The 115343-nt window shown below is 54.5% G+C and carries 99 protein-coding genes, 2 pseudogenes and 1 other annotated feature (2 of these 102 cut by a window edge); of the genes and pseudogenes, 47 read left to right on the top strand and 54 right to left on the bottom strand.

Annotated features, from left to right (window positions below; genetic code table 11):
- A protein-coding gene (gene tonB, locus E5C26_RS13685; RefSeq protein WP_135316808.1) for a TonB system transport protein TonB crosses the window boundary here: on the top strand, nucleotides 1-475 show its 3' portion. The gene continues 266 nt to the left of window position 1, outside the view; the window shows 475 of its 741 coding nt (coding positions 267-741); its start codon lies beyond the left edge, outside the window; it ends in the stop codon at nucleotides 473-475.
- Between the two features lie 69 nt (nucleotides 476-544).
- Here tonB and yciA read toward each other — a convergent pair whose 3' ends face one another.
- Both yciA and E5C26_RS13675 read right to left on the bottom strand, forming a co-directional pair.
- Complete coding sequence (gene yciA, locus E5C26_RS13680) at nucleotides 545-973, bottom strand: acyl-CoA thioester hydrolase YciA (protein ID WP_012145405.1); 429 nt, start codon at nucleotides 971-973, stop codon at nucleotides 545-547.
- Nucleotides 974-1048: 75 nt separating this feature from the next.
- Nucleotides 1049-1588 (bottom strand): septation protein A, encoded by a 540-nt coding sequence (locus E5C26_RS13675; protein ID WP_135316807.1) that lies wholly within the window; start codon nucleotides 1586-1588, stop codon nucleotides 1049-1051.
- 234 nt (nucleotides 1589-1822) lie between these two features.
- Here E5C26_RS13675 and E5C26_RS13670 point away from each other — a divergent pair, with 234 nt between their 5' ends.
- Entirely contained in the window at nucleotides 1823-3526 is a 1704-nt protein-coding gene (locus tag E5C26_RS13670) for a SulP family inorganic anion transporter (RefSeq protein WP_135316806.1), read from the top strand.
- A gap of 46 nt (nucleotides 3527-3572) precedes the next feature.
- Here E5C26_RS13670 and E5C26_RS13665 read toward each other — a convergent pair whose 3' ends face one another.
- The gene (locus tag E5C26_RS13665; protein WP_012145402.1) at nucleotides 3573-4325 is read right to left on the bottom strand and encodes a YciC family protein; all 753 of its coding nucleotides are present in this window, start codon (nucleotides 4323-4325) and stop codon (nucleotides 3573-3575) included.
- A gap of 355 nt (nucleotides 4326-4680) precedes the next feature.
- Between E5C26_RS13665 and ompW the strand changes: the two genes are divergently transcribed.
- A complete protein-coding gene (gene ompW / locus E5C26_RS13660; RefSeq protein ID WP_135316805.1) occupies nucleotides 4681-5325 on the top strand; it encodes an outer membrane protein OmpW in 645 nt (214 codons plus the stop codon).
- Nucleotides 5326-5372: 47 nt separating this feature from the next.
- Here ompW and E5C26_RS13655 read toward each other — a convergent pair whose 3' ends face one another.
- The 6 genes and pseudogenes from E5C26_RS13655 to E5C26_RS13625 all read right to left on the bottom strand — a co-directional run bounded on the left by E5C26_RS13655 (nucleotide 5373) and on the right by E5C26_RS13625 (nucleotide 12457).
- Complete coding sequence (locus E5C26_RS13655; RefSeq protein ID WP_012145400.1) at nucleotides 5373-5687, bottom strand: BON domain-containing protein; 315 nt, start codon at nucleotides 5685-5687, stop codon at nucleotides 5373-5375.
- 220 nt (nucleotides 5688-5907) lie between these two features.
- Nucleotides 5908-6714, bottom strand: a complete 807-nt coding sequence (gene trpA, locus E5C26_RS13650) for a tryptophan synthase subunit alpha (protein ID WP_135316804.1) — start codon at nucleotides 6712-6714, stop codon at nucleotides 5908-5910.
- Entirely contained in the window at nucleotides 6714-7907 is a 1194-nt protein-coding gene (trpB, locus tag E5C26_RS13645) for a tryptophan synthase subunit beta (RefSeq protein ID WP_172491194.1), read from the bottom strand. Before trpB ends, trpA begins: the two co-directional genes overlap by 1 nt.
- A gap of 28 nt (nucleotides 7908-7935) precedes the next feature.
- Nucleotides 7936-9297 carry a bifunctional indole-3-glycerol-phosphate synthase TrpC/phosphoribosylanthranilate isomerase TrpF gene (trpCF, locus tag E5C26_RS13640; RefSeq protein WP_206194277.1) on the bottom strand — a complete coding sequence of 454 codons (1362 nt, stop codon included), beginning with the start codon at nucleotides 9295-9297 and terminating at the stop codon, nucleotides 7936-7938.
- Nucleotides 9298-9300: 3 nt separating this feature from the next.
- Nucleotides 9301-10895: pseudogene (gene trpD / locus E5C26_RS24805) on the bottom strand (bifunctional anthranilate synthase glutamate amidotransferase component TrpG/anthranilate phosphoribosyltransferase TrpD).
- Nucleotides 10895-12457: an anthranilate synthase component 1 gene (locus E5C26_RS13625; RefSeq protein ID WP_135316800.1), complete on the bottom strand. Its 1563-nt coding sequence runs from the start codon at nucleotides 12455-12457 to the stop codon at nucleotides 10895-10897. Before E5C26_RS13625 ends, trpD begins: the two are co-directional and overlap by 1 nt.
- 25 nt (nucleotides 12458-12482) lie before the next feature.
- Nucleotides 12483-12586: a sequence feature (Trp leader region), on the bottom strand.
- A 243-nt stretch (nucleotides 12587-12829) separates the two neighbouring features.
- On the opposite strand from E5C26_RS13625, the gene rnm reads away from it, so the two are divergent.
- The 4 genes from rnm to rluB all read left to right on the top strand — a co-directional run bounded on the left by rnm (nucleotide 12830) and on the right by rluB (nucleotide 15896).
- Nucleotides 12830-13717 (top strand): RNase RNM, encoded by an 888-nt coding sequence (rnm, locus tag E5C26_RS13620; RefSeq protein ID WP_135316799.1) that lies wholly within the window; start codon nucleotides 12830-12832, stop codon nucleotides 13715-13717.
- 48 nt (nucleotides 13718-13765) lie between these two features.
- Nucleotides 13766-14386 (top strand): L-threonylcarbamoyladenylate synthase, encoded by a 621-nt coding sequence (locus E5C26_RS13615; RefSeq protein WP_012145392.1) that lies wholly within the window; start codon nucleotides 13766-13768, stop codon nucleotides 14384-14386.
- 115 nt (nucleotides 14387-14501) lie between these two features.
- On the top strand, nucleotides 14502-14861 hold the full coding sequence (locus E5C26_RS13610; RefSeq protein WP_135316798.1) for a Rap1a/Tai family immunity protein: 360 nt from the start codon (nucleotides 14502-14504) through the stop codon (nucleotides 14859-14861).
- A gap of 138 nt (nucleotides 14862-14999) precedes the next feature.
- Nucleotides 15000-15896, top strand: a complete 897-nt coding sequence (gene rluB, locus E5C26_RS13605) for a 23S rRNA pseudouridine(2605) synthase RluB (protein WP_135316797.1) — start codon at nucleotides 15000-15002, stop codon at nucleotides 15894-15896.
- A gap of 44 nt (nucleotides 15897-15940) precedes the next feature.
- On the opposite strand, the gene cobO is transcribed toward rluB, so the two are convergent.
- Together cobO and E5C26_RS13595 are read right to left on the bottom strand one after the other, a co-directional pair.
- Complete coding sequence (gene cobO, locus E5C26_RS13600) at nucleotides 15941-16531, bottom strand: cob(I)yrinic acid a,c-diamide adenosyltransferase (RefSeq protein ID WP_135316796.1); 591 nt, start codon at nucleotides 16529-16531, stop codon at nucleotides 15941-15943.
- A 13-nt stretch (nucleotides 16532-16544) separates the two neighbouring features.
- Nucleotides 16545-17306 carry a YciK family oxidoreductase gene (locus tag E5C26_RS13595; RefSeq protein WP_135316795.1) on the bottom strand — a complete coding sequence of 254 codons (762 nt, stop codon included), beginning with the start codon at nucleotides 17304-17306 and terminating at the stop codon, nucleotides 16545-16547.
- Between the two features lie 359 nt (nucleotides 17307-17665).
- On the opposite strand from E5C26_RS13595, the gene sohB reads away from it, so the two are divergent.
- A complete protein-coding gene (sohB, locus tag E5C26_RS13590; RefSeq protein ID WP_012145386.1) occupies nucleotides 17666-18712 on the top strand; it encodes a protease SohB in 1047 nt (348 codons plus the stop codon).
- 46 nt (nucleotides 18713-18758) lie between these two features.
- Here the strand turns inward: sohB and E5C26_RS13585 are convergent, their stop codons facing one another.
- Nucleotides 18759-19010, bottom strand: coding sequence for a YciN family protein (locus E5C26_RS13585; RefSeq protein WP_135316794.1), 252 nt, complete (start codon nucleotides 19008-19010; stop codon nucleotides 18759-18761).
- A gap of 426 nt (nucleotides 19011-19436) precedes the next feature.
- On the opposite strand from E5C26_RS13585, the gene topA reads away from it, so the two are divergent.
- The 4 genes from topA to E5C26_RS13560 all read left to right on the top strand — a co-directional run bounded on the left by topA (nucleotide 19437) and on the right by E5C26_RS13560 (nucleotide 24249).
- On the top strand, nucleotides 19437-22034 hold the full coding sequence (gene topA, locus E5C26_RS13575; protein WP_135316793.1) for a type I DNA topoisomerase: 2598 nt from the start codon (nucleotides 19437-19439) through the stop codon (nucleotides 22032-22034).
- A 359-nt stretch (nucleotides 22035-22393) separates the two neighbouring features.
- Nucleotides 22394-23368 (top strand): HTH-type transcriptional regulator CysB, encoded by a 975-nt coding sequence (gene cysB, locus E5C26_RS13570; RefSeq protein WP_012145383.1) that lies wholly within the window; start codon nucleotides 22394-22396, stop codon nucleotides 23366-23368.
- Between the two features lie 114 nt (nucleotides 23369-23482).
- A complete protein-coding gene (locus E5C26_RS13565) occupies nucleotides 23483-24019 on the top strand; it encodes a DUF2778 domain-containing protein (RefSeq protein WP_135316792.1) in 537 nt (178 codons plus the stop codon).
- A complete protein-coding gene (locus E5C26_RS13560) occupies nucleotides 24016-24249 on the top strand; it encodes a hypothetical protein (protein ID WP_135316791.1) in 234 nt (77 codons plus the stop codon). Before E5C26_RS13565 ends, E5C26_RS13560 begins: the two co-directional genes overlap by 4 nt.
- 50 nt (nucleotides 24250-24299) lie before the next feature.
- Here the strand turns inward: E5C26_RS13560 and E5C26_RS13555 are convergent, their stop codons facing one another.
- The gene (locus tag E5C26_RS13555) at nucleotides 24300-24908 is read right to left on the bottom strand and encodes a hypothetical protein (RefSeq protein ID WP_135316790.1); all 609 of its coding nucleotides are present in this window, start codon (nucleotides 24906-24908) and stop codon (nucleotides 24300-24302) included.
- 299 nt (nucleotides 24909-25207) lie between these two features.
- A complete protein-coding gene (locus tag E5C26_RS13550) occupies nucleotides 25208-26923 on the bottom strand; it encodes a hypothetical protein (RefSeq protein ID WP_135316789.1) in 1716 nt (571 codons plus the stop codon).
- Nucleotides 26924-27233: 310 nt separating this feature from the next.
- Here E5C26_RS13550 and acnA point away from each other — a divergent pair, with 310 nt between their 5' ends.
- Nucleotides 27234-29906, top strand: coding sequence for an aconitate hydratase AcnA (acnA, locus tag E5C26_RS13545; protein ID WP_135316788.1), 2673 nt, complete (start codon nucleotides 27234-27236; stop codon nucleotides 29904-29906).
- A 51-nt stretch (nucleotides 29907-29957) separates the two neighbouring features.
- On the opposite strand, the gene ribA is transcribed toward acnA, so the two are convergent.
- Nucleotides 29958-30551: a GTP cyclohydrolase II gene (ribA, locus tag E5C26_RS13540; RefSeq protein WP_012145380.1), complete on the bottom strand. Its 594-nt coding sequence runs from the start codon at nucleotides 30549-30551 to the stop codon at nucleotides 29958-29960.
- A 277-nt stretch (nucleotides 30552-30828) separates the two neighbouring features.
- Between ribA and pgpB the strand changes: the two genes are divergently transcribed.
- From pgpB to lapB, 3 genes are all read left to right on the top strand, one after another.
- Nucleotides 30829-31599: a phosphatidylglycerophosphatase B gene (gene pgpB, locus E5C26_RS13535; RefSeq protein WP_135316787.1), complete on the top strand. Its 771-nt coding sequence runs from the start codon at nucleotides 30829-30831 to the stop codon at nucleotides 31597-31599.
- Nucleotides 31600-32011: 412 nt separating this feature from the next.
- Complete coding sequence (locus E5C26_RS13530) at nucleotides 32012-32314, top strand: LapA family protein (protein WP_017893019.1); 303 nt, start codon at nucleotides 32012-32014, stop codon at nucleotides 32312-32314.
- Nucleotides 32315-32320: 6 nt separating this feature from the next.
- Nucleotides 32321-33490 carry a lipopolysaccharide assembly protein LapB gene (lapB, locus tag E5C26_RS13525; RefSeq protein ID WP_012145377.1) on the top strand — a complete coding sequence of 390 codons (1170 nt, stop codon included), beginning with the start codon at nucleotides 32321-32323 and terminating at the stop codon, nucleotides 33488-33490.
- 52 nt (nucleotides 33491-33542) lie between these two features.
- Here the strand turns inward: lapB and E5C26_RS13520 are convergent, their stop codons facing one another.
- Nucleotides 33543-33830: an Arc family DNA-binding protein gene (locus E5C26_RS13520; protein WP_135316786.1), complete on the bottom strand. Its 288-nt coding sequence runs from the start codon at nucleotides 33828-33830 to the stop codon at nucleotides 33543-33545.
- A 170-nt stretch (nucleotides 33831-34000) separates the two neighbouring features.
- Nucleotides 34001-34261: a multiple stress resistance protein BhsA gene (bhsA, locus tag E5C26_RS13515; protein WP_135316785.1), complete on the bottom strand. Its 261-nt coding sequence runs from the start codon at nucleotides 34259-34261 to the stop codon at nucleotides 34001-34003.
- Between the two features lie 328 nt (nucleotides 34262-34589).
- Between bhsA and pyrF the strand changes: the two genes are divergently transcribed.
- Together pyrF and yciH are read left to right on the top strand one after the other, a co-directional pair.
- The gene (gene pyrF, locus E5C26_RS13510; RefSeq protein ID WP_135316784.1) at nucleotides 34590-35318 is read left to right on the top strand and encodes an orotidine-5'-phosphate decarboxylase; all 729 of its coding nucleotides are present in this window, start codon (nucleotides 34590-34592) and stop codon (nucleotides 35316-35318) included.
- A gap of 11 nt (nucleotides 35319-35329) precedes the next feature.
- Nucleotides 35330-35656 (top strand): stress response translation initiation inhibitor YciH, encoded by a 327-nt coding sequence (yciH, locus tag E5C26_RS13505; protein ID WP_135316783.1) that lies wholly within the window; start codon nucleotides 35330-35332, stop codon nucleotides 35654-35656.
- A 190-nt stretch (nucleotides 35657-35846) separates the two neighbouring features.
- On the opposite strand, the gene osmB is transcribed toward yciH, so the two are convergent.
- On the bottom strand, nucleotides 35847-36065 hold the full coding sequence (gene osmB / locus E5C26_RS13500; protein WP_004945176.1) for an osmotically-inducible lipoprotein OsmB: 219 nt from the start codon (nucleotides 36063-36065) through the stop codon (nucleotides 35847-35849).
- 363 nt (nucleotides 36066-36428) lie between these two features.
- On the opposite strand from osmB, the gene araD reads away from it, so the two are divergent.
- A complete protein-coding gene (araD, locus tag E5C26_RS13495) occupies nucleotides 36429-37124 on the top strand; it encodes an L-ribulose-5-phosphate 4-epimerase (protein ID WP_135316782.1) in 696 nt (231 codons plus the stop codon).
- A gap of 48 nt (nucleotides 37125-37172) precedes the next feature.
- On the opposite strand, the gene E5C26_RS13490 is transcribed toward araD, so the two are convergent.
- From E5C26_RS13490 to E5C26_RS13480, 3 genes are read right to left on the bottom strand one after another with little or no spacing between them, the layout of a single operon-like run.
- On the bottom strand, nucleotides 37173-37919 hold the full coding sequence (locus tag E5C26_RS13490) for a DeoR/GlpR family DNA-binding transcription regulator (protein WP_135316781.1): 747 nt from the start codon (nucleotides 37917-37919) through the stop codon (nucleotides 37173-37175).
- Nucleotides 37920-37967: 48 nt separating this feature from the next.
- A complete protein-coding gene (locus E5C26_RS13485; RefSeq protein WP_135316780.1) occupies nucleotides 37968-40400 on the bottom strand; it encodes a formate C-acetyltransferase/glycerol dehydratase family glycyl radical enzyme in 2433 nt (810 codons plus the stop codon).
- A gap of 4 nt (nucleotides 40401-40404) precedes the next feature.
- Nucleotides 40405-41304: a glycyl-radical enzyme activating protein gene (locus tag E5C26_RS13480; RefSeq protein WP_135316779.1), complete on the bottom strand. Its 900-nt coding sequence runs from the start codon at nucleotides 41302-41304 to the stop codon at nucleotides 40405-40407.
- A 146-nt stretch (nucleotides 41305-41450) separates the two neighbouring features.
- Between E5C26_RS13480 and fsa the strand changes: the two genes are divergently transcribed.
- Entirely contained in the window at nucleotides 41451-42116 is a 666-nt protein-coding gene (gene fsa / locus E5C26_RS13475; protein ID WP_135316778.1) for a fructose-6-phosphate aldolase, read from the top strand.
- An 82-nt stretch (nucleotides 42117-42198) separates the two neighbouring features.
- Here the strand turns inward: fsa and E5C26_RS13470 are convergent, their stop codons facing one another.
- The 3 genes from E5C26_RS13470 to gloA all read right to left on the bottom strand — a co-directional run bounded on the left by E5C26_RS13470 (nucleotide 42199) and on the right by gloA (nucleotide 47177).
- A complete protein-coding gene (locus E5C26_RS13470) occupies nucleotides 42199-44256 on the bottom strand; it encodes a carbon starvation CstA family protein (protein ID WP_135316777.1) in 2058 nt (685 codons plus the stop codon).
- A 273-nt stretch (nucleotides 44257-44529) separates the two neighbouring features.
- Complete coding sequence (locus E5C26_RS13465; RefSeq protein ID WP_135316776.1) at nucleotides 44530-46464, bottom strand: exoribonuclease II; 1935 nt, start codon at nucleotides 46462-46464, stop codon at nucleotides 44530-44532.
- Between the two features lie 185 nt (nucleotides 46465-46649).
- Nucleotides 46650-47177 carry a lactoylglutathione lyase gene (gloA, locus tag E5C26_RS13460; RefSeq protein ID WP_135316775.1) on the bottom strand — a complete coding sequence of 176 codons (528 nt, stop codon included), beginning with the start codon at nucleotides 47175-47177 and terminating at the stop codon, nucleotides 46650-46652.
- 75 nt (nucleotides 47178-47252) lie between these two features.
- Here gloA and E5C26_RS13455 point away from each other — a divergent pair, with 75 nt between their 5' ends.
- Nucleotides 47253-48131: a LysR family transcriptional regulator gene (locus tag E5C26_RS13455; RefSeq protein WP_312847929.1), complete on the top strand. Its 879-nt coding sequence runs from the start codon at nucleotides 47253-47255 to the stop codon at nucleotides 48129-48131.
- Between the two features lie 15 nt (nucleotides 48132-48146).
- Here the strand turns inward: E5C26_RS13455 and E5C26_RS13450 are convergent, their stop codons facing one another.
- Complete coding sequence (locus E5C26_RS13450; RefSeq protein WP_135316773.1) at nucleotides 48147-50453, bottom strand: FdhF/YdeP family oxidoreductase; 2307 nt, start codon at nucleotides 50451-50453, stop codon at nucleotides 48147-48149.
- Between the two features lie 281 nt (nucleotides 50454-50734).
- Here E5C26_RS13450 and dacD point away from each other — a divergent pair, with 281 nt between their 5' ends.
- Together dacD and E5C26_RS13440 are read left to right on the top strand one after the other, a co-directional pair.
- Nucleotides 50735-51904, top strand: coding sequence for a serine-type D-Ala-D-Ala carboxypeptidase DacD (dacD, locus tag E5C26_RS13445; RefSeq protein WP_135316772.1), 1170 nt, complete (start codon nucleotides 50735-50737; stop codon nucleotides 51902-51904).
- Between the two features lie 80 nt (nucleotides 51905-51984).
- Entirely contained in the window at nucleotides 51985-52881 is an 897-nt protein-coding gene (locus tag E5C26_RS13440) for a LysR family transcriptional regulator (RefSeq protein ID WP_135316771.1), read from the top strand.
- Here the strand turns inward: E5C26_RS13440 and E5C26_RS13435 are convergent, their stop codons facing one another.
- The 6 genes from E5C26_RS13435 to sapA all read right to left on the bottom strand — a co-directional run bounded on the left by E5C26_RS13435 (nucleotide 52882) and on the right by sapA (nucleotide 59843).
- Nucleotides 52882-54072, bottom strand: a complete 1191-nt coding sequence (locus tag E5C26_RS13435) for a CMD domain-containing protein (RefSeq protein WP_135316770.1) — start codon at nucleotides 54070-54072, stop codon at nucleotides 52882-52884.
- A gap of 473 nt (nucleotides 54073-54545) precedes the next feature.
- Complete coding sequence (gene sapF / locus E5C26_RS13425) at nucleotides 54546-55358, bottom strand: putrescine export ABC transporter ATP-binding protein SapF (protein ID WP_135316769.1); 813 nt, start codon at nucleotides 55356-55358, stop codon at nucleotides 54546-54548.
- A 1-nt stretch (nucleotide 55359) separates the two neighbouring features.
- A complete protein-coding gene (sapD, locus tag E5C26_RS13420; RefSeq protein WP_135316768.1) occupies nucleotides 55360-56352 on the bottom strand; it encodes a putrescine export ABC transporter ATP-binding protein SapD in 993 nt (330 codons plus the stop codon).
- Nucleotides 56352-57242 carry a putrescine export ABC transporter permease SapC gene (gene sapC, locus E5C26_RS13415; RefSeq protein WP_012145359.1) on the bottom strand — a complete coding sequence of 297 codons (891 nt, stop codon included), beginning with the start codon at nucleotides 57240-57242 and terminating at the stop codon, nucleotides 56352-56354. Before sapC ends, sapD begins: the two co-directional genes overlap by 1 nt.
- Nucleotides 57229-58194: a putrescine export ABC transporter permease SapB gene (gene sapB / locus E5C26_RS13410; protein WP_135316767.1), complete on the bottom strand. Its 966-nt coding sequence runs from the start codon at nucleotides 58192-58194 to the stop codon at nucleotides 57229-57231. The genes sapC and sapB overlap by 14 nt, the downstream gene beginning before the upstream one ends.
- Nucleotides 58191-59843: an ABC transporter substrate-binding protein SapA gene (gene sapA, locus E5C26_RS13405; protein WP_135316766.1), complete on the bottom strand. Its 1653-nt coding sequence runs from the start codon at nucleotides 59841-59843 to the stop codon at nucleotides 58191-58193. The genes sapB and sapA overlap by 4 nt, the downstream gene beginning before the upstream one ends.
- Nucleotides 59844-60048: 205 nt before the next feature.
- Here sapA and folE2 point away from each other — a divergent pair, with 205 nt between their 5' ends.
- Genes folE2 through zigA form a run of 3 tightly spaced genes read left to right on the top strand, consistent with a single transcriptional unit; the run spans nucleotide 60049 to nucleotide 62728 of the window.
- Nucleotides 60049-60978, top strand: a complete 930-nt coding sequence (gene folE2 / locus E5C26_RS13400) for a GTP cyclohydrolase FolE2 (RefSeq protein WP_135316765.1) — start codon at nucleotides 60049-60051, stop codon at nucleotides 60976-60978.
- Nucleotides 60968-61528 carry a carbonate dehydratase gene (locus E5C26_RS13395; protein WP_135316764.1) on the top strand — a complete coding sequence of 187 codons (561 nt, stop codon included), beginning with the start codon at nucleotides 60968-60970 and terminating at the stop codon, nucleotides 61526-61528. Before folE2 ends, E5C26_RS13395 begins: the two co-directional genes overlap by 11 nt.
- A gap of 12 nt (nucleotides 61529-61540) precedes the next feature.
- Nucleotides 61541-62728, top strand: coding sequence for a zinc metallochaperone GTPase ZigA (gene zigA / locus E5C26_RS13390; RefSeq protein ID WP_135316763.1), 1188 nt, complete (start codon nucleotides 61541-61543; stop codon nucleotides 62726-62728).
- Nucleotides 62729-62921: 193 nt separating this feature from the next.
- On the opposite strand, the gene pspF is transcribed toward zigA, so the two are convergent.
- Complete coding sequence (gene pspF / locus E5C26_RS13380; RefSeq protein ID WP_135316762.1) at nucleotides 62922-63929, bottom strand: phage shock protein operon transcriptional activator; 1008 nt, start codon at nucleotides 63927-63929, stop codon at nucleotides 62922-62924.
- 184 nt (nucleotides 63930-64113) lie between these two features.
- On the opposite strand from pspF, the gene pspA reads away from it, so the two are divergent.
- The 4 genes from pspA to pspD all read left to right on the top strand — a co-directional run bounded on the left by pspA (nucleotide 64114) and on the right by pspD (nucleotide 65782).
- A complete protein-coding gene (gene pspA / locus E5C26_RS13375) occupies nucleotides 64114-64779 on the top strand; it encodes a phage shock protein PspA (RefSeq protein WP_135316761.1) in 666 nt (221 codons plus the stop codon).
- Between the two features lie 57 nt (nucleotides 64780-64836).
- Complete coding sequence (gene pspB / locus E5C26_RS13370) at nucleotides 64837-65064, top strand: envelope stress response membrane protein PspB (RefSeq protein ID WP_012145351.1); 228 nt, start codon at nucleotides 64837-64839, stop codon at nucleotides 65062-65064.
- The gene (gene pspC / locus E5C26_RS13365) at nucleotides 65064-65423 is read left to right on the top strand and encodes an envelope stress response membrane protein PspC (protein WP_012145350.1); all 360 of its coding nucleotides are present in this window, start codon (nucleotides 65064-65066) and stop codon (nucleotides 65421-65423) included. The genes pspB and pspC overlap by 1 nt, the downstream gene beginning before the upstream one ends.
- A gap of 95 nt (nucleotides 65424-65518) precedes the next feature.
- The gene (pspD, locus tag E5C26_RS13360) at nucleotides 65519-65782 is read left to right on the top strand and encodes a phage shock protein PspD (RefSeq protein ID WP_135316760.1); all 264 of its coding nucleotides are present in this window, start codon (nucleotides 65519-65521) and stop codon (nucleotides 65780-65782) included.
- 13 nt (nucleotides 65783-65795) lie between these two features.
- Here pspD and E5C26_RS13355 read toward each other — a convergent pair whose 3' ends face one another.
- The gene (locus E5C26_RS13355) at nucleotides 65796-67643 is read right to left on the bottom strand and encodes a hypothetical protein (protein WP_135316759.1); all 1848 of its coding nucleotides are present in this window, start codon (nucleotides 67641-67643) and stop codon (nucleotides 65796-65798) included.
- A gap of 318 nt (nucleotides 67644-67961) precedes the next feature.
- On the opposite strand from E5C26_RS13355, the gene E5C26_RS13350 reads away from it, so the two are divergent.
- From E5C26_RS13350 to tyrR, 3 genes are all read left to right on the top strand, one after another.
- Nucleotides 67962-69359, top strand: a complete 1398-nt coding sequence (locus E5C26_RS13350) for a YcjX family protein (protein ID WP_017892998.1) — start codon at nucleotides 67962-67964, stop codon at nucleotides 69357-69359.
- Entirely contained in the window at nucleotides 69356-70417 is a 1062-nt protein-coding gene (locus E5C26_RS13345) for a YcjF family protein (protein WP_135316758.1), read from the top strand. Before E5C26_RS13350 ends, E5C26_RS13345 begins: the two co-directional genes overlap by 4 nt.
- 329 nt (nucleotides 70418-70746) lie before the next feature.
- Nucleotides 70747-72318 (top strand): transcriptional regulator TyrR, encoded by a 1572-nt coding sequence (gene tyrR, locus E5C26_RS13340; protein WP_135316757.1) that lies wholly within the window; start codon nucleotides 70747-70749, stop codon nucleotides 72316-72318.
- A gap of 64 nt (nucleotides 72319-72382) precedes the next feature.
- On the opposite strand, the gene tpx is transcribed toward tyrR, so the two are convergent.
- A complete protein-coding gene (gene tpx / locus E5C26_RS13335; protein WP_135316756.1) occupies nucleotides 72383-72886 on the bottom strand; it encodes a thiol peroxidase in 504 nt (167 codons plus the stop codon).
- 223 nt (nucleotides 72887-73109) lie between these two features.
- Between tpx and ycjG the strand changes: the two genes are divergently transcribed.
- Nucleotides 73110-74081 (top strand): L-Ala-D/L-Glu epimerase, encoded by a 972-nt coding sequence (gene ycjG / locus E5C26_RS13330; protein WP_135316755.1) that lies wholly within the window; start codon nucleotides 73110-73112, stop codon nucleotides 74079-74081.
- Between the two features lie 5 nt (nucleotides 74082-74086).
- On the opposite strand, the gene mpaA is transcribed toward ycjG, so the two are convergent.
- Nucleotides 74087-74794 carry a murein tripeptide amidase MpaA gene (gene mpaA, locus E5C26_RS13325; RefSeq protein ID WP_135316754.1) on the bottom strand — a complete coding sequence of 236 codons (708 nt, stop codon included), beginning with the start codon at nucleotides 74792-74794 and terminating at the stop codon, nucleotides 74087-74089.
- Nucleotides 74795-75002: 208 nt separating this feature from the next.
- On the opposite strand from mpaA, the gene E5C26_RS13320 reads away from it, so the two are divergent.
- The 3 genes from E5C26_RS13320 to E5C26_RS13310 all read left to right on the top strand — a co-directional run bounded on the left by E5C26_RS13320 (nucleotide 75003) and on the right by E5C26_RS13310 (nucleotide 78172).
- Nucleotides 75003-75953, top strand: a complete 951-nt coding sequence (locus E5C26_RS13320; RefSeq protein ID WP_135316753.1) for an NADP-dependent oxidoreductase — start codon at nucleotides 75003-75005, stop codon at nucleotides 75951-75953.
- Between the two features lie 73 nt (nucleotides 75954-76026).
- Nucleotides 76027-76377: a hypothetical protein gene (locus E5C26_RS13315; RefSeq protein ID WP_012145340.1), complete on the top strand. Its 351-nt coding sequence runs from the start codon at nucleotides 76027-76029 to the stop codon at nucleotides 76375-76377.
- Between the two features lie 160 nt (nucleotides 76378-76537).
- Nucleotides 76538-78172 carry a peptide ABC transporter substrate-binding protein gene (locus E5C26_RS13310; RefSeq protein ID WP_135316752.1) on the top strand — a complete coding sequence of 545 codons (1635 nt, stop codon included), beginning with the start codon at nucleotides 76538-76540 and terminating at the stop codon, nucleotides 78170-78172.
- Between the two features lie 64 nt (nucleotides 78173-78236).
- Here the strand turns inward: E5C26_RS13310 and E5C26_RS13305 are convergent, their stop codons facing one another.
- Nucleotides 78237-79313: a hypothetical protein gene (locus E5C26_RS13305; protein WP_135316824.1), complete on the bottom strand. Its 1077-nt coding sequence runs from the start codon at nucleotides 79311-79313 to the stop codon at nucleotides 78237-78239.
- 145 nt (nucleotides 79314-79458) lie between these two features.
- Between E5C26_RS13305 and zntB the strand changes: the two genes are divergently transcribed.
- The gene (gene zntB / locus E5C26_RS13300; RefSeq protein WP_135316751.1) at nucleotides 79459-80442 is read left to right on the top strand and encodes a zinc transporter ZntB; all 984 of its coding nucleotides are present in this window, start codon (nucleotides 79459-79461) and stop codon (nucleotides 80440-80442) included.
- A 218-nt stretch (nucleotides 80443-80660) separates the two neighbouring features.
- Here the strand turns inward: zntB and E5C26_RS13295 are convergent, their stop codons facing one another.
- The 7 genes and pseudogenes from E5C26_RS13295 to nifJ all read right to left on the bottom strand — a co-directional run bounded on the left by E5C26_RS13295 (nucleotide 80661) and on the right by nifJ (nucleotide 92145).
- The gene (locus E5C26_RS13295; protein WP_135316750.1) at nucleotides 80661-81059 is read right to left on the bottom strand and encodes a VOC family protein; all 399 of its coding nucleotides are present in this window, start codon (nucleotides 81057-81059) and stop codon (nucleotides 80661-80663) included.
- A 139-nt stretch (nucleotides 81060-81198) separates the two neighbouring features.
- Nucleotides 81199-82131, bottom strand: coding sequence for a tRNA 2-thiocytidine(32) synthetase TtcA (ttcA, locus tag E5C26_RS13290; protein WP_135316749.1), 933 nt, complete (start codon nucleotides 82129-82131; stop codon nucleotides 81199-81201).
- Nucleotides 82132-82179: 48 nt separating this feature from the next.
- Nucleotides 82180-82374 (bottom strand): annotated as a pseudogene (locus E5C26_RS24800) (site-specific integrase); the annotation flags it as partial.
- Between the two features lie 264 nt (nucleotides 82375-82638).
- On the bottom strand, nucleotides 82639-84318 hold the full coding sequence (locus tag E5C26_RS13280) for a bifunctional aspartate transaminase/aspartate 4-decarboxylase (protein ID WP_135316747.1): 1680 nt from the start codon (nucleotides 84316-84318) through the stop codon (nucleotides 82639-82641).
- Nucleotides 84319-84403: 85 nt separating this feature from the next.
- A complete protein-coding gene (gene aspT / locus E5C26_RS13275; protein ID WP_135316746.1) occupies nucleotides 84404-86089 on the bottom strand; it encodes an aspartate-alanine antiporter in 1686 nt (561 codons plus the stop codon).
- A 39-nt stretch (nucleotides 86090-86128) separates the two neighbouring features.
- The gene (gene aspT / locus E5C26_RS13270; protein ID WP_135316745.1) at nucleotides 86129-87829 is read right to left on the bottom strand and encodes an aspartate-alanine antiporter; all 1701 of its coding nucleotides are present in this window, start codon (nucleotides 87827-87829) and stop codon (nucleotides 86129-86131) included.
- A gap of 782 nt (nucleotides 87830-88611) precedes the next feature.
- Entirely contained in the window at nucleotides 88612-92145 is a 3534-nt protein-coding gene (gene nifJ / locus E5C26_RS13265) for a pyruvate:ferredoxin (flavodoxin) oxidoreductase (protein WP_135316744.1), read from the bottom strand.
- 250 nt (nucleotides 92146-92395) lie between these two features.
- Between nifJ and E5C26_RS13260 the strand changes: the two genes are divergently transcribed.
- Nucleotides 92396-92728 carry an SMR family transporter gene (locus E5C26_RS13260; protein ID WP_135316743.1) on the top strand — a complete coding sequence of 111 codons (333 nt, stop codon included), beginning with the start codon at nucleotides 92396-92398 and terminating at the stop codon, nucleotides 92726-92728.
- Nucleotides 92729-93163: 435 nt separating this feature from the next.
- Nucleotides 93164-93424, top strand: coding sequence for a DUF333 domain-containing protein (locus tag E5C26_RS13255; RefSeq protein WP_017892986.1), 261 nt, complete (start codon nucleotides 93164-93166; stop codon nucleotides 93422-93424).
- A gap of 42 nt (nucleotides 93425-93466) precedes the next feature.
- On the opposite strand, the gene hslJ is transcribed toward E5C26_RS13255, so the two are convergent.
- Nucleotides 93467-93895 (bottom strand): heat shock protein HslJ, encoded by a 429-nt coding sequence (gene hslJ / locus E5C26_RS13250; protein WP_135316742.1) that lies wholly within the window; start codon nucleotides 93893-93895, stop codon nucleotides 93467-93469.
- A 21-nt stretch (nucleotides 93896-93916) separates the two neighbouring features.
- On the bottom strand, nucleotides 93917-94909 hold the full coding sequence (locus E5C26_RS13245) for a 2-hydroxyacid dehydrogenase (RefSeq protein WP_135316741.1): 993 nt from the start codon (nucleotides 94907-94909) through the stop codon (nucleotides 93917-93919).
- 545 nt (nucleotides 94910-95454) lie between these two features.
- Between E5C26_RS13245 and E5C26_RS13240 the strand changes: the two genes are divergently transcribed.
- The 3 genes from E5C26_RS13240 to E5C26_RS13230 are packed head-to-tail and all read left to right on the top strand — an operon-like array spanning nucleotide 95455 to nucleotide 98593.
- Complete coding sequence (locus tag E5C26_RS13240) at nucleotides 95455-98067, top strand: YdbH family protein (RefSeq protein WP_135316740.1); 2613 nt, start codon at nucleotides 95455-95457, stop codon at nucleotides 98065-98067.
- A complete protein-coding gene (locus E5C26_RS13235; protein WP_135316739.1) occupies nucleotides 98064-98261 on the top strand; it encodes a YnbE family lipoprotein in 198 nt (65 codons plus the stop codon). Before E5C26_RS13240 ends, E5C26_RS13235 begins: the two co-directional genes overlap by 4 nt.
- 8 nt (nucleotides 98262-98269) lie before the next feature.
- Nucleotides 98270-98593, top strand: a complete 324-nt coding sequence (locus E5C26_RS13230; protein ID WP_135316738.1) for a YdbL family protein — start codon at nucleotides 98270-98272, stop codon at nucleotides 98591-98593.
- A gap of 126 nt (nucleotides 98594-98719) precedes the next feature.
- Here the strand turns inward: E5C26_RS13230 and azoR are convergent, their stop codons facing one another.
- Nucleotides 98720-99325 (bottom strand): FMN-dependent NADH-azoreductase, encoded by a 606-nt coding sequence (azoR, locus tag E5C26_RS13225; protein WP_135316737.1) that lies wholly within the window; start codon nucleotides 99323-99325, stop codon nucleotides 98720-98722.
- 269 nt (nucleotides 99326-99594) lie between these two features.
- On the opposite strand from azoR, the gene hrpA reads away from it, so the two are divergent.
- Nucleotides 99595-103482: an ATP-dependent RNA helicase HrpA gene (hrpA, locus tag E5C26_RS13220; RefSeq protein WP_135316736.1), complete on the top strand. Its 3888-nt coding sequence runs from the start codon at nucleotides 99595-99597 to the stop codon at nucleotides 103480-103482.
- Between the two features lie 60 nt (nucleotides 103483-103542).
- On the opposite strand, the gene E5C26_RS13215 is transcribed toward hrpA, so the two are convergent.
- From E5C26_RS13215 to folM, 6 genes are all read right to left on the bottom strand, one after another.
- Nucleotides 103543-104364, bottom strand: a complete 822-nt coding sequence (locus tag E5C26_RS13215) for a trypsin-like serine peptidase (RefSeq protein ID WP_135316735.1) — start codon at nucleotides 104362-104364, stop codon at nucleotides 103543-103545.
- A gap of 301 nt (nucleotides 104365-104665) precedes the next feature.
- Entirely contained in the window at nucleotides 104666-104959 is a 294-nt protein-coding gene (gene asr, locus E5C26_RS13210; RefSeq protein WP_135316734.1) for an acid resistance repetitive basic protein Asr, read from the bottom strand.
- Between the two features lie 296 nt (nucleotides 104960-105255).
- The gene (locus tag E5C26_RS13205; protein ID WP_135316733.1) at nucleotides 105256-106752 is read right to left on the bottom strand and encodes a carboxypeptidase M32; all 1497 of its coding nucleotides are present in this window, start codon (nucleotides 106750-106752) and stop codon (nucleotides 105256-105258) included.
- Between the two features lie 66 nt (nucleotides 106753-106818).
- Nucleotides 106819-108123, bottom strand: a complete 1305-nt coding sequence (gene rstB, locus E5C26_RS13200; RefSeq protein ID WP_135316732.1) for a two-component system sensor histidine kinase RstB — start codon at nucleotides 108121-108123, stop codon at nucleotides 106819-106821.
- Nucleotides 108120-108845 carry a two-component system response regulator RstA gene (rstA, locus tag E5C26_RS13195; protein WP_135316823.1) on the bottom strand — a complete coding sequence of 242 codons (726 nt, stop codon included), beginning with the start codon at nucleotides 108843-108845 and terminating at the stop codon, nucleotides 108120-108122. Before rstA ends, rstB begins: the two co-directional genes overlap by 4 nt.
- A gap of 74 nt (nucleotides 108846-108919) precedes the next feature.
- Entirely contained in the window at nucleotides 108920-109642 is a 723-nt protein-coding gene (gene folM / locus E5C26_RS13190; RefSeq protein ID WP_135316731.1) for a dihydromonapterin reductase, read from the bottom strand.
- 125 nt (nucleotides 109643-109767) lie between these two features.
- On the opposite strand from folM, the gene E5C26_RS13185 reads away from it, so the two are divergent.
- Nucleotides 109768-110184, top strand: a complete 417-nt coding sequence (locus tag E5C26_RS13185) for a hypothetical protein (protein ID WP_017892978.1) — start codon at nucleotides 109768-109770, stop codon at nucleotides 110182-110184.
- A 29-nt stretch (nucleotides 110185-110213) separates the two neighbouring features.
- Here the strand turns inward: E5C26_RS13185 and E5C26_RS13180 are convergent, their stop codons facing one another.
- Nucleotides 110214-111605 carry an amino acid permease gene (locus tag E5C26_RS13180; protein WP_135316730.1) on the bottom strand — a complete coding sequence of 464 codons (1392 nt, stop codon included), beginning with the start codon at nucleotides 111603-111605 and terminating at the stop codon, nucleotides 110214-110216.
- Between the two features lie 243 nt (nucleotides 111606-111848).
- Complete coding sequence (gene ydgH / locus E5C26_RS13175; protein ID WP_135316729.1) at nucleotides 111849-112799, bottom strand: DUF1471 family protein YdgH; 951 nt, start codon at nucleotides 112797-112799, stop codon at nucleotides 111849-111851.
- Nucleotides 112800-113337: 538 nt separating this feature from the next.
- On the opposite strand from ydgH, the gene pntA reads away from it, so the two are divergent.
- Nucleotides 113338-114867 carry a Re/Si-specific NAD(P)(+) transhydrogenase subunit alpha gene (gene pntA, locus E5C26_RS13170; RefSeq protein ID WP_135316728.1) on the top strand — a complete coding sequence of 510 codons (1530 nt, stop codon included), beginning with the start codon at nucleotides 113338-113340 and terminating at the stop codon, nucleotides 114865-114867.
- Between the two features lie 10 nt (nucleotides 114868-114877).
- Nucleotides 114878-115343 carry the start of a Re/Si-specific NAD(P)(+) transhydrogenase subunit beta gene (pntB, locus tag E5C26_RS13165; RefSeq protein WP_135316727.1) on the top strand. It continues 929 nt past the right edge of the window, so 466 of the gene's 1395 nt are visible here — the first part of the coding sequence; its start codon is at nucleotides 114878-114880; its stop codon lies beyond the right edge, outside the window.

The raw sequence follows: 115343 nt of genomic DNA, 5'->3' as shown, positions 1-115343 counted from the left end.
GCCGAAGGCGATACTGAAGCCGGAGCCGGTAAAACCCAAGCCGAAGCCAAAACCGAAGCCGAAGGTCGAAAAAACGGTTAAGCGTGAGCCACAGAAAACCGAGCCGCGTGAGCCGTCACCGTTTGAAAATAACCAGCCGGCCAAGCCTATCGACAAGGCCCCGGTGAAGCAAGCACCGTCAGCACCGGTTCAAGGCAATTCGCGAGATGTGGGGCCGCGCCCAATTAGCCGTGCCGATCCGATTTATCCGCCGCGCGCCAGAGCATTGCAGATTGAAGGCAATGTGCGGGTACAGTTCGATATTGACAGCGATGGCCGGGTCAGTAATGTGCGTATCCTGTCTGCGGAACCACGCAATATGTTTGAGCGCGAAGTGAAGCAGGCAATGCGTAAGTGGCGTTATGAAGCGAAAGAAGCGAAAGATCGTACCATGAACATTCGCTTCAAAATCAACGGCACTACGGAAATGAACTGATTGAGTTTTGTGCCAATAAAAAAGGGTCGCCGTTTATTCGGCGACCCTTTTTGCTGTTTGCATTCCAGCTTATTCTTCGAAGCCAACGCGGAAGTTCATTTTGCCATCGGGCAGGGCGCGTGAATTACCTTCATCGTCTACTGCCACATAGGTAAACACCGCTTCGGTCGCACGGTAGCGCTGGCCGATAGGGGCGGAAGATACTTTTTTGACCCACACTTCGATATTGATGGTGATCGAACTGCGTCCGGTGCGGATACAGTGCGCGTAGCAACATACCACGTCACCCACCGCGACCGGTTTCAGGAAGGTCATACCATCCACTCGTACGGTGACGACGCGGCCTTCGGCAATTTCTTTCGCCTGAATAGCGCCGCCAATATCCATCTGCGACATCAGCCAGCCGCCAAAAATATCGCCATTGGCGTTGGTATCGGCTGGCATCGCCAGCGTTCGCAGCACCATTTCGCCACTGGGTAAAGGTCGTTGTTGAGTCATAGCTGTCTGCTTATCAAAGAAGGGATTTCACTATACTGCCCGTAGCAAAGGCTACGGGCATTAACAATTTTGTAACTATTTTTTCTGTTCTTCCGGCATGTGCCGATAAATATAAACGCCGCTAAGCAGGGTAAATACCAGCGTCAGCGCGGTCAGACCGAAGACTTTAAAGTTAACCCAAACGCTCTGGGGCAACCAGAAGGCAACGTAGATATTCGCCAGACCACAGGCCAGGAAGAACACGGCCCAGGCCAGGTTGAGGTTATTCCAGACTTTATCCGGCAGCGTCAGCTCTTTGCCCAGCATGCGTTGAACCAACGGCTTTTTCAGCACCAGTTGGCTAATCAGCAGTGCCAGCGCGAACAGGCAGTAAATGATCGTCACTTTCCATTTGATAAACAAATCGTTATGGAACACCAGCGTCAAAGTGCCGAACACCAGTACCATCAGGAAGGTGATCAGCGTCATCTTCTCAATTTTGCGGTATTTGAACCAGGTGAACACCAGCGCCAGGGCGGTAGCAACAATCAGCGCGCCAGAGGCGACGTAGATATCGTAGAGCTTATAAAAAGCGAAAAAGACAATTAACGGGAGGAAATCAAGAAACTGCTTCATAAATCAATCCATCATCTGTTCATCGGCCGACTATACCGGATTTGGCGGGCTCTGTGTACCGCTGGCAACTGCTGATTATCGGCGTTTGGCCGCCGGATTTCCGCCATGAAAGCAGGAATTTGCATAAACTTACGATTGAGGTCGTGAGTTCGCGGTGGGCAGATTGCCAGCTCGGCATTGGCATCGCATGATATGCGCGATAATAGCCGGATAATTTATAACGGAAAACAGTTTATGCAGTGGAAATCTCTCCTGGCGCTTACGCCCGGTTTGACGCATTTATTAGGGTATCAACGCAGTTGGCTCAAACCGGACATTCGCGCCGGGCTTTCCGTTGCCGCCGTGGCATTGCCGGTGGCGATTGCCTACGCCGAATTGGCCGGAGTCAGCCCGATAGTGGGGTTATATTCCTGTATTTTGCCAATGGTAGCCTACGCGTTTTTTGGCTCATCACGCCAATTGATTGTGGGGCCAGATGCGGCGACCTGTGCGGTCATTGCCGCCGTCGTGACCCCGTTGGCGGCGGGCAATATGGAACGCCATTGGCAATTGACCATCATGATGACGGCGATGATGGGCACCTGGTGTCTGTTGGCCAGCCGCTTCAAGCTGGGCGCACTGGCCGATTTACTCTCACGGCCGATCCTCAGTGGTTTGCTGAACGGCGTGGCGATTACCATCATGGTCGATCAGATTGGCAAGGTGTTCGGATTTGGCGTGCACCCGGCGCAGTTGATCGAGCGTATTTATGCGCTGCCAGGCAACCTGATGCACAGCGATTGGCTGACCATGGCGGTCTCGTTACTGGCATTGGTTACGCTGATCGGGTTTAAAAAATGGCGGCCCAACTGGCCGGCACCGTTATTAGCCATTGTCCTGGTCACTTTTGTTACCTGGGCTGGCGGGTTGCAACAGCATGGTGTGGTGACGGTCGGCGGTTTTAGTGATGTGTTGCCGATAGTGCAGTGGCCGGATTTTCAACCGGGTTTGCTGCGTGACATGGTGATCCCGGCGCTGAACCTGGCCGTGGTCAGTTTTGTCAGCATGATGCTGACCGCACGGAGTTTTGCGGCGAAAAACGGCTATGAGGTGAATGCGGATGCCGAATTCCGCGCGCTCGGGTTGGTGAATATTGTCTCGGCACTGTCGCAGGGCTTCGCCATCAGCGGGGCAGATTCGCGCACCGCAGTCAATGACGCCAACGGCGGCAAGAGCCAACTGGTGTCGATCATTGCAGCGGCAGTGATTGCCTTCGTGCTGTTGTTCCTGATGGCACCGCTGCAGTTTATTCCGGTGGCGGGGTTGGGCGTGGTGCTGATGTACGCCGCCTGGTCGCTGCTGGATATCCGTGGCATCTGGATCATGCGGCGTCGCAATGCTCAAGCCTTCCGGTTGGCGATGTTTACTTTCCTTAGCGTACTGCTGGTGGGGGTGATCAGCGGTATTGGCCTGGCGGTATTACTGGGCCTGATGCAGTTCCTGCGTACGGTGTTCCGCCCTACGGAACAACTGCTGGGCGTTAATGGCGAAGGCATGATCCATTCGATGGGCAACAATAACGGCATTAAAGCGGTACCCGGTGTGATGATGTATCGCTTCAACTCGCCACTGACCTATTTCAACGTGGCGTATTTCAAACGGCGGATCCTTAATTTGGTGGACAGCACACCGTTCCAGCCGCGTTGGGTGGTGGTGGACGCCGTTGCCAGCTTTACCCATGCCGATATCAGCGTACTGGCGGCCATCGACGAATTGAAACGTGATTTGTTACAGCGTAACGTAAAGTTGGTACTGGCAGGACGGCGAACCGAGCTGACGCGTTGGTTCCGCATCAATAGGTTGGGGCGAGATCGGGAGTTGATACTGGTACCGGACTTGTATCTGGCGCTGAAGCTGATTCAAAGTAAGGAGCAGGCGGAACCTGCTTTCGCGCAATAAGCAAAAGGCACGCCGAAGCGTGCCTTTCAGATTTCTGACTGTGAGATTAGCTGCGCAGCAGCATATACAGACGGAACAGGTAAATCAGCAACAGGGCCGAAACCAGGTTGCTCAGGGCGGTCAGCACCACGCTGGCGACGTTCGGGGTCAGCACCGAAAGGTGGCTCACCATAAACAGCACCAGCAGCTTGGCTGCCAGCCATAACATCATCGCCGGAACAATCACCCGCGCATTGGCGAACGCCAACTTGCAGCTCAGCTTAATCGAGGCAAATACGCCTTTCTTGTCGGTAGCGGTAATCACCGGAGCCAGCGAGAAGGCGATCGCCATGATCACACCCGGCACCACAAACAGCGTCAGGCCCAGCTGGATCAACAGCGTGCAGATAAACAGCAGCAGCAGTAAACGCGGCAGTTCCGGTGCGGAAGCACCGATAGCGCGCAGTGCGCTGATGCGCTGCCCCTGGGAAACCAGGCGAATCAATGTCAGCATTCCGCCAACCAGCAACACGTTGCCCACTAATGCGGAAAAAGTGGCGGCGGCTGAAACCTTCAATAACACCATCTGTTGTTCAGGCGTCATTTGTTGAATGATTTCCTGGATCCCCATACCGGCGGATGCAGCAAAGTCACCTTCCGTTGCGCTCAGGATCTTTAGCTGTTCGACGTCAGGGCTGAAAGCCTGGTTGAGCAGCACAGAAATGAACGCAGTCAACAGCGCCAGCATCAGGATACTGGTCAGTTGGTTGCGGAAAAAATTAAAACTGTCACGGTACAACGTGTTGGCCGTGATAGGCATGCAGACTCCTTGGCATCGAGAAACAGAGATAAATCAAAATCAGTGGGCGATTGTACCCTGTTCCAGGCCGCTGTGGCACCCCGCGAAGTGCACTGTGACGATTTCTTCTGCAATCTGCTTTATCGCCATCCTCTGCCACCTTTCAAGCTGCACCCTTGCATCGGAACATGTAGATAATTTGCAACAAAAGGCGTTTTTTGATTCAGATCAATCCTTGATTTATTAGCCTCTTAGGTAACCTTGTTTTTAGTAGGAATTAAAACTTTTACACATAAGATGTGATCTCGATGGGATCATAAATACCCGTAAGTAGGTATATTCCCCTTGGATGATAACCACACAAATGGAATGGATAATGAAAAAGACAACTCTGGTGGTATTGGCGGCAATGATGACGCCTATGTTGGCAAGTGCACATCAGGCAGGCGATTTTCTGTTTCGCGCAGGCGCTGCAACCGTGCGGCCAAATGCCGGATCGGATGACGTGTTGGGGCAAGGCTCATTCAGTGCCGACAATAATACCCAGCTTGGTCTGACCTTCGGCTATATGGTGACGGACAATATTGGCGTCGAACTGCTGGCCGCAACGCCGTTTCGTCACAAGGTAGGGCTGAATGGCTCTGCGGTGAATGGGGATATTGCAACGGTACGCGACCTGCCACCGAGCCTGATGGCGCAATACTATTTCGGCGACAAGCAGGACAAACTGCGTCCGTACCTGGGCCTTGGCGTTAACTACACCACCTTCTTCGATGAAAAATTCAACGACAACGGTAAAAGTGCCGGGCTGAGCAACCTGAGTTTGAAAGACTCCTGGGGCGTGGCCGCGCAGGCGGGCCTGGATTACAACCTGGATGAACACTGGATGCTGAACATGTCAGTGTGGTGGATGAACATCGAAACCAAAACTCGCTTTGACGATGCGGACGGTAATCATCACAGCATTGATACGCGTTTGGATCCGTGGGTGTTTATGTTCGGGGCAGGGTATCGCTTCTGACAGGGGTGAAACAGGGAGGCGCATGCAGCGCCTCCGTTTTACTTTGACTACTTGATATTCATTACGTTCTCAACGGATTTCACACCCGCTACGCCACGAGTCACCTGCACCGCACGGTTGGCATCGGCGCTTGAACTGACAAAGCCGCTCAGTTGCACACGACCTTTAAAGGTCTCGACACTGATTTCGGTGGACTTGATGGTTTTATCCGCCAGCAGTGCTGACTTCACCTTGGTCGTCACTACCGTATCGTCAATATAACCGCCAGTCCCTTCAGATTTCGCTGTTGGCGCGCAGGCACTCACTGCGAATGCCACAACGGCTGCCATGCATAAGACTGAAAGGGTTTTAAATAGCTTCATAAATTACTCTCCATGCAATGTTATTGTTGAAACTACATTCGGGTTTTCACCTGAAAACGTAGCGCATTCCCACAAATAAAGAAATGCCCGACGCGCAGGTTTTATTGTGAGACAAGAATTGGGTTTGTTCAAATTAAAGGTGTAAAAAAAATAGCATAACTTTGAAGGGAAACAACATGTTAACCACGGGCACAGAGATTCTGCGCCCGTGGTTGGAAAATCAGGCGCGGGTTGCCGCTTTCATTTCACTGACAAAGGTAGCCAGCCGTGCAAGCATTTCTGCCGGTTGCGCTTGATTTTGCTCAATAATCTTGACGATCGCCGAACCCGATATCGCCCCGGCAGCCCCGGCCTGCAGCGCATCGCGCACCTGAGTGGGCTCAGAGATGCCGAAGCCTTGCAGGGGTGGTGCCGCATGGTATTCACGCAGTTTGTTCACCAAATGATGCAGTGGCAACTGGGCGCGGCTTTCGGTTCCGGTTACGCCCGCACGTGACAGAAGGTAGGTGTAGCCCCGGCCATGTGAGGAGATTTCACGCAATAAATCGTCGTCTGCATTTGGCGGGCAGATAAAGATTGGCGCAATACCATGACGGATAGCGGCGGCACGGAAGGGCGCTGACTCTTCATACGGCACGTCGGCAATCAGCACCGAATCAACCCCCACTTCGGCACAGCGCTGGTAAAACGCATCGATACCTTTATGGAACACCAGGTTAGCGTACATCAGCAGACCGATAGGAATGTTGGGGTGTTTCTGGCGGATGGCAGCCAGCATTTCGAAACACTGAGTTGGCGTGACGCCAGAGGCGAATGCGCGCAGCGCCGCACTTTGAATGGTTGGGCCGTCAGCCAGTGGGTCGGAGAACGGGATACCCAACTCCAGCGCGTCGGCACCGGCTTCAACCAGGGTATCGATGATTTGCAATGACAGTGCCGGGTCAGGATCGCCGAGGGTGACGAACGGGACGAAAGCGCCTTCCTTGTTGCTTGCCAGGCGGTCGAACAGTTGCTGGTAACGTTCCATCAGATTTCTCCCCGTGCTTTCAGAATGTCGTGAACGGTAAATATGTCTTTGTCGCCGCGGCCGGACAGGTTAACCACCAGGATCTGTTCCTTTTGCGGTGTTTCACGGATCATTTTCAGCGCATGTGCCAGAGCATGGGAAGACTCCAGCGCCGGGATAATTCCTTCGCTACGCGACAGCGCTTTAAATGCATCCAGCGCTTCGTCATCGGTAATCGATACGTACTCGGCGCGACCGATACTGTTCAGATAGGCGTGCTGTGGCCCAACGGAAGGGAAGTCCAGCCCGGCGGAAATGGAATAAGACTCTTCAATCTGGCCTTCGGAAGTCTGCATCATCGGCGCTTTCATGCCGAAATAGATACCGACGTGACCGTGTTTCAACGGCGCGCCGTGTTGGCCGGTTTCGATACCCAGACCGGCAGGTTCAACGCCGATCAGCCCTACGCTGGTATCATCGATAAAGTCGGCAAACATGCCGATGGCGTTGGAGCCGCCACCCACGCAGGCCAATACCGCATCCGGCAGGCGACCTTCGCGTTCCAGCATTTGCGCTTTGGTTTCTTCACCGATCATGCGTTGGAATTCACGCACGATAGTCGGATACGGGTGTGGGCCAGCAGCGGTCCCCAACATATAGTGGGCGGTTTCGTAGCTGCCGGACCAGTCACGCAGCGCTTCGTTACAGGCGTCTTTCAGCGTAGAAGAACCGCTGTGTACCGGGATCACTTCCGCACCCATCAGGCGCATGCGGAATACGTTAGGTGACTGGCGTTCAATATCTTTGGCACCCATATAGATGCGGCATTTCAGGCCGAGCAAGGCACAGGCCAGGGCCGAGGCCACGCCATGCTGACCGGCACCGGTTTCGGCGATGATTTCGGTTTTACCCATGCGTTTGGCCAACAACGCCTGACCCAACACCTGGTTGGTTTTGTGCGCGCCGCCGTGCAGCAGGTCTTCACGCTTCAGGTACAGCTTGGTTTTGGTACCGGCAGTGAGGTTTCTGCACAGCGTCAGCGCGGTTGGGCGACCGGCGTAATTTTTCAGCAGGTCGATAAATTCAGCCTGAAACTCTGGATCGCGCTGAGCGCTGACAAAGGCTTCTTCCAGTTGTTTTAAGGCCGGCATCAGAATCTGCGGCACATATTGGCCACCAAATTCGCCGAAGTAGGGGTTAAGCAGCGTCATTATAGTTCCCGTTATTATCCGTTAATAATCTTCAGTAAGCGCGCAGGGTCTGGAACACCGCCGCCAGGCGGGCAGGATCCTTAATGCCGGGCTGGCTCTCAACGCCGGAGTTAAAGTCCAGACCGGCACAGCCGAGTTTGGCCGCGTCAACACAGTTATCCGCACCCAGGCCACCGGCCAGCATCACGTTTTCAAGGTTTTCGCCGTGCAGTACCGACCAGTCAAAACGCTGCCCGGTACCGCCCGCGCCGTTATCCAGCAGGTAGCGGTCAACGTGCTGCAAGTCGCGCTTTGGCAAATGGTCTTTCACGCTCAGCGCCTTCCAAATTTGGCAGTCGGTCGGCAGTTCGGCACGCAAGGCGGTGATATAGGCTTGATCTTCAGCACCGTGCAGTTGCACCGCTTTCAGACCCAGGCGCTCGACGGTCTGTACTACCGTATCAACCTGTGCATCACAGAACACGCCGACATATTTGAGAGGTGCACCGGAAATCACTTCGCGGGCACGATTGATATCAACATAGCGCGGTGAACGCCCGACAAAAATCAACCCGCCGTAGACGGCACCGGCCTGATAAGCCGCCGCAGCATCCTGCGGACGGGTCAATCCGCAAACTTTATTGTCGCCGAGCATCACCCGGCGTACGGCAGCGCGCAGGTCGGCTTCCGACATTAATGCGCTACCAATCAGGAAACCGTTGGCGAAGTGGCTCAATTCGCGGATCTGACCGTAATTGTTGATGCCCGACTCGCTGATCACCGTCACGCCGTGTGGCACACGTGGTGCCAACTGACGGGTGCGATCCAGGTCGATACTCAGGTCGCGCAGGTCACGGTTATTGATGCCCACCACGCGCGCTTTCAGATCAATAGCCCGTTGCAGCTCTTCTTCACTGATCACTTCGGTCAGCACGCCCATGTTCAGGCTATGGGCCACTGCGGCTAGCTGGCGGTATTGATCGTCATTAACCACCGACAGCATCAGCAGGATGGCATCGGCCTGATAGAAGCGCGCCAGGTAAATTTGATACGGGTCGATAATAAAATCTTTGCACAGCACCGGCTGTGTCACCGTTTTGCTGACCAGCGGCAGGAAGTCGAAGCTGCCCTGGAAGTATTTTTCGTCAGTCAGCACCGAAATTGCCGAGGCAAAATCTTTGTAGACCGAAGCTATTTCTACCGGGTCAAAATTTTCACGAATCAAGCCCTTGGAAGGGGATGCTTTTTTACATTCAAGAATAAACGCCGTTCTGGCTCCCTCTAACGCGTGGTAAAAACCGCGTTCACTTGGGACGATTTCATTTTGAAAACTGGCCAGTGGCTGTTGTTGCTGTCGTGCTGCGACCCATTGCGCTTTATCACGAACAATCTTGTTGAGCACGGTTTCCTGCATCATTTATCCTCTTGCTGCCAGTGCGGTGACACGCTCGTAAGCTTGCCCGCTGTGAATCATGTCCAGTGCCTGCTGCGCATTTTGGCGCAGGTCTTCTTGCCCGAATAACTTCAACAACAGCGCCACATTAGCGGCTACCGCAGCGGCGTGCGCCGGGTCACCTTTACCTTGTAACAACCTTGCCAGAATGTCACGATTTTCTTCCGGCGTGCCGCCCAGCAGGGCCTCCAGCGGGTAGCTTTGCAGCCCGAAGGACTGTGGCGTCAGCTGATAGCTTTCAATTTCGCCGTTGTTCAGTTCGGCCACGTGGGTTGCCGCGTGGATCGCCACTTCGTCCATTCCGCCGCCGTGTACTACGGCCGCCCGTTGATAACCGAGCACGCGCAGGGTTTCGGCAATCGGCAGCACCAGTTCCGGGCTGTAAACGCCGATCAACGCCAGCGGTGGACGTGCCGGGTTGATCAATGGGCCGAGCACGTTGAATACCGTGCGGGTTTTCAACTGCTGACGTACCGGCATCGCATGGCGGAAACCGGTGTGATATTGCGGGGCGAACAGGAAGCACACGCCCAGTTCATCCAATGCCTTACGTGCTTCGTCTGCCGGTAAATCCAGACGAATACCAAATGCCGCCAGCAGATCCGATGAACCCGACCGGCTGGATACACTACGGTTGCCGTGTTTGGCCACTTTGGCGCCGCAGGCCGCCGCCACAAAGGCGCTGGCGGTGGAGATATTAATGCTGTTGGTGCCGTCGCCGCCGGTGCCGACAATATCGGCAAACGGGTAGTCCGGGCGTGGGAACGGCAGGGCATCGGCCAGCAATGCCTTGGCTGCACCGGCGATCTCTTCCGGGTGTTCGCCGCGAATCTTCATGCTGATCAGCGCGGCGGCCAGTTGGCTTGGCTCCAGTTCACCGCGCACAATGGCGCTGAATAACTGCTGGCTTTCCTGCTGGTTCATCGACTCTGAACGGTACAGCTTTTCAAGAATAGTTTGCATCGTCGTTTCCCTTGTTATTTCGCCAGCGCCCAGGCCAGAGTCTGCTCAAGCAAACGTGCGCCATGGGTGGTCAGAATCGATTCTGGATGGAACTGGAAACCGCATACGCGATGCTGGTCATTACGTACTGCCATCACCATTTCGCCAAACTGGGCGTTAACGGTGAGCTCGGCCGGGATATTGCTGCCAACCAGTGAGTGGTAGCGTGCCACCGGCAAGGGATTCACCATACCGGCAAACATGCCTTCGCCATCGTGACTGATTGCCGAGGCCTTGCCGTGCAAGATCTCACCGGCCTGGCCGACATGGCCACCGTAGGCTTCGACAATCGCCTGATGCCCCAGACAGATGCCGATAATCGGCAACTGGCCACGCAGGCGCTGCAACAGTTCCGGCATGCAGCCGGCCTCGGACGGGGTGCCCGGACCCGGTGACAGCATCAGCACCGGCTGTTCCAACTGCTGAAGGCGTTCGATAATCACGTCGGCAGAGATCTGGTTACGGTAAATCACTACCTGATGACCGCTGGCGCGCAGTTGATCGACCAGGTTGTAGGTAAAGGAATCGACGTTATCGAGCAGTAAGATATCGGCCATCAGAACACCTCCTTGGCATGGTGCGCGCTGGCAATGGCACGCAGCACGGCACGTGCCTTATTACGGGTTTCATCGGCTTCCGCCTGAGGAACAGAATCCAGCACCACGCCGGCGCCGGCTTGCACGGTAGCAATGCCGTCTTCAACATACGCGGAGCGGATGACAATACAGGTATCCAAATCGCCGGTGGCGGTGAAATAACCGACCGCACCGCCGTAACTGCCGCGACGGGTGCCTTCAGAAGCGGCGATTAACTGCATGGCGCGCACTTTGGGGGCGCCGCTCAGGGTGCCCATATTCATACAGGCCTGGTAGGCATGCAGCACGTCGAGGTCGGCGCGCAGGGTGCCGATGACCCGGGAAACCAGATGCATCACGAAAGAGTAGCGGTCCACTTTGGTCAGGTCGGCCACGTAGCGGCTACCGGCCTGACAGATGCGTGCCAGATCGTTACGCGCCAGATCGACCAGCATCAGATGCTCGGCCAGTTCTTTATGGTCGGTCCGCATTTCCAATTCGATACGGCTGTCGAGATCCAGGTCCAGCGACCCGTCGGCGCGACGACCGCGAGGACGGGTACCGGCAATCGGGTAGATCTCAATCTGGCGGTTGCCTGCGTCGTATTTCAGCGCGCTTTCCGGCGAAGCACCGAACAGGGTGAATTCGTCATCCTGCATATAGAACATGTATGGGCTTGGGTTGTTGTCCTTCAGCGTCTGGTAAGCGGCCAACGGCGCCGGGCATGGCAGTGAGAAACGGCGTGATGGCACCACCTGGAAGATTTCGCCCTGACGGATGGCCTGTTGCAATTCGCTGACCACCGCACCGTATTCTTCATCGGTCTGGTTGCAGCTCAGTTGCATGTCTTCCAGCTTTTGGTGCGGGATAGGCTGCGGTGTCTGTTTCAGTTGCACCTGCAGTTGTTCCAGACGCTGTTGCAGGCGTTGTTCTTCCGCCGTATCGGCCGTGAAAACGCTGGCCTGCAGGCGAGCAACGCCGCGCTGATGATCCAGCACCAGCAAGGTTTCCGCCAGATAGAAGCAGAAGTCCGGGCAGCGCTGATCCTGGCGCAGTGGCGGCAGGTCTTCAAAACCAGCGACCAGATCGTAGGCAAACAAGCCGCCGAGCATTACCGCTTCGCGTTCGTCCGACGGGGAGTCAACCAGCGTCAACAGAGTGCGCAATGCATCAAACACCGACAGCGAACGCAGACGGGCATCTTCATCCTGAATCGCATCAATCATCGGGAAGGTCAGCTCACGTCCATTAGGACGCACCTGGATCTGGACTTCTGCCGGCAGGGCCTCATCCAGCAGCGGCAGCATCGCCGCGCCGTTGGCGGTCAGCGCCTGCAGCGTCACGGTGCGGCCCAGTGCGGTGATGCGCAGAGCGCTATCGATCACCAACAGGCTTTGCAGGTTTTGCTTGCTGTTGATCTCAGCCGATTCCAGCAGCAGGGTGGCCGGGCGAGCGCCGCACAACTGGTGGAATATGGTGGTCGGATCGCCCCGGTAACTGGCCTCCGCCTTCAGTAATTTGAGTTGTGGTTTGATGTTCATCATTGGTGGTTCCAGTTAAAATTTGTCCATAAAAAAGCCCGCGTTACCAGCGGGCTTAGGGAATCTGCAGTGTCAGATGACAGGTATGCGTGATTACTCCGCCCGAGAAAGGGAGTGACGCCACCAACGAAGAAGAGAAGTTTGCTTATTCATTTCTGTGCTCTCTTGTTTATCATCCAACCAGGGAACTGCCCTGAACTTGTGTACTAGTTAACTGGTTCGCGGGAGTAAAGTCAACCCTCTTTTCGCACAATGTTTTAGCATCAAGAGTGAATTGTTTTCATCAAGGGGAAGAGGGCGCGGCCCAGAATAGATTTCCGTCTGGCGGGCGATCGCGGGTATGATAGAAACCCAAGCCATTGCCGGATATTCCTTTTGACAGACAGCAGCCCCCAGCCCTCCGCCTTTACTCTCTACGACTTACACAGCCACACCACAGCCTCTGACGGTTATTTGACGCCGGCGCAGCTGGTGCAGCGAGCGGTTGAAATGCGGGTAGGCGTATTGGCGATTACCGATCATGACACCACCTCCGGCCTGGCCGCTGCGGCCGCCAGCATTGCTGAATTGTCGCTGCCGTTGCAATTGGTTAATGGCGTTGAGATCTCCACGCTGTGGGAAAATCACGAGATCCATATCGTGGGCCTCGGAATTGAGACCGGGCACCCGGCGATGGTGCAACTGTTGGCCGAACAGACCGAACGCCGTAACCTGCGCGCTCAGGAAATAGGCGTACGGCTGGCTAAGGCACGTATCGACGGTGCTTTTGAAGGTGCGCAAAAGCTGGCGGACGGTGGTGCAGTGACCCGTGGCCATTTTGCCCGTTATCTGGTGCAGATCGGCATGGCCGATAATATGGCTCAGGTGTTCAAGAAATACCTGGCCAAAGGCAAAACCGGCTACGTTCCGCCACAGTGGTGTACAATAGAACAAGCCATTGATGTGATTCATCAATCTGGTGGTCAGGCAGTGATCGCTCACCCGGGCCGTTACGACCTGACGGCCAAATGGCTGAAGCGGTTGCTGGCGCACTTTGCGGAGCATGGCGGTGATGCCATGGAGGTTGCTCAGTGTCAGCAGGCGCCGCATGAACGTTCGCAACTGGCAAAGTATGCACAGGAATATCAATTACTGGCATCGCAGGGGTCTGATTTTCATCAACCCTGCTCGTGGATCGAACTGGGTCGCAAACTGTGGTTACCCGGCGGTGTTGAACCCGTGTGGCGTGACTGGCCGCAGCCACAACTGGTCAAGGTCGATTGATTTAACGTGGGCGACGCCGCCCGCGTGCATCATTTTTAGGAGCAAGTCATGAGTCAGCTTTTTTATATTCATCCAGACAATCCACAACCGCGACTGATTAATCAGGCGGTGGATGTGCTGCGTAAGGGCGGGGTGATCGTTTATCCCACCGATTCCGGTTACGCGCTGGGTTGCAAGCTGGAAGAGAAGTCGGCAATGGAACGTATCTGCCGCATCCGTCAACTGGACGGCAATCATAACTTTACGCTGATGTGTCGCGACCTGTCCGAGCTGTCGACTTACGCTTATGTCGACAATACCGCGTTCCGACTGATCAAGAACAACACCCCCGGCAACTACACTTTCATTCTGAAAGCGACCAAGGAAGTGCCGCGTCGTTTAATGAACGACAAACGCAAAACCATAGGGTTGCGCGTACCGTCAAACCCGATTGCGTTGGCGTTACTGGAAGTCTTAAACGAGCCGATGATGTCCACCACGTTGATGCTGCCGGGCAATGATTTTGCCGAATCCGATCCGGAAGAGATCAGCGATCATCTGGGCAAGCAGGTGGATCTGGTGATCCACGGCGGTTTCCTGGGCCAGCAGCCAACCACGGTCATCGATTTGACCGAATCCGCGCCGGAAGTGGTGCGCGAGGGAGCGGGTGACCCAGCGCCTTTCCGCTGATTCATTGCCGGAATTTTTGCTCATTATTCTGAAAAGTGGCTGAGACGGCGTCATTTAGGGTTAAAGCCGCTATTCTACAATATCAAAAATTGATAATCAGGCAGGATGCACAGCGATGATTAAGCGCGTTTCTCTTTTAGCGGCCATATTGTTTTCCTCTGCGGCCAGTGCAGGTTTTTATTCTGGCAGCGCCTTGCTGTCTGAGACCAGCGGCTATGTGAAAAATAAAGACGGGGCAGCCACCGTTGCCGAAGCGCTCGATGGCGGGCTGTTTATGGGCTATGTAGCTGGGGTGTTCGATACCTTTACGATGCAAGGCAACCGCAATATTTGCCCGGATGCCGGTATGAGCGTAGGCATGGCATCGGATGCGGTCATGCAGTATTTAAATGAACACCCGGAACAACTGCACTATTCAGCACCTTCGGTGATTATGCTGGCGTTAACCTCCGCTTACCCTTGCGAACGTCATTAAAATAGTGGGTTTCAACCCCATTGAAAGCCTGTATAATGCGCGGTTCGATCTATGTAAACGTATTGTTACTGCTGTGGCGCCTGACGCCGCGGCGGTCATCCCCCCGACGCCTGTGAAGGCGACACTAGAGGTTGCTCAATGAGCGAGAAGTTACAGAAAGTTTTAGCGCGCGCCGGCCATGGCTCGCGTCGTGAAATCGAAACCATTATTGAAGCCGGCCGCGTCAGCGTCGACGGTAAAGTCGCCAAACTGGGTGATCGCGTTGAAGTGACCGCTTCAATGAAAATCCGTTTGGATGGCCACGTTGTTTCGATTAAAGAATCCGAGGAAGAAGTTTGCCGTGTGCTGGCGTATTACAAGCCGGAAGGTGAACTTTGCACCCGTAGCGATCCTGAAGGCCGCCCGACGGTGTTTGATCGCCTGCCTAAGCTGCGTGGCTCACGCTGGGTGGCAGTAGGGCGTCTGGACGTCAATACCTCAGGCTTGCTGCTGTTCACCACCGACGGTGAATTGGCGAACCGCCTGATGCACCCAAGCCGTGAAGTTGAGCGTGAATATGCGGTGCGTGTATTTGGTCAGATTGATGACGAAAAAATCAAGCAACTGAGCAAGGGCGTTCAGTTGGAAGACGGGCCGGCCGCTTTCCGCACCATCAGCTTCCAGGGTGGTGAAGGCATCAACCAGTGGTACAACGTGACCCTGACCGAAGGGCGTAACCGCGAAGTTCGTCGTCTTTGGGAGGCGGTTGGCGTTCAGGTTAGTCGTCTGATCCGCGTACGCTACGGCGATATCGATCTGCCAAAAGGCCTGCCGCGTGGTGGCTGGACAGAGCTGGATTTACCGGCGATTAACTATCTGCGTGAACTGGTTGAATTGAAGCCGGAAACCGTTAGCAAGATGCCGATTGAACGCGAACGTCGCCGCGTGAAAGCCAATCAGATCCGCCGTGCCGTCAAGCGCCATACCCAGGTTGCCGGCAGCGGTCGCCGCAGCACGGCAGGCAGCAAGCCTGGCAAACCCAGCAAGCGCAGTTAATCATCACGCCGCAACCCTCTTTGGGCTGCGGCGTTTTCTTTCAGCTACCAGTCAATTCCCCGCTGTGCCTTGATACCTGCGTCAAACGCATGTTTCACCGGACGCATTTCCGTGACCGTATCCGCCAGTTCCAACAGATCACGATGGCATCCGCGCCCGGTGATAATCACCGTTTGGTGTGCGGGACGTTGTTGTAGCGCCTCCAGCAGTTCCTCCAGCTCAAGATAGCCGTAGCTGACCATATAGGTCAGTTCGTCCAGCAGCACCAGATCCAGGCTGTTGTCGGCCAACATACGCTTGCCGTGTTGCCATACGGCCTGACAAGCGGCGGTATCGCTGGCTTTATCTTGGGTTTCCCAGGTAAAACCGGTGGCCATCACTTGAAACTCTACGCCATGCTGTTGCAACAGGTTTTTTTCCCCGTTTGGCCATTCACCCTTAATAAACTGAATGACGGCGGCTTTCATTCCGTGGCCGACGGCGCGGGTAACGGTGCCAAACGCCGCGGTGGTCTTGCCCTTGCCGTTACCGGTGAATACCAACAGCAAACCCCGTGCGTCCTGGGCCGCAGCGATACGGGCATCGACCTGTTCTTTCAGGCGCTGCTGACGTTGTTGGTGGCGATCTTCAGCCATAATAAAGCCCCTTTTATTCGGCTGCGCCGGGTTTACGGTTTGGCTGGGCGTCGAAGCTCATGCCAGTTTTACGGCGGCTGTCATCACCCATCAGATAGAGATAAAGCGGCATGATATCCGTTGGGGTTTTCAGCTTGCTTTTGTCTTCATGGGGGAATGCGGTTGCGCGCATTTGGGTGCGTGTTCCACCAGGATTAATGCAATTTACCCGAAGATTGCGACTTTTATATTCGTCGGCCAACACCTGCATCATACCCTCGGTGGCGAACTTGGACACCGCATAGGCACCCCAGTTAGCGCGCCCGCTACGGCCAACGCTGGAGCTGGTAAATACCAGCGAGCCGGCATTGGATTTCAATAGCAGCGGCAACAGCGCCTGGGTGAGCATAAAGGTCGCATTGACGTTCACCTGCATCACCTCGTTCCACATTGCCATCGACAGCTCGGCCATCGGCGCAATATCACCCAGCAGACCGGCATTATGCAGCACGCCGTCGAGGCGTGGGACATGAGTGACCAATTCATCGGCCGCCTGTTGGCATTGTTCCTGGGTGGTATGCAGCAGATCCAGTGTGATGATGTAGGTTGGCGCACTGCTGAGCTTGGCGATTTCGGCTTGCACTGCCTGCAGTTTGCTTTCGGTACGGCCTAACAACACCAGTTGCGCGCCAAATTTGGCGTAAGTGAGCGCCGCTTCGCGACCGATGCCATCCCCGGCGCCAGTGACCAAAATAATACGTTTTTCCAGCAAATCTTGTTTAGGTTGGTAATGCACAATAATTCCTCGCGCCTTGGTGGCTGGTCTCCCGCTTGCATCGGGGAGGGGAATGGGTTGAGAGGCCATGACAGGAGCTAAGGCTCGACCGTATGCAGGCCCCACAGCGAATTTGGTTCATCATCTTGATGAATAATCCGTGTTATATGCCTCAAATGGATCGTATTTTCAATGATTAGGCAGCAGAATCGGCATTCTTTTGTAACAAAAATGGAACAGCAGTGGCTTGGTTAAGCCCCTGTGCGCCCACATAGTAAAGAGGTACCACAAGGAATTTTTATTTAGCCGCGACAGCCACCGCGTCGGTTGGCTAGAATGAATGAGATCATACTAACAACCTGTTAATAAAGGCGGAATCTGTGGAGTTTATATCTGTTTACGGCCTGTTTTTGGCCAAAGTCGCGACGGTAGTGATTGCCATCGCTGCGCTGGCGTTGCTGGCGGTCAGCCTGGGGCAACGTAAGAACCGCCAGAAAGGGGAACTGCAGCTGACTGACCTCGGCGAACAGTATCGGGACATGCAGCGCGATATGCGCCTGGCGCGCATGGGCGATGCGGAACAAAAGGCCTGGAACAAGCAGTTTAAAAAACAAACCAAGGCCGACGATAAACTGAAGAAACAGCGCGCTAAAGCGGGTGCGGTTGAGGCGACCAAGCCTTGCCTGTACGTGCTGGATTTCAAAGGCAGCATGGACGCCCATGAGGTGACCTCACTGCGTGAAGAAATCTCGGCGGTGCTGGCGGTGGCGACGCCGCAAGACGAAGTGTTGTTGCGGTTGGAAAGTCCGGGTGGGGTGGTACACGGTTACGGCCTGGCGTCATCGCAACTGGCACGCTTACGCACCGGCGGTATTCGCCTGACGGTAGCGGTAGACAAGGTGGCGGCCAGCGGGGGCTATATGATGGCCTGCGTGGCGGATCGCATTGTTGCGGCTCCCTTTGCCATCATCGGCTCAATTGGCGTCGTGGCGCAAATCCCCAACTTCCACCGCCTGCTGAAAAAGAATGATATTGATGTCGAGCTGCACACTGCCGGGGAGTTCAAACGCACGCTGACGCTGTTTGGTGAAAATACCGAGCAGGGCCGTGAGAAATTCCGTGAAGATCTGAACGACACCCATGAGCTGTTTAAACAGTTTGTGCATCAGCAACGTCCATCGCTGGATATCGACAGCGTGGCGACCGGCGAACATTGGTTTGGCACTCAGGCGAAGGAGAAAGGCCTGATTGACGCTATTGGCACCAGTGACGATTTGCTGATCGCTGAAATGGAGAACCACGAGGTGGTCGGGGTGCGCTATGCGCGTCGCAAACGCATGATGGACCGTTTTACCGGCAGTGCGGCAGAAAGTGTCGATCGTCTGCTGTTACGCTGGTGGCAGCGTGGTGAAAAGCCACTGCTTTAAACCGAACGATTAAACATCAAGGGGGCTTTGGCCCCCTTTTTAATGCTTAGTCGACTAAATGATATTTATCAGAAAACACGTGGGCCAAGTGTTTAAACATATTAAATACTGCGGTAGTTTTTATTGTTGGCAGTCCATCCGGATCCAAAAAGAATTCGCCGCGGAAAACTAAAACGCTGCCTTTTTGTTCAACATCAGTGGCAACCATACCTTGCAGATAATCATCATGCTGACGAATTAGATTATTTGCTTCTTCCAACAGGGCTTCACGGGCAATAGGTGAGGTTTCAGTGCGCATTTATTACACTCCAATGAAAAATTCTGCACATATTCTAACGCCAGTTCGCATTTATCCGCAAACAGACTAAGGTTTATTTGCCGTCTGGATGGCCAGCACTATCAGCCGATTGGCGAAATCTGCCTTTCCGTGCTAATTAGGTTGCGTGGCGCTTTTTATCAGGTACAGTGTGGGATTTTGCGGCGTCGGGTGGAAGGTTTTGTTTACGCCATAAATGAGTTTCACACGGCCATACTTCTGGGGCATGAGTGAATGGCTGGCAAGATCAACAACTTGCGTTCAGGTTGAGCAGTTAAGCAGCCATTAGAAAAAAACATGTTGATCTCTTGCCAGAGTGCCGCAATATAAAAAAGAGATACGAATCGCTGCGGCAAGGCGAGATAAAAGACTTCTTTTTAGAAGAAATAAAATTAGGTAAAGGTAAATATGGGTAAAGCTCTCGTAATAGTTGAGTCCCCGGCAAAAGCCAAAACTATTAATAAATATTTAGGTAATGACTACGTGGTGAAGTCCAGCGTCGGTCATATCCGTGATTTGCCGACCAGTGGCTCAGCCAGCAAAAAGAGCGCTGACTCAACCGAAGACAAAGCCAAGAAGAAAGTTAAAAAAGATCCGACGACGGCGCTGGTAAATCGTATGGGCGTCGATCCCTACCATGGCTGGAAAGCGCATTACGAAATCCTGCCGGGTAAAGAAAAAGTTGTTGCCGAGTTAAAGTCGTTAGCGGAAAACGCCGACCACATTTATCTCGCAACCGACCTTGACCGCGAAGGGGAAGCCATTGCCTGGCACCTGCGGGAAGTTATCGGTGGTGACGACAAACGCTTTAGCCGCGTGGTGTTTAACGAAATTACCAAGAACGCGATCCAAAACGCGTTCAAACAGCCCGGCGAACTGAATATTGACCGTGTCAACGCACAGCAGGCGCGTCGCTTTATGGACCGCGTAGTGGGTTACATGGTTTCGCCACTGCTGTGGAAAAAAATTGCCCGTGGCCTGTCCGCTGGGCGAGTGCAATCCGTTGCGGTTCGACTGGTGGTGGAGCGTGAGCGCGACATCAAAGCCTTCGTGCCGGAAGAATACTGGGAGTTGCACGCCGATCTGTTGGCGAAGGGTGATACCGCGCTGCAGATGGAAGTGACTCATGCCCACGACAAACCCTTCAAACCGGTTAACCGTGAGCAAACTCACGCCGCACTCAAAGTGCTGGAAAAAGCCCGTTATACGGTACTGGATCGCGAAGACAAGCCGACCAGCAGCAAGCCGGGTGCACCTTATATTACTTCTACGTTGCAGCAGGCGGCCAGTACCCGTCTGAGCTTTGGCGTGAAGAAAACCATGATGATGGCTCAGCGCCTGTATGAAGCCGGTCACATCACCTATATGCGTACCGACTCCACCAACCTGAGCCAGGATGCGCTCGAGATGGTGCGTGGTTATATCGGTGACAACTTCGGCGACAAGTACCTGCCGAAAGCGCCGAACCAGTACAGCAGCAAAGAAAACTCGCAGGAAGCTCACGAAGCCATCCGTCCGTCGGATGTCAACGTGCTGGCCGAGCAGTTGAAAGATATGGAAGCGGATGCGCAAAAACTGTATCAGCTGATTTGGCGCCAGTTTGTGGCCTGTCAGATGACACCGGCGCAGTACGATTCCACCACGCTGTCGGTGAAAGCCGCTGATTACCAGCTGCGTGCCAAAGGCCGTACGCTGCGTTTCGATGGTTGGACCAAAGTGATGCCTGCTCTGCGTAAGGGTGATGAAGACCGCACCTTGCCGTATGTTGAAGTAGGCAGCGATCTGGAACTGCAGAAGCTGATCCCAAGTCAGCACTTTACCAAGCCGCCAGCGCGTTATAGCGAAGCGTCATTGGTAAAAGAGCTGGAAAAACGAGGTATCGGGCGTCCATCGACCTACGCTTCAATCATCTCAACCATTCAGGATCGTGGTTATGTGCGAGTCGAAAGCCGCCGTTTCTACGCTGAGAAAATGGGTGAGATCGTTACCGATCGTCTGGAAGAGAATTTCCGCGAGCTGATGAACTATGACTTCACCGCACGCATGGAAAACGGTCTGGACCAGGTAGCCAACAACCAGGCTGAGTGGAAAGCGGTGCTGGATGAGTTCTTTGCCGAGTTCAGCGAACAGCTGGAAACTGCCGAGAAAGAGCCGGAAGAAGGCGGCATGCGCCCGAATCAGATGGTGATGACCAGTATCGATTGCCCAACCTGCGGTCGCAAGATGGGTATCCGTACTGCCAGCACCGGCGTTTTCCTGGGTTGCTCCGGCTATGCATTACCACCGAAGGAACGTTGCAAAACCACCATTAACCTGGTGCCGGAAACGGAAGTGCTCAACATTCTCGAAGGGGATGACGCGGAAACCAACGCCTTGCGTGCCCGCCGTCGTTGCCAGAAGTGCGGCACGGCGATGGACAGCTACCTGATCGATAACCAGCGTAAGCTGCACGTGTGCGGTAACAACCCGGCGTGTGACGGCTATGAGATCGAAGAGGGTGAATTCCGCCTGAAAGGGTACGACGGTCCTGTGGTTGAGTGCGATAAATGTGGTTCTGAAATGCACCTGAAAATGGGGCGCTTCGGCAAGTACATGGGTTGCACCAACGAGAGCTGCAAAAATACCCGTAAGATCCTGCGTAACGGTGATGTTGCACCGCCGAAGGAAGATCCGGTTCCATTGCCGGAACTGCCATGCGAAAAGTCGGACGCTTACTTTGTTCTGCGTGACGGCGCTGCCGGCGTGTTCCTGGCGGCCAATACCTTCCCTAAATCGCGCGAAACCCGTGCGCCGCTGGTGGAAGAGTTGGCCCGCTTCAAGGACCGTCTGCCTGAGAAACTGCGTTATCTGGCGGATGCGCCGGTGGCAGATGCGGAAGGCAACAAAACGCTGGTGCGTTTCAGCCGCAAGACCAAGCAGCAGTACGTCTCTGCAGAGAAAGACGGCAAAGCCACTGGCTGGTCCGCTTTCTACATTGATGGCAAATGGGTTGAAGGCAAAAAGTAAATTTGCAGCCTGCATGCAACATTAAAAACCAGCCCATGTGGCTGGTTTTTTTATTGGTCAAAGAGGCCTAACGGATCTATCCTTGGCTGTTTTTCCCTCCTGGGGCCGGGGTTTCACCTTGATCGCAATGCAAAATAATCGTTACCACAGTGTGACGTGGATCTATACTTGAAGCTGTAGCGTGATATAGTGGTTATATAAAAAGTTTTTTTATGATTAAAGCTTATTAACAACGGCGGTTTCTTCAGCGTCTGGGTGAAACACGGGGTTTAGGGCTTGTTACTTTTCAGCATACCGGGGCGACACCGATATACCTGGCTGCGGCTCAACGCAGTGTTTAACCTAGGATGGTATAAGATATGAAATTGCAGCAGCTTCGTTACATCGTGGAAGTGGTTAACCACAACCTGAATGTCTCCTCGACGGCAGAAGGGCTTTACACTTCACAACCTGGTATCAGCAAGCAGGTGCGGATGCTGGAAGATGAACTGGGCATCCAGATTTTCGCCCGTAGCGGCAAGCACCTGACTCAGGTGACTCCGGCAGGCCTGGAAATTATCCGGATCGCCCGTGAAGTCCTGTCCAAAGTAGATGCCATCAAAGCCGTCGCCGGCGAGCATACCTACCCGGACAAAGGCTCACTCTATGTAGCCACTACCCACACCCAGGCCCGTTACGCGCTGCCTAACGTAATTAAAGGCTTCATTGAGCGTTATCCGCGTGTTTCGCTGCATATGCATCAGGGGTCGCCGACGCAAATCGCCGAAGCGGTATCCAAAGGCACCGCAGACTTTGCCATTGCCACTGAAGCGCTGCACCTCTATGACGATTTAATCATGCTGCCGTGTTACCACTGGAATCGCGCGGTGGTAGTAAAGCCCGATCATCCATTAGCCGGTAAAAGCCACATCACCATCGAAGAGTTGGCGGCTTACCCCATCGTTACCTATACCTTCGGTTTCACTGGCCGTTCCGAGTTGGATACCGCGTTTAACCGCGCCGGTCTGACGCCACGCATCGTGTTCACCGCGACCGACGCCGACGTGATTAAAACTTACGTGCGCCTGGGGCTTGGTGTGGGGGTGATTGCCAGCATGGCTGTGGATCCGGTTCAGGATCCAGACCTGGTGACGGTAGATGCGCGTGATATCTTCACTTACAGCACCACCAAAATCGGTTTCCGCCGTAGCACCTTCCTGCGCAGTTATATGTACGATTTCATCCAGCGCTTTGCACCGCATTTGACGCGCGACGTGGTCGACAGCGCCGTTGCGCTGCGTTCCAACGAAGAGATTGAAGCGATGTTTAAAGACATCAAGCTGCCGGAGAAGTAAGCCGCCAGGTTAATGAGTGACAGTAGATTTTTGGCACTCAGAATTTCATTATTCAAAACGGGTCGGAATATCGGCATAATCGTTAGCCTGCTTAATGAATAGGGAGGTTCAGCGGTGCAGATATGTAGAATGGATTACAACGATCTTTCATCAGATGGGAAGATCGTTAAATTGCACTGTTACGGTGTAGGGACGTTTGATGTGTTGTCGGGTATTGAGCGTTATATCAACAACCCAAACTGTTCAGACCGTGAGAAGGCTGCTATTCCACCGGGAACATATTGGATCGTTGATCGTCCAGCTGGCAGTGCCCTCAATCAAATACGTGCTGAACTTATCGACATGGTTCATCTTTATAAGAATCATCATTCTGAGTGGTTCGGTCTTTATAATAATGAGACGATGAGCGATCGCGTTTTCGTCAATGGTGCCAGCCGTGGAAGCTTCAGACTTCATCCCCTGAATACTGATGGTAGTGGTGTATCCTGGGGCTGTATTACGTTGTATAAAGCGACTGACTTCCAAATCTTTAGACGTTCTCTGTTGAACCGCAAGAAAGTGCGTGTACCGGGAGGTAGAGGGCTGATGGCGTATGGACGTATCGATGTGCGGGGTGTGCCTGACTATAGTAAATGTGTGGTATCAAGATGAAAAAGGGCCTTTGGGTTGTCTTGTTTTTGTTACTAACCATTCTGCTGTTGTTGCTCCTGCCTGATGGGATTTTCAACATTTTCGTATCCCAAAATATAGAAATTAGCGGTGACGGCGAGGTTGCAATGAACAACTTCGAGAGCGCTATTATTCTTATCAAGCTGGGAGTGTCCGCAGTTATCGCCATTGTCCTGATAACCATCGTCAAACGTGTCATGCGTAAACGCTAATATCGGTGATAAAATCCTGTTTGCAACAAAGACGATGAAGCATCAGCACTTTACTCGCTACCGTTTATGGCCAGTTTCTGCTGCACGGCAAGCAGGGTGCGGCGTCTTATCCAACCGCTGGCCGGGCGAATGGCTCCCCAATAGCAGGCGAAACGCGTTTTTACCTGGGGCGTAGGGCACCAGACAAAGGTTTCCGTAGTTAGCATTGCCCAACCGGCACTGTCCTGCGTGACGTTAAAGCGCAACACCAGTTTAGCCGCATCGGGATCGTTGAAATGTTCGAACTCTTCCGCACTGGCCAGACTTGCCACCCCCATGGTCGGGCGCCAGAAACGACCGGCCAATCCAAGAGCGATTTCATTACTGCTCTGATGCAGCAGGGTAAAAGTGTCGAAACCAAATGCAGCGGCTGGCGTAGTATTTTTGGTGTTGGTGAACCATTGGCGTAGCTTCGTGGGTAACTGACGCAGCATCAGTAACCGACTAATGATCGGATCCTCTGCCATATCCAGCGAAAGCACTGCCTGAATAATGGCTTCAGGTGTGGCATTAATGGGGGCTGATTGATGTTTTTCATGAAAGCTGAAGGCGGGAATATGGGGCGGAGCACCTTCCCAGCGCTGACACTCACGTTCACTGACGAATCCCAAAAATGCCACCGTTCTCTCCTGAGTTAAATATTATTTCCGTCACCATCAACAAATATCTGCCGATTGTAGCTTAAATCGTCCAAATACTGGCACTATCGATGTAGTAGCTCCCTATGCCTGCCATAGATGAATTAATCTCAATCTGGAAATGTGTTGCCTAAGCTGGTTTGGCTGACTTGATGTTCTGCATTGTCGCCAAGACCCAATCAGTGGTGTTTACCAGACTGATAATGCGATTTACACCGATACATCTCCATCTTCCCCCGGACATATAGGCCGCCCAACGGATAGTGAGGGCGGCCTGCATATCAAACTTCTTTACCCAGAGCGGCTAATTCCGCCACTTTCAATCCTGAGCCGTTAGCACCACTGAATGTACACATCCATCCTGGTGACTGGTTTGCTAATGCCTCTCGCTTCAGAATCAGAGTGCCTTTTTGAATGATGCCGCTGATTTCGGCATAGCTGTTATCAACATAAATAATGGCCGGAGAAGTTTTGCCGATGCTGATGTTATTGCCAGTGGCCGCAATAGATTCTTGCCCGATCACCACGTTATGCACTGCGCTGCAGTTGGCACCAGGTAGCGTCAGATCGCCAAAAATATGACACCCGGCGACGCTGACTCGCTGCGCCGTCGCTCCTGCGATCAAGCTACCGGTAATCTGACTGTTGCTAATCTTAAGCCCGCCGGCAGACCCCAATGGCGCGCCAGCCGCTGCTGCGACCGTGACATCACCATTAATCCTGCTATTGGTGACCAAAGTTGAACCCGATATCACCACCGTTCTCAGGTAATTCAGTACGCTGTTGCTGATCTGGTAATCCCCCTGGATATTGCTGGATATATACAGGCCATTGCAGATGGTGTTATCGAGTTTGATACGGCCATTACCTATGGTGGTGGTATCGTAAGGGTAAATATCGCCTGAAAGGCGGTTACAGCCGTTGATCACCATTTGGGCGTATGGACCATATGAAATCGCCCGCGTGAAATTGCTAATGCCACATTCGGTTAACCAAACTTCGCCTCCTACCTTGATAAAGGTCCCTAGTGGCCAATGGCCTTCACCCAGACTACCGCCAGGACGCTCCGCATGGATCCGCGTAAAGTGCATTTGAATGCCGCCACGAACCTCAACAAATGGTGTAACGTTGTTAAGCTCGAAAGAACCGTCAAAAAAGCGATTAAAATTACTTTGATCGCCAGGGCGGGTACTCATGATCAATAACGGTGGGTAAGCGGTCGCGTCCGGATTGGCGACATCCGCGAGATTGGTGTAGCTGTAACCGTCCTTCATGCGGCCAGAGGCAAAAACGGAAACGCGGTTGAAGTTGTTATCGAAAGCATTGTCGAGGTACAGTGCCGATCCTCGAAAATTTTGTATGGCGACATCTTCCCACAGGGTGGCAGTGGTGCGGCAATAAACACCGTGGCAGTACGCTCGACCTTTTTCATCTTGTGCAGGGTCAACGATACTGGTACCAATCCCTTGAACCATCAGGCTACGTAGAGTGAGTTGCTGGAATCCGAAGGGTTCGCCCCAGCAATGAATCGCCCCATAGTCGCCGCAACCGGCGCTGCGAGGAATATTAAAATCGAGTACGGTACCCGAAGCGCCGTGCCCACCTTGTCCTTCCAAAAACCAGTCTTTTTTGTAATCCAGCACGATTGGTTTTTTAAAGTTCAATGTCCCACGTGGAAACACGATTTTGGCTACGTTCCCACTGAATGTCGAAGCATGACTGAGCAATGCATCCATCGCATTATCCCAGTTGTTATTAGCGGTCTTAAACCAGGCAAGTTGAAGCGTATTACCGTCTCTTACCAGGCACCAGTGTTTGCCTGTATTGGTGACTACCACCAGCGTGCCGTCATCAGGTCTGTTGTCATCTGCTTTATGAACATAAAAAAGCACACGATCGGCAGTACCGCGCAACAGAATTACCTGCCCCTCTGATTCGGGTTCTGTCTCCCTCAATGCTGTCACGTTGGCAAGGGTGTTGATCTTGGTTTCGGCCATGTTTTTCTTCCCAGATAGTGAGATGTTGATATGCAAGCTGGGGCATCCTGATGGTTGCTCCGGTGCATGACTTTGCCCGGGAAGCGTAACTCCAGAGGAAAGGAGGGGCACTTTGTTCACGTCCTGTCAGGTTTCACTAAACATGCATACTTAACTTATTGAGCTACCAACAGTTCTTTCAGTTGATTACTTCTGCCTATCGTTATGATCAAAACGTGTTGTTATCAAAACGTTACATCATCTTTGTGTTATCTTTAAGTAAGACCTCAGTGATTACCCTGTTTTATGCATAATAAGAAATGGAGGAGCTATGTCGTCCGATCTTCGTGAAACGAGTATGGATAAGCTGGTTGCGCTCAATAGTGAGTATCGCTATTACAGTCTGCCACTGGCCGCGAGACAGCTGGGTGATATCGACCGGCTGCCAAAATCAATGAAAGTGCTGTTGGAAAACCTGTTACGCCATGTGGATGGCGACACCGTGCAGGTTGACGACCTGAAAGCTATCGTTGGCTGGTTACAGACCGGCCATGCCGACCGCGAGATTGCCTACCGTCCGGCCCGTGTACTGATGCAGGATTTTACCGGCGTGCCTGCGGTGGTGGACCTGGCCGCGATGCGTGAAGCCGTGCAGAGATTGGGCGGCAATGTTGACCAGGTTAACCCGCTGTCACCGGTCGATCTGGTGATTGACCACTCGGTCACCGTTGATGAGTTCGGCGATGACGAAGCGTTTGAAGAAAACGTGCGTATCGAAATGGAGCGCAACCACGAGCGCTATACCTTCCTGCGTTGGGGGCAGAAAGCCTTCAACCGCTTCCGCGTAGTACCGCCGGGCACCGGTATCTGTCACCAGGTTAACCTGGAGTATCTTGGCCAAACCGTGTGGCACACCGACGAAAGCGGTCAGCGCATTGCCTATCCGGACACGCTGGTAGGCACCGACTCCCACACCACCATGATTAACGGCCTGGGCATTCTTGGTTGGGGCGTGGGTGGTATCGAAGCCGAAGCGGCGATGCTTGGTCAGCCGGTATCGATGCTGATCCCGGACGTGGTGGGCTTTAAACTCACCGGTAAACTCAGTGAAGGCATTACCGCTACCGACCTGGTGTTGACCGTCACCCAGATGCTGCGTAAGCACGGCGTCGTGGGCAAGTTTGTTGAGTTCTACGGTGATGGCCTGGCGGATCTACCGCTGGCTGACCGAGCGACCATTGCCAACATGTCGCCGGAGTTTGGTGCGACCTGTGGCTTCTTCCCGGTGGACGAAGTGACGCTGGGGTATATGAAACTGAGTGGCCGCAGCGATGAGCAAATCGCGCTGGTGGAAGCCTACGCCAAAGTGCAGGGCATGTGGCGCAACCCTGGCGACGAGCCGGTGTTTACCAGCACTCTGGCACTGGATATGTCGACGGTGGTAGCCAGTCTGGCCGGGCCGAAGCGCCCGCAGGATCGAGTGGCACTGCCAGAGGTGCCCAAGGCTTTCAATGCCGCTACCGAGCTGGAGATCGGCAACCAGCAACGAAAATCCGAATTCAAGCCCTTCACCCTTAATGGGCAGCAGCACGACCTGCATAACGGCGCTGTGGTGATCGCCGCCATTACTTCCTGTACCAACACCTCTAACCCCAGCGTAATGATGGCAGCCGGCCTGCTGGCGAAAAATGCGGTGAAAAAAGGGCTGCGAACCAAACCCTGGGTGAAAACCTCTCTGGCGCCGGGATCCAAAGTGGTAACCGACTATTTCGACAGCGCCAAGCTGACGTCCTATCTGGAAGAGCTCGGGTTTAACCTGGTGGGTTACGGCTGTACTACCTGTATCGGTAACTCTGGGCCGTTGCCTGAGCCTATTGAGCAGGCGATTAAAGAGGGCGATCTTACCGTGGGTGCGGTGTTGTCAGGTAACCGTAACTTCGAGGGCCGTATCCATCCGCTGGTGAAGACCAACTGGCTGGCCTCGCCACCCTTGGTGGTCGCCTATGCGCTGGCCGGCAGTATGAAGATTGATCTGACCAAAGAACCGCTGGGTGAAGGCCGTGACGGCCAGCCGGTTTATCTGAAGGATATTTGGCCGAGCAGCCAGGATATTGCCCAGGCAGTCGAGGAAGTGCGTACCGAGATGTTCCATAAGGAATACGGTGCGGTATTTGACGGTGACGCCAACTGGCAGTCGATTCAGGTTGCCGGTTCGGCCACCTATCCATGGCAGGCGGACTCCACCTATATTCGTCATCCGCCGTTCTTCAGCAGCATGAAAGTACAGCCAGACCCGGTGCAGGACATCAAGGACGCCCGCATCCTGGCAATCCTGGCCGACTCGGTGACCACCGACCATATCTCACCGGCAGGGAACATCAAACGCGACAGCCCGGCAGGCCGCTATCTGAGCGATCACGGCGTTGCGGCGCTGGATTTCAACTCTTACGGTTCGCGCCGTGGTAACCATGAAGTCATGATGCGTGGCACCTTTGCCAACATCCGCATCCGTAACGAAATGGTGCCGGGAGTTGAAGGGGGTTATACCCGCCATATCCCGTCACAGAATCAGTTGTCGATCTACGATGCTGCGATGCAGTATCAGCAGGAGCAGGTACCGCTGGCGGTGATAGCCGGTAAAGAATACGGTTCCGGCTCCAGCCGTGACTGGGCTGCGAAGGGGCCACGTCTGTTGGGGGTTCGCGTGGTGATTGCCGAGTCCTTTGAGCGTATTCACCGTTCCAACCTGATTGGTATGGGTATTTTGCCGCTGGAGTTCCCGGCAGGTGTGACGCGCAAAACGCTGGGGCTGAGTGGTGATGAGCAGATCAGTGTCAGCGGGTTACAAACGCTGAAACCAGGGCAAGTGGTGCCGGTGCTGATCACTTATGCCGATGGGCGTAAGGAAGTGGTTAATACCCGTTGCCGTATCGATACCGGCAATGAGCTGACCTACTATGAAAATGACGGCATCCTGCACTACGTGATCAGGAAAATGCTGTAATAAAAAGGGCGCCTTTCATTCATGGCGCCCTGATTTTTCCCCGAGAGGAAATTACTCTTGGTCCAGCAAATGGCCCATTTTTGCGGCCTTGGTGGCCAGGTAACGCTCGTTCTTCGGGTTGCGACCGACGATCAGTGGCACACGCTCGGTAATGTTGATACCGGCTTCGGTCAGGATCTCGACCTTTTTCGGGTTGTTGGTCAGTAAACGCACCGCATCCACGCCCAGCAGTTTGAACATGTCCGCACACAGGGTGAAATCACGTTCATCCGCAGCAAAACCCAACTGGTGGTTGGCTTCTACCGTATCAGCGCCCTTGTCCTGCAGGGCATAGGCACGGATCTTGTTCAGCAAACCGATATTACGACCTTCCTGGCGATGGTAGAGCAGGATACCGCGACCTTCTTCCGCGATATGCTCCAGTGCGGCTTCCAGCTGAAAACCGCAGTCGCAGCGCAGGCTGAATAAGGCATCACCGGTCAGACACTCAGAATGTACCCGTGAGAGTACCGGTGTTGCGCCAGAAATATCCCCGAACACCAGCGCCAGATGATCGTGTCCGGTTGCCAGTTCTTCGAATCCTACCATCAGGAAATCGCCCCAAGGTGTTGGCAATTTGGCCTCTGCCACCCGTTTAAGCTGCATGTTGCTCTCCACAAATACTTCCGATTCAACCATGGTTGCGCATCCTACTTCCGGCCCAGTGAGCTGACCAGTATTAAATGCACAACGACGATCGGCATTTCATTAATTATCGGCTATTTTGCCATAACTTCTTGCCCTGAGGTGCTTAGCAAATCAGCATCCGGCGTTTTCAGCCAACTATTATTGCAATAGGCTGTTTATCTGTTTAATTTTTCGAGTGTTATCAATATTGCAAGATTGTTACACTGCAAATGGGCTTATGCAAAGGACAATGGGAATGTTTGAGATTGCAAAACGTACGGCGGCAGGCGCACTAGTGCTGTTGCTGATGCCGCTGGCGGTATGGATTTCCGGCTGGCAATGGCAACCGGGTGGCGATGGCAGGTTGTTGAAAGGCCTGTACTGGATGACTGAAACAGTCACTTCGCCCTGGGGGATCCTCACCAGTATTATTCTTGGCGCCTGGTTTCTGTGGTGCCTGCGTTTTCGTATCAGACCGGCCATTGGGTTGTTGGTGCTGCTCAGCGCGTCGATTCTGATCGGACAGGGCGTGAAGTCCTTGATCAAGGATCGCGTGCAGGAGCCACGGCCATTTGTGCTGTGGTTAGAGTCGGCCCACCAGATTGATGAAAAGTACTTTTACTCGCTCAAACGTAAAGAGCGTGGCGCATTGGTGAAAGAACAACTTCAGGATCAAGCGCTGGTACCGGTATGGCTGCGTGAGCACTGGCAGTTTGAGACCGGCTTTGCATTCCCTTCCGGGCACACGATGTTTGCCGCCAGTTGGGCGCTACTGGGCGTAGGGCTGTTGTGGCCAAGACGGCACTACAAGACCGTAGCGGTCTTGATGGTGTGGGCAATAGGTGTCATGGGCAGCCGTTTGCTACTGGGTATGCACTGGCCGCAGGATTTGGCGGTGGCGACCCTGATCAGTTGGCTGTTGGTGACGATAGCTTGCTGGTTAGCCCAACGCTGGTTTGGCCCTTTGACGCCACCGCCGCAAGAGCAGCAGGAAATTGCGGAAAGAACCTCGGCGGACAAAAGATAGGTGACGCCGTCACTTAATGCGGGGCCGTTATGGCGCCGCATTAACCGCTTACATTTCCCGTCATTGCAATTCTCATTAATGCCCCCACATCCTTATTAATCTATTATTTTGAGAAGCTTTCTCATTAATTTGTTCGGGAGCGTCGTTTACTGTCGAATATGCCAGCAGATATGTGGTTTTATCGTGCCGCAGGGTTTCCCTGCCACGATGGGAAATGCTAACTTAAAGGTTAGGGAAGCCACGTATTGGCATATACCCGTCATCTTTCAAGTCGCAGCGTTGTTATCTGCACTCGCTCACACCAGTTACTTACTTGATAAGCGCCTGGAGATGAGCGAGCTGGTCGCCTAGCTGAAACTTGAAAGCTATAGGGTAGAATTCATCCGATTAACTCGGCATCGCGGGAAAGAATGTGAAATATTTGCTGATTTTTTTGTTGGTTCTGGTGATTTTCGTGATTTCTGTCACGTTGGGCGCGCATAACGATCAGGTTGTGAGTTTTAACTATCTGGTTGCGCAGGGCGACTATCGCGTATCGACCCTGTTGGCGGCGTTGTTTGGCGCCGGTTTTGTTCTCGGCTGGGTCATTTGTGGCCTGTTTTATCTGCGTACCCGCATTGCGCTGGGGCGAGCCGAACGCAAAATCAAAAGGCTGGAACTGCAGCTTGAACAACCTGCTGAATCGGCAGCTCCGTCCGTTGTCAGCAAGGAATAACCTTCTATGTTAGAGCTGCTGTTTCTGTTGTTGCCCGTGGCTGCCGCGTACGGCTGGTACATGGGGCGCAGAAGTGCTCAACAGGACAAACAACAGGAAGCCAACCGTCTGTCGCGTGAGTATGTGGCCGGGGTTAACTTCCTGCTTTCCAACCAGCAGGATAAAGCGGTCGATCTGTTCCTTGATATGTTGAAAGAGGACAGCAACACCGTAGAAGCCCACCTGACGCTGGGCAACCTGTTCCGTTCGCGCGGCGAAGTCGACCGCGCAATCCGCATCCATCAGGCACTGATGGAAAGCGCCTCCCTGACCTTCGAACAACGCCTGTTGGCCGTGCAACAGCTGGGGCGAGATTATATGGCTGCCGGCATGTACGACCGTGCCGAAGACATGTTCGGCCAGTTAATCGGCGAAGAAGATTTCCGCATTTCCGCGTTGCAGCAACTGTTGGTGATCCACCAGGCAACCAGCGACTGGCAAAAAGCCATCGACGTGGCGGAAAAACTGGTCAAGTTGGGTAAAGATAAACAACGTATCGAGATCGCCCATTTCTACTGCGAACTGGCATTGCAGGCGATGGGCAGTGACGATCTCGATAAGGCAATGGGCTTGCTGAAACGAGCGGCCTCGGCAGATAAACAGTGCGCCCGCGTATCTATCATGGTGGGGCGCATTTATATGGCGCAGGGCGAATACGCCAAGGCGGTTGAGTCACTCACGCGGGTGCTGAACCAGGATAAAGAGCTGGTGAGCGAAACTTTGCCGATGCTGCATGAGTGTTACCAGCATCTGGAACAGCAACAGGATTGGGCTGACTTCCTCAAACGCTGTGTCGAAGAAAATACCGGTGCCACCGCTGAGCTGATGCTGGCGGAAATTATTGAGCAGAATGAAGGCCGTGACGTGGTGCAGGTCTATATCAACCGCCAGCTCCAGCGTCACCCGACGATGCGTGTATTCTATCGCCTGATGGATTATCACCTGGCAGATGCGGAAGACGGCCGTGCGAAAGAAAGCCTGTTGTTACTGCGTGATATGGTCGGCGAACAAATTCGTACCAAACCGCGTTATCGCTGCCATAAATGCGGATTTACTGCACACTCGCTGTATTGGCATTGCCCGTCATGCCGGGCCTGGTCATCGGTTAAACCGATACGCGGGCTCGATGGGCAATAACCTGCAATAAAAACGGGGCTGAAATAGCCCCGTTTCTTATGATGTTAGCGGTTTATTTTTTCTTGCCGGCTTTGACGCCACCTTTCAGCAACTGACGCAGCTTTTTCAATTCTTTCTGGTTCAGCGGCTGCTCAATTTCTTCCTCAACTTCCTGATTATCGATTTCACCGTGATGCAACTCCGCCGACTTTTTAGCGGCTTTAGTCGGTAAGTCGAAGCTATTTTCAAGGCGTTGACAGACCTCGGCGCTCAGAGAAAGTTGGTTATCGGCGGCAATAGCCCGAATTTTCTCTTTGAGTTCCAGAGGGATTTTAATCGTTAGTGTAGATATCTCGCTCATTTTGAAGCCTTTCTGCGGGAAGATTGCCTTCAAGCTAAGCCAGTCGGGAGTGAGAGTCTAGTGTGTAATAAAAATTTAATATTTCTGTAACATTGAGCGGGGGAATAATGAACGGTCTGGCGGGAGGAATAGGGGTAGAGCCCGGCGTGCCGGGCCCTATACCAAAATGCTTATTTGTAAATGACTGCGCTGCCACTTAGCATGTTATTACCACCGGCAGAGATAATGCGGTAGCTGCTGGCGCCCTGGGCTTCGGCTTTGGCGGCCAGTTTGGCTTCCAGGCCGCTCAGCGTGGTGGCATGGCCTGCAGAAACGACGCCGGATGCGGTCAGGCTGGTGGCCTGCTGCAGATCCACCGGTTCAGCGGCGAAGGTAGCAAAAGAGGTCATGGCGATAGCGGCTGCTGCTGCAAAATATTTGATGCTTTTCATAAGTAACTCCAGTCTGTTTATTTAGGTTGGAAGCCGTTCGCTTCCGATGTGTTGAATAATAAAGCATCCACGTAGATTTAAAATCTGATAATGCTGAGCATGTTGTTCAAAATATCTGATTAACAATTTACGCATCTTTACGGCGCTTTACGCAGCCTGGGTTAATGGCGTCGGGGCTATATTGACGCTTGATGACGAACCTGGGGCTAAGATTACTTAACTGCAGGGTGCGCTGCGGCTGGGATTTCTGTCGGCTGGCATGTAGAATGCGGCGGTCAGTTTGGCGGGTTGTTACCTGGTTATGTCCATTTTACAGAAGGTAGAAGAAATGAAGTCTGAAAATAACATTAATAACAATGACTTAAAATCATCTCCGATCATCGTTGCACTTGATTACGCCGATATTGGCGCAGCATTGGCCTTTGCCGATCGTATCGATCCGCAGGACTGCCGGCTAAAAGTGGGCAAGGAAATGTTCACCCTGTTTGGACCGCAACTGGTGCGCGACTTGCACGCCCGCGGTTTCGACGTATTCCTGGATTTGAAATTCCACGATATTCCCAATACCACCGCCCGTGCGGTAGCGGCAGCGGCCGAGCTGGGCGTGTGGATGGTTAACGTCCACGCCAGCGGCGGTGCCCGTATGATGACCGCAGCCAAAGAGGCGTTGCTGCCTTATGGCGCGCAGGCGCCGTTGTTGATCGCCGTGACCGTGCTTACCAGCATGGAGGCGGAGGATCTGCAGGCTATCGGCATTGACCTCTCACCGGCCGAGCAGGCGGAACGACTGGCGCGTCTGACCCGTGATTGCGGACTGGACGGCGTGGTCTGTTCTGCGCATGAGACCGAACGCCTGAAAGCGGCCTGTGGCCAACAGTTCCAGCTGGTTACGCCGGGTATCCGTCCTGAAGGCAGCGATGCCGGCGATCAGCGCCGCATCATGACGCCGGTGCAGGCACAGGCGGCCGGTGTTGACTACATGGTGATTGGGCGCCCGATCACCCAATCCGCCGACCCTGCCGCTACGCTGAGCGCCATTCGCGCTTCACTGGCCTGAAGGAGCTACTGATGAAGGACGATAACAGCCGTCTGGTTTACTCCACCGACAGCGGGCGCATCAAGCAGGAAGAAGTTAAGCCACAGCGCGAGAAAGGTGACGGCATTGTGCGTATTCAACGCCAGACCAGCGGGCGCAAGGGGAAGGGCGTTTGTTTGATTTCCGGTGTTGATCTCGACGATGCAGCGCTGGAAAAACTGGCCGCCGAGCTGAAAAAGAAGTGTGGCTGCGGCGGTTCGCTCAAGGACGGGGTGATTGAGATCCAGGGCGATAAGCGCGATCTGCTAAAACAGTTGCTGGAAGCCAAAGGGATGAAGGTCAAACTGGCGGGCGGTTAATCGCTGGGGGAATTGCCATGCCGCGGTGTAATGCTGCGGCATGGCAGTGGGTGATGCTGCCGGGCGTTAACCCGTTAATGGCAATGATGCCATTGACTAATAGTAAAACAGACCTGAAATATTCTTTATTATGGTTAATACGTCAAAGCGTAAACGCTTTTGCCAGCCTGTCGGCTAGTGGCCGGTCAGGTTATTTACCTACCTGATGACCAATAATGCCCCCAACGGCGGCCCCGCCGAGCGTACCGAGTGCGCTACCATCGGTCAACACCGCGCCGCCTACAGCCCCCGCACCGGCACCGATAGCGGTGTTACGGTCACGTTTGGACATGTTGGAACAAGCGCTGAGTGAAAACGCCAGCGTAAGCGCCAGAGCGGCAGTGGCGAAACGTTTATTGATAATCATCATAGTGACTTCTCCTTAGCATTGGCTTATGGGAGTGCCCTATAAGTATAGGCATGAACCCTAAATTCGGCCTGCTATTGGCTCCCAAAGCGTATCGATATAAAAAATGGCATTTTTTGTTAAAGGCAGAACAATTGAAAAGCTAAAAGCGCTCTCTCTGCCAATATCCACTATAAGCCTCTGCCTGACGATAAACAGGTAAATAGTCCTAAAGTCCATTTCCCCGCCTTTTGCAGGCCATTTCTTCTGTGCCCCACAGTTCTCGGTTTCCAGCAGAAGGCTACGCGGTCTTTAGCGATTTACGCCATACCCTCTCAGGGGCAGCCTGCCGACAATATTCCCAACAGGCTTAATCGGGAAAGACAAATGCTTAACGATCTCAAGCAGCAGGTATTAGAGGCCAACCTGGCCCTGCCACGCCATCATCTGGTGACTTTCACCTGGGGTAACGTCAGTGCTGTCGATCGTCATGAGGGGCTGATGGTGATCAAGCCGTCGGGGGTAGAGTATGCATTGATGATCCGTGACGATATGGTGGTGGTGGAGCTGGAAAGCGGCAAAGTGGTGGAGGGGAGTAAAAAACCGTCATCGGACAGTGATACCCATCGGGTGTTGTACCTGGAATTTGCCGCTGCCGGGGGGATTGTTCACACTCATTCGCGGCACGCCACCATCTGGGCGCAGGCGGGGCTGGATATTCCGGCATGGGGCACCACTCACGCCGATTATTTTTATGGCGACATCCCCTGTACCCGTCAGATGCGCAATGAGGAGATCAATGGCCGCTATGAGTGGGAAACCGGCAAGGTGATCGCCGAAACCTTTGCCGAACGCCAGTTGGATCCGGCGGCGATACCGGCGGTGCTGGTGCACTCACACGGTCCCTTTACCTGGGGAAAGGATGCGGAAAACGCGGTGCATAATGCGGTGGTGCTGGAAGAGATTGCCTACATGGGGATTTTTTCGAGCCAACTGACACCGGGGCTGGCGAACATGCAGCAGACGCTGCTTGATAAACATTACCTGCGCAAGCACGGTAAAAATGCCTATTACGGTCAGTAACTCTCAGGTAGGCCGTCGTGTGACGGCCAACATTTTCCCGTCTGGCACCTAGTCGTTCACTATATCCAACTGTATTCCCTGGCGTTTCAACTGGTGTTGATAGTCCAGCGACAGCCGCGAATCGGTGATCACCCGATGCACTTTTCCCTGCTGAGTCAGCGGATTGGGCTGGATTTGTCCAAATTTGGACGAGTCGGTCAGGACAATATTTTCTACGCCCTTCGCCAGCACGGCATTAACCACATCGGCGCGCATCATATCGCGACCGGTAAAGCCGGTGTCCGCATGGTAGCCGTCAATGCCGATAAACGCCTTGCTGAAATGCACCTGCTGAATGCATTGTCGCGTCAACGGCCCGACCACGGTTTCGCTTTTTTTCTGATACATGCCGCCCAGCACGATCACTTCGCAGTCGGTCTCTTTCAGCAGGTTGGCGATATAGTGGCTGACGGTGATCAGCGTGATGCGCTTGCGTTCGGCAATGTAGCGAGCCAACAGCGCGTTGGCACTGCCGCTTTCGATAAAGATGGTTTCATCGTCGTTCACCAGCGATGCGGCATATTGCGCCAGCTTTTGCTTGAGGGTGAAGTTGGACATCATGCGGGCATCGACGTCGTCACTTTCCAGCGCCAGCGCGGAACCATGTACCCGCTTCAAATAGCTGCGCTTCTCCAGCAGATTCAAATCCTGACGGATGGTCACCTCAGAAACGCCGGTAGCGGCAGCCAGATCGCTGACGCTGATGCGTCGGCGATCGTTAACCAATTGCAATATTGTCTGTTGTCTTGAATTCATATCAACCTGATGTGCGGCCACCAAGGTGCGGCCGCTAATATTTGTTGTTTAAATAGTATGTTCTGTTCGCGCAATAATATCATCCTGCGCGTCAGGGGATAATGCGGTAAAGAACGCGGAATATCCAGCAACGCGAACCACTAAATCACGATATTGGTCAGGATGTTGCTTCGCTTCCAGCAGGGTTTCCCGCGACACAATGTTGTACTGTACGTGCCAGCCTTGATAGTCCTCAAAGAAGGTGCGCAGCATCAACATCAGCTTTTCACGATCGGCCGGGTTTTCCAGCGTGGCCGGGTTGAGCTTCTGGTTCAGCAGCACGCCACCAAGAATTGAGGCGGTGGGCAACTTGGACAGTGAATTGAACACGGCAGTTGGCCCGAGATGGTCGGTACCCGATGCCGGGCTGGCACCTTCCGCCAGCGGCGTATGCGCTTTGCGCCCATCCGGGGTTGCCAGGGTAGCGGCACCAAAGGGCACGTTAGCCGAAATGGACGAGGTGCCGGCGTAGTAAGTGCCGCCGATCGGGCCACGACCAAAGCGGGTATTGTGGTACTGCCCAAGCTCGTCAATGTAGGTTTGATAAGCGCGCACCAGTAATTGGTCGACCTCATCCACGTCATTGCCGTATTTTGGCGCGGTGTTGAGCAGCCGCTGACGTAACTGCTCGCCGCTCAGCCCGTCAAAGTCATTGGCCAGCGCTGCCGCCAACTGCTGCTGGCCGATCGCACCCTGTTCGAACACCAGTTTACGCACTGCCGCCAGACTGTTGCCCAGGTTGGCGATACCGACCTGCAGGCCCGAAACCCAGTCGTATTTTGCACCGCCTTGCTTAATGCTTTTGCCGCGTTCGATGCAGTCGTCCACCAGCGCTGAACACAGGATGTCGTGAGCATTTTCTTCCAGTACGCTATCGACCACGCACTCAATTTCAATCGACTTACGGGTGTAATAGCGGATCTGGCTGTCCCAGACGCCCAGCACCTGATCGAAATGGCTGAAATTGCCCCGCGACAACGCCAATTCCTGGGGCAGGAACACCTTGCCGGAAGTGGCATCACGCCCTTGTTCCAGCGCTGCCAGCAAGACTCGGGCGAAGTTGATAAAACTCATGCCGGTGCAGCGATAACCCCATTTTCCGCCAACGGCGGTTTCGATGCAGCCAATCGCCGCATAATCATAGGCATCCTGCACCGCTACCCCCAGCTTGATAAATTCGGGAATGACAATCTCATCGTTGTTGAAGGCCGGCATACCAAACCCACAGCGGATCACCTGCACGCAGGCATCGAGAAAGTCGCTGCTCATCCCGGCATGGTAGCGAACACTGAGATTGGGTTGGGTCGAGCGCAGACGGCCGCAGGACTCCAGAATGGCATAGGACAAAGGATTCACCGCGTCGCGAGGTTTGCCATCGACCAACTGCTGTCCGCCGATAGTGACGTTCTGATACAGCGGGCTGCCTGCAGAGGCCTTGGAGTGCGAGCCAGAACGGATCTTGTTTATCTCCAGCAGTTTCAGCCAGCAACTGTGCAGCATTTCAATCGCCCGCTCGCGTGGCAGAGTTTGCTCCAGCTCGACATCGCGGCGATACCAGGGGTACAGATATTGGTCGAGGCGGCCAAAAGACACCGAATGGCCGTTGGATTCAATTTGTAGCGTTAGCTGAATGAAGTAACACAGTTGCAGCGCCTGCCAGAAGGTCTGCGGTGGGCGGTGAGCGATCAACTCGCAGTTTTCCGCGATGGCCAGCAGTTCCTCACTCCGCCAGCGGCGACTTTCCGCCTGTGCCATGCTGCGCGCCAGTGCGGCAAAGCGCAGGATATGTTCGCTCAGGGCTTCCAGCGTCAGGTCGATAGCCTTCAGGAACTGCTCCTGCTGCAACTCTTGCCAGTCGGTGAGGTGAATGCGGCTGCGGCGCTCGTCCACCTTGTCGCGTAGCCCGTCGAGGCCTTTTTCCAACAGCAGTGGGAAATTCACCGCCAGGTGGGCATCTCCCGAAGTCATATTCCCTTCGGCCTTGATGATGCCGGTGGCCAGTAGCGCCTGTTGTTCATCGGTGAACATGCCGTAGCAGCGGTCTTGTACCGTCTGGCCACGCCACCACGGGCATATCCGGTGCAGGATGGCCTTATTCTCTTCGCTAATGGAGAAACCGGCACCCGGACGGTCGGCCAACTGGTCAATCTCGTCTTCGATCCAACTGACGGTATATTCCGGGAAGATTGGTGCGGCGCGCAATTCACTGGCCTGATTGCCGATAATCAGCTCATCGTTGTCGATTCTCAGGGTGCGTTTGGCCAGATGATTGGCTAATGCCAGCGCCCGGCGCACCGGCAAGGGTTTGTCCAGGTGCTGCTGATAGGCTTCGGTATAGTGCTGTGCGCGTTCGGTACAAACCGGCGGTTTGACGATATGGATCAGCGCGTTCTTGTGGGCCAGGGTGCGTTCGGTCAGGGTGGTCAAGTCCAGCGTGGTCATGATGTTATCCTCGCAAAATAGCGGCCAATCCCTTGGTTTTGGCGTACTGCTCGGCATAGGCCAGCAGGTCGGGCGCATCCAGTGGGGTACGGGCGGCGTGATAGGGTTCGCCGAGCAGGTGGTATTTGTTGATGCCCAGCGTGTGGTACGGCAAAAAATGAATCTCTTTGGCGCCGGCTTCATCGGCGGCGAAATCGACAATCGCGCGGACAGAATCGCGATCGGCGTTAAACTCCGGGATCAGCGGCACGCGCACAATAGTTTGGGTACCGCGCTCAGCCAGCCGACGAAAATTGTCCATTACCCGTTTGGCGGATCCGCCGGTCCACTGTTTGAAGCGTCGCTCATCGACGTGTTTCAGATCCGCCAGCATCAGGTCAAGCCAGGGCAGTGAAGGGGCGATGTACGACCAGGGGGTATGCAGGCAAGACTCCACTGCGGTATGAATTCCAGCCTCACGACTGCGGCGCAGCAGTTCTGCCGCCACGGTCGGTTGCATAAAGGGTTCGCCGCCGGACAGCGTCAGCCCACCGCCGGTCCGCAAATAAAAGGGGCGGTCGCGCAGGACCTCGGCCATGATAGCGTCGATATTTATCGCGCTACCGCACAGGCTGAGCGCGCCGGTTGGGCAACGGGCAGCCAATACGGCATAATCTTCATAGCTGAGTAAATCGCGCTGGATCACCAGATTATCGTCTATCCGCCGGACAGCCTGCGTAGCCTCTTCGCTGCACAGCGTGCAGCCGCCAAGACACAGGCGTGGGTCGAACAACAGGTCTGCGTTTCGCGCCCGGCTTTCGGGGTTCTGGCACCAGAGGCAGCCAAGCGAGCAGCCCTTCAGAAACACTACGCTGCGAATGCCTGGGCCATCATGGGTGGAATAGCGCTGCAGATTGAAAATCACGAGTCACCTGTCATTCGGTTGCTTTTCTGTTTTCATTAAAGTTGTTTCGAATGAAAGTTGATTTGATTTCGATCAAATATAAACGTATTGCATGTCCTACTATGACCAGAGTTTGAATTCGCCCACAGAAGATTCAGGAGTCCGTAATGGAGCTATATCTCGATACCGCTGATGTGAACGCCGTGAAACGCCTGGCGCGCATCCTTCCGTTGCATGGTGTGACCACCAATCCAACTATTGTTGCCAAAGAGGGGAAACCGATTTGGGAGGTGTTACCGGCGCTGCGTGATGCAATGGGGGGCACCGGTAAGCTGTTTGCTCAGGTGATGGCCAACGATGCCGAACTGATGGTGGCAGAAGCGACACTGCTTCATCAGCGAGTGCCAGGGCTGGTGGTGAAGGTGCCTGCGACCGCAGAAGGGCTGGCAGCGATTAAGAAACTCAAGGCGATGTCGATCCCGACGTTGGGGACGGCGGTCTACGGCGCCGGTCAGGGATTGTTGGCGGCACTGGCTGGGGCGGAGTACGTAGCGCCTTACGTTAACCGTCTGGATGCGCAGGGCGGTGACGGCATCAAGATGGTGCAGGAGCTGCAACAGTTGCTGACGATGCATGCACCAGGAGCCAGGGTGCTGGCCGCCAGTTTTAAAACGCCGCGTCAGGCACTGGCGTGTTTACTGGCCGGTTGCCAGGCCATCACCTTGCCGGTCGACGTGGCCGAGCAGTTCCTTGCCGCCCCTGCGGTACAGGCGGCGGTAGAGAAATTCGAACAGGATTGGCAGGGGGCCTTTGGGACTAACTTATTGAACTGAGATGTAAACAAAGAAAAGGGCACTGTTCAAGTGCCCGGTTGCTTAAATGTAGGGGCGCTGCATGCCGCGCCCAATCGCAGGTTTAGCCATTCTCACGCAGGACGATCGGCGACTCCTGCGCCGTAGGCTGACTGGAGTTCAGCGCACGGCGGATCACAAAGAAGGCGGAGATCAGCATGGTTACCGCCACCAGCATAAAGAAAGCACAGAGCGCGGCGTTAATCTGGTTGCTGAACACGATGGTTTCCATATCCTTTAAGGTCTTGGCCGGTGCGATTAACGTACCTTGCTCAATACCGGTAGAGAACTTCTTCGCCTGCGCCAGGAAGCCGATACTCGGTTTTTCATGGAAGATCTTCTGCCAGCCGGCGGTCATTGAGGTGATAAACAACCAGACGGTGGGCAGGATAGTCACCCAGGCGTAGCGCTGTTTTTTCATTTTGAACAGCACCACGGTACCGAGGATCAGCGCCATCGACGCCAGCATCTGGTTACCGATACCGAACAGCGGCCACAGGGTATTGATGCCGCCGAGCGGATCGACCACCCCTTGATAGACAAAGAACCCCCAGCCGGCGACCGCTACCGTCGTCCCCGCCAGATTACCGAACCACGAACGGTTGTTGGCCAGCCGTGGGATCGCCACGCCAACCAGATCCTGCACCATAAAACGGCAGGCGCGGGTCCCGGCATCGACGGCGGTCAGAATAAACAGCGCTTCGAACAAAATGGCGAAGTGATACCAAAATGCCATCATCGCGCGGCTGTTAAACACCTCGGTAATGATGTGCGCCATACCGACCGCAAAGGTCGGTGCACCACCGGCACGCGACAGAATCGAGTGCTCCCCGACGTCTTTGGCAATCATCGTCAGGGTTTCCGGGGTGATCATAAAGCCCCAACCATTGATCACCTGCGAGGCATTTTCCACCGTGGTGCCAATCAGCGCCGCCGGTGAGTTCATGGCGAAGTAAACGCCCGGATCGATGACCGACGCGCAGATCAGCGCCATGATGGCAACGAAAGACTCCATCAGCATGGCACCGTAGCCGATAAAGCGGATATGGCTTTCACGCTCTACCAGTTTCGGTGTTGTGCCGCTGGACACCAGCGCATGGAAGCCGGAAATCGAGCCGCAGGCGATGGTAATAAACAGGAACGGGAACAGCGATCCGGCAAACACCGGGCCGCTACCGTCGATAAAGCGCGATACTGCCGGCATTTTCATTTCCGGCATCGCGAAGACGATGCCAATCGCCAGCCCGATAATGACGCCAATCTTCATAAAGGTGGACAGATAGTCACGCGGCGCCAACAGCAGCCACACCGGCAGCACCGAGGCGACAAAACCGTAGACCACCAGCACCCCGGTCAGTGTAGTGCCGTGCAGCGTGAAGAACGGGCCCCAGTAGGGGTCTTGCGCCACATTGCCGCCGTAAATAATCGCCAGCAGCATCAGGGCAAAACCCACCACCGAAATTTCGGCGATTTTACCCGGCCGGATAAAGCGCATATACACGCCCATAAACAGCGCGATAGGAATGGTGGCGGCGATAGTGAACAGGCCCCATGGGCTATCGGCCAATGCTTTTACCACCACCAGTGCCAGCGCAGACAGAATGATAATCATCACTCCCAGCGCACCCAGCATGGTGATCACTCCGGCGAAGGCGCCCAGTTCCTGCTTGGCCATTTCCCCCAGCGAACGCCCATCGCGGCGCGTGGAGATAAACAGGATCAGGAAGTCTTGCACGGCACCGGCCAACATCACCCCAACCAGGATCCAGATGGTGCCGGGCAGAAAGCCCATTTGTGCCGCCAGGATCGGGCCAACCAACGGTCCGGCACCGGCGATAGCGGCAAAGTGGTGACCAAACAACACCCATTTGTTGGTGGGCACGTAGTCCAGTCCGTCGTTGCGACGTTCCGCCGGCGTCATGCGGCGATCGTCGAGCTCAAAGACTTTCCTGGCAATAAACAGGCTGTAGAAGCGGTAAGCGATGCTGTAACAGGCGACTGCCGCTACCACAAGCCAAACCGCATTGACATGCTCCCCACGGCTTAGCGCCAGCATGGCGAAGGCAAATGCGCCCACCAACGCCACCGCCAGCCAGATGATCCCGGACTTGACGTTTTTCATGATCAACAACTCCTTGGTGCGCAGAAATAAAAAAGAGAAGCTCTTATTGGAGAATGGATACAAATTAAAAGTAGGAGTTTTGTGCGTGAAGAACAGCAGGTCGGATGAGAAATGTGAAGCTGGTTGAGTAATAGCGTAAAAACAATGTGATGGTGCTGTAGCGGCCCCCTCATCTATGGCGCAATGACATCGGCACCATTATTCAGGCGACGAAAAAAAACACCGGAGGTTGACCCGTCCGGTGTTTGTCTGACCTAAGTGAATCTTGCGAGATTAGGCTGCCGGTCTGGCGATCACGCTACGGGTTTCCATACGCACTTCGGCGATGGTGACCTGCAGGCTATCGCCCTGGCGATAGACGACTTCGCCTTTGATCTGCACGGTGCCGGTCTCCTGGCTGCAGACCATCTCATCACGCACCGCGTGAATGAAGGGGGCCGGGATAAAGGCCACTGCGCCGTTGTCCAGCAGGCGCACGCGCAGGCCGCCGCGGGTTACGTCGATGATTTCCGCATTGAAACGCTCATCGGTACCGGCCTTATCTTTCAGGTAACGGGCGTACAGCCAGTCGCCCACGTCGCGCTCCGCCATGCGGTTCAAACGACGGCGCTCTGCCAGCTGGACGGTGACTTCGTCCTGCGGTTTTTCGGCGGACTGCTCGGCGATAATGGCTTTCAGCAGACGGTGGTTAACCATATCGCCGTATTTACGGATCGGTGAGGTCCAGGTGGCGTAGGCTTCCAGCCCCAGGCCGTAATGCGGGCCCGGTGTGGTGCTGATCTCGGCATAGGTCTGGGAACGACGGATGCGGCTGTCGAGGAACTGGGTCGGCTGTGAATCCAGGTGACGGCGCAGTTCGCAGAACCCTTCCAGCGTCAGCAGTTTCTCGGCATCGGCTTCCACGCCGTTGGCCTGCAGCACGGTAACCGCCTGCTCAACCAGCAGCGGATCGAAACCGGTATGCACGTTGTAAATGCCAAAGCCCAGACGATCGCGCAGCACGATAGCGGCGCAAACGTTGGAAGCAATCATGCACTCTTCAACGATACGGTTGGCACTGCGGCGCTGCTCGGTGACGATCTCCAGCACTTCGCCTTTTTCGCCCAGAACAAAGCGGTAGTCAGGGCGATCCTTGAATACCAGAGCGTGCTGGTGGCGCCAGGAGTTACGCACATCGCACACACGCTTGAGCAGGGTGATTTGCTGTGCAATGTCGTCACTTGGCGGTTGCCAGCCGGCAATGCCTTCCAGCCAGTCGGACACTTCGTCATAAACCAGTTTGGCTTTTGACTCGATCTCGGCGGCGAAGAAGCGAATGTCGTCAGCCAGGGCGCCGTCGGCACCGATGGTCACGCGGCAGGCCAATACCGGACGGCGTTGGTTCGGGCGCAGTGAACACAGGTTGTCTGACAGATCGCGTGGCAACATGGGGATGTTGAAGCCCGGCAGGTAGTTGGTGAAGGCGCGCTTGCGGGCGATTTCATCCAATGGACTACCTTGCTCGACGTAGGCGGTCGGATCGGCAATGGCGATGGTCAACTGCAGAGAGCCGTCACCGTTGTCCTGGACGAACAACGCGTCGTCCATATCTTCGGTGCTGGCACTGTCAATGGTGACAAAATTCAGCGCAGTCAGGTCTTCACGCGGCAGTGAAGCATCCGGCTCGCTGATGGCGATCATCTCCGGCGCTTCTTTTTCCAGATTGTGACGGGCCAGCGTGACCCACCATGGCGCCAGGTGATCTTCACCATCGGTAATGAATTGGGTCAGGTCGGCGTTGAAGCCGCGGTCGCCTTTCAGCGGGTGGCGACACATTTCTGCTACCGCCCAGTCACCGGCCTGGAAATTGTGGTTCAGACCACGCGCAGGACGACACTGAATCGCGTCTTTCAGCAACGGATGATCGGGCACGATCGACAAACGGTCATCGCGCTTTTGCACCCGGCCAACAAAGCGCGACAGGAATGGCTCGATCAGAGTTTCCGGCTCGGCGATTTCGCGATCTTTCTCGGTGTGCAGGGTCGCGCTCACCCGGTCGCCGTGCATGACTTTCTTCATGTACGGTGGCGGAATGAAATAACTTTTTTGACCGTCTACTTCAAGAAAGCCAAAGCCTTTCTCAGTCCCTTTTACTACGCCTTCAACGCGCGGGGTCTGAGAGTGAAGTTGCTGTTTAAGCTGCGCCAGCAGCGGGTTATCTTGAAACATATCGTCCAGTGAATGGGTTGTGAGTGGCAAGATTTGCGGCTGACAGTTTTACGCGAATCACCCGCTGCGGGCAAGCCAAACGTCACGGTTTTACCGTGTTAGCACGTGAATTTGGAGAATATCGGGCGTTCAATCGTCGGAAAGAAAAACCCCGGCTTGGCAGGCCGGGGAGAAGCGGGGGGAAATCAGTCCTGCAGCGGCGTTGGCTGCAGTATTTCAATCCAGTAGTCGTCAGGGTCTTTGATAAAGGCCACGTAATTCATTCGGCCTTCATGCAGGCGCTTCTGGAAGTTCACACCAAGCCGTTCAAAGCGTTCACAGGCGGCACGCACGTCCGGCACCGTGACACACAGGTGGCCAAAGCCGCGCGGCTCGCTGTTGCCGTTGTGGTAGTGGAAATCGGCCTGTTGTTCGCTGCCGTGATTATGGGTCAGTTCCAGAATGCCGGGTTGGCCCAGCACCCAGCGTTTGCGCTCGGCGTCATCCTGAGGGATTTGATCGCGTGGGCTGCGGGTCAGGTAGCAAATGGTAAACGCGGCTTCTTTAAACTCTTCCAGATACACCGGGGTGAAGCCCAGTACGCGAGTATAAAAATCCAGCGCTTTGGTCAGGTCTTTAACGCGGATCATGGTGTGATTGAACACGTAGCCGTCGGTGACCGCTTCCGGTTGGGCTGTAACGCCTGACAGCGTCAGTAAATCATTCAGTGGCATAGGGATCCCTCTTGGTTTGTTGGTACGACACTAGGGCATAACAATGCTAATCTAAAGTGATTGTTTTTAACTAAAATGCTAATTAAAAGTGAATGTTCTATGAAGCTGAGCCAGCTAAGGTTTTTCTGTGCCGTGGTTGAGTATAAGACCATTGCCGCCGCTGCGCGGGAGTTGCATTGTGTGCCTTCCAACGTGACCTTGCGGATCAAAGAGTTGGAGGAGTCACTCGGCGGTGAGTTGTTTTTCCGCGATAAAAACCGGCTGTATGTCACGCCCAAAGGACGGTTGTTTTATCAGCAGGCCGTTGAAATTCTGGCGCTGACCGAACAGAGTCAACAACTGTTCGCCGGTCGGCAGCAACAGGGCTTACTCAATTTTGGGGCGCTGGATTTTTCACTGGTCAGCCACCTGCCGGGCCGCATTGCCCAATTGCGCCGAAGCCAGCCGCAAATGCAGGTGAATGTGCTGAGCCGGGACTCACTGGTGCTGGAGCGGATGCTGATAGACAGTGAGCTTGATCTGGCGGTCACCGATGGGCCGATTGAACACCCGTTACTGGCCGGTCGAGCGGCGTTTGACGAGCGTTTGGTGTTGCTGATGCCGGCTTCAGTGCCGCAGTTGAACGCGGCAACGCTGGCGCAATTGGAGTTTTATACTTTCAGCCGTGAATGTTCTTTTCGCCTGAAGATCGATCACTGGTTAGCCTCACGTCAATTCAAGCCGCGTATGACGTTGGAGATGGAGTCGTACACGGCGATGGTGGCCTGCGTGAAAGCGGGCTGCGGCGTGGCTTGTATTCCGGGGTCACTATTGCCGCTGATCCTGCCGACATCAGAATTGAAAGTGATGGAAATGGGGGAAGAAGGGGTAAGCAATTTGTACTTTGTGTGGCGCCGCCATCAACTCTCTGATGAATTGCAAGCGGCGATCGAAATATTAGCGCGCCCGGGGTAAACCGGGCGCTGCAGATCAGGCGATACGTAGCGTTGGCTGCGCGACACAACGGCGGATCTCTACCGGTATCGACTTGGAGGTCGGCGTGCCGGTGCCATCACCAAAGCTGGCCAGTGGCACCAGTGGGTTAGTCTCGGGATAATAAGCCGCCAGATTGCCGCGCGGGATATCGTAGCTCACCAGTTTAAAACCGCTCACCTTGCGAGTGATGCCGTCATTCCACAGGGTTTCGATCTCCACCAATTCGCCGTCCTGCATATCCAGAATGGCCAGATCTTCCGGGTTGATAAACAGCACTTCCCGTTGACCATAGACGCCACGATAGCGGTCATCCAGCCCGTAGATAGTGGTGTTGTACTGATCGTGCGAGCGCAGCGTCTGCAATGTGAAGGGGACCTGACGCCCGTCCAACTGCGGGAACAGGCTGTCCGGCAACGGGGCTGCCCCGAATTCCGCCTTGCCGCTCGGCGTATTGAAGCGCAGTTCGGCGGCGGCATTACCCAGATAGAAACCACCTGGTTGGTCACAGCGTTGGTTAAAATCTTCGAAGCCCGGAATGGTGGCGGCGATATGATTGCGGATCAACGAGTAGTCATCCGCCAACTCCAGCCAGTCGAGCTGTTGGTTGCCCAGGACCGCATCGGCGATACCGCAGACAATGGCGGTTTCCGAGCGTTGGGTTTCCGCCAGCGGCTTGCCGACGCCTTCAGACGCATGCACCATGCTGAAGGAATCTTCCACCGTGATGTACTGCGGACCGCTGGCCTGCAAGTCCTGTTCGGTCCGGCCCAGCGTCGGCAGGATCAGCGCGTCCTTACCGGTCACCAGATGGCTACGGTTAAGCTTGGTACTGATATGCACCGTCAGGTCACAGCAGCGCAGGGCGCGGGCGGTGCGTTCGGTGTCCGGTGCGGCGGCGGCCAGGTTACCGCCCAGCGCCAGCAACACTTTCACTTCGCCCCGCAGCATGGCTTCAATCGCCTCTACGGTGTTATGGCCCGGCTCGCGTCGCGGCGAGAAGTTAAAATGTTGTTCCAGGCTGTCGAGCAGCGCCTTGGGCGACTTCTCGTCGATCCCCATGGTGCGGTTGCCCTGCACGTTGCTGTGGCCGCGTACCGGGCACAGACCGGCTCCCGGCTTGCCTAACTGTCCGAACAGCAGTTGCAGGTTGGTGATTTCACGTACCGTCGGCACCGAGTGTTTATGTTGGGTCACACCCATGGCCCAGGTGCAGATCACGCGCTCGGCATCCTGATAAATGGCCGCCGCCTGGCGTAGTTGTGCTTCGCTGAGGCCGGATTGCTCCGTGATTTGCTGCCATGAGGTGGCATCCACCTGGGCCAGATAGTTCTCCACGCCGACGCTGTGCTGCTCAATAAAGGCCAGATCGAACAGGCCTGGCTCACCGGCAGCCAGGCTCTGACGGTGTCCTTCCAGCAGAGCTTTTACCATGCCGCGTACCGCGGCCATATCGCCGCCGAGGTTGGGTTGGAAATAGGACGAACTGATCGGGGATGACTTGGGCGTCAGCATCTGAATTGGGCTTTGCGGATCGGCAAAGCGCTCCAGCCCACGTTCGCGCAGGGTGTTAAAGCTGACGATACGTGCACCACGGCTGGCAGCGTTTTTCAGGCTGTGCAACATGCGCGGGTGGTTGGTGCCAGGGTTCTGACCAAATACGAAGATGGCGTCGGCCTTTTCAAAGTCATCCATACGGATGGTGCCTTTACCCACGCCGATACTTTGTTTCAGGCCCACACCGCTGGCTTCGTGGCACATGTTGGAGCAGTCAGGGAAGTTACTGGTACCGAGCATGCGGCCAAACAGTTGATACAGATAGGAGGCTTCGTTACTGGCGCGCCCCGAGGTATACAGCTCGATTTGGTTTGGGTTATCCATCGCCTTGATGTGTCGGGCAATCAGTGCCAGCGCATCTGGCCAACCGATCGGCTCATAATGGTCGGTTTCGGCGTTATAGCGCATCGGATGGGTGAGGCGGCCCTGATATTCAAGAAAGTAATCGCTTTGCTGCTGCAGGGTGCTGACGCTGTGGGCAGCAAAAAATTCCGGTTCGACCGCATTACGCGTGGCTTCCCAACTGACCGCCTTGGCGCCGTTTTCGCAGAAGCTGAAGGTGCTGTGATTATCATCGCCCCAGGCACAGCCTGGACAGTCGAAACCGCGGGCCTTATTGACGCGCATCAGGTTACGCAGGTTTTTCAACGTTTGTTTACTGTCGAGCACATAGCGAGTGGTGGCTTCGAGTGAACCCCAGCCGCCCGCCGCGCCGGTATAAGGCTTTATTGACGGTTTAAATTTCATATTGGTCTTCGCAGGTGATTGTAGCTAAAAAGTGAACGCCTTTTTAAGCGTTTTCAGTATTTATGTCACAAGTTTAGGAGGGCTCGGCACCAGCGTCTAATCGAATGGGGCTATGGCGGCATAGAGCCGGTTTATCGCATGCCCGGAGCGGGCAAACAAATGGTTGCATAATGACATGTGCTGAAAAAGAGTAATGATTCCGCTTTCCCTACAATTAATGCAGTCTATGCCACGGATTATATTGGTATTTTATTTTGCCCGCAGGGCCTGAGGAACAGCAATTGAAGCGTTCAGTATTGGTGGTGATAACCGGAATTTTGCTGCCTTTGGCGGCACAGGCGGCAGATGCGCCACTCAACTTTCCTCTCATGACCCCACCGGCGATAGACGCCGCCTCTTACGTATTGATGGATTACACCACCGGCCAGGTACTGGCACAGGAAAATGCCGATCAAAGGCGTAATCCGGCCAGCCTGACCAAACTGATGACCGGGTTGGTGATTGATCACGCGCTCGATCAACACAAGATTGGTCTGGATGACGTGGTACCGGTGGGTAAAGATGCCTGGGCTGAAGGTAATCCGGTATTCAAGGGCTCGTCGTTGATGTTTTTGAAACCCGGTGACAGGGTCACGGTTCGTGACCTCAGCCGCGGCATTATCATTGACTCCGGTAACGATGCTTGTGTCGCTATGGCGGACTACGTAGCGGGCAGTCAGGCCGCCTTCGTCAAACTGATGAATGAAAAGAGCGTTCAGCTTGGCTTGCAAAACACCCATTTTGAAACCGTCCACGGTCTGGATGCCCCAGGGCAATTCACCACGGCAGGCGACCTGGCGGTGATTTCGCGCGCCATCATCATGAGCGAACCGGCGGAATACCATATGTATAGTGAGAAATCGCTGACCTGGAATGGCATCACCCAGCAGAACCGCAACGGGTTGCTATGGGATAAAAAGCTGCAGGTCGACGGCCTGAAAACCGGCCATACCGCCTCGGCCGGTTTTAATATTATTGCCTCCGCCACCGAAGGTGACCGCCGACTGATTGCGGTGGTGATGGGGGGCAAAAGTTCGAAAGGCCGTGAAGAACAGGCGCGTAAACTGCTGACCTGGGGCCTGCGTGATTTCGATACCGTGCATCTGTTTAAAGCAGGGCAAAGCCTGGGGCAGGAGAAAGTGTGGTACGGCGACCGTCATGAGATTGCGGTGGGCAGCCAGCAGGATCAATATCTTAGCCTGCCGAAAAGCGAAGCGGACAAGCTGAAGGCGCAATATGTGATGAGTTCGCCACGTCTTGATGCACCACTGACACAGGGGCAGCCGGTCGGCGAAATTCGTATCAGCGACAACGGCAAACTACTGAAAACTTTACCGCTGGTGGCGTTGCAACCGGTTAATCAAGGCGGCATGTTCTCGCGCCTGATGGACTATGTGAAGTTGAAAATCTGACCCTCGGGGCACAGTGCTCTGCGCCCGAAATCCTGCTGCGATGATATACTCAGGCCAGTGATGACTTGTTGAGCCGTTTTATGGATATTAAACAACTGATTTACCTGTGTAATCTCGAACGTGAGCGCCATTTCGGGCGTGCAGCGGAGGCGAGCTTCGTCAGCCAGCCAACGCTATCCATGCGGCTGAAAAATCTGGAAAAAGAGCTGGGCGTGTCGTTGATCAACCGCGGTAACAACTTCGAAGGTTTTACCGCCGAAGGCGAGCGGGTACTGTCGTGGGCGCGTGAGATTGTCTCGGTGTATCAGGGGCTGAAGTTGGAGGTGGAGTCACTCAAGCACGGCCTTAACGGCACGCTGCGTATCGGCGCCGTTCCTCAATGCAGCATTTCGTTGGCACAAATGTTAAAGGCGGTCAGCGAGCGTTTTCCGCAGTTGGACTACCGGGTGTCGGTGTTGAGCGCCGATCAGTTGCTGGAGGCGCTGACGGCGCATACCGTGGATATCGGCATCGGCTTCTTTGAGCTTTCAACGCTGCAGGAGCTGCATTTCCAGTCGCAGCCGCTGGCGGACGCCGGCGTTGAGCTGGTGTTCCACCCGGAGTACTTCCCCGAATTGATAGGGGACGCGCCAATGACGCTGGAGGAGGTGGCAGCACTGCCGTTGTGTCTGGCGGAACCGACGCGTTACTTCCGCCGCTACCTTGATCAAAACTTCCGTGAAGCCGGTTTGACGCTGCATGTACGCATGGAAACCACCTCGATATTCCAATTGCTGCAGGGCATTTTTGTTGGCCTGGGCTGCGGATTGTTTCCGCCAGGCAACCTGTTGCCGAGCATGATGCCGGAGCTGCAGCACAGGCCGATTACCATCGCAGCCATGTCACGCCATGCCGCAGTGGTCACCGCCGAACCGGGGCGTGCATCGCCATTGGCGCAGCACTTTTTTGATGCCGCGCGCGGTTGGCTGTTGCGGTAACTATTCCGCCTGGCTTTCGCTGAAATGCTGGGTGTCACCCAGGGTTTGGCGTAAGCGGTTCTCCCAGGCGTAGAGTGCCCCGGTGAGGATCACGTCCAGCGCCTGTGCCTGATTCATCCCACTGTTAAACAACGGCTGCACACTACGTGGAGTGAATTTTTCCGGCGTGCGGGTCAGGTCTGCGGCCACGCGGATCACCGCCTGATGAACCGGGTTATCGGTGCTCTCCAGCCCATGATCAATATTGTCGAACAGGGCACTGACCAATACGTCATGCTCAATATCCTGCGCTACGGTGAAGGCACAGTAACGGCTGCCGTTAATGCGGGAAACTGCCAGCGTCGCCAGCGCTTTCAGCCTCGCTGAAAGACCATAGCCGTCGGCGTTGATGCTGTTAAATACGCCGTTGCGCTCACGTAGCGCGGGGGCATCGTGGGCCAGCAACAGATAGTAAGACTCGCTGCGGGCGTCGGGGTGGCTTTGATCCAACACGTCAAGTTGTTCAGCGCATGCCTCTTCCAGCACCACCGATGGCAGCCGTGCTTGCCATGCCAACTCTTCCGTCGTGAAGACTACACCTTCAGCATCCGCTATGTTCGGGAAACCGGGCACCACGCCAGTTGGCCGCCCGGCTAAGGCGGCTACGCCGGCCACCACTCGTGCCTGATAGCTGACAAAGCCGATAATCTGCGAAAACGCCACAATATCTGCCGGGCTGAGCCCGACGTCGCTGAGCTGTTGTAATGCTTTTGGGCAAATCAGGGTCGGCTGACCGGCAAGCTGGCGGGCATATTGGGTGATTTGCGCCAGGCGGATATTGCTTTCACGCGAGGCATCAGGGCTGTACAGCGGGGCGAGGCGGGCAGCGTAATGGCTACAGAGGGATTGCACGCCGGTCACCTGTGCCACGGTCAGCGCAGTGCTGAGACGATCATAAGGTGACAACGTCACTGAACGCGTTAATTCGACCCGATCCGGGAACAGTACGTGGTAACTGGCCAGTGAAGCATTAAATACTCCAGCGCGTGCGATCAGTGCGGTGTTCAGCGCTTCGTCGGCAAAAGCGCCCAGCCCCATCAGGAAGCGATCGCGGATACCGGCCGCCTGGGGTTCCAGCGGTTGCTCACCGCGCACGCTGCTTTGGGTTTCGTGATACCACTGGGCATTATGTTGTCGACGTAGTAGTTCCATAGGGGATAGTCCTTAATCATGCACAACAGCCGCCGCTGCAAGAGGCAACGGCGGCAAGATAAAAAGGCAAGCTGCCCGCAGAGCGGCACGGAATGGCAGGATCAACGCTGACCGTCGCAACACAGTGCGTGGCCATACACAGAGAAACCTGCGGCTAAAGCGAGCAAAAACTGCGTGAGTCGGCGATGGCGAGGGTTGTTCATCAGTGCGATATCCTGTCGTTTAAGAAGCTCAACGTAGGGGATATCCTCACCGATTCGATTGACGAGATAAAATAATGTTAAGTGCTAATCAATAACTGAATGGAATAAAATATAATGAGATATAACAAAAATGTAATTTGTATTTGAGGATATTGGCTAAGCCAGTGCCGGGTAGATCAACAAGTCTGTCCGGCATGGCTTAAGCGGACGTCACCCTCTCCAGAGGGAGAGGGCCGGGGTGAGGGGCTCATGCCTCTCAGGACCGCAGGATCAGAACCTGCCGCCATCACGCCGCCAGGCGTCTGCGGTGAGGGCTTCACCGAAGTGGCTGGCGATCAGGCGTTTGGTCAGTTCGTGCAGCGGGGAAGCCAGCACTTCTGCGGTACTGCCGCGTTCGACGATTTCCCCTTCGTGCATCACCATCACCTGATCGCTGATATGCTTCATCATCCCCAAATGCTGGGTCACGTAGATATAGGAGATGCCGTGTTTCTCCTGCAATTCGAGCATCAGGTTGATGATCTGCGAGCGCATCGACATATCCAGCGAGGCCAGCGCCTCATCGGCAACGATCACCTTGGGTTGCAAGATCAGCGCACGGGCCAGCGCCACTCGCTGTTTCTGGCCTGAGGCCAGCATGTGCGGGTAATAATTGGCGTGGTCCGGCAACATCCCTACCTGGCGTAACGTTTGGTTGATCTGCTGTTCGCGCTCCGGGGCGGCCATTTCGGTATTGAGCCGCAGCGGGGCGTCCAGCAGTTGGCCAATACGCTGGCGAGGATTGAGCGAAGTGCTGGGATCCTGAAATATCATGCGAATGCGTTGGCTACGATAGCGATAGTCCCCATAGTTGAGCCGATGATCATCGATCAGCAGTTCGCCGGATGAAGGCTCAACCATACCGGACAGCATCTTGGCCAACGTCGATTTACCTGAGCCGTTCTCGCCGATGATAGCCAGCGTTTGCCGCTCACGCAGGGTAAAGCTGACCGATTTCACCGCCTCAACGTGCTGGCGGCGAAACAGTCCGGTGCGGTAGCGGTAGGTTTTGCTCAGATTACGCACTTCCAACAGCGTTTCCATGTTATTGCTCCTCCATGTTCAGCGGGAAGTGGCAGGCGAACAGGTGGTTTTTCACTGGGCGCAAGCGTGGTGTTTCAATGCACTTTTTCTGTGCATAAGGGCAACGTGGCCCCAGGCGACAACCGATAGGTAAATGCTCCAGCGACGGAATGGCACCCGGCAGGGTGTTGAGGCGGCTTTTATGCGGCAAGGCGCGGCCGAAGTCCGGCATTGAGCGGATCAGCGCCTGGGTGTAAGGATGGTGCGGGGAGGCCAGCAGATCTTCACACTGGGCGCTTTCCACCGTTTGGCCGCAGTACAGCACGTTGACCCGATCCGCCCATTTACTCATCATTTGCAAATCGTGGCTGATCAGCAAAATGGTGGTGTTATTGTTTTGGTTCAGGCGCGCCAACAGGCGGAAAATCTGCGCCTGGGTGGTCGACTCCATGGTGTTGGTGGGTTCGTCAGCAATCAGCAGGCGCGGTTGGTTGGCCAGGGCGATGGCGATCATCACTTTCTGGCATTCGCCATCGGTCAGCTCATAGGGGAAACTGCCCATAATGTCCTTGTGATCCTTGATACCCACGCGGTGCAGTAGTTCAATGGCGCGGCGTTTGCGCCAGTTAAAGCGTTGCCACCAACGGCCCTTATAGGTCCAGCCAGGGATCGCCTGCGCCAACTGGCGGCCAATGCTTTCTGACGGATCCAGACAAGACTGTGGTTCCTGGAAGATCATCGAGACGTTATGCCCGACCAGTTTACGCCGTTCACGCGGGGTCAGTTGCAGCAGATCGATATCGTCAAAACGAAAACGGTCGGCGGTCACGCGCCAGTTGTCTTTGGTGACGCCGCATATTGCTTTGGCGATCAAACTCTTGCCTGAACCGGATTCCCCCACCAGACCGCGCACTTCCCCTTCGCTCAGCGTCATGCTGACACGGTCAACCGCTTTGACCGGCCCTTCGGCCGTCATAAATTCAATCGTCAGGTTGCGGATATCAAGTAATGGCATTATTCCACCCCCGTATTGATTGCGCGGCGCATACCGTCGCCCAACAGGTTAACCAGCAGCACGCTGATCAGGATCGCGGCACCGGGCAGCATTACCGTCCAGGGGGCGACATACACCAGTTCCAGTGAATCGCCGAGCATGGCTCCCCATTCCGGAGATGGGAGCTGTGCACCGAGATCGAGGAAGCCGAGCGCGGCAATATCCAGGATCGCCATCGACAGCGCGCGGGTGAATTCAGTCACCAGCACCGCCACAATATTGGGCATCACGGCATACCACAGGATCTGCAGCGTAGAGGCACCGTCCAGACGCACCGCGACCACGTATTCCTTTTCCAGCTCGTCGTGTACTGCGCTGTAGATAGTGCGCACCATGCGTGGCAACAACGCCAGCCAAACGGCCAGCATGGCGTGTTCGAGTTTGGGCCCGAGGAACGCCACCACCACAATCGCCAGCAGCAGCGAAGGGATGGAGAGCAGGGTATCGAGAATATGATTGAGCACCGCGGAGCGAAAACCACGGGTGACGCCGGCAAATACCCCCAGGATCACCCCGACCACGGAAGCGGCCACGGTGACCAGCAGTGCGGCGCCGTAAGTGGCGGCGGTACCGGCCAGCAGGCGGCTAAGAATATCGCGGCCGAGGTCGTCAGTACCCAGGAAGAAGGAAACGTTGCCGTAACGCGACCAGGAGGGTGGCAACAGCTGATAGCCCAGGAACTGTTGATCGAGCGCATAAGGCGCCAGCAGGCTGCCGAACAGGGAAAGCAGCAGCAGCGCTATCACGCCGTAGAAGCCAATCATCGCCAATGCATCACCGTAAAAAATCCGCCAGGTGTAAAGCAGCGGGCTCGGCATTTTCTTTTCGCGGTATACGTTATCTAAGGGCATACCATTCCTTATGTTTCAGTGGGTTGGTGGCAGCGCCCAAGATATCGGCCAGCACGTTAATGGTGATGACCAGCGTGCCCACCACCATCACACCGGCGGAGATCGCCGCATAATCCTGCTGGCGGATGGCGTTAATCATCCAGCGCCCCAGGCCCGGCCAGCTGAACACCACTTCGGTGATCATCGCCAGCGTTAGCATGGTGGAGAACTGGAGGCCCAGTTTGGGCACGATCGGCGGCAGGGCATTATGCAGCACGTGGCGGCGGATAATGGTGAAACGAGATAACCCGCGGGTCGCGGCGGCTTTAATGTAATTCTGGTTGAGTACGTCGTCGGTGCTGATACGCATCAGGCGCACCACCTCGGTGGTCGGTGCCACCGCCAGTGCGGCAATGGGCAGGATCATATGGCGGAGTGCGCTGCCAATCATTTCGCTGCGATAGGGCGAATCAGACAGCCAGGCGTCAATCAGGGCAAAGCCGGTGATCGGTTTAACCTGATACAGCAGATCGAAACGGCCGGAAACCGGTAGCCACCCGAGGTGCAGTGAGAAAAACAGCATCAGCAATAGCGCCAGCCAGAATACCGGCATCGAGAATCCGAGCAGTGCAAAGGTACTGATGGCGGTGTCCTGCCATTTGCCGCGCATCACACCGGCAATAATCCCCAGCGGAATACCGATAAATAACGCCAGGGTGAAAGCCAGAATGCACAGTTCCATGGTCGCCGGGAACACTTCGCGAAGTTGTTCGCTGATGGCCTGGCCGTTAATGCTGGAAACGCCAAAATCCCAGTGCAACAGACTGACAAAGTAAAACTGGTAGGCATCCAGCAGGGCGGCGCCGTTCAGCGGGGCACGCGGTGTGAAATAGCTCAGGCTAAAGCTGACCAGCGTCAGGAAGAACAGCGTGATCAGCAGCAGCAGGCAACGGCGTAAGGTAAAGATAATCACTTTTTCGGCCCCTCCGCTGATTCACGGAACACGCCGGCAAATGACGCATTGCCGAACGGGCTCAGTACCAGTCCTTTGATGTCGTAACGATAGGCCTGCAGGCGCAATGAAGACGCCAGCGGCAACACCGGCAGTTGTTGTTCGAGAATTTTCTGCGCCTTCTGATAGTTTTCGATTCGCTGCGCCAACTGCTGTGACAGCAGGGCATTTTGCAGCACTTCGTCAAACCCCGGGTCACACCAGTGAGCATAGTTGGTTTGTGAGCGGATTGCCGCGCAGCTCAGCAGCGGCCGGAAGAAACTGTCCGGGTCGTTACTGTCGGTGGCCCAGCCGGTCAGCGTCAGGTCGTGATTCATCTCCATCAGCCGTGCTTCCTGGAAGCGGCCTTCAACCGGCACGATGGTGACTTTGATCCCCACCTGGGCCAAATCGGCCTGGATCAGCTCTGCGGTCTTCAGCGGGCTGGGGTTGTAGGATTGCGACGCGGTAGGCACCCACAAGCGCAGGTTGAGTGACTCAATGCCTGCCTGTTTCAGCATTTCGCGTGATTTGGCCGGATCAAACTCGGTGACGTGCGCATCATTGTCGTATGCCCACGAAGCGCGCGGCAAAATTGAGGCGGCGGTTTCTGCCGTGCCGTAGTAAATCGACTGCATCAGACGCTGATTGTTGATTGCCAGCGAAATCGCCTGACGAACTTTCAAATCGTCAAGCGGCGGTTTGCGGGTGTTGAACGCCAGATAAGCGATATTCATCCCCGGGCGCAGCGTCAGGCGCAGGCGTGGGTCATCACGCAGAATCGAAAGTTGGCTGGCGGCCGGATAGGCCAGCACGTCACACTCGCCGGTCAGCAGTTTCGATAACCGGCCGGTGCCGCCGGCACCCAGGTCGATCACCACCTGCGGCATGCGCGGTTTACCTTTCCAGTACACCTCATTGCGCGCCAGACGAATGTATTGCCCGGAGCGATATTCATTCAGCAGGAAAGGCCCGGTGCCGACCGGTTCACGGTCGATCATCTCCTGGCGGCCTTCACGCGTCAGGTCGTCAGCATATTCTGCCGACAGCACCGGCGCATAGTGGGTTGCGATATGCCACAGGAAGGAGGCGTCCGGCGCTTGCAGGCGGATCTCGACCGTGTATTCGTCGAGCTTTTTCACACTTTGTACCGAGTCGCCAAACTGCAGGCTGTCGAAGTACGGATACTCGCCGCCGTTGACGTCATGGTATGGGTGCTTCTGGTTAAACACGCGCTCGAAGCTGAATACCACGTCGTCGGCGTTCAGTTTACGGGTCGGCGTGAACCAGGCGGTGGTCTGGAAGGGGACATCTTTGCGCAGATGGAAACGGTAGGTCGCGCCGTTATCCAGCACTTCCCAGCTTTGCGCCAGTTCGGGGATCAACCGATAAGTATAGGGGTCAACATCCAGCAGCCGATCGTACAGCTGCGCGGCCAGGGTATCGACCGTCAGGCCGCTGCTGGCCATCTGCGGATTAAAGGTATTGAGTATGCCGCTGACACAATAAACAAAGCCGCTCTGGCGGATGTCCGGCAGCGGTGCGGGCACGGTGGGCGCAGGAGGTGTTGAGGCCAGGGCGGTGCTCGCCAGGCAACTCAGCGACAAAATCCAAAGGGGTAAACCACGCATAGAGGCTTCATGGGTTAATAAGCAATAGCCTTAGTGTATCGCACTCTGACGAACAGCCCAATCCATTGAGCAAAATGGCTGAGTTTTCTGCTACTTGATTGAACAATTCGACGGTATTGGCAAAAAAGTTTCAATTGATATGTTATAACATAACAAAATGATGTTACCTTTCTCTGGCAATGTATCAATAATCGCAAGGGGATGTATGAACATGGTTGCACTTCCACCAACCCAGCCGCTGCCGGATGCACAGGCCTGGCAGGGGGCAATGAGTGATGTCGGACTCGATTGGGTAGGGATGCAAGGGATTGCACTGCCGCTGGAGTTGGCGGGCAAGCCGCTGATGGCAAAAGTTAATGCCGGGATCAATCTGCGTGCCAGTCGCCATGGCGCGCGTGGAATACATATGTCGCGCTTGTACCTGACGCTGGATGAATTGACTCAGGGCGAACTGACGTCGCAACGTATTGCCGATTCACTGCGGGCTTTTCTGGCCTCCCAGCCGGAAAGCAGTGACTGCGCCAGTCTGAATATCAGCGGCGAACTTCTACTGTCACGCCCGGCACTGTTGTCGCCACATCGCGGCTGGAAAGCCTATCCGGTAAAAATTGACGCCAGGCTAACCACCGAGTTGACGCTGTCGCTGACGGTCGGCGTACCTTATTCCTCCACCTGTCCCAGCTCGGCAGCGCTTAGCCGCCAACTGGCGCAGCAGCAGTTTCAGTTTGATTTCGAGCAGGCGCCGCAAAAGGTTGACCAGCAGCAGGTCATCGACTGGCTGGGTGAACAGGGCATGCCTGGCACACCGCATAGCCAGCGCAGTTGGGCCTGGGTGACGGTCACGCTGAATGCCGATGAAACGGCATTGCCGGTGGTTAATTTAATCGATCGCATCGAGCATACGTTGGGTACACCGTTACAGACGCTGGTGAAACGTCAGGACGAGCAGGCTTTTGCCCTGGCTAATGGCCAGAACCTGATGTTCTGTGAGGATGCCGCGCGCCGCTTGTATCGGATGCTGCGTAGTCAGTGCAATCACCGCGCTTTTTCATTGCGTGTGGAGCATCAGGAAAGCCTGCATGCCCACAATGCGGTGGCGGAGTTAAGCTGGCGGGAGGCTGAAAATGCTGCGTAAAAATCCCAGCGGTCATTTGCCGCAGGTTTCCCCGAAGGCCTATATCGACCCTACCGCCATTATCTGCGGCCGGGTGATTGTCGAAGATTTTGTCTACGTCGGTCCCTATGCCGTGATCCGTGCAGACGAACTGAATACCGCCGGGGACATGGAGCCGATCATTATCGGTTCCCATTCCAATATTCAGGACGGCGTGGTGATCCACTCGAAAAGCGGCGCGGCGGTTACCATCGGCAGTTTTAGTTCCATCGCCCACCGCGCCATCGTTCATGGCCCGTGCCGCATTGAAGATCGGGTGTTTATCGGTTTTAACAGCGTGCTGTTCAATTGCCATATCGGTTCCGGCTGCGTGGTGCGCTACAACGCCGTGGTGGACGGCGTAACGCTGCCGGAAAACCTGTATATCCCGTCAACCGAGCGCGTCGGTGCCGACAGCGATCTGTCGCTTTACCCGCAGGTGGACCGCGGCGCACTGCAATTTTCTGAAGAAGTGGCCGCCACCAACGTTGAACTGGTGCGAGGCTACCAGGCATTACGCAATGAGTTTTGAGTGAGGAACCCCATGAATCCATTACCCGTAACCGTACTTTCCGGCTTTCTTGGCGCCGGTAAAACCACGGTATTGAACCATATTTTGAACAATCGTCAGGGCATGCGCGTGGCGGTGATCGTCAATGACATGAGCGAAGTGAACATCGACGCCGCGCTGGTCGAGAACGAAGTCCAGCTCGACCGCCAGCAGGAAAAGCTGGTGGAGATGAGCAATGGTTGCATCTGCTGCACGCTGCGTGAAGATCTGTTGATTTCGGTGCGTGAGTTGGCGCAGGCCGGCCGCTTTGATTATCTGCTGATCGAATCCAGCGGCATTTCCGAACCCTTACCGGTGGCGGAAACCTTCACCTTTGAGGACGAGCAGGGCGAAAGCCTGTCGCACTTCGCCCGTCTGGATACCCTGGTCACGGTGGTAGACGGGGTTAACTTTATCCAGCAGTACCAGCAGGCGCAGTCTCTGCAGGAGGCGGGGCAAAGCCTGGGCGAGGATGATTTGCGCAGCGTGGCTGATTTGTTGATCGAACAGATTGAGTTCTGCGACGTGATGCTGGTGAGTAAAACCGACTTGCTGACTCCCGAACAACAGGGCGAAGTGATGGCGCTGCTTGCCAGCCTGAACCCGGATGCCAAAATCATCGCTATCTCTCCCGGCAAACTGCCGCTGGAGGCGGTATTAAACACCGGCAGCTTCAGCTTTGACAAAGCGCAGCAGGCTCCGGGCTGGCTCAAAGAGCTGCGTGGTGAGCACCTGCCGGAAACGGAAAACTACGGCATCAGCAGTTTTGTTTATCGGGCGCGTCGGCCTTTTGCCCCAGATAAATTCTATCGGGTGATCAACGGCGACTGGGGCGGTGGCAAACTGTTGCGCTCCAAAGGGTTCTACTGGCTGGCGACGCGTCCGCGTCAGGCTGGGCAGTGGAGTCAGGCCGGTGGTATCGCCCATTATGGGTTGGCGGGGACTTTCTGGCGTGCCATTGCGCAAGAGAACTGGCCGCAGGATGAAGAGACCCAGGCACAGATTATGGAGAAGTGGGTGGAGCCCTTTGGCGATATGCGGCAGGAACTGGTGTTTATCGGCCAGAACCTGCCGCAGGCCGAAATAACCCGTTTGCTGGATGCCTGCCTGCTAAACGATGAGGAAATGGCGGCGGGTGTCGACTACTGGCATGAGATGGCCGATCCCTTCCCTGAGTGGTAATTGCACAATGACAGTGTGGTAATGAGAAAAATTCTCAACAAAGTGCTTTACAGATGATACTGATAACTATTATCATCGCCTGGCAGTTCACGGAAGGCCACAGTTTGTGGCTCTGCTGTGAAAGGCACGACATTGCTCACATTGCTTCCAGTGTTTTTTAAGCCAGCTCGGGTGCTGGCTTTTTTTTTGCCTGTTATTCTTCTTCTGCCTCGCCATTTTGCAACAGCGCGTGTTTTTTCAGCATGCCGCGCAATTGGTGATAGGTCAGCCCCAGCAGCTCTGCCGCCTTACGCTGATTAAATCTTCCCTGTTGCAGCGCGGCTTCGATTAGCGATTTTTCCTGCGCCAACTGCCAAGCTTTCAAATCCAGCGGCAGGGTTGGTCGCTCCGCGGGCGTTTCGCGTTCCATGGGCAATGGCATAGTTTCCCGCTGGGCGAACGGGTTGATGATTATCTGATCCAACGCGCTGTCACTGGTACCGTGCCGATACACCGAACGTTCCACTACGTTTTTCAGTTCACGCACGTTGCCCGGCCAGTGATAGCCGAGCAGGGTGTCTCTGGCACGTTCGGTAAAGCCAGGGAACAGCGGCAGCGACAACTCGCGACACATCTGAATCGCAAAGTGCTCGGCCAGTAACATGATGTCTTGCTGTCGCTGGCGCAGCGGTGGCAACTGCACTACGTCGAATGCCAGCCGATCCAGCAGGTCGGCGCGGAATTTGCCCGCCGCCGCCAGAGCGGGCAGATCGTCGTTGGTGGCACACACCAGCCGCACATCAACCTGCAGCGGCTGGCTGCCACCGACGCGTTCCAGGTGACCGTATTCAATCACCCGCAGCAGTTTTTCTTGTACCAGCATTGGGGCGGTGGCCAGCTCATCGAGAAACAGCGTGCCGCCGTCTGCACGTTCGAAACGCCCCAGATGGCGCTTCTGCGCGCCGGTAAAGGCCCCGGCCTCGTGCCCGAACAGCTCGGAATCCAGCAGGTTTTCATTCAGGGCCGCGCAGTTAAGCGAGATAAACGGCCCCTGCCAGCGGTTGGACAGGTAATGCAACCGGTGGGCAATCAGTTCTTTACCGGTGCCGCGCTCACCGATCACCAACACCGGCTTGTTCAACTTTGCCAGTTGCGAGACTTGCTCCAATACTTCGACAAAGGCATTCGCTTCGCCCAACAGGTTTTCTAACTGTTCGCTCATGATGAAATTCGCCAATGTTTGGTGAAAATAATCACTCTACAGCATGCTCACAGAGAGTCAAAAATAAATAATCTTTATTATTCAATGAAATAAAAGTTGGCACGGGTTTTGATTAAGTCTTAGGGAAATCTGTATGACCCAACGCGGCGCTTCAGACGCCATCAGAACCAAGAGGAAGTGAATTATGGGTATTTTTTCTCGTTTTGCCGACATCGTGAACGCCAATATCAATACGCTGCTGGATAAGGCGGAAGATCCGCAAAAGCTGGTGCGTTTGATGATCCAGGAAATGGAAGACACACTGGTTGAAGTCCGTTCCACCTCAGCGCGTGCGCTGGCGGAGAAAAAACAGTTGCTGCGTCGCATTGAGCAGGGTGAAAACCAGCTTAGCGATTGGCAGGACAAAGCCGAACTGGCATTGCGTAAAGAGAAAGAAGATCTGGCCCGTGCGGCATTGATCGAAAAACAAAAAGTGGCCGACCTGATCGCTACGCTGACGCATGAAGTGTCCACCGTAGAAGAAACGCTGGCACGTATGAAAAGCGAAATCGGCGAGCTGGAAAACAAGCTGACCGAAACCCGCGCTCGCCAGCAGGCGTTGACCTTGCGTCACCAGGCGGCGTCCTCTTCTCGTGATGTGCGCCGTCAGCTCGACAGCGGCAAGTTGGATGAGGCTATGGCGCGTTTCGAGCAGTTCGAACGCCGCATCGACCATATGGAAGCTGAGGCGGAAAGCGTCATCATCGGTAAAAAGAAGTCTCTGGATCAAGAGTTTGCCGAGCTGAAAGCCGACGACGCCATCAGTGAGCAACTGGCGGCACTGAAAGCCAAAATGAACCGCTCTGAGTAAGGCGACAGCGGCCACGGTGTGTGGCCGCCCACCAAGACGCATTAAGAAGGAAAAGAAATGAGTGCTCTATTACTTGCCATTCCGTTGACAATCTTTGTGTTGTTTGTCGCACCGATTTGGCTTTGGCTGCATTACAGCAATCGGCAACAAAACGGCATTCAACTGAGCCATCAGGAGATGCAGCGTCTGGCGCAGTTGGCCGAAGATGCCAAGCGCATGCGTGAACGCATTCAGGCGCTGGAAGAAATTCTTGATGCAGAACACCCGAACTGGAGACAGTCTTGATGAACAACACTCTGGGCAGTAAAAAGCTTTATCGCGTTCCTGAAGAAGGCATGCTGAAGGGCGTCTGCGCCGGTCTGGCCCATTATTTTGACGTGCCGGTACGCCTGATCCGAGTGATTGTGGTGTTGTCGATGTTCTTCGGACTGTTCTTCTTCACCCTGATCGCTTATTTCGCCCTGGTGTTTGTGTTGGATGAAGCACCGGCCAGCCGTTTTGAGGGCGAGCAGCAAAAAACACCGCGCCAGTTGCTCGACCAGTTAGAGTACGAGCTGGGCAGCGGCGAACAGCAACTGCGACAGGTTGAGCGTTATGTGACGTCGGACACCTTCGGCGTACAGAGTCGCTTCCGCAAGTTATAACCCCGCCTTTGCGTGAATGGCCTGCGCATGGCGCAGGTCAGGCATTGCACCTGACATCATCCTTTTGAACAAAATTGTGCCGGAGGGCATTGATAATGAAAAAAACCTATGCCGTAAACGCCGTTAAATCCGGTGGATTTAAACAAGGAGCAGGTGCAATGTTGAAGACATTGTCTAAAGTCATCATCATAGCGCTACTCAATTACGGCCCGGCAGGGGCGGCCGGTTGGCTGCTGCGCACCGTAGGTCGCAAACCGATTCGCTTTGTCCTGGCGCTGGTGCTGGAACCGCTGTTCCGCAAAGGGCTGAACAAGGTATTTGGGCGTTATGCTGCAGGTGAAAAAATACCGCCCAGGTAGGGCGGCATAAGCTTTAATTTGCGGCGGTCGCTTTTGTCCCTGGGGTTGCCAGATAGACCCAGTCTGAGCCATCGCTGATAATGGCCTGAGCTGCTGGAGTGGCTGCAGTATTGGTGCAGAAAATAACAGTTCCTTTGCAGGAGTTCGCCGCCGGAAGCTGAGAAAACGCCATTGACGTTAAATTGGTACCAAAGCGACTGATGCGGCTATTGGGCCGCCAGCCCGTGGCTGTTTTCACCCAACTGTAAATGGCACCTTCCTGATCTCCGGAAACAGCCGTATTGAACCATTCGGAGCCGACAGGGCGCATGACACCGCCAAGCTCTTTGGGGCCATCAGCGACACGAACCACGGTATAGTTGGATTGACCTGGTTGATACGAGCTTCCGTAGCTCGTGCTGATGGTCGTCGCGCCTTCAACATCGACATCAATGACTGAACCTGCGCCAGACCGCGATACATAGCGAAAATCGCCCAGGCAGCGACCGCCAAGGAAGCGCAGATTACTGGTGTTGCTGCTTACGCTGCCATACTGACAGTCGACCAGATCGATCCGTGTATTGGCACCGTCTTCAGTAATCGCAACGTTGCCGGAAAAATGGGTATCGGAAATGGTGCCAGCATAAGAGGGATAACTCCACTTCAGGTTTGCTAACCGGCAATTGCTGATCATGGCCTTTACGCTGGGTGAAAAATTCATGTCCTGCAGCCAACAGCCATTCAAGAAAATATTGAACTGTTTTCCTGATGCTGCATGCGTAATGTCTCCACCTCGGTTAACATTAGTCGCATATAAAACACCATATCCTGTGCTATAAACCAAATTCTTTACCTCCGACGCCTGAATCTCATTAAGATAAATCTCACCTGAATTATTCATATATAATAGGCAGCTGGCATTGGCGTTATCACCAATTAATTTTTTTAATGGACCGGTACGATGTTCCATATGCAAATTTTTGAACCAGAGACCAATTCCACCGCGAACGTAAATTGTTGGGCTTATCAAGTTAGCTTCCCATTGACAGTCCTCAAATCGCAACATATTACAATCATCATCTTTGATGGTTGAGGTTAAATGAATCGGGGCGAGAAGCATTTTCCCATAATCTGTGATATCAGCGTAGTTATTATAATCCCCTGATGTTCTACCGCAGCCTTGAACTTCCAGAAATTTAAAGTAACTGTCTTGTACCTTGTCAAGGTATAGGCCGGCACCTTTGCAGTAGAGAATGCTTACATTCTGTACTTGTACATATCCGGCATATTTTATACTTAATCCGCTAATAACTTTATAATTGCCACGTATTTGGAAGTTTCTGAAGTTAATGCCACTGTAGGTCATTTCCCCTTGGTTGGCTGTCACGGTGATGATTCCACTAATATCTGAAATATCAGTGAGATCTGGCCCTGAGTAGGTTAGCACTGCCCGCCCGTTAAAACTGCTTTCGCCGTAGATCGAAATTCCACTATTGGCTGGGAAAATAATCGGTTTTGCAATATTCCAGTAACCACTAGGGATTTTTACTGAACGGTCACCTTGTATCAATGAAATGTTTTGAATAAATGTGCTGTTATCGTTAAGGGTCGGATCGCAGCCGCCATCGTATAAAGAAAGTTGTGTAAGATCATTTCGGCGCCATACTGCTGTTGACTGACCAACCTTAACAGTAGAATACCCACCATCATCTACTGCATCTAAAATATTTAGACGGCCTGTAAACATACCGCCACCTTTACCTTTGGCTGTATAGTATTCTGTTAAGAATATACGCTGCCCATCATACTCTGGTGAGGTGTTTCTTAATTCACTCATGGAGTTTACAACGACAACGTTTTGCTCTAAATTAATTGTGCTCATGGGGCTCTCCGGGTAATATTAGATATTATAAAATGAGTGTTGTTGACACCAAACCCTGCATGGATTAAAGGTGAATGATTGGGACTAATCCCAGTGAGATAATGCTATCTTGATTTTTTATTGGGGGCGATATTAGACCGTTTGTCCATATGCCACACAACGAATGAAGGAAAGACAAAGCGGGGGAGTATCAAAAACTGAATCCATGCATAAAAGAGCCGGGCTTGTGACTATAATAATGAGCATAGGAGCCAGAGAATGATAAGTCTGAACTTAACAATTTGTTTTTTATAACAAAAGGAAGTAACTCTACGCAAAATGAAACGACTGCAAAATGAGTTAACGTCGCTGGTCAACCGTGGGATGGATCGTCATCTGCGTCTGGCGGTGACCGGCCTGAGCCGCAGCGGCAAAACTGCCTTTATCACTGCTTTCGTCAACCAATTGCTGCATGTTCACAGCGGTGCCCGCATGCCGCTGTTCTCGCCGGTGCGTGAAGAACGTCTGCTGGGCGTGAAGCGCATTCCGCAGCGCGATCTCGGCATTCAGCGTTTTACCTATGATGAAGGGCTGGCACAGCTTTATGGCACTCCGCCGAGTTGGCCGACCCCGACGCGTGGCGTCAGTGAAATTCGCCTGGCATTGCGTTATCGCTCCAACGATTCACTGCTGCGTCATTTCAAAGACACTTCAACGCTGTATCTGGAGATTGTCGATTACCCCGGCGAATGGCTGTTGGACTTGCCGATGCTGGAACAGGACTATCTGGCCTGGTCGCGGCAAATGGCCGGTTTGCTACAGGGCGATCGCGCCGAGTGGGCCAGGCCCTGGCTGGAACTGTGCAAAAGCTGCGATCCGCTGGCACCCGCCGATGAAAACAAACTGGCGGCCATCGCCCAGGCTTATACCGATTATCTGCTGCGCTGTAAAAGTGAAGGGCTGCATTTTATTCAGCCGGGCCGCTTTGTGTTGCCGGGCGATCTGGCCGGTGCGCCGGCATTGCAGTTCTTCCCGTGGCCAAACGTCGATAGCCTTGGTGAGTCCAAACTGGCGCAGGCGGATAAACACAGCAACATCGGCATGCTGCGTGCGCGTTTCAACTATTACTGTCAGACCATCGTCAAAAACTTTTATAAAGAGCATTTTGTCCGTTTCGATCGCCAGATTGTGCTGGTGGATTGCCTGCAGCCCCTCAATAGCGGCCCGCAGGCGTTCAACGATATGCGGCTGGCGCTGACCCAACTGATGCAGAGTTTCCATTATGGGAAGCGCACGCTATTCCGTCGCTTATTTTCACCGACCATCGATAAACTGATGTTTGCCGCTACCAAGGCCGATCACATCACCGCCGATCAGCACGCCAATTTAGTGTCGTTGCTGCAGCAATTGGTGCAGGAAGCCTGGCAGAACGCGGCGTTTGAGGGCATCAGCATGGACTGTGTCGGGCTGGCCTCGGTGCAGGCGACCGAGAGCGGTATCGTCGACCATCAGGGGCAGCGTATTCCGGCGTTGAAAGGCAATCGTCTGAATGATGGTGCACCACTGACGGTGTTCCCTGGCGAAGTGCCGGCACGTTTGCCGGGGCCGGCGTTCTGGCAAAATCAGGGCTTCCATTTTGATGAGTTCCGTCCACGCGCGATGAGTGTGGACAGTCCGTTGCCGCATATCCGCCTGGACGCGGTAATGGAGTTTTTACTGGGAGATAAATTGCGATGAGCGAGCCGATAAAACCGCGTATCGATTTCGAACAGCCGTTGGAGCCGCCGCAGGAGCCGGTGCTGCGTGCCAATGTTGCTTTCGACGAACAGCAGGCGGAAAACTTTTTCCCGGCGGCACCGGAGCTGCAGCAGGAAGAGGAAGAAGGGCGTGCCGAAGGCATTATCAACGCAGCCCTGAAACCCAAACGCAGCCTGTGGCGCAAAATGGTCACCGCCGGGCTGACATTGTTCGGCGTTAGCGTGGTGGCGCAGGGCGTGCAGTGGGTGCATACCGCCTGGGTACAGCAGGATTGGATCGCCATGGGCGGTGGCGTGGCCGGTGGGTTGATTGTCTTTGCCGGGGTGGGTTCGGTAGTAACCGAATGGCGTCGGCTATATCGTTTGCGTCAGCGTGCAGAAGAACGAGATGTGGCACGCGAGCTGTTGCACAGCCACGGATTGGGCAAAGGGCGTGAATTCTGCGAAAAACTGGCGCGTCAGGCCGGTCTCGATCAGGGGCACCCGGCACTGCAACGCTGGCAGGCTTCGCTGCATGAAACTCAGAACGACCGTGAGGTAGTGGCACTGTACGCCAAGCTGGTGCAACCGGTGTTGGATAATCAGGCGCGGCGTGAAATCAGCCGTTCGGCGGCAGAGTCCACCTTAATGATCGCCGTCAGCCCGTTGGCGGTGGTGGATATGGCGTTTATCGCCTGGCGTAATATCCGGCTGATCAACCGTATCGCCGCGCTGTATGGTATCGAACTGGGTTATTTCAGTCGTCTGCGCTTGTTCCGCCTGGTGCTGTTGAATATCGCCTTTGCCGGAGCGTCTGAACTGGTGCGCGAGGTGGGGATGGACTGGATGTCGCAAGACCTGGCCGCCCGACTGTCCGCCCGAGCGGCGCAGGGCATCGGTGCCGGTTTGCTGACCGCCAGACTCGGTATCAAGGCGATGGAACTGTGCCGTCCGCTGCCCTGGCTGGAAGGGGAAAAACCGAAACTGGGTGATTTCCGCAGCCAACTGATTGGCCAGTTGAAAGACACTATGAAAAAGAGTGATAACAAAGCCAAATAATTCGCCAATGGCGCTCACTCGGGCGCCATTGTTCTTTCTTGCCGCAATCACACCCCGCTAACGCCAATACGTAACCCGCACTTGACGAAAGACGATCCCCCTGTAAATACATTATATTTATCTGCAAATTTACTGGCGGTTGTGATAACTCTCTACTGATAAGCTAAAATGACGCCGATGGTGTTATTCACTTGCGTTTAAAATCATCAACAACAGCGATAAATCAGAGTTCTGTCAACTTTTGCTGACAGATTGCTTCTACCGCTTGGGGTGAGAGAGTATCATCATCTTCAGTCATCCCCGCACCTGCAGAGATAAGGCCAATACTGATGCGTTTGGAAGTTTTTTGCGAAGACCGGATCGGTCTGACTCGAGAGTTACTCGATCTTTTGGTATTGCGCAGCATAGATTTACGTGGCATCGAAATCGATCCCATCGGCCGCATTTACCTCAATTTTTCCCAGCTGGATTTTGACACCTTCCGCGCGCTGATGGTGGAGATCCGCCGCATTGCCGGTGTGACCGATGTGCGCACCGTGAATTTCATGCCGTCTGAACGCGAACACCGCGCACTGCGCGCGCTGCTGGAGTCGATGCCTGAGCCGGTGTTTTCGATCGATATGAAAGGTAAAGTCGAACTGGCCAATCCGGCGGCGCAGGCGCTGTTCGGGCTTAGCGAAGACAAAATTCGCAATCAGACGGCCACCGCATTGATTGGCGGTTATAACTTCAACCGCTGGCTGGAAAGCGAACAAACGGCGCCACAATCGGAGCGGGTGGTGATCCGCAGTCAGGACTTCCTGATGGATATCACGCCAATCTACCTGGAAGACGAAAACCAGCAGAATGCCGCCGTAGGCGCGGTAGTGATGCTGAAGTCCACGGCCCGTATGGGGCGTCAGCTACAGAATCTGTCGGTAAACGACGATACCGAGTTTGATCATATCGTTGCCGCCAGCCCGAAAATGCGCCACGTGCTGGAGCAGGCGCGCAAGTTGGCGATGCTGGATGCGCCACTGTTGATTGTCGGCGAGACCGGTACCGGTAAAGATATTCTGGCCCGCGCTTGCCATTTGCGCAGCCCACGTGGCAAGCAGCCGTTCCTGGCGCTCAATTGCGCCGCATTGCCGGATGACGTGGCGGAAAGCGAACTGTTCGGCCATGCGCCGGGGGCTTATCCGAATGCGCTGGAAGGCAAGAAGGGCTTCTTCGAACAGGCACACGGTGGTTCGGTGCTGCTGGATGAAATCGGTGAGATGTCGCCGCGCATGCAGACCAAACTGCTGCGTTTCATTAACGATGGCACTTTCCGCCGCGTGGGTGAAGAACACGAAGTCCATGTGGATGTGCGGGTAATTTGCGCGACGCAGAAAAACCTGACCGAACTGGTGCAGCGTGGTGAGTTCCGTGAGGATCTCTATTATCGCCTTAACGTGTTGACCATCACCATTCCGCCGCTGCGTGAGCGTCCGCAGGACATCATGCCGCTGACCGAACTGTTTGTGGCGCGTTTTGCCGATGAGCAGGGTGTAGCGCGGCCGAAGCTGGCCAATGATCTGGGCAGTTTCCTCAGCAAATATGGCTGGCCTGGCAACGTGCGACAGTTAAAAAACGCCATTTACCGGGCGTTGACGCAAACCGAAGGTTTCGAACTTCGTCCACAGGACATTGTATTGCCGGAGTTCGAGGTTGAAATGTCGCTGGGCGATGAGGTGATGGACGGCTCGCTTGACGATATCAGCAAGCGTTTCGAACGTTCGGTGCTGACCCGTTTGTACCGTACCTACCCGAGTACCAGAAAACTGGCGAAACGCCTGGGGGTTTCGCATACCGCGATCGCCAATAAGTTACGCGAATATGGGCTCAGTAGCCGTAAGCCTGGTGGGGAAAGCGAAGAATAAAAAAACGGGCGCCATAAGCGCCCGTTTCAACGTTTCGAGGCCGGCATTTGTCGGCCTTCTGGCATTACTTCAGCGCAGCCAGCGCCGCATCGTAGTTCGGCTCGGTGGTGATTTCATTCACCAACTCGCTGTACAGTACGTTGTCCTGACCATCCAGCACCACAACCGCGCGTGCGGTCAGGCCTGCCAGTGGGCCTTCAGCGATTTCAACGCCGTAGGCCTGTTTGAATTCAGCGCCACGCAGGGTGGACAGGGTGACTACGTTGTCCAGGCCTTCTGCACCGCAGAAACGTGACTGGGCGAACGGCAGGTCGGCCGAGATGCACAGCACTACGGTGTTATCCAGGCCACTGGCCAGTTGGTTGAAGGTACGTACCGAAGTCGCACAAACGCCGGTATCGACACTTGGGAAAATGTTCAGAACTTTGCGTTGACCCGCGAAGCTGCTCAGCGCCACGTCTGACAAGTCTTTGGCAACCAGTGAGAAGGCTTTGGCTTGTTCGCCGGACTGTGGCAGATGGCCTGCAACGCTAACCGGGTTGCCTTGAAAATGTACTGTCTGAGTCATTAGCTTGATTCCTTTTACAGGTGTTTATACAAAGGGCATGAGCCTAATAAAAGGGCCTTTCGGCCGCATTTAACATTAGGTTCACACCCTGGCCTCAGTTTATGTCAACAATTGTGGGTTGAATAGATAAAGTTTGCTAAATAGTTGTATATATTAGAGTGTGTCCAAAAAAGCACCCACGCGTCAGCCCGATTTTCTACGTAATTTCCGCTCAGGAGCCGTCATGAGAAGCATGCATTTTTACCCAGAAGCCTGGCCATTGCATACCGCCTTTGTTATTGCCCGCGGCAGCCGCACCGAAGCCAAAGTGGTGGTGGTCGAAATTGAACAGCAGGGTGTGCGGGGCGTTGGTGAATGTACACCTTATCCACGTTACGGTGAAAGTGAAGCTTCGGTGATGGCGCTGCTGGCTGAAGTGGTGGCAGCGGTCGAACAGGGCGTGACACGTGAACAATTGCAACAGCTGATGCCGGCCGGTGCGGCACGTAATGCGGTGGATTCCGCCTTGTGGGATTTGGAGTGCCAACTGAGCGGTCAGAACCGCTGGCAACGCAGTGGTGTTGCCGAGCCGGAATGCATCCTGATGGCGCAAACCGTCAGTATAGGTTCGCCGGAAGCCATGGCCTTCGCCGCACGTGAACTTGAGCAGCAAGGAGCACGCTTGCTGAAAATCAAACTGGACAACCATCTGATCAGCGAACGGCTGGTGGCGATACGTGCGGCGGTGCCGGATACCACTTTGATTGTCGATGCCAATGAGTCCTGGCAGGTGGAAGGGCTGGCGGCGCGCTGCCAACTGTTGGCCGATCTGGGCGTGGCGATGCTGGAGCAACCGCTGCCGGCGACGGATGACAGCGCACTGGAAAACTTTATTCACCCGTTGCCCATTTGCGCCGATGAAAGCTGCCACACCCGCAGTGATTTACCCAAGCTGGCCGGTCGTTACCAGATGGTCAATATCAAGCTGGATAAAACCGGCGGCCTGACCGAAGGGCTGGCGTTGGCTGAAGAGGCGCGGCAACAAGGGTTCGCTATTATGCTCGGCTGCATGTTGTGCACTTCGCGGGCGATCAATGCCGCATTGCCGCTGGCGCCGGGTGCGCGATTCGTCGATTTGGACGGTCCGACCTGGCTGGCGAATGACGTTGAACCGGGGCTGAATTTTGAATGTGGGGCGATTAATCTCGCCCCATAGCCGGTTTAGCCTGGGTAGGTCAGCAATTCTACCATCGCGTTGAGGTAGTTTTCGCTGGCGGCATCGGCCGAGATCGGCGGGAACTCCGCAGTAATGCAAGGCAGTGACAAATCGGCGCACCAGCTGCCGAATGATCCTGGTGTTTCGTAACCGACGCTGGTGACCAGCGGCAAGGCAAACTTATGCGAAAGCCAGACGCCAAGTTGGGAACTGGCCGGGTCTTCAATACAGGCCAATGGCTCGTGGAACGACACCACCCAGTGTGGTTTCAACCGATGGATCAGATGACATAGCCCCTGGGTTTCCGGTTCGGAGCCAGGGCGGCCACCGGTTGAGAGTTTAACATCCCGAGCCTCCGCGGCGCTGTTCCAACGATAAACCGTATCCCCGGAGCGCCAGTTGGCCGCCGGGAAGTTGCGGTTCAGATCGACCCCGTTGGCGTTGGCGCGCAGCCCGAGCTGGCAGCCGTCGGGATTGACTGCCAGCACCACGTGGTGCCGCAGTCGGTTTGGTGCGATGCTGCGTAATGCACAAGACAGGGTAACGATAGCTGCGCTCTCATCACCGTGAGTCCCGGCAATAATCAGCCCGGTTTCCGGGCCACTGACGGCCGCCGGGAAATAAAGTAGCGGCGCGCCTAACAGCGAACTGCCGTAATTCTCTCCTGCAACAGCCAATTGGCCACGTTCACTGCGCGGTCGATGCTGGGTCATGATGGGTCCCTGATTTAAAGGTCGAGAGTGATTATCATTTTATTCAGTGTATTACGGTTTCACTTAACTTTCCCAGAGCAATTTCTCACCCGGTAATAAAATTGATTGTCATAAATTTATGAACAGTGAATCCGATTATTGACGACTGGCGGACGATCTGTCGTTCGCTACACTGGCTTCATCGTGAACAGACAAACTGGAGTTAACCATGAAAGCCATCGCAGTCAAACAGCTCGGCGCTACGCCAGAACAGGTAGAGATCGCCAAACCCTCACTACAACCCGGACAGATACTGGTCAAAATGGCCGCGGCCGGGCTAAATCCGGTTGACTGGCGGATAGCCGACGGCATGTTGCAGGGGCAACTGCCCCATGTGTTTCCCTTGGTGATTGGCATTGACGGTGCCGGTGTGGTTGAGGCGGTCGCTGATGATGTCAGCGGATTTAGCGTCAATGAACGGGTGGTCGGCAAGTTTATGTTCGATAAGGTCGGTGCAGGCAGTTACGCCCAATATGCGACGATTGATCAACGTGCGGTACTGGCGCGGGTACCTGATGAAGTGAGTTTGGCCCAGGCGGCGGCCATGCCGATTGCGGCCGGTACCGCTTTGAAACTGGTTGAAAAGCTGCAATTGACGGCCGGTGCGACGTTGCTGGTCGTGGGGGCGACTGGCGGTGTTGGCCGTTTTATCATCCAGTTGGCCAAACGACAAGGGCTGACAGTGATCGCCACCGGTGGCGCAGATGCCGAAGCCGCCTTGCGTGAACTGGGGGCAGATAATGTGATTGATCACCACCGTGCTCCTCTGCTGCAGCAGGTACAGCAACAATATCCTCAGGGCATTGACGGCATGATTGATCTGGTCAGCAATGCCGAGGCTTTCAGTGCCTTGCTGGCTATCCTGCACAAGGGCGGTGCGGCGTTAAGTAGCATTTGGTCGGCAGCGCCGGAGCAGATGCAGCAACAGGGCCTGCGCGGCGGCAACATTGAGGCGCAAATCAGTGCCGATGAACTGGAGCAACTGTTGCAAAGCGTAGCGCGCGGTGAATTGCAGGTACCGGTGGAACGCCTGGTATCGATTAAGCAGGCACCGGAAATGCTGGCGCAAAGCAAAGCCGGTGGCTCACGCGGCAAAACCGTGTTGAACATTGATTGGTGAAGCCAATAAAACCACGCTATCTATTTCGCTGTTGTTATACTATCGGCAAAGTTAACCAAACAGGGGATTTAACATGCCAGTAGCCAGAATAGTTGCCAGCTATAGCGAAAATGATAAGGACACCATCACGCTGCTATGCGGTGTGGACGAGGAAAATCAGATCCGTCAGGGAGAATGGTTTGGCGTGGTGAAGAACGACGATGGGCGTGGCGACGAGTCTAACTACCCGTTTACCCTGCACGTCGATTACCAGAAAAACAGCTTCTATCTCGACTATGGTTTTGACGATGCCGAGTCGCGCCAGATGCAGAAAACCGATATTCATGCCAAGCCATTGGCCGAGAAAGGCTTCTTCACCATTTTTGATGAAGAAGAGGGTGAAGAGTTCAGCTACCGCATCAATAGCATTCACCTTTACGACTAATCACTTTCGCTAAGAGAAAATGCCCATATCGACACTGTCGTGCGGGCATTTTTATTGCCTGGCCCCCAGTTTTTACATCTTGTCCGCCGGGAACTCTAGGTGAGACTAATCTTGTGCTATAAGATAAAAAATTCAGATGGTTAACCGGGGATGGATCAGAATGACGAGAAAAAAAATTCAACAGGGTTTTCGTTTGGCGCTGTGTGCTGTGGCGATTGGCGCAGGGTTGAGCAGCGCAATGGCGGCTCAGGTTCCCCCAGGTACCTCACTGGCGGAGAAACAGGAAATTGTTCGCCATATTAAAGATGAACCGGCCTCGCTCGATCCGATCAAAGCGGTGGGCCTGCCGGAAGCGCAATTGGCGCGCGATCTGTTTGAAGGGCTGGTGAACCAGGATGCCAACGGCAAGGTGATCCCTGGCGTCGCCACCCGTTGGCAAACCACGGATAACCAAACCTACATTTTCACCCTGCGTAAAGATGCGCGCTGGTCTAACGGTGACCCTGTCACGGCGAAAGATTTTGTTTATAGCTGGCAGCGCTTGGTTGAACCGAAGAATCTGTCTCCCTTTGCCTGGTTTGCTCAACTGGCCGGTATACAAAATGCCGATGAAATCATTACCGGCAAGCTGCCTGCCGATAAGCTGGGCGTAACCGCGCTGGATGATTACACCTTCAAAGTACAGTTGAACAAACCGGTGCCGTATTTTGTCAGCCTGACCGCCAACTTCAGCCTGTTCCCGGTTAACAAGGCAGTTGTAGAGAAATTTGGCAACGATTGGACCAAGGTCGGTAATCTGGTCGGTAACGGCGCGTTTAAACTGCAGGAGCGGGTGGTTAACGAGAAACTGGTACTGACACCAAACGATCACTATTGGGATCATGCGCACACGGTGCTGACCAAAGTGACCTTTGTGCCGATTAACCAGGAGTCCAACGCCACCAAACGTTATCTGGCTGGCGATATCGATATCACCGAGTCCTTCCCGAAAAACATGTACCAAAAGCTGCTGAAAGACATTCCGGACCAGGTCTATACCCCGGATCAGCTCGGTACCTATTATTATGCTTTTAATACCCAACGCGCGCCGACTAACGATGTGCGGGTGCGCAAGGCGTTGTCTTACGCTATCGATCGTAAAATTATCGCCGAAAAAGTATTGGGCACCGGGGAAAAACCGGCGTACCACTTCACTCCGGACGTCACTGCCGGGTTTAAGCCGGAAGTGAGCCTGTTGCAGCAGCAATCGCAGGCGGAGCTGGATGCGCAGGCCAAGGCCTTGATGCAGGCGGCCGGCTATGGTCCGAACAATCCGCTGAAACTGACGCTGTTGTATAACACTTCGGAAAGCCACCAGAAAATTGCCATCGCCGTGGCCTCCATGTGGAAGAAAACGCTCGGTATCGACGTCAAGCTGCAAAATCAGGAATGGAAAACCTACATCGATAGCCGTAACACCGGCAATTTCGACGTGGTGCGTGCTTCCTGGGTGGGGGATTACAACGAAGCTTCGACCTTCCTGTCACTGTTAAGCTCCACCCACAGCGGTAATATCGCCAAATTCAACAGTGCGGATTACGACAAACTGCTGACGTTGGCCAGCCATGAAACCAATCCTGCGGCTTTGACCACAGATTATAATAAGTTGGAGCAGATCATCGCCGATCAGGCACCGATCGCACCAATTTATCAGTACACTAATGGCCGATTGATTAAACCCTGGGTGAAAGGTTACCCGATTACCAATCCGGAAGACGTGGCTTACAGCCAGACGATGTATATTTTGAAGCATTGATATGTTTTGGTAGTCCGATGTGTTGCCGTCAAACCCCGCCAAAGCGGGGTTTTTACTTAGGTGGCTATGGGGCATCAAACAATGCGCTGCGGCCTGTCGCCGAAGGAAAGACACAGGCGACGTCGTGGGCACAGCCGGGAACGATCAGCAAATTGCGTTTGGCATCTGGGGCAATAAAGCGTCGGTCATAAGCGACATAGGCGATGCCGCGTTGCAGGCGATAGGGGCCTTGCGCCTGCGCCGCGCAGGATTTATCGAGTATTTTGTAGAAGGTGCCGGGTGAATTGCCGGTATCCTGCTCGCCTTCAAGATAGGTGATATCCGCCGTGGCATAGCGCTGGCGCACCGCTTCACGGTTTTGGTCGAGAAAGGCCGGGATAGCCTGAGTGCCGTATTTCCAACGTTCGACGTTCGGACAGGCATCATTCCTGACCTCAACCCAATCAAAGCTACAGTCGCCTTGTTGGTTGCAGTCGCGCCAGTCGGCAGGGCGGCCATTTTTTACCGGCTGCGGCCGCCGGCTATCGAAATAGAGCCAACTGCCGGGGTCCGCTATGACGTAACGCATCGTCACGCCGGCAGGTGGATGGGCGAATCCGACATAGTGCTGCACAAACTGTGCTCCGGCGGAGAATCCGGCGACGGTAATTGACTCTACCCTTGGCCATTTTGTTTTCAGCTCGGCAAGCAGACTATCGAGTGCGGCAAATGAGGTGGTATTCCCCTGGTTATCCAAACCGCCTTCAATCCACGAACTGCAGCTCCAGAGTGCGTCACCTGCCTGCGCTGACGGCACGCCGGGTGAGTGGCAGTGTGCGGCCTGCGTCTCGCTAACCGGGAACAGCGGGGCAATCAGCAGTCTGTCATCAGTTTTTGTCGCACGCTGGGCCGCAGTGATGGCGGCAGCCAATGTTTTACCGGCATCTCTGGGATGCCCATGCAGAACGATTAACGCGCTGTGTGGTGTGGGGCCATGAGGTTTCGCCACGAAATAAGGCAAGTCGCCCGTTGAGTCAGCTAATTTGACCCGGTATGCATCAGCGATAGTGTTGAGCGAGTTATCTGCGGCAAACAGCAAATGAAACGGCGCTGGAGCAAACGCCAAAACAGAGGTTAACAAGAATGTCGAAGTGGATTTCATCGGGTGCCCGGTCGTGCGTTGTGCGTTATTTATCCATGTTAGCGTATAAGGCTCTTCCTGGGGCAGCATTCGCATGGCTTCATCTTTGATCCGCCTGGTATTAACGCTAGACTCTGGAATAACTGAAAGCAGAGGGGGATGAGGAATGGAAGTCATTGAGGGGCGCGAGTTACAGGTTCCTGACGCAGTGTATGCCTACCAGCTCGATGGCAAGGGCGGCGTAACATCAATTGATTACGATGATAAAGTCACTTGCGATGAGCCTTGCTGGCTGCATCTCGATTATGCGCACCCCGCCAGCGCCCAATGGCTAACCACCACGCCGCTATTGCCGGATGCGGTCAGAGAGGCGTTGTCCGGGGAAAGCTCGCGGCCGCGTGTCAGTAAAGTGGGCGAAGGAACCATGGTCACGCTGCGCAGCATTAATTTTAACGCCAACTCGCGGCCGGATCAGTTGGTGACCATTCGTGTCTACATGACAGATAAACTGATCGTTTCCACCCGGCATCGCAAAGTTTATTCCATCGACCAGGTGGTGAATGACCTGCAAAGCGGTAGCGGGCCAACCAACAGCGGTAACTGGCTGGTGGAGATATCGGATGCACTGACCGATCACGCCAGCGAATTTATCGAGGATCTGCATGACAAGATCATCGATCTGGAAGATTCACTGTTGGAGCAGCAGGTTCCCGAACGCGGGCAACTGGCGCTGATCCGCAAACAGCTGATCGTACTACGCCGCTATATGGCACCGCAGCGTGATGTATTTTCCCGGCTGGCCAGCGACCGTCTGCCCTGGATGAATGATGACGACCGCCGTCGCATGCAGGATATTGCCGATCGGTTAGGGCGCGGCCTGGATGATCTGGACGGCAGCATTGCCCGTACCGCAATCCTTTCTGACGAAATCACCACCGTGATGGCCGATGCCATGAACCGCCGCACCTACACCATGTCATTATTGGCGATGGTGTTTTTGCCGACGACTTTTTTGACCGGGTTGTTCGGCGTCAACCTGGGGGGCATTCCGGGCGGCGGTAACCCCTTTGGTTTTGCTGCCTTTTGCCTGACGCTGACCGGATTGGTGTTCGGCCTGGGCTGGTGGCTGAAACGACGCCGCTGGCTGTAGCCAAAAAACGTTGATAACCCGGTTAACATTGAGCGATATCAACTTTTATCGGCGGGAAATGGGGCATGATCTATCTCGCAGGTGAATGCAACGTCAAGCGATGGGCGTTGTGCTCCATAATTGTCTTACTTTCTTATATTTAGAATTACTGCATAGCACATTGATTCATACGATGCCGGTTTAATCACCGGCATTTTTTTTGTCTGTAATTTACCCCGTCAGGCCGCACTTTCATCCCAGAAACTGGCCTCGATTTTATGTCCGTCCAGATCCCTAACAAAACAGCCGTAATAGGCTTCACCATAATGCGGTCGTGAACCGGGTGCGCCTTCATCTGTTGCACCGGCCTGCAACGCCTGGCGGTAGAAATCATCGACCTGCTGTTTACTGGTGGCGAAAAACCCCACATGCAGGCCATTGCCGACAGAGGCGGGTTTACCGTCGATAGGTACCTGTAACCAGAACTCTGGATAGTCACGCCCATAGCCGATGGCGCCGGGGTGTTCCAACACCCGCCGGCAACCTAATGCGGCAAGGGTTCGGTCGTAGAAGTCGGCTGCGGCGTCAAAATGATTGCTGCCGAGAGAAACGTGAGACAAGCAGGGGGTGATGTTCATCGGTAATCTCCAGTGACTGTATAAAAACACAGTATAGAATAAAAACGGCACTGTCTGATGAATTCTGCTGAAATTGCGAGCGGGATCGAAAACTGATGACGGGAAATTTCCGCCCACAGCGTGCGGGCGGAATAACGACTTACTTGATTTCGAGGACGTCTAAGCGCACCGGGGCGGCGTCATCCGCATCCTCCGGTTGCCAGCCGATCGGCTGCATCGGAATGTCTTCACGGTCAAAGGCCAGATCGCCACCGTCAACCACTTCGCTGCCGTGGTGAATCCCTTTGAAATCAAAAAGGTTGTAGTCGCTCAGGTGTGAAGGCACGACATTTTGCACTGCGCTGAACATGGTTTCCAGACGGCCCGGGTAACGTTTATCCCAGTCGCGCAACATATCACCAATCACCTGGCGTTGCAGATTAGGCTGCGAGCCGCACAGGTTGCACGGGATAATCGGGAAGCCTTTGGCAACCGAGAAACGCTCAATGTCTTTTTCACGGCAATAAGCCAGCGGGCGAATAACCACATGTTTGCCATCGTCGCTCATCAGTTTCGGTGGCATGCCTTTCAGCTTGCCGCCGTAGAACATATTGAGGAACAGCGTTTGTAAGATGTCGTCCCGGTGGTGGCCAAGGGCGATTTTGGTGGCCCCCAACTCGGTAGCGGTGCGGTAAAGGATACCGCGACGCAGGCGTGAACACAGCGAGCAGGTGGTTTTGCCCTCAGGGATCTTGTCCTTGACGATGCTGTAGGTGTTTTCTTCAACAATCTGGTATTCCACCCCCAGGCTTTCCAGATAAGCCGGCAGGATATGCTCGGGGAAGCCGGGTTGTTTCTGATCGAGGTTGACCGCAATCAGCGAGAAGTTGACCGGTGCACTTTGTTGCAGGTTGCGCAAGATTTCCAGCATGGTGTAGCTGTCTTTGCCGCCGGACAGGCAAACCATGATGCGGTCGCCTTCTTCAATCATGTTGAAATCGGCGATAGCCTGACCCACGTTGCGACGCAGGCGTTTTTGCAATTTGTTCAGGTTGTACTGCTCTTTTTGGCTAATGGTATGGTTTTCTTGCATTATTTATTATCTCTAAAACAAAGAGGGGCATATAACGGGCAACGTTTTTTAGAATGCCAACTTATCCGCCTGATCGCTGTTCAACTTATCTATCCAGGTTCTGTAAACCTGATAGACATTGTGTGTCTTTATACCCATCTGACTCGGGGTTGCGGCGGCTGACAGAAGCCAGCAAGCAAAAGTATGCCGCGTATGGTACGGATTACGGCGACGAATACCAGCACGATTTACCGCAGTGCTCCAGTGTATCGGTTGACGCTCGCTGAAGATTCTGGTCTCACAATGGTGAATCAGCAATGGGCTACCCGTTGTGCAAAGGTTTCATCTGTTTATTCGTTTTAATTTGGCGTGACTGAAGGGCTTTAGTATCGGCCGGACAGAAGCCGGCCGCGCGGTGAGGATCGGAAAATGCTACTGATGCGGAGTGCGTCCAATAACCCGTTTCAAAATAAGCAGAGCCCGGTATAGAGCTCTACCCATTGCATCGTTACCCTTTAATGGGGCCGCTTATTTTTTTTTGCCTTTGGACGTGGTGGCAGCGCGTCCCTTCGTATTGCCAGCTGCATTTTTAGCCGCTTTAGCCGCAGGTGTCGACGCCTTGGTTCCGGTGGCACTTAAAAACTTCTCATAATATTCCAATGCCAGTTTACGTATTGCTCTACCGATATTGGCATAATCGTATTCATTCAGGTTAGCCAGGGATACGCGCCATGATGGGTGTGGCGTGCCGAAACCTTTGCCTGGCAGCAAAATCACACCGGTTTCCTCGGCGAGTCGGAACAAGACCTCGTTAGGTTTCATCTGCCCCATCATCCATTTCACATAGTCGGCACCGTACATTTCACCGGCCAGTTCCTCGAGATCCAGCAGATGGTAGTAGCGCACCGAATTGGGATCGTAGGGCATCGGCAGACCCAGCTCACGGTACAGCACCTCTTTGCGGCGCAGTACGATCCGTTTCATTTCATTCTTGTATGCATCCGGTTCATCCATCAGACAGAATAGTGAGAACAGAGTCATCTGTGCCTGTACCGGGGTGGAAAGGCCGGCAGTATGATTCAGCGCCACGGTGCGGCTGTCAGCGACCAGTCGATCAATAAACTTGAGGCTGCGTGGGGCAGTGGTAATTGATGAATACCGGTGATCCAGCTGTTTCTTTTTGGTCTCTGGTAAAGCGGCAATGGTGGCATCGATGATATTGTCTTCATGTGTCGCCACGATCCCCATACGCCAGCCCGTTGCGCCAAAGTATTTGGAGAACGAGTACACCAGGATGGTGTTGTAAGGGCAGATAGCAAACAGTGATACGAAATTATCAGCAAACGTAGCGTAGACATCATCCGTAAGGATGATCAGATCCGGCCTTTTTTTCACGATGTCGGCAATATACCGCAGCGTATCGTCATCAATTTTAACGGACGGTGGGTTACTCGGATTGACCAGGAAGAATGCTTTAATTTTCGGGTCGAGCAACTTATCCAGTTCTTGGTGGGTAAACTGCCATTTGTTGGACTGCGGCGCATCGATATGGATAGTTTTCAGGTTGTAATCGCTGAGTTCGGGGATCTCAATATAGGGGGTGAAAATGGGCATCCCCAGGGCAATGGTATCGCCCTCGCTGATCACATGGTTGGCTTTCAGACTGGCAAATAAATAGGTCATCGCCGCCGTGCCGCCTTCCAGTGCATACATGTCAAACTTGCCGACGAACGGGTAGGTGCCGATCATTTCTTTGTGGATGTATTTGTTGACGATAACTTCACTTAACCTCAGCATTCTGTCAGGCACCGGATAATTACAGCCCAGAATGGCCTCGCACATCTCATAAATGAAGTCACCGGCATTCAACCCCATTTGATCCCGAACATAGGACACGGCGGCCTCGATAAAACGAACTCCCGGGACGCTTTCGTGCTGTTTGGCAAACAGTTCGAATCTCGCCTCTATCCCTTCGCGCTGGGGGAAGCCTCCAACATGCTCCATGTACATATAGGAACGCTCAGCTTCGGTTATCGCAAACAGGCCAAACTGAAAAAAACCATGTCGCGGAGTCGTCGCCAAAAAATTGGGGTTCCCACGGCCTGCGTTTAACATTAACTGATTGCTTTGTACCGCCTGCTGCATTAAGGCATCTTTCAGTTCAAAAGGGCTCAACAGCGCAAGCTTTTCCGGGTCGCTAAAGTTCATTTCACTACTCCTTTAAGCATCATTGAATTGACAAAGAAAAATGCCCGCCCAGGCTGGGCGAGCCGGTATCTTGGCTACAGCGTCTTTAAACCAGGGCAACAATCAACGGCCCTAATAGCGTCAAAAATACATTGGCCAATGCATAGGTGATGGCGAAGGGGACGGTAGGTATGGTGTTTTCGGCCTTATCAAGGATCTCACCGAAAGCAGGGTTGGCGCTGCGAGTCCCACTCAATGCACCTGCAAAGATGGCCGTATTGTTGTAACGGAGCACATAGCGGCCAAAGAGCATGGTCAGAACCAAGGGTAATATCGTTACCACCACGCCAATAATCAGGATCTTAATACCCTGACTTTCAACGGTTTGTACCGCCTGCAGACCTGATGAGATCCCAACTACCACCACAAAAGCCGCCAAGCCGAGATCTTTTAGGATCTGTATCGCGCCTGAGGGCATGTAACCAAAAGACTGTCTGCGAGAACGGAACCAACCAAACAACAATCCGGACAACAGCGCACCGCCGCCGCTACCCAGTGTCAGGGGAATCGAGCCGACTTTTGCCGTCAGCAGCCCCAGCATCAAACCCACCACCAGACCTGCGCCCATGTAGACAAAGTCCGTTTTGGCGCTGGGCACGATAGTGTGACCAATCTGCTCAATCACACGTTTCACATCATGTTCAGCGCCAAAAATGGTAACCACATCGCCCAGCGACAGGACGATATCCGGATCCAGTCCTAACGCTTTGCCTTGCCGTGAAATTTGCGAAACGTATACGCCATGTTTGACGTCACGCGCCACCGCGTCACGAATATCGCCAAATGAGCGTTTGTCGAGTAACTTGTTAGTTATTACTACATCCCGCCGCTGCATGGTCAGTTCCATGCCTTCCACATCATGCAACTCTTTGCCCAATTGCCCAGCCACCGTGACCACCGCCGGGCGTTTGCCGACCACCAGGATGATATCTCCCGGTAACAGTTGCATGTCTGGGCTAGGTTCAAGCACTTGCTTATCGCGTTTCACTCGTTCAATGGTGATAGTCACCGCGGTTGTCTGCTCAAGTGTCTGAACGGTGGTTGAGGTATTCGCAGGCAACTGAAATATTCTGCCTACCAGATCGGGGGCTGCGGCCTCCTGGCCCGGGCCATAGACCTGCACACCTGCTTGCATTGCGCTTTCCGCTTTCAATGCATCTTCTTTAATGCTGCGACCCATAAACTTTGGCAGGAGATTCACGCACACCAAGATGGCGCCCAGTGAACCAAACACGTAGGTAACTGCATAACCAACGGCCACATTACCCTGAAGTCGCTGAACCTCATCGGCAGCCAGGCCCAGCTTGGTGATGGCATCGCCTGCCGTACCGATAATGGCTGACTGCGTCAAAGCACCTGCCGCCACGCCTGCCGCCAGGCCTTTATCAAGGCCGAACATCCTGGCCAGTACCACCACCGTGATCAAGCCGGTTATCGCCAGCACTGCCGCCAGGATAATTTCCTTAATGGACTGTTTACCCAATGATCTAAAAAAGTCCGGCCCGCTCTCATAGCCCACGGCGTAGATAAACAGCGCGAACATTACCGACTTCACCCCGGGATCAATCTGCACCCCAACCTGACTGACCAGTACTGCCACCAGCAGTGAACCCGCCACACCACCTAGCTGAAACTTGCCAAACTTGATCTTGCCGAGGTAATAACCCGCAGCAATAGATAAGAACAATGCAATTTCGGGCGACTTATGGAACAAATCGTGTAACCAGGTCATGGATCCACCCTCAGTGAATTAGATAAAAAAGTCTGGCAGTTAACCCGGCTGCAACGAACTGGCCAGCCCGACAATCAACGGCCCCATTAATGGCAGAACAACATTGGATATTGCGTAGGTGATCGTGTAACCCAGAAGCGGTGTGGAGTTTCCACAGGCATTCTGGATGGCACTTAAAGCAGGGGTACTGCACTGTTGCCCGGCAATCGCCCCCAATAACACCGGGGCACTGAGCTTGAGCCATAAGTGACCGACCAGCAGCGACACCATTGCCGGCACAATCGCAATGGCCACGCCCAGCAAGGGCAGGGTTAATCCATATTGCTTGATCAACGTCAGTGCCTGTGGACCAGAGGAGAGCCCGACCGCAGCAATAAATCCTGCCAGGCCGAGATCCTTCAGGAGTGCCAGCGCATCAGCATTAACCGAATGCAGATCCGCGCGACGAGCGTGATACCAGCCCAGCACCAGACCCACAATCAGCACACCGCCGCCGGTGCCGGCCGAAAAGGGAATGCCGCCAATTTTAAGGGTGAAACTGCCAAGCCACGTGCCCAATGCAATGGCCAGCCCGGCAATACCAAGATTGCTGGCCAACTTGTCTGGCATCAGTTTGCCAATGGTGCTGAGTGAGGTGGGGAAAGCCCGCTTTCCGGCAGGATTGGCATCGTAGATCTGCAGGATGTCGTTCAATTGTAATAGGGTCGCAGGCAGCGCGGGGAGAATGGCATCTCCTCTGCGAATCGCAGACACGTGCACACCGGTAGGCAGTTTCAACGCCTGCAACTGTATGTTGGCCATGGCCGGAGCCAACAGTACGACATCATAGGTTTCCAGTGCTAACGTCAGGGCGTTGGTATCGGTCAGTTCGCTGCCCAAGGCTGCCGCTGCCTCAATCAGCGATCCGCGATAACCCACCACCAGCACTTGATCACCCCGATGCAGTTTGAGTGTCGGAGAAAGTGTTAGCGTACGGTCAAAGCGCTGTACACGCACAATACTGCAGTGCTGGCCCAGCCGTTGTTGCATTGCTGCAACATTAAAACCTGCCCCTGCATCTACCCGATAAGCGCGTCCTACCACGGTAGGGGCCGCTGCGATGCCTTCGTTTTCGACTCTCCCGCCCATCTGCACCCAGAGTTTTTCGGCCTCGTCTCGCAGATTGACGCGCAGTAGCAATGGAAAAAGTTGGCTGGTGACGATCACTATGGTGATCAGACCGCAAATATAAGTGATGGAGTAGGCCGTCACCACGTTACCTTGCAGTCGGGAGATTTCGCTAGCCGGAAGGGCAAGACGTGAAATTGCATCGGTCGCGGTACCTACGACCGCGGATTCGGTGGCGGCACCCGCCATCATGCCTGCGGCAGTGCCTGGATCCAGATGCAAAACCGCGGTTGTCGCCAAAACCAGGGACAGCACTACGACCACTTCAATCAGACAGAACACCCCTAACTGGATGCCCTTTGCATTGAGGTTGGCAAAAAATTGCGGACCACCGCTGTAACCCAGAGCAAAGATGAACAACATGAAAAACACGTTCTTGACGTCTGCAGCAACCTGGATATTCAGTTGACCAATTAACAGCGCGACAATCAGTGTGCCGCAGACGCCACCGAGTTGGATCGATCCCAGCCGGATCTGGCCAATGGCATAACCGATCGTCAGTGCCAGAAATATTGCCAGCCCAGGGACAGTCTGTAACGCCTGCGTGATGACGGTGAGCAAAGAACTAAACATTTAACATCCTAGGTTAGTTAACGTAAGAGTAAAATATTAAGGGATGCGTCCTTTGCGATGGTCGTAAGATAAAGCGCTTACGGATACAGATGAAATGTAGTAGACAATTTCAGCAATAGACAAAAAATTAAATTCGTTATGTTGGGGATCTCTTCGCCGCACGGCTATCCGTGGTTATGATTTACTGAATTTGGTTACCTGAATGGATCTCAGAACAATGCAAGTTCAGTGCTGAGTTAAAACACGGAGCCGCACAGCCGGCTTTGGAAGGGATATCATGCCAGCCAGGGTGCTCTGCTGATGTGCAGAGCATCGTCTGAAGGGGACTCAGGATGGGGCGCGGATGTGTTCGGAAACGTAGCGTATTGATTTTAAGAATTTTATTATTTATGCGAAATTAATACCCACTTAAAATATATGGTTTTATATTTGAATGCCAATTCGGGACGTCAAATCCAACTTTGGTCATGCTAATGAAAATAATTTAATCCCCCTGACTAAGGGAGGTATTTACTGACAGTGATTATCACTCTACATTCTGTTCTATGGTGCGGTGGTACAGGTGCTATTTACTTTGCGGATACGAAAATTGAAATTGTTGGCATAGGGGAGTCTCACTTTTAAATAAAAAGCCACACCTGTTCATTGGCCAATAAAAAATCCATAGGCATACAAGCATCCGGCCCTATTGAAGGGCACCAGCAAACTGCCGTGAGACTTTTTATGGACAAAAGCATTGATACTCTTGGAAGCGGGGCGCAAACCGGTCGCGCCCCGATGAGTTACTCGGCGGAGGATTTTTCCCCTTTGCCGGCCAGCAGGCTGAGGAAGTCGTACTTCTCCTTCAGTTCTTTCTCTGCGGCCTGATACAGCGCGCTGGCAACCTCCGGCTGCTGTGAGTTCAGGCGGCGGAAGCGCTGTTCTTTCAGCAGCGTTTCGGTCAGGTTGCTGTTTGGCGGCCGGGAGTCCAGCGCCAGAGCAGGTTTGCCCTCATCGGCGCGACGTGGATCGAAGCGGTACAGCGGCCAGAAACCGGTGGCGGTCAACTGCTTCATCTGGTCGTGACTGAGCGCCAGATCGTAGCCGTGCTCTTCGCAGGGGCTGTAGGCGATAATCAGTGATGGGCCCGGATAGGCCTCGGCTTCCTGAATCGCTTTCACCGTCTGGTTGAGCTGCGCACCTAGCGAGATTTGTGCCACGTACACATGGCCGTACATCATCATGCTGACGCCCAGATCCTTACGCGCCTTGCGCTTGCCGTGCTCACCAAACTTGGTGACGGCGCCCAGCGGGGTAGCTTTCGACTGTTGGCCACCGGTGTTGGAGTAGCACTGGGTATCCAGCACCAGCACGTTGACGTTCTCGGTCAGGCTAAGGACGTGATCCAACCCACCGAACCCGATGTCGTAAGCCCAGCCATCACCACCAATCAGCCAGATGGACTTATCCACCAGATAATCGGCGTCGGTCGCCAGTTGGCGCGCGTCGTTACCTTCAATTTTCGCCAACAGGCTGCGCAGTTCAGCAATCTGCTGGCGGCGCGGTTCCGGTGCGATATCCTCCCTCTGCAGGGCATTAACCAAGGGGGGCGGCAACTGCGGTGCCAGCGTGTTCAACAGGCGCAATACGCGGCTGCGGTGCTGGTCAACCGTCAGGCGGAAGCCCAGACCGAATTCGGCGTTGTCCTCAAACAGCGAGTTGGCCCAGGCTGGGCCACGCCCTTCGGCATTGGTGGTATAAGGCGTTGTAGGCAGGTTGCCCCCGTAAATGGATGAGCAACCGGTGGCATTGGCAATCAGCAGCCGGTCGCCATAAAGCTGGGTCAACAGCTTGATGTACGGTGTTTCGCCGCAGCCGGAACAGGCGCCTGAGTATTCGAACAACGGCGAAATCAACTGAGAGGTGCGAATATCGATTCGCTCTAGCTGCGCCGGGTCGATCTCCGGCAGTTGCAGGAAGAAGTCGTAGTGCTCTTTTTCCACTGCCAGATGCTCTAGCCGTGGCGCCATGTTGATGGCCTTGATGTCCGGATCCTGGCGGTCTTTCGCCGGACACACCTCAACGCACAGGTTGCAACCGGTACAGTCTTCCGGGGCCACCTGCAGGACATATTTCTGGCCGCGCATATCGCGCGCTTTTACATCCAGCGATTGCAGTGAGGCAGGGGCATGTTCCATCGCCTCCGGCTGAACCACTTTGGCGCGAATGGCGGAGTGCGGACAGGCGGCAACGCAGTGGTTGCACTGGGTACACAGATCCGGCTTCCAGATGGGGATCGCCTCGGCGATATTGCGCTTTTCCCACTGAGTGGTGCCTACTGGCCAGGTGCCGTCTGGCGGGAAGGCAGACACTGGCAGTGCATCGCCCAATCCGGCCAGCATTGCGGCGGTGACGGTTTTGACAAAATCAGGTGCGGCGTCGGAAACCACCGGCGGGCGCATGGGGCTGCTGTCGTCTATCGGCTGCAGTGGGATCTCAATCAGTGCATCGAGCGTAGCGGCCAGTGCCTGCCAGTTGCGTTCAACAATATCCTGGCCTTTGCTGCTGTAGCTGCGGGCGATGGCGTCGTGCAATTGCTGCAGTGCCACATCGCCCGGCAAGATTTGGGTCAGGTGGAAAAACGCCATCTGCATCACGGTATTGATGCGCGCGCCAAGTCGGCATTCCCGTGCCAGTTTGGCGGCGTTGATGATATAAAATCGTGCCTGGCGCTGTTGCAGCACCGCCTGCACTTCCTGCGGCAGCCGCGACCAGGCTTCTTCAGCACCGTACGGGGTATTGAGCAGGAAAATGCCGCCGGGCTTCAGGCGCTCGGCCATCTGGTAGGTATCGATAAACTGCAATTGGTGACAGCCGACAAAGTCAGCGCGACTGACCAGATAGGCCGAGTTAATCGGCTGCTCGCTGACGCGCAGATGCGACACCGTCAGGCCACCGGCCTTTTTCGAGTCGTAGACAAAATAGCCCTGTGCGTACAGCGGCGTGCTGTTGCCGATGATTTTGATGTTGTTTTTGGTGGCAGAAACCGAGCCGTCACTGCCCAGACCGTAGAATAACGCCTCCAGCGAAGCGCGCTGCGGCAGGGTCTCTTCACTGAGCGGCAGGGAAAGGCCGGTCACATCGTCGAAAATACCGACGGTAAAACGCGGGCGCGGTTTGTCCAGCGCCAGTTCGTTAAATACCGCCAACGCGCAGTCTGGCCCGAACTCTTTCGAGGACAACCCATAACGGCCACCGATCACCATTGGCATGCTGGCGCGTTCACCCCGGCTGAAGGCTTCGGCCAGCGAGGTCATTACGTCCAGATACAGCGGTTCCGCCAGCGCACCTGGCTCTTTGGTGCGATCCAGTACGGCGATTTTCGTTGCGGTTTCCGGCAGCACGCTGAGCAGGTATTGCGCGGAAAAGGGCCGGAACAGCCTTACTTTCAGTACGCCGACTTTTTCACCGCGAGTCAGCAGGGCGTCGATCGCTTCTTCGCAGGTCCCGATCGCGGACCCCATCAGGATCACTACGCGTTCGGCCTGCGGATGGCCATAATATTCAAAAGGCTGATATGCCCGGCCGGTGATCTGGGCAAACTTGTCCATCGCATCAATCACGTGCTGGCCGGCACCGTCGTACCAGGGATTGGTGGCCTCACGCGACTGGAAGTAGGTATCCGGGTTGGCGGAGGTGCCACGCACCACGGGATGGTCCGGCGACAGCGCGCGGCTGCGGTGCGCGTCAATCGCCTCCTGCGGCAGCATCTGGCGCAGGGCATCGTCGCTCAGCGGGACGATCTTGTTGATTTCATGCGAGGTGCGGAAACCATCAAAAAAGTGAATAAACGGCAGACGACTGTGGAGGCTCGCCGTTTGAGAAATCAACGCAAAGTCCTGTGCTTCCTGCACGTTACTGGCGCACAGCATGGCACAGCCGGTCTGGCGTACCGCCATCACGTCGGAATGGTCACCGAAAATCGACAATGCATGGGTGGCGATGGTGCGGGCGGCAACGTGCAGGACAAAGGGTGTCAGTTCACCGGCCAGTTTGTACAGCGTCGGGATCATCAACAGCAGGCCCTGCGACGAGGTAAATGAGGTCGACAGTGCGCCGGTTTGCAATGCACCGTGCACGGTTGCGATCGCACCGCCTTCCGACTGCATTTCCACCACTCGCGGTACGTCGCCCCAGATATTCTGACGGCCGTCGCCAGACCAGGCATCTGCCTGTTCCGCCATGGTCGAACTGGGAGTAATCGGGTAGATGGCAATCACTTCGCTGGCGCGATAGGCGACGGAAGCGACTGCATTATTACCATCTGTAGTAATCATCGACTTTACCTTTCATTGCTCAAAAAGCTGCAAAAGTCGCCTCTTGCAGTAATTAACAAAGTCTAGCAGAGGGATATATTGGCCCTTTATCGCATTTGTGTGGCGGTGGCAAAATCGACCAGAGTTACTGTAAGTTGATATTTCCCGAATTAAAATCACGCCGTAAAGAGGAATTGTCATGGTTGTTTAACGACAATTTATTTCTGGCACGTCATACTGTCGAACAGGTGAACTTAAGGAAGAAAAAACGATGAGCGGATTTATGTATTTAGCCATGGCGATTGTGGCGGAAGTGGTTGCTACCACCATGTTGAAAGCCTCTGAGGGCTTTACTCGCCTGTGGCCGTCGCTGGTGGTGGTGGTCGGTTACGCGGTCGCTTTTTGGGGGCTGTCGATGGTGGTTAAAACCATGCCTCTGGGCATTGTTTACGCTATCTGGTCCGGTATGGGCATTGTTCTGGTGTCAATTGCGGCGGTATTTGTTTATCAGCAAAAACTGGATCTGCCGGCAGTTTTCGGTATGGGGTTAATTATTGCCGGTGTGTTGGTGATTAATTTGTTGTCGAAAACGGCCGCGCATTGATTGTTATTTAAAAGTAAAAATAGCCAGCGTGACATTCAGTGACGCTGGCTGAAAGCCTCAGTAATAATAACTGAAAATAATGAATCAGTTATATCCATCCAGTAACAAAGTCGGCGCTGTTTTTTTACTATTGTCTGACAACTCCCAGTCCGTCCATTGCTCCCAAACCCCACCTTCAAACCTGTCGTCACTCTTGTCGCCCAGACCGCACGGTGGCCGCTCCGTGAGTTGCGTGAAAGCCCAGATGACCCCAAGAATGATCACAACGTTCAAATAAACCCCAAATAATTGCAGGAATATATTTTCATTATTTATATATCAGGCTAGATTAAATAGGTTTGCATCAAAGATAACGAAACGTGTCCGCATAAAGTGACGCGAGTTATCGGCAATGGCGATTTTACACAGCGTAATCCCGGGTTCAGGAGTGGAATAATGACGACATCAAAATGGTTGCTGGCCGGCGCCGTATTGCTTTTGGCCGCATGCAGCAGCAAAAATGAAGAGCCAGTACAGCAGGGCAACAGCGCCAGAATCAATACCTTACAGACCAGCGCGAACTGCGCCAGCGTGGGCGGTACTACTACCGTGACGCACAATTTAAACGGCGAGGCGGTAAGAATGTGCCAGATGCCGAACGGCAAGCAATGCGAAGAATGGACTCTGGGTCAGGGAGCTTGCTCAACCGCCGGTTAAGCAGGAAAGAACACCAGGCCGCCAGGGCCTGGTGAACAGGCGTTACTGCACCCAGTCTCGCAGGGTATAGATCAGGACATGGCCGCTGCCGCTCAGTGTTAATTTCTGAGCGCTAAGGGTAACTTTTGCCCCTTTGCCCAGCACATCGCCAATCAGCCAGTCCCATTGGTTGAGCTGCGGATCAGAGCAGGCCATGCGGGTCGAAGCCAGCCCTGGCACCGTCAACACGCCGTCCTGCAACTGGCCGCCACCAAAGAAGTGGTTACACATGGCGCCGGAAACGTGCATTTTCTCACCGAACTCAAGGTTGGGTCCGTTGCCGGGGCGCGACTTCACCGCCACGCCATCGACGCTTTGCAACGCAAAATTATGATGCAACAGGTCGCTTTCTGTCACCGTTTTACCGTTCTGGCTCATGCCACACCCCGCTAACAGCAACGCCGTTAACGCCACTGAGATGGACTTCTTCATCGACTTTCCTTGTTAAAAATATCAGGCATTGATCTGATTAGGGCAGTTCTCACCCTGTTCCAATTGGTGGACGTTTTTCAGCGTGGTTTCCGAAATGCTGGTCAGCGCCTCTTCAGTCAGGAAAGCCTGATGACCGGTAAACAACACGTTGTGACAGGCTGACAGACGACGGAAGATATCGTCCTGGATCACGTCATTGGATTTGTCTTCGAAGAACAGGTCGCGTTCATTCTCATACACATCCATTCCCAGCGCGCCGATTTTCTGCTGCTTTAAGGCATCAATGGCTGCCGAGGAGTCAATCAGTGCGCCACGGCTGGTGTTGATAATCATCACGCCGTTTTTCATCAGGGTGAAAGCATCACTGTCCAGCAGGTGGTGGTTTTCCGGCGTCAACGGGCAGTGCAGGGTGATTACGTCGGACTGCGCGTACAGCGTTTTCAGATCGACATATTCGGCACCCATCTCCAGCGCTTGTTCGCTTGGGTAGGGATCATAAGCCAATAGCTTCATGCCAAACCCTTTCAGGATCCGCATGGTGGCGATGCCAATTTTACCGGTGCCAATCACCCCGGCAGTGCGGTTATGCATATTGAAGCCGATCAACCCCTCGAGCGAGAAGTTGGCATCGCGGGTGCGCTGATAGGCGCGGTGAATACGACGATTCAGGCACATCATCATACCCACGGCGTGTTCAGCGACTGCTTCCGGTGAATAGGCCGGTACGCGGACCACTTTGATGCCTAATTCTTTGGCGGCATCCAGATCCACATTATTGAAGCCCGCACAGCGCAGGGCCAGGATTTCAACCCCCAGCGCCGCCAGTTCTTCAAGGACTTCACGGCTGCCGTCGTCATTAACGAAGATACAGATGGCTTTGCAACCGGCAGCGTTTTTGGCGGTTTTTTTACTGAGCAGGAAGTCAAAAAACTCCAGCTCGTAGCCAAACTGCTGATTCACCAGTTCGAGATATTTACGGTCATACTGTTTAGTGCTGTATATCGCCAATTTCATCGTGGTTTCTCCAGCGTCATTTTTGTGATCAATTTAACAGATTTTAGTAAATTCTACAATTGGTTAGCCGGTTTCGGTAACGCTAAAAAGGGGTAACAGCTATCGCTCGAAGCGATATCAATTAAGGGTAGCTGGCGACGCCGGAGTATGACGGATATTCGTGGTGGACGGACTGGAAAGGTGATGGGGGCAAGGCTTTCGGCCAGAGCAAAAAAAATCCCCACGGGGGTGGGGAATGGCTTCTCTAGTATAGTTAGCTAGCAGCTGACTTTTGTTAGAATGCTTGCAAGACTATTAATGATCAAATGCAACGACAATAACAAAAGTCTGAAACAGGTCATATTCATGTGATGAATATGTAACTAAAGCTTACAGCATCCGCAGCAATGGCTATAAAAGCCCCGGTACAAGGCATCTTCTTCGGTCTCAGCTTCACCCTATGTCAAATTCATGCCATCATTATTACCAATTCAGGCATAGACTTAGCCTAAATGGTCTTTGGCCCGGGTAAAGGGCGCCTAACTCAGGAATGAAACAATCATTTAATGACTAAGCGATTGAAAGTATTCATAGGGATTGTGGTGAGTGTGCTGATCCTGCTGGTGGCGCTGTGGCAAACTCTGCCGCGCTGGCTGCCGCGTGTGCTCTCGCACTGGTTGCCGCAGGGCAGCCAGTTGGTTTTGCAGGGCAAACCACAGTGGCGACAGGGAGCCTTGCAGGTGGATGGTGCCCGCTTTTTAGCGCAGGATTGTTTACTTGCCACGGTTGGTCCGACCCGATTGGCTTATCAGCAGGGCCGCTGGCAACTGATCAGCGACAAACTGCATATCGATACTGCATGTTTATCAAAATTGCCTGCCGGTGATGCCAACAGTGCCCCCCTGGCGCTGGATCAACTGCAAAAACAACTGCCGCTGCTTGATGTCACCATCAAGGACCTCTCGGTGCTGCCATGGCAATACTATGCCGGTAAACTGCAGGTACATGCCACTGCAGAAGGCCAGAGCCTGCAATATCAGGGCCCCAATATCAGCGTTGATGCGCTGCTGGATCAACATCAGCAACTTACCCTGAACAGCCTGACGCTCAAGGCGCCAAACAGCCCGCAACCGCTGCATCTGACCGGCAAGATTAGCATTCCACTGGATTTGGACAGCATGCCGACGCAAGGCGCACTGCAGGGCGAACTGCAGACTGCTTATCTGGAAAAACCTTTGCTGGTGGATATGCGCTGGCAACAGCAGCAGGGGGTGATGACGCTGACGGAAAAGGGGGCAGATAAACCCCTGGCCACCTTGCCGTGGGAAATCAATCCACAGCAGGTCAGTATCAAGCAGGGCGAGTGGCGCTGGCCGTACAGTCAGCAACCGCTTAACGGCGGGTTAAGCATCGCGCTGCATGACTGGAGCAAAGGCTTTGATGAAGCCCAGATCAGCGCCCGTTTAAATGTGATCACCGACGGCCACAACGGCAAAGGCAACGCGGTGTTGACGCTGGGGCCGGGTAAGGTCGGGCTGACTGACAGCGACTTACGCTTCCAACTGACGGGTCAGGCGAATCTGGCCGACTTTTCCATGACCGCTTCCATCCCCGGCATCATCAGCGGCACTATTCTTAACCCGACGCTGGTGTTGCAGTCAGGATCACTGCTGCGCCTGTGGGGCAATGCCACGCCAGAGATGAAGCTGGAAGAGGCGCGGTTACCGTTGGCCGGCGTGAAGGTCACCGCTGGCGGCATCACCGGCCGCCTGCAGGCGATCATTAATGCCAGCGACAGCTACTGGGGCCGCTTTAAGCTGCATCTGGATGGCAAGGCCCAAGATTTTTGGCCGGACCACGGCAACTGGCAATGGCGCTACTGGGGTAACGGCCAGTTACCGCCGCTACAGGCCGCCTGGGACGTCGCCGGCAACGGCAGTTGGCAAGATACCACCCTGGTTCTTGACCGCCTTTCCACAGGTTTTGATCAATTGAAGTACAGCATGGTGACGGTTGACGCGCCGCGTCTCAGCCTCAGCCAACCGCTGCGTTGGCAGCGTGACCAGCAGGCCCCAGCGTTCAATGGCGAGGTGCAACTGGTTTCAGGCAAGGTCAGCTTCACCAATGGGGGGTACCTGCCGGCCCCGGTGCTGGCGTTGCAGCTCAAGGGCACAACGCCGGACAGCTTCCAGCTGCAGGGTAAGCTGCAGGCGGAACACATTGGGCCGATAGCGCTGCGGGGCCGCTGGGACGGCGAGCGTTTGCGTGGGGAAGGCTGGTGGCCGAAGCAATCGATGAAAGTGTTCCAACCCTTGATTTCACCCGATCTGAATATCAAACTGCGCGACGGCGAGTTTTATGCCCAGTCGGCCTTTTCTGCTGCCCGGGTACAGGGTTTTGAGGCCGGTGGCCACTGGGTGGTGAAAAACGGCGGCATGTGGCTGAAAGACGGCGAGATGAGTGGCCTGGACTTTGTCATGTCCTACCGACTGAAAAATCATCTCTGGCAGTTGGGGGCCAAAAAGCCGGTGATGTTACGTATCAAGTCGTTTAGTAACCTGTTTGAAATGCAGAATATTACCGCCGATCTGCAGGGGACTTACCCTTATAGCGAACAGGCACCGCTGACGCTGAGCAACGTTGGTATGGATGCATTAAACGGCCATATCAGCCTGTCGGCGCTGCGTATGCCACAACATGACGCCGCTGTGTTGAAACTGGATAAAGTTGATCTCAGCGCCTTGTTTACCGCGTTGAAGCCCAAACAGTTCGCCATGTCCGGGCGGGTAGACGGCGAACTACCGCTGTATCTCAATCATCCCAAGTGGCTGGTACGCAACGGTTGGATCGCCAACTCGGGCATGCTGACGCTGCGGCTGGACAAGGACATGGCCGATGCCATCGGCAGTAATAATCTGGCGACCGGTGCGGCAATCGACTGGTTGCGTTATATGGAGATTAACCGCTCGAAAGCCAGGGTGGATCTCGACAACCTCGGTGAGCTGACGCTGAAGGCGCGTATTGATGGGGTTAATCCGCAAAAAAGTGCCAAACGAGAAGTTATCCTGAACTATAGCCATCAGGAAAACGTGTTTCAGCTTTGGCGCAGCCTGCGCTTTGGCGACAATTTACAGGAGTGGCTGGAACAGGCCCTCTCAAAACCTGGGGAACAACCATGAAAATCATCAGCGGACCCTTGCTGGTCGCCGTGCTGGGGACGTCTATGTTGAGTGGCTGCGTGCCGCGCATAGAGGTCGCGACGCCTAAAGATCCGATCACCATCAATATGAACGTGAAGATCGAACATGAAATCCACATCAAAGTGGATAAAGACGTTGAAAATCTGCTGAAAGACCAAAGCGGACTGTTCTAGGAGCCAACATGAAAAAACGTTATTTAGCTTTGATTGGCGCCGGTTGGCTGTTCAGCAGTATGGCGATGGCACTGACGCTCGATGAGGCCAAGCAGCAGGGGCGTGTGGGGGAAACGCTCAGCGGTTATATCGCGCCGGTGAAGCAGGATGCCGAAACGCTGACGCTGGTGAAAAGCATCAATGCCGGGCGTACCGAGAAATACCAGCAAGTGGCGGACGGTAATCATATTGCCATCGACGATGTGGCACGTATGGCCGGGCAGAAGCTGGTAACGCGAGCCCCGGCTGGGGAATACGTGCGTGGTATTAATGGCCAGTGGCTGAAGAAATAAAAAAAGCGCGCCGTCAGGCGCGCAACAAAATACAGCATTGGATTTTTATGAGGGTAGTGCAGGTGTGACAGGACTTTAGTCATACTGTGGTGGCTTCGCCGGGGCATTACGCCCCCGCGAGGGACATCAGGCGGCAACGACCTGAGTCAGTACGGCCTTGGCGTCGGCCTGTGCTTTGGTCGCGACATCCGGGCCGTAAGCAATGCCTTCTGCGAACACGAATTCAACATCGGTAATGCCGATAAAGCCCAGGAACAGACGCAGATAAGGTTCTACCAGGTCAGTCGGGGTGCCTTTATGAATGCCGCCGCGGCTGGTCAGGATGATGGCGCGTTTGCCTTTCACCAGGCCTTCCGGGCCATTTTCGGTGTAACGGAAAGTGACGCCGGCACGGGCAATCAGGTCAAAATAGTTTTTCAACTGGGTTGGAATGTTGAAGTTGTACATCGGTGCCGCCATAACTATGGTGTCATTGGCCTGCAGTTCAGCGATCAGTTCATCGGACAAGGCCAGCGCTTCGGTCTGACGTGGGGTCAGCGGCGTATCGGAAGGACGCAGTGCGCCAACCAGCTCACCGTCCAGTACCGGAATTGGCTGTGCAGCCAGGTCACGCACGGTAATGGTGTCGTTGCCATGAGCGTTTGCCCATTGCTCAACGAAGAAATCGGCCAGTTGGTTAGACTGAGAGTAGCCCGCCAGGATGCTTGATTTAAGAACCAATACTTTGCTCATCGGTAATTCCTTAGGTTAAGACAGTGACATCAGGACGGTGCGTCCCTTGCATGCAGTACACTGTATTCACATTTTTCCGGCAGTGATAGCGCAATATTTCGAGACCTTTGTTCGATTTTATTGAATAACCTTTTCGGCCTTAAGCGGCGGGATTATGGGGAAAAAGCGGCTTGTGATATTCTTCGCATCCAAAGCCAAAAACGGGCTAACTCATTACCAAACCGTTGCTAACGCTTGATACAGCAGCGATGAAACAAGGAATACCGAACGTGAAATCTCCGCTCGCGGCATTGTCTGCCCAACTGGGCGAGCTGATGCTCCGTGATCAACAGCGCCTGCAACGTCGGCTGCAGGGCGCACGAAAAATCAAAAATCCCGATGCTCAATTGGCGGCTGCCGTTGAAATCGAAAGTGACATGGCGCTGGCGTTGCGTAAGGTGCAATCCCGCGCTGCGACCTGCCCAAAAATAACCTATCCGGCAAACCTGCCGGTCAGCCAGAAAAAGCAGGATATTCTGCAGGCGATCCGTGACCATCAGGTGGTGATTGTTGCCGGTGAAACCGGCTCGGGGAAAACCACGCAGTTACCGAAAATCTGCCTGGAATTGGGGCGTGGGGTCAAAGGGCTGATCGGCCACACCCAGCCACGGCGTCTGGCAGCGCGCACCGTAGCCAACCGCATTGCCGATGAGCTGGAAACCCCATTGGGCGGCAGCGTTGGCTATAAGGTCCGTTTTAACGATCAGGTCGGGGAAAATAGCCTGGTCAAGCTGATGACCGACGGCATCCTGTTGGCGGAAATCCAGCAGGACCGCCTGTTGATGCAGTACGATACGCTGATCATCGATGAAGCGCATGAACGCAGCCTGAATATCGACTTTATCCTCGGCTACCTGCGTGAACTGCTACCGAAACGCCCGGATCTGAAAGTTATCATCACCTCGGCAACCATAGATCCGCAGCGATTTTCGCGTCACTTCAATAATGCGCCGATTATCGAAGTTTCCGGCCGGACTTATCCGGTGGAAGTGCGTTATCGCCCGGTGGTGGACGACGCCGACGATACCGATCGCGATCAACTGCAGGCAATTTTCGATGCTGTGGACGAACTTGGCCGCGAAGGGCCGGGGGATATCCTGATCTTTATGAGCGGTGAGCGCGAAATCCGTGATACCGCTGATGCATTGAACCGCCTCAATCTGCCACATACCGAAGTCTTGCCGCTGTATGCCCGACTGTCCAACAGCGAACAGAACCGGGTGTTCCAGTCACACCACGGTCGGCGCATTGTGCTGGCGACCAACGTGGCGGAAACCTCACTGACCGTGCCGGGCATCAAGTATGTGATTGATCCGGGGACGGCGCGTATCAGCCGCTACAGCTTCCGTACCAAGGTACAGCGCCTGCCGATCGAGCCGGTGTCTCAGGCCTCGGCCAACCAGCGTAAGGGCCGCTGCGGCCGCGTGTCGGACGGTATTTGTATTCGCCTGTATGCGGAACAGGATTTCCTGTCGCGACCGGAGTTTACCGATCCGGAGATCCTGCGCACCAACCTGGCGTCGGTGATTTTGCAGATGACCTCGCTGGGGCTGGGGGATATCGCCGCTTTCCCGTTCGTGGAAGCGCCGGACAAACGCAATATTCTGGACGGCGTACGCCTGCTGGAAGAGCTGGGCGCGATTAAAACGGCAGAGAATGGCCATTACCAGCTTACTTCGCAGGGCCGTCAATTGGCACAGTTGCCGATCGACCCACGCCTGGCGCGTATGGTGCTGGAAGCGCAGAAGAGCGGTAGCGTGCGTGAGGTGATGATTATCACCGCGGCGTTGTCGATCCAGGATCCGCGTGAACGACCAATGGACAAACAGCAGGCGTCGGATGAAAAACACCGTCGCTTCGCGGATAAAGACTCGGACTTCCTGGCCTACGTGAACCTGTGGGACTGGCTGAAAGAGCAGCAAAAAGAGCACTCCTCCAGCCAGTTCCGTCGGCTGTGCCGCAACGATTTTCTGAACTACCTGCGGGTACGGGAATGGCAGGATATTTACACCCAACTGCGTCAGGTGGTGAAAGAGCTGGGGCTGCCGGTTAACAGCGAACCTTCCGATTACCGCAGCGTGCATACCGCGCTGCTGACCGGGTTGCTGTCGCACATCGGCCAGAAAGATGCCGACAAGCAGGAGTTCACCGGTGCCCGCAACGCGCGTTTCTCCATTTTCCCGGGTTCCGGCCTGTTCAAGAAGCCGCCGAAGTGGACCATGGTGGCCGAACTGGTGGAAACCAGCCGCCTGTGGGGGCGCATTGCCGCACGTATCGAGCCGGAGTGGATAGAACCGCTGGCACAGCATCTGGTGAAGCACAGCTACAGTGAACCCCACTGGTCTAAGTCCCAGGGGGCGGTGATGGCCAGTGAAAAAGTGACGTTGTTCGGGCTGCCGATTGTTGCCGCGCGCTCGGTCAATTACAGCACCATTGATCCGCTGCTGTGCCGTGAGCTGTTTATCCGCCATGCGCTGGTGGAAGGCGACTGGCAGACGCGCCACGCGTTCTTTGCCGCTAACCTGAAACTGCGTGCCGAAGTGGAGGAACTGGAACATAAATCGCGTCGTCGTGACATTTTGGTGGACGACGAAACCCTGTTTGCCTTTTACGATCAGCGTATTCCGAACGATGTGGTGTCCGGGCGTCATTTCGATAACTGGTGGAAAAACGCCGGTAAGCAAAATTCAGACCTGCTGAGCTTTGAAAAAGAAATGCTGATCAAGGACGGTGCCAATCAGGTCAGTGCGCTGGACTACCCAAACACCTGGTACCAGGGCAACCTCAAGCTGCGTCTGACTTACCAGTTTGAACCGGGCACCGACGCCGATGGCGTTACGGTACACATTCCGCTGCCTATTCTTAATCAGGTCGAGCAACAGGGCTTCGAATGGCAGATCCCGGGCATTCGACGGGAACTGATCATTGCTCTGATTAAGTCATTGCCGAAGCCGGTACGCCGCAACTTTGTGCCGGCACCGAACTATGCCGAAGCTTTCCTGGGGCGGGCGACGCCGCTGGAAATGCCGCTGCTGGATTCGCTGGAGCGCGAACTGCGCCGTATGACTGGCGTGACGGTGTCACGTGAAGACTGGCAATGGGATCAGGTGCCTGATCACCTCAAGATGACTTTCCGGGTAGTGGGCGAAAAACACAAAACCCTGCGGGAAGGCAAAGATCTGACGGCGCTGAAACTGCAATTGAAGGACAAGGTGCAGGAAACGCTGTCGGCGGTGGCAGACGATGGGCTGGAACAAAGCAATCTGCATATCTGGAGCTTCGGCAAACTGCCGGAGTTTTATGAGCAGAAGCGCGGTGGCTACTCGATGAAGGCTTATCCGGCGCTGGTGGACGAAAAAGACAGCGTAGCGATCCGCCTGTTCGACAGCGAGCAAGAGCAGCGACAGGCGATGTGGCAGGGCACGCGTCGCCTGCTGCTGTTGAATATTCCTTCGCCGATCAAATATCTGCATGAAAAGCTGCCGAACAAGGCCAAGCTGGGGCTGTACTTTAACCCTTACGGCAGAGTGCTGGATCTGATCGACGATTGCATTTCGTGCGGCATCGACAAACTGATCGCAGAACACGGTGGGCCGGTGTGGCAGGAGGAAAACTTTGCCCGTCTGCAAGAGCTGGTGCGCGGCGAACTGAATGAAACGGTGGTGGGCGTCGCCAAACAGGTCGAACAAATCCTGACGGCGGTGTTTAACATCAACAAGCGCCTGAAAGGCCGGGTTGATATCTCGTTGGCACTGGCGCTGTCGGATATTAAAACTCAGCTCGGCGCGCTGGTTTATCGTGGGTTCGTGACCAACAACGGCTGGAAACGCCTGCCGGATACGCTACGTTATCTGCAGGCGATTGAACGTCGGCTGGAGAAACTGGCCATCGATCCGCACCGTGACCGCGCGCAAATGCTACGGGTAGAGCAGGTGCAGCAGGCCTGGCAGCAGTGGCTGAACAAGCTGCCGCCGAAACGCCTACAGGATGATGAGGTGAAAGAGGTGCGCTGGATGATTGAGGAGCTGCGCGTCAGTCTGTTCGCCCAGCAACTGGGCACGCCTTATCCGATCTCGGACAAGCGTATCCTGCAGACTATCGAGCAGCTTTCGGGTTAAGCGGTACAGGCAGCCTGCATTGCAGGCTGCCCGATAACCCAGACGGGTAGGGTTAAGCGTTTATTTCCCCGCAGCCAGCGCGTCCAGCGCATCGCGAATGCCGGTCACTGCCAGTGCGCGGTTATCGGCGCGGTAACGATCTTTGGCTGCCGGAGCAGAACTTTGAATGGCAATCAGCCGCCAACCTTCGGCAGTTTTCAATAGTAACGGCGAACCGCTATCGCCGGGCAGGGTATCGCACTGGTGCGACAAGACACCTTGTTGTGCCCAGCCGGTCACTTTGCAGTTCTGGTGGCTGTAGAGATCGTCCAGATGATCCTCCGGATATCCCGCCTGGGTAATCAGCCGTTTGGCTTGTTTCATTGCCTGGGTCAGCGCCTTGCTGTCGCCTTGCCACAACGGCAGCGGCTTAATCGGCAAGGCTTTTTTATCCTTCAGACGGATCAGGGCAAAGTCATAGGCCGCTGCCGCTGGCGGTACAATCCAACCTTCACCATCAGGCTTGAGTTTTTTGCCCAGTTTGCGATCAACCAGTGTTTCAAGGTTGTCGGTCTGGTATTTCCAGGTCTTATTACCGGCCACAAAACGTAGCGCAATGGCCTTGTCCAGTTGCCCCGGTGGCGCGAGCACACAATGGCCGGCGGTGAGCGCCAGATGCGGTGAGATCAGCGTGGCGGTACACAAGTTTCCGCTGGCGGTTTCCACTTGCCCAATGGCCTGCCACGGCCAACCGTCGGTTTCCGTCACTTTTATACGTTCATCTTTGCCAAAAAATAAGCGGGTTTGCTCAGCGCTCGACGCATCGGAAGGGCTGTCGGCCCGTGCTGAGAGGGAGAGTGCGAGCGGGAATGAGCACAGCAACAGCAAAACGGTTATGCGCATAGGTTTCTTGCCTGGAAAATACGGGTCATCCATAAACACACTGAATGGTAACTATAGACTGATTTAGTCGCCGTGTGGATGGGCAGTGATTGATTTTTCAATAATTTTCAATCCAGAGGGGCTTTACAGCTACAGATAAAAAAAGGCGGCAATCAGTCCGCAGAGGATCAGCGTGGTCAAAATGATTTCAAATAAGTAGCGACGCAGCATGATGAGAACCCCCGATGAAAAAACACCCGGCGAACCGGGTGTTGGATAACTCAAGCCTGAACTGGTGAGGGGATCCTCACTTTAGTTGCTGTTACGCCGCTTTTTTATGGCTGGCTTTTTTGTGGTGTTTTTTAGCTGCCTGGGCTTTCTGAGCCGGTGCTTTTTTAGCGGTAGCTTTGTGGTGCTTTTTGGCCGCCTGAGCTTTTTGAACCGGTGCTTTCTTCGCGTGATGTTTTTTCACGTGAGTCGTCTTGGCTGGTGCAGCCATGGTGGTGGTAGCCGTCGCCGCTGGTGCGGTAGTGGTGGTAGTGGCAGCGTCAGCAGCGAAGGCAACAGAAGACAGACCCATTGCAGCGGCAACAACCAGAGCTAATACTTTTTTCATTGTTGATTCCTCAAATTACTCATCATGTATCAAGCCCACTGCGGGGCCGGTGATAAGATAGTAGGCAAACTGCGGAATGCTTTCCGTGAGTGATTGGTTTCGGCGTGTAACCTAATGTACATCTTGTTGCCCGGCCGCTCTGGACAGCGTTCAACTCCATTTTAGTTACAACATACTTGTAGTGAATAGCCAACTCGCACTCTGCGGCCAGGGTGTCTTGGATAGGGATAGTGCGTTATGGAATACTCATGGCAAAGCAGGGGGAAAAGGCACGTGGTTAGCCGTGCCTGGGGATCTTACAGGTAACGGCTTTCCAGATGCTTACGGAAATAGTCAGGATTCAAGGTTTCGCCGGTCGCATTGGTAATTAAGGTTGCGGTAGGGAAACGGCTGCCGTGACGCCAGATATTCTGTTTCAGCCAATGGAACAACGGGGCCAGGTTGCCTTCGGCAATGTCAGCGTCCAGCGTTGGCAGGGCTTTGCGTACGCTGTGGAACAGTTGTGCGGCATACATGGCACCCAGAGTGTAAGTCGGGAAGTAGCCGAAGGCACCGTCGGTCCAGTGAATATCCTGCATACAGCCGTTACGGTAGTTACCGACGGTATCGAGGCCCAGGTAGCCATGCATTTTCTCGCCCCACAGTGCCGGGATGTCTTCTACCTCAATCTCACCTTCGACCAGAGCCTTTTCGATTTCATAGCGCAGGATCACATGCGCCGGATAGCTCACTTCGTCGGCATCTACACGGATCAGACCTGGCTTCACACGCTGATTCAGACGGATGAAGTTGTTTTCTTCCAGTGCCGGTTGCTCGCCAAACTGTTTGACCACCAGTGGACGCAAGATCTTCAGGAAATCGCTGCCGCGTGCCAGTTGCATTTCAAACAGCAGGCTTTGTGACTCATGGATAGCGGTAGAACGTGCCTGCGCTACCGGCTGCCCTAACCATTCGCGAGGCAGATTTTGTTCGTAACGAGCATGGCCGGTCTCATGCACGATACCGAGCAAGGCGGTCAGGAATTCTTTATCGTTGTAGCGGGTGGTAATGCGCACATCTTCCGGTACGCCTCCGCAGAATGGGTGGGCGCTGACGTCCACGCGACCGCCGTCGAAGTTAAAACCGAGCAGCTTCATCACGCTCAGGCTAAGTTGACGTTGAGTTTCCACATTGAATGGCCCCTCTGGAACCAGGCAAGGTTCCTGAGCCTGTTTAGCCACCACCTTCTGCAGCAGGTCGGGCAACCAGGTTTTCAAATCGCCAAAGATGCGGTCAATGTCGCTGCTGCGCATCCCCGGTTCATACAGGTTCAACAGGGCATCATAGCGACGGGTCCCTGCCGCTTCGGCACGGATCTGTGCTTCCTGACGGCTCAGCTTGACCACTTCGCGCAGATTTTCCGCGAAACCTTCCCAGTCGTTGGCGGGACGTTGGGAACGCCAGGCGTGCTCGCAGCGTGCGCCGGCCAGGGATTTAGCTTCCACCAATGATTCTGGTACCAGCACGGCGTTGTCGTACTGCCGACGCATCTCCAGCAAATTAGCCTGGTCCACGTCGTCGAGCGTTTCTTGCTGTGCGCGTTCAAACAGACGACCGGTTTTATCCGAGGTTAAAATCTGATGTTGCAATACGCTTAGCTCAGCCAGTGCCTCGGAGCGTGCCTTGCTGCCGCCCGGTGGCATCATGGTCTGCATGTCCCAGCCGGCAATGGCGGAGAGATGGCCGAAGCGTGACAGGCGGGTGAAAATGGCACGCAGCTCGTCGTAAGAAGAAGGGGAATGTGCAGATGTCATCGTTTAGCTCCATTTTTTGTAAACCGGATAACTGTTTCGCGTTTTTATGCTGCCACGTAAACGGGGTTACACCGGGTCTGCTTTTAAATTGAAAGTGGGCTTGAGTGGCCAACAGAAGCGGAAGCTGGCACCGCCGAGTGAACTGGCGTCAACGTAGACCTGGCCCTGATAGGCCACGGCAATGGAATGAACAATCGCCAGACCCAGCCCGCAGCCGCCGGTAGCGCGATCGCGGCTGGGATCCAGACGTACGAAGGGCTCAAATACTCGCTCACGTTCTTCCGGTGGAATGCCTGGGCCGTCGTCTTCGACCTGCAGACAGGCGTTGTCACCGTCAAACCACAGGCCAATGCGCAGGCGTTGCTCACTATAACGCAGCGCATTGTTCACCAGATTATCCAGTACTCGCTCCATTAGCCGTAAATCGACGCCGCCAAAATCACCGACGTGCGGGATGTTCAATTCGATTTCCCGTTCCGGGTGGATCAGACGCAGGTCGTCGGCCTTGTCTTCCAGCCACTTGGGTAAATCCAGCGGTTCTATATTGAGTGCCACCTGCGGACGGTCCAACCGCGCGTAGGTCAGCAGTTCGTCAATCAGTGATTCCAGTTGGCCGATATCGCGATTCAGCGCTTGCTGTTCGCCCTCTGACAGGTTATCGCTCATCGCCAGGCGGTAACGTAGCCGCACCAGCGGCGTACGCAGTTCATGGGCAATACCGTCGATCAACTGTTTCTTGCTGGCGATCAGCGTATTGACGTTATCCGCCATCTGGTTAAACGCCACGCCAAGCCGGTTCAGGCTGGAGGTCGGGTCGAAATGGGTTCGCTCATCCAGATGCCCGGCCCCCAGGCGTTGGGCCGCATTTTCCAACTTCAGCAAGTCCTGCCAATGTGGGCGCATCCACAGAAATACCGGCAGGGCCAGAGACATGCCGATAAACACCAGCAGCGCCAAATCCAACAGCCGCATTTGGTGCAGGTAGAACAGATAAGGGATCGGGCCGACCACCAGTACGTAGTGACTACGTGGGATGCGCTGCATAAAGGTGTATTGATCGTCGAGGGCAATAATTTCCCCAAGACGTAGCCGTTTTTTCAAATCTTCACTCAAGTCCTGTTTACCGAGCGGTTCGATGTGCAGCTTAAACGACAGGTTCAAGTCCAGCGTGGCGATGGTCTTGTTCCAGTCTTTCAGCGGAATTTCCCGCAGTTCGCTGCGCATCAGGTACAGCGAACTTTTCATCAGGTCGTCCATCGACTGACGGCCGGCGCGTTCGGCGGTGACTTTGTACACCAGGCCCACCAGCATCGCCATCACGAGGAAACAGACGAAGAGCAGCAGGAAGAACTGCACAAAGAGCTTTCTCATTGCTGCACAAACTCCCAGGCATTTGGAGCGAACAGGTAGCCTTTGTTACGGACGGTTTTGACGCGGAAGGGTTCCAGGGCATTGTCGTACAGCTTGCGGCGCAGACGGGAAATCGCCACATCGATACTGCGATCCAGACCGTCATAACTCACGCCACGCAGGTTTTGCAGCAAGGCTTCGCGATCCATTATTTGGCCGGCGTGGGTGGCCAGTTCCCACAGCAGATCAAAGTCTGAGGTGGAAAGGGTGATGACCTCTTCACCCAGCGTCACCTGGCGGTTGACCGGGTCGATGCATAACAAGCCAAAGTGCAGGGCATTGTGTTGAGTGAGCGGTTGGGTTGACTCTTCCTTTGGCTGACCGCCGTGCTGACGCAGGTGCAAACGCAGCCGCGCCAGTAACACTGCCGGTGGTGTGGTCTTCAGGATGTAATCGTTAGCGCCCATTTCCAGCGAAAGAATATGGTTCATATCGCTGTCGAGTGAGGTGAGCAGCACGATCGGGCCGGGGAAGGTTGGGCGTAAATCACGGCACAGCGTCATACCGTCCTTGCCGGGCAACATAATATCCAGCAGCACCAGATCCGGTTGCTCCAGCTCGATGCGTGCCTGTGCACTGTCGCCGCGTGGCTCAATCAACACTTCAATGTCGTGTTTGCCCAGATAGGCGGCAATCAGTTTGCCGACTTCGGGATCGTCTTCTACAAAAACAATTTTATGCATATTCAGCGGTTTTATCAGAATAACGAAATTCAGCATAACGCGGGGCTCCGCGATACGCCATGCAGATCTGTGCGTTAGCGCAGCGGACGTCCGCCGTCGACACCATGGGTGCGGCCGGTGACATAGCGGCTGTCCAGCAGATAGTTCACCAGATTGACCACTTCGCTCTCGCCTGGGGCGATTTTCATCAGTGATTTTGCCAACGCCTGTTGTCGATAATGCTCGTCGTCACCTGGATTGAAAATAATCAGCGCCGGCGCGATGGCATTGACTTTCACTTCGGGCGCCAGCTTGCGGGCAAATGAGCGGGTCATATTGTCCAGCGCGGCCTTACTGGCTGCATAGGCAATGTGCTTGTCGCTGCCTTTCTCCACCACATAGTCAGTCAGATGGATGATATCCGCGCCGGCTTGTCCCTGACCCAGCAGGCAAGACTCCAGCAGCTGATTGAGCAAATAAGGCGTATAAACGTGAATTTGCAACATGGCCGCCATCACTTGCTCCGGCGGCACTTCCGGCGATTCGGCCTGCCAGGCGCTGGCGTTGTGGATCACCGCGCGCAGTTTGGGCGCAACCTGGCGGACCTGCTCGGCGAAACGGTAGATGCCGTCGTGCGTTGAGAAATCACCCTGAATGCAGGTTGCCCCCAGTCTTTTCAGTTCGCCCAGCGCCGGGTAGTCGCTGCGATAGGCAATGATCACGGGAATATCGCGTTGCAGGAATGACCTTGCCAACGCCAGTCCAATCCGGCGTGCGCCGCCGGTAATCAGCACCGGTGCAGAGTTGTGAGGTTCCATTGATTAAAGCTCCTGGACAGACTGGCAAACAATAGGGGAATTATGCCATTATACGGCGGAAATTCGTTAAAGCTTCGCATCGATTATCCATTTCAGGATGTAATACACGGCAATGAGAGGAAGGGATGAACAGCAGTCACCTTGCACCCGTCGCCCGCAGTGAGAAAATCTGTTTTGATTACATGGATTTTCTGTCCGCATCGTGCAAGAAGCACTGGCGCTTTGTTGATGCAATTTATGGCGTGATGCCATTTTTTGGCATGGTATTGAAATCACAGGCTTCTGCTTCGCAAACGCGAAAAGAGCAGTTGAAAGCGTTGGCACTGCAGGTGGTTTCCACCCAGGTCAGCGACGAAACCAACATTGTGCGCCTGATCGATCTGGCGCAGCAGCAGGGGCTGGCAGTATTCGACATTAAGCTGCCTTACGCTCTGGACACGCAGCAGTTGGCGACCATTCAACAAGAGTGCGTTGAGGGCGTGATTATCTCTCAGGTTGGGGAACGCATGACCATCAGCCTGCGCACATCTCAAAGTAACTGACCGGGTGATCCCACCCGGCCATTCTTCACTTACTGCAGCATAAACCAGCCGGCCGGTACCGTGGCCATCAACAACAGAAAAATACTGCTTTTTTCCAGCCGATTCAGCAATTTGACGTCATTATGTCCGCTTCGGGCATAGATAAACACCAGCAGCCCCGGTGCATACAGCAACACCGACATCAGCAGATGCATTAACCCAGAAGCGTAGAGTAGCCAAATGCCATACAGACAGGCACCTGTGGCGGCGAACATCAGCCGTTTGTCCTGACGACGGACAGCCACCTTAAACAAGAAGGCACCGACCAGGAAATAAGGCACCAGGATCATTTCCGAGGCGATAGTCAGCAGAGAATTATAATTGCTGCCGGTCAGCCAGATCAGCACCAGTGCGAACTGCACGGCAATATTGGTCAGCCATAGTGAAGCCGAAGGCGCGTGATTCTTGTTCTGCTTGCGGAAAATCTTTGGGAAAGCGCCGTGTTGTGCTGCCAGTAGCGGGACTTCAGCGGCCATAATCGTCCAGCTCAGATAGGCCCCACACACCGAAACAATCAGCCCGGCAGCGATAATCACGTCACCCCAGGGACCAATCAGGTCGACCATCAGCACTGCCATTGAAGGATTGCGCATTTCGGCCAGTTCGCTGCGCGGCACCACCCCCAGGGACAACAAGGTCACCAGCAGGTATACAGCCAGTGCGGAGATCACCGCCAACATGGTGGCACGACCGACATCCTTTTTATGACGCGCCCGCGCTGAAACCACCACTGCGCCTTCCACACCGATAAATACCCACAGGGTAATCAGCATGGTGTTTTTTACCTGTTCCCACACCGGCTTACCAAGAGCGATACCGTGAAAATCCAGCGTAAAGACGTCCATGTTGAACGCCATTCCCGCCAACACGGCAAACATCCCCAGCGGCAACAGCTTGGCCAGGGTCGCCACCAGATTGATACTGGCTGCGGTTTGCACGCCACGCAAAACCAGCGCGTGGACGATCCACAGCAATACGGACTCCGCCAGCAGTGCCTGCCAGGTATTGCCATCGCCCAGAATGACGTTACCGCCACGGTCGGTGAATAAACTCAGTGCGGCGAACACGATCACCAGATAAGAGACATTGGCGATCACCGCGCACAACCAGTAACCCCAGGCGGAGCAGAAACCCACCAGCTCGCCAAAACCTTCTTTCGCATAGGTAAAGATGCCGCCGTCCAGATCGGGACGCAGGCGGGTAAGCAACAGCATGGCAAAAGCCAGAAACAGGATGCCGACGCCGGTGATCGCCCAACCCAATAGCAAAGCCGCCGGGCTGGCAACCTGCGCCATGTTTTGTGGCAGGCTGAAAACCCCGGCGCCCAGCATTGAGCTCAGCACCAATGCGGTTAACGCGGTAAGACCTAGTTTTTTTTCCAATGACGGATCCTGAGCGCAGAATAAACAACTGGAAGGGAACTGCTTGGCAGTAATAACCTAATGACAATTACTGAACGAGTAGACAATAACCCTAAAAATTGGCGCAAATTCTACGGCTGGATGCGTGTGGATGCAATGATTAACTATGCGTGATTTACAAAAAACTATTCAACTGGCAGGGCGGCGTGCGACAAAAAAACGGGCAGCTCAATGGCTGCCCGATGGTAAACCGCAAATTGAAACTTATTTGAACAGATCTGCACTGACGGTCAGGTTGCCGCCGCTCTTGTTCTGCCACTGGCGGGTCACGTGATAGTATTTGGCGCCTTTCTCGGCCGCACGTTTGGCAACTTCGCTGGAAACATCAGTCATGCTGTTGAAGTGGCCAGTGAAGGTCACGGAATCAAACGGCACCATCTGCGCGGCAGTCACATTGTTCACTTCCTGAATCTGAGTACCGTTCGGTAAAGTGACAGTATAACGTTTGCCGGTAGAAGACTGGGTTTCGAAGAAACGGCCTACGTCGCGACTTGGTGAGCCAGAAGAGGCCACACCCGGAATTTCAACCTTGGCAGCAGCAGCGCCACCGGCAGCCAGTGCGGCTTTACCGGCTTCAGAGTCGGCCGGAATGGCATCCGGGCTCTGAACGACACGTTTAGGGGCATCGGCTTTATAGATATAGGCGGTAATGAACTGGTTACCCCCCTGGTTGGCATCAACCTGACGCACGATAAAGAAGGAGGCTGCGCCTTTCTTTTTCGCTTCTTTACTGATGGCATCGTTGATGTCCGGCTGGCTGCGGTAGAAACCGCTGACGCTCACCGTATCGTACGGCTCCAGCAGGAAGGCCTGTTCTTTCGGCAGCTCGGTCACCCCGTTAATTACGCGGTATTTCGGGTCTTTGCTCACTTCCGGCGCATCTTTATGATAAAGATCTGCGGTGACGCGCCAGTTGCCGCCATTGTTGCTGTTGTTGCTATCCTGGATATAGAAGGAGTCTGCACCCAGTTTGTCTGCACGGCGGGATACGGCATCAACGGCTTCATTGATGGCATTAAAGCGGCCGGTAATCGTGATGCGATCAAACGGCTTCAACGCCGCTGCTTTTTCAGGAGTTAACTCTTGTGCCGCCTGAGCAGACAGCGCAGTGAGTGATAACAAGGCTGATGCGATGATCGTGTTCTTCAGCTTCATAAAAAATCCTTTCGCCTAGCGCATTAACGTTTATAACGTGCTGAACTGTTTAGGTGTAATTCAGCCGCCGATTATTACATGTAATCTCGACCAGTGTCTCAGCATTTTATGTCATCCCGTGAGACAAACCCCCAGAAGGATTGTGCCCGATATTTTGCGCAGAATCGCCATAAGTTTCAATAATAAAGCCTTTGATGTCATAAGTGTTAATTATTCACAATTTTATAACTTTTATGCGATTTGGCCGTGCGCCACTGGAAAGCCGCCAACTTCCGTTAGCCCCAATGTGGCCGTAAAAACGGCATTCCAGCGGGGTTTTTAACTTTAATTTGCGATTTATCATGTCACTGTCTGAGTTTTTATGTAAAAACAGACCTGAATGCGTAAGCAATTATGGATCATCGATCATATTTTCAGTAGGTTATAGATGGCGCCTTAATTCGTTGCCGACAAGGTTAATCAAAACCTGTCAGCCGGGGCCATCGCTATGGGTAGGAAGATAATAAACATCATCATAGACAGGTGAGAAGGGAACATTATGCGTATTGGTGTACCAAGAGAACGGTTGGCCAATGAAGCCCGGGTCGCAGCAACGCCGAAAACGGTGGAACAACTGCTGAAGCTGGGCTTTACCGTCGCGATTGAAAGCGGGGCGGGTAAACTGGCAAGTTTTGACGATAGCGCTTATGAAGCCGCTGGGGCAACAATCACCGACACCGCTGATGTCTGGCAGTCGAGTCTGATTTTAAAAGTAAACGCACCGCTTGAGGACGAGATCGCGTTAATGCGCGAGGGTAGCACCCTGGTCAGCTTTATCTGGCCGGCACAAAACCCGGAGTTGATCGCGAAGCTGGCCGCTCGCAACGTTACTGCAATGGCGATGGATTCTGTACCGCGTATCTCACGTGCACAATCCATGGACGCACTGAGCTCAATGGCCAACATCGCCGGTTACCGTGCGATTGTTGAGGCCGCGCATGAGTTTGGCCGCTTCTTCACCGGGCAAATCACCGCTGCCGGCAAGGTTCCACCTGCCAAGGTCATGATCATCGGTGCCGGCGTAGCGGGTCTGGCGGCCATCGGTGCCGCAGGCAGCCTGGGGGCGATTGTTCGCGCCTTCGACACCCGTCCGGAAGTCAAAGAGCAAGTACAGAGTATGGGCGCCGAGTTCCTCGAGCTGGATTTTGAGGAAGAAGCGGGCAGCGGCGATGGCTATGCCAAAGTGATGTCCGAGGCCTTTATCAAGGCCGAGATGGCGCTGTTCGCCGCCCAGGCGGCCGAGGTCGACATCATTGTCACCACCGCGTTGATCCCGGGCAAACCTGCACCGAAGCTTATCACCAAAGAGATGGTGGCTTCGATGAAACCGGGGAGCGTGATCGTCGATCTGGCAGCGCAAAACGGCGGCAACTGTGAACTGACCGTCGCCGACCGCGTGACGGTTACCGACAACGGCGTGAAAATCATTGGCTATACCGATTTGCCCAGCCGCCTGCCAACTCAATCCTCACAGCTTTACGGTACCAACCTGGTTAACCTGCTGAAGCTGCTGTCGAAAGAGAAAAACGGCGAAATTGACGTTGATTTTGAAGACACCGTCATCCGCGGCGTTACCGTGGTGCGCAGTGGCGAAGTCACCTGGCCGGCACCGCCAATCCAGGTTTCTGCCCAGCCTAAACAGGCGCAGGCCGCCGCACCGGTTGCCAAACCGGCGGCAAAACCGGTTTCACCCTGGCTGAAATACGGCCTGATGGCGCTGGCCATTATCCTGTTTGGTTGGTTGGCCAATGCCGCCCCGAAAGAGTTCCTGTCTCACTTTACCGTGTTTGCGCTGGCCTGCGTGGTGGGTTACTACGTGGTATGGAACGTCAGCCATGCATTGCATACCCCGTTGATGTCGGTCACCAATGCGATCTCAGGGATTATCGTGGTTGGTGCGTTATTGCAGATTGGCCATGGCGGCTGGGTGAGTTTTCTCTCCTTTATCGCCGTGCTGATCGCCAGCATCAACATTTTTGGTGGATTCACCGTCACTCAGCGCATGCTGAAGATGTTCCGCAAGAACTAAGGGGTAGCATATGTCTGGAGGATTAGTTACAGCTGCATACATTGTTGCCGCTATCCTGTTTATCTGTAGTCTGGCCGGCCTGTCGCGCCATGAGACGTCCAAGCGGGGCAATCTGTTTGGCGTTGCCGGGATGGCGATTGCGCTGATCGCCACCATCCTCGGGCCGGATTCCGGCAACGTGGGCTGGATCATCATCGCGATGATTATCGGTGGTTCGATCGGGGTTTATCTGGCGAAAAAGGTCGAAATGACCGAAATGCCAGAGCTGGTGGCGGTGCTGCACAGCTTTGTTGGCCTGGCGGCGGTTCTGGTGGGGTTAAACAGCTACCTGGATCACGGCGCGCCAATGGACCCGGTGATGGAGAATATCCATCTGACCGAAGTGTTCCTTGGCATCTTTATCGGTGCGGTCACCTTTACCGGTTCGATTGTCGCGTTCGGCAAACTGCGTGGCATCATCTCTTCCAAACCGCTGG

This window comes from Serratia proteamaculans, from assembly GCF_004684015.1.
Lineage (GTDB): Bacteria > Pseudomonadota > Gammaproteobacteria > Enterobacterales > Enterobacteriaceae > Serratia > Serratia proteamaculans_F.
Note: the sequence above shows the minus strand (reverse complement) of the source record. Positions and strands in the feature narration are given on the sequence as shown.

Bases quoted from the DNA above. Each gene is read 5' to 3' on its own strand.
- E5C26_RS13485 (WP_135316780.1), bottom strand. From the start codon at position 40,400: ATGACCACGCTGGACTTGACCACCCTGACCGAACGCACCCTGGCCCAC.
- E5C26_RS13470 (WP_135316777.1), bottom strand. From the start codon at position 44,256: ATGAAAAACGTCAAGTCCGGGATCATCTGGCTGGCGGTGGCGTTGGTG.
- tyrR (WP_135316757.1), top strand. From the start codon at position 70,747: ATGCGTTTGGAAGTTTTTTGCGAAGACCGGATCGGTCTGACTCGAGAG.
- mpaA (WP_135316754.1), bottom strand. From the start codon at position 74,794: ATGACCCAGCATCGACCGCGCAGTGAACGTGGCCAATTGGCTGTTGCA.
- gloA (WP_135316775.1), bottom strand. From the start codon at position 47,177: ATGCCACTGAATGATTTACTGACGCTGTCAGGCGTTACAGCCCAACCG.
- pspA (WP_135316761.1), top strand. From the start codon at position 64,114: ATGGGTATTTTTTCTCGTTTTGCCGACATCGTGAACGCCAATATCAAT.
- E5C26_RS13440 (WP_135316771.1), top strand. From the start codon at position 51,985: ATGGATATTAAACAACTGATTTACCTGTGTAATCTCGAACGTGAGCGC.
- E5C26_RS13260 (WP_135316743.1), top strand. From the start codon at position 92,396: ATGAGCGGATTTATGTATTTAGCCATGGCGATTGTGGCGGAAGTGGTT.
- E5C26_RS13315 (WP_012145340.1), top strand. From the start codon at position 76,027: ATGCCAGTAGCCAGAATAGTTGCCAGCTATAGCGAAAATGATAAGGAC.
- asr (WP_135316734.1), bottom strand. From the start codon at position 104,959: ATGAAAAAAGTATTAGCTCTGGTTGTTGCCGCTGCAATGGGTCTGTCT.
- E5C26_RS13585 (WP_135316794.1), bottom strand. From the start codon at position 19,010: ATGCGCACTGAAACCTCACCTATTGCCCGTGAAGCCCTGTTGGAAGAA.
- tpx (WP_135316756.1), bottom strand. From the start codon at position 72,886: ATGACTCAGACAGTACATTTTCAAGGCAACCCGGTTAGCGTTGCAGGC.
- pspF (WP_135316762.1), bottom strand. From the start codon at position 63,929: ATGAGCGAACAGTTAGAAAACCTGTTGGGCGAAGCGAATGCCTTTGTC.
- ycjG (WP_135316755.1), top strand. From the start codon at position 73,110: ATGAGAAGCATGCATTTTTACCCAGAAGCCTGGCCATTGCATACCGCC.
- E5C26_RS13615 (WP_012145392.1), top strand. From the start codon at position 13,766: ATGAGTCAGCTTTTTTATATTCATCCAGACAATCCACAACCGCGACTG.
- fsa (WP_135316778.1), top strand. From the start codon at position 41,451: ATGGAGCTATATCTCGATACCGCTGATGTGAACGCCGTGAAACGCCTG.
- E5C26_RS13215 (WP_135316735.1), bottom strand. From the start codon at position 104,364: ATGCGCATAACCGTTTTGCTGTTGCTGTGCTCATTCCCGCTCGCACTC.
- zntB (WP_135316751.1), top strand. From the start codon at position 79,459: ATGGAAGTCATTGAGGGGCGCGAGTTACAGGTTCCTGACGCAGTGTAT.
- rstB (WP_135316732.1), bottom strand. From the start codon at position 108,123: ATGAGAAAGCTCTTTGTGCAGTTCTTCCTGCTGCTCTTCGTCTGTTTC.
- E5C26_RS13670 (WP_135316806.1), top strand. From the start codon at position 1,823: ATGCAGTGGAAATCTCTCCTGGCGCTTACGCCCGGTTTGACGCATTTA.
- E5C26_RS13455 (WP_312847929.1), top strand. From the start codon at position 47,253: ATGCTAATTAAAAGTGAATGTTCTATGAAGCTGAGCCAGCTAAGGTTT.
- aspT (WP_135316746.1), bottom strand. From the start codon at position 86,089: ATGACCTGGTTACACGATTTGTTCCATAAGTCGCCCGAAATTGCATTG.
- E5C26_RS13395 (WP_135316764.1), top strand. From the start codon at position 60,968: ATGCTGCGTAAAAATCCCAGCGGTCATTTGCCGCAGGTTTCCCCGAAG.
- trpCF (WP_206194277.1), bottom strand. From the start codon at position 9,297: ATGCAGGAAACCGTGCTCAACAAGATTGTTCGTGATAAAGCGCAATGG.
- hslJ (WP_135316742.1), bottom strand. From the start codon at position 93,895: ATGAAGAAGTCCATCTCAGTGGCGTTAACGGCGTTGCTGTTAGCGGGG.
- E5C26_RS13280 (WP_135316747.1), bottom strand. From the start codon at position 84,318: ATGAACTTTAGCGACCCGGAAAAGCTTGCGCTGTTGAGCCCTTTTGAA.
- osmB (WP_004945176.1), bottom strand. From the start codon at position 36,065: ATGATGATTATCAATAAACGTTTCGCCACTGCCGCTCTGGCGCTTACG.
- E5C26_RS13235 (WP_135316739.1), top strand. From the start codon at position 98,064: ATGAAAATCATCAGCGGACCCTTGCTGGTCGCCGTGCTGGGGACGTCT.
- E5C26_RS13245 (WP_135316741.1), bottom strand. From the start codon at position 94,909: ATGAAATTGGCGATATACAGCACTAAACAGTATGACCGTAAATATCTC.
- folE2 (WP_135316765.1), top strand. From the start codon at position 60,049: ATGAACATGGTTGCACTTCCACCAACCCAGCCGCTGCCGGATGCACAG.
- E5C26_RS13675 (WP_135316807.1), bottom strand. From the start codon at position 1,588: ATGAAGCAGTTTCTTGATTTCCTCCCGTTAATTGTCTTTTTCGCTTTT.
- E5C26_RS13450 (WP_135316773.1), bottom strand. From the start codon at position 50,453: ATGAAATTTAAACCGTCAATAAAGCCTTATACCGGCGCGGCGGGCGGC.
- bhsA (WP_135316785.1), bottom strand. From the start codon at position 34,261: ATGAAAAGCATCAAATATTTTGCAGCAGCAGCCGCTATCGCCATGACC.
- cysB (WP_012145383.1), top strand. From the start codon at position 22,394: ATGAAATTGCAGCAGCTTCGTTACATCGTGGAAGTGGTTAACCACAAC.
- pspD (WP_135316760.1), top strand. From the start codon at position 65,519: ATGAAAAAAACCTATGCCGTAAACGCCGTTAAATCCGGTGGATTTAAA.
- sapD (WP_135316768.1), bottom strand. From the start codon at position 56,352: ATGCCATTACTTGATATCCGCAACCTGACGATTGAATTTATGACGGCC.
- E5C26_RS13345 (WP_135316758.1), top strand. From the start codon at position 69,356: ATGAGCGAGCCGATAAAACCGCGTATCGATTTCGAACAGCCGTTGGAG.
- pgpB (WP_135316787.1), top strand. From the start codon at position 30,829: ATGTTTGAGATTGCAAAACGTACGGCGGCAGGCGCACTAGTGCTGTTG.
- E5C26_RS13435 (WP_135316770.1), bottom strand. From the start codon at position 54,072: ATGGAACTACTACGTCGACAACATAATGCCCAGTGGTATCACGAAACC.
- E5C26_RS13350 (WP_017892998.1), top strand. From the start codon at position 67,962: ATGAAACGACTGCAAAATGAGTTAACGTCGCTGGTCAACCGTGGGATG.
- E5C26_RS13230 (WP_135316738.1), top strand. From the start codon at position 98,270: ATGAAAAAACGTTATTTAGCTTTGATTGGCGCCGGTTGGCTGTTCAGC.
- E5C26_RS13320 (WP_135316753.1), top strand. From the start codon at position 75,003: ATGAAAGCCATCGCAGTCAAACAGCTCGGCGCTACGCCAGAACAGGTA.
- rluB (WP_135316797.1), top strand. From the start codon at position 15,000: ATGAGCGAGAAGTTACAGAAAGTTTTAGCGCGCGCCGGCCATGGCTCG.
- E5C26_RS13550 (WP_135316789.1), bottom strand. From the start codon at position 26,923: ATGGCCGAAACCAAGATCAACACCCTTGCCAACGTGACAGCATTGAGG.
- ompW (WP_135316805.1), top strand. From the start codon at position 4,681: ATGAAAAAGACAACTCTGGTGGTATTGGCGGCAATGATGACGCCTATG.
- pyrF (WP_135316784.1), top strand. From the start codon at position 34,590: ATGAAGTCTGAAAATAACATTAATAACAATGACTTAAAATCATCTCCG.
- ribA (WP_012145380.1), bottom strand. From the start codon at position 30,551: ATGCAGCTTAAACGGGTGGCAGAGGCCAAATTGCCAACACCTTGGGGC.
- pspB (WP_012145351.1), top strand. From the start codon at position 64,837: ATGAGTGCTCTATTACTTGCCATTCCGTTGACAATCTTTGTGTTGTTT.
- sapF (WP_135316769.1), bottom strand. From the start codon at position 55,358: ATGGAAACGCTGTTGGAAGTGCGTAATCTGAGCAAAACCTACCGCTAC.
- E5C26_RS13295 (WP_135316750.1), bottom strand. From the start codon at position 81,059: ATGAACATCACCCCCTGCTTGTCTCACGTTTCTCTCGGCAGCAATCAT.
- E5C26_RS13625 (WP_135316800.1), bottom strand. From the start codon at position 12,457: ATGATGAACATCAAACCACAACTCAAATTACTGAAGGCGGAGGCCAGT.
- E5C26_RS13185 (WP_017892978.1), top strand. From the start codon at position 109,768: ATGAACAGCAGTCACCTTGCACCCGTCGCCCGCAGTGAGAAAATCTGT.
- yciA (WP_012145405.1), bottom strand. From the start codon at position 973: ATGACTCAACAACGACCTTTACCCAGTGGCGAAATGGTGCTGCGAACG.
- E5C26_RS13520 (WP_135316786.1), bottom strand. From the start codon at position 33,830: ATGAGCGAGATATCTACACTAACGATTAAAATCCCTCTGGAACTCAAA.
- E5C26_RS13610 (WP_135316798.1), top strand. From the start codon at position 14,502: ATGATTAAGCGCGTTTCTCTTTTAGCGGCCATATTGTTTTCCTCTGCG.
- topA (WP_135316793.1), top strand. From the start codon at position 19,437: ATGGGTAAAGCTCTCGTAATAGTTGAGTCCCCGGCAAAAGCCAAAACT.
- ttcA (WP_135316749.1), bottom strand. From the start codon at position 82,131: ATGCAAGAAAACCATACCATTAGCCAAAAAGAGCAGTACAACCTGAAC.
- E5C26_RS13255 (WP_017892986.1), top strand. From the start codon at position 93,164: ATGACGACATCAAAATGGTTGCTGGCCGGCGCCGTATTGCTTTTGGCC.
- E5C26_RS13490 (WP_135316781.1), bottom strand. From the start codon at position 37,919: ATGAATTCAAGACAACAGACAATATTGCAATTGGTTAACGATCGCCGA.
- E5C26_RS13560 (WP_135316791.1), top strand. From the start codon at position 24,016: ATGAAAAAGGGCCTTTGGGTTGTCTTGTTTTTGTTACTAACCATTCTG.
- E5C26_RS13205 (WP_135316733.1), bottom strand. From the start codon at position 106,752: ATGACATCTGCACATTCCCCTTCTTCTTACGACGAGCTGCGTGCCATT.
- trpA (WP_135316804.1), bottom strand. From the start codon at position 6,714: ATGGAACGTTACCAGCAACTGTTCGACCGCCTGGCAAGCAACAAGGAA.
- sapC (WP_012145359.1), bottom strand. From the start codon at position 57,242: ATGCCCTTAGATAACGTATACCGCGAAAAGAAAATGCCGAGCCCGCTG.
- E5C26_RS13665 (WP_012145402.1), bottom strand. From the start codon at position 4,325: ATGCCTATCACGGCCAACACGTTGTACCGTGACAGTTTTAATTTTTTC.
- sapA (WP_135316766.1), bottom strand. From the start codon at position 59,843: ATGCGTGGTTTACCCCTTTGGATTTTGTCGCTGAGTTGCCTGGCGAGC.
- zigA (WP_135316763.1), top strand. From the start codon at position 61,541: ATGAATCCATTACCCGTAACCGTACTTTCCGGCTTTCTTGGCGCCGGT.
- yciH (WP_135316783.1), top strand. From the start codon at position 35,330: ATGAAGGACGATAACAGCCGTCTGGTTTACTCCACCGACAGCGGGCGC.
- lapB (WP_012145377.1), top strand. From the start codon at position 32,321: ATGTTAGAGCTGCTGTTTCTGTTGTTGCCCGTGGCTGCCGCGTACGGC.
- ydgH (WP_135316729.1), bottom strand. From the start codon at position 112,799: ATGAAGCTGAAGAACACGATCATCGCATCAGCCTTGTTATCACTCACT.
- E5C26_RS13465 (WP_135316776.1), bottom strand. From the start codon at position 46,464: ATGTTTCAAGATAACCCGCTGCTGGCGCAGCTTAAACAGCAACTTCAC.
- aspT (WP_135316745.1), bottom strand. From the start codon at position 87,829: ATGTTTAGTTCTTTGCTCACCGTCATCACGCAGGCGTTACAGACTGTC.
- pntA (WP_135316728.1), top strand. From the start codon at position 113,338: ATGCGTATTGGTGTACCAAGAGAACGGTTGGCCAATGAAGCCCGGGTC.
- cobO (WP_135316796.1), bottom strand. From the start codon at position 16,531: ATGGCTGAAGATCGCCACCAACAACGTCAGCAGCGCCTGAAAGAACAG.
- pspC (WP_012145350.1), top strand. From the start codon at position 65,064: ATGAACAACACTCTGGGCAGTAAAAAGCTTTATCGCGTTCCTGAAGAA.
- araD (WP_135316782.1), top strand. From the start codon at position 36,429: ATGCTTAACGATCTCAAGCAGCAGGTATTAGAGGCCAACCTGGCCCTG.
- E5C26_RS13355 (WP_135316759.1), bottom strand. From the start codon at position 67,643: ATGAGCACAATTAATTTAGAGCAAAACGTTGTCGTTGTAAACTCCATG.
- rstA (WP_135316823.1), bottom strand. From the start codon at position 108,845: ATGCATAAAATTGTTTTTGTAGAAGACGATCCCGAAGTCGGCAAACTG.
- E5C26_RS13310 (WP_135316752.1), top strand. From the start codon at position 76,538: ATGACGAGAAAAAAAATTCAACAGGGTTTTCGTTTGGCGCTGTGTGCT.
- acnA (WP_135316788.1), top strand. From the start codon at position 27,234: ATGTCGTCCGATCTTCGTGAAACGAGTATGGATAAGCTGGTTGCGCTC.
- E5C26_RS13240 (WP_135316740.1), top strand. From the start codon at position 95,455: ATGACTAAGCGATTGAAAGTATTCATAGGGATTGTGGTGAGTGTGCTG.
- nifJ (WP_135316744.1), bottom strand. From the start codon at position 92,145: ATGATTACTACAGATGGTAATAATGCAGTCGCTTCCGTCGCCTATCGC.
- E5C26_RS13305 (WP_135316824.1), bottom strand. From the start codon at position 79,313: ATGAAATCCACTTCGACATTCTTGTTAACCTCTGTTTTGGCGTTTGCT.
- azoR (WP_135316737.1), bottom strand. From the start codon at position 99,325: ATGAGCAAAGTATTGGTTCTTAAATCAAGCATCCTGGCGGGCTACTCT.
- folM (WP_135316731.1), bottom strand. From the start codon at position 109,642: ATGGAACCTCACAACTCTGCACCGGTGCTGATTACCGGCGGCGCACGC.
- E5C26_RS13655 (WP_012145400.1), bottom strand. From the start codon at position 5,687: ATGAAGCTATTTAAAACCCTTTCAGTCTTATGCATGGCAGCCGTTGTG.